Origin of the sequence: Paraburkholderia sp. (assembly GCF_050742655.1) — a bacterium.
Classification (GTDB): Bacteria; Pseudomonadota; Gammaproteobacteria; order Burkholderiales; family Burkholderiaceae; genus Paraburkholderia.
Window position 1 is genome coordinate 1 of the sequence record NZ_JBOIGG010000019.1, and the last position, 113,047, is coordinate 113,047.

The following is a 113,047-nucleotide window of genomic DNA, read 5'->3' on the forward strand; positions in this document are numbered from 1 at the left end:
TTCCGGCCGTCGAAGATCTGGGAGATCGTGCGCGAGATGCTCACGAGCTGGGAGATGATGAAGCGGCGCCTGCGCGAAGGCGTCGAGTTCTTCCGCTTCCTGCGCGCGCACGAGGCATGATCGCGCGATGAAATACGCGGCGTGGCTTGCGTGCCTGGCCGGTCTTCTGTTCGCAAGCGGACTGATCGCTTTCGAAGGGTTGCTGAATGGTGTCCATCTGCTGGTCGAGGGGCTCGCCTTCGTTTGCGGAGTAGGGACTGTGCTCGGTATCGTGTACACGGTGCTGGCCAGTGTCTTCGTCCGGCGTTTTTTTGCGCGCAGCCCTGCAGAGCCCTCGAGTTTTCCCGCCGTCACCGTCGTCAAGCCGCTGCATGGCGACGAGTGGACCTTGCTCGGCAACCTGTCGAGTTTTTGCCAGCAGGACTATCCTGGGCCCGTGCAATTCCTGTTCGGCGTGCACAGTTCGGAAGATCCGGCGCTGCATACCGTCGAGGAACTGAAGCGTCTTTATCCCGAAGCTCACATTACGGTGGTGGCCGATGCGCGTTTATACGGCCCCAACCGCAAGATGAGCAATATCCTCAATATGCTGCCCGAAGCGCAGCACGATGTGCTGGTGTTCGCCGACAGCGACGTCAGCGTGGGTTCGACCTATCTGCGTAATGTGATCGGCGAGCTGCAGAAACCCGGCGTGGGTCTCGTCACGTGCGTGTATCGCGGCACGCCCGATCCGGGTTTCTGGCCGCGCCTGTCGGCGAAGGCGATCAACTACCAGTTTTTGCCCGGCGTGCTGACGGGACTCGCGTTCGGCATGGCACGTCCGTGTTTCGGCCAGACCATCGCGATGCGACGCGAAACGCTCGAGAAGATCGGCGGGTTCGGACAGTTCGTGCACCACCTCGCCGAAGATCATGCGATCGGCGAAGCGGTACGCATGATCGGCGAGAAGGTCGTCGTTCCTCCCTTTGCGGTATCGCACGCGTGCGTGGAGACGAGCGCGGCCAGGCTGATCGCGCATGAATTGCGCTGGAGCCGCACCATTCGCACAGTCGATCCGGTGGGCCACCTGGGCTCCGCACTCATCCATCCGTTTCCCTTCGCCGTGCTCACGCTGCTGTTTTCAGGCGGCGCGACGTGGGCCTGGCTGTTCGCGCTGGTGGCGCTGATCGCGCGGCTCGCCTTGAAACTGCAGTCCGATCGCGTATTGCAACAACCGTATCGTGATCTGTGGCTGTTGCCGTTGTGGGATATCGTGTCGTTTTCGATCTTCGTGGCGAGCTATTTTTCGACGCGGGTGATCTGGCGGGGCTATAGCTTCACGGTGGACAGCGACGGCTTGCTGACGCCAGTTCAAGGCGAGTAACGGGTCATGCAGATTTTTCCGGAAGACTACGCATGCCGGCGGCGAATGGGGCCGACATGACGAAACATCTGGGTCGCATTGCTGCGCTCGCGGGTCTGGTTGCATCGCTGTGGCTGGTTCTGCACGACAACCCGGGCGCCGTACTCGGGCTGATGCGTTCAGCCGGAGCAGGGCTGGTACTGGCCGGTCTGGTTCACGTGCTGCCGATGCTGGCAAACGCGCGCGACTGGCAGACCTTGATCCGCGGGGCGAGGCGGCCGGATCTCATCGGTATGTTGCGTCTGGTCTGGATTCGCGAATCGGTGAACAGCATGCTGCCAGTAGCGCGTATCGGCGGCGAGGTGGTGTCGTTTCGACTGATGCGGCGGCATGGACTGCGCGGTTCCACCGCGGCCGCGAGCCTCGTCGTCGACATGCAGCTCACGCTGATCAGCCAGTTGATGTTCACGATGGGCGGCATCGGCTTCCTGTTCGCGCACGCGGCCTCCGGCACGCTGCGGCTCGCCGCCGATCTGGCGTGGGGTATCGTGGCGCTCACGCCGTTGCTGGTGCTGTTTGCGCTGGTACAGCACGCGAGTCCGTTCGAACGTCTCACGCGGATGCTCAACCACGCGACCAGCGGCAAGCTGGCCACGCTCGTCGGTCAATCCGCGCAGATCGACCAGGCCATCAAACTGATCTGGCGCCGCCGCGGAGTGGTGTTGCGCTATCTGTTCTTCTGGCAGCCGGTGCAGTGCCTCGCGACCGCGCTGGAAATCTGGGTGGCGCTGTTTTTCCTCGGCGTGCACGTGAGCTTTGTCGAAGCCGTCGTGATCGAGTCGCTGATCCAGGCGGTGAGTAGCGCGGCCTTTTTCGTCCCGGGCGGCCTCGGTGTGCAGGAAGGCGGTTTTATCCTGATCGGCGGCGCGCTGGGACTCGATCCGGCCACCTGTCTCGCGCTCGCAGGCGCTCGCCGCATCCGCGATCTGCTGATCTTCGTACCAGGCCTGTTCGCATGGCAGTTTGCCGAATCTTCCGACCGGATGCACACCGGGCTCGCGAGGGTCTTGTCGGCGATAACGCTGACGAACCGTCGCGGGGACGCGGAAAAGTCCTGAGCAGGACGAGTTCCGGTGCCGCGGCCACCACGGCTCGCTGCACCCGTAGTCCAGCGAGCCGCGGTGGCCGCCTCGCGCGATGCCCCGCACCAAAGAAATTTTCCCGATGCGGGTGTCAATGGGCGCGCGCCCGTCCGCTAGATCCCCCGCCGGAATGCCGTGAACATCAGCCGCAGACCGAGCGCCGCAATTGCCGTCGCGGCCGCGCGGTCCACCCACGCTTTCGACGCGAGGTACAGCTCGCGCGGCCGGCGGCTCGAAAAGCACAGCGCGACGATCGTGTACCAGCCGGCCTCGATCGTGAACACCGCGGGCGGCAGCACGACGTAGCACCACATCGGCGGATGCTGCGGCAACAGCGCAGCGAAGATGCTGCCGTAGACGATCGCCGTCTTCGGGTTACTCAACTGCGTGCTCAGGCCGAGCCACAGCGACCGGCGCAGATTGCCGCTGCCGACCGACCCGATGCCGTTCACCGCGAGCGGCACGGTCGCGCCGCGCCAGATCCGCACCGCGAGGTAGACGAGGTACAGACCGCCGGCGATCTTCAGCCCCGCATACAGCCAGCTGACCGCTTCCAGCAGCGTGTACAGACCAACCAGCGCGACGCACGCGAAGCAGACCCCGCCGATCCCCATACCGACCGCGCTCGCGAGTCCATCGCGTCGCGAGACGCCGATCGCGTTGCGCGCGACGACGATGAAGCTGGGGCCGGGGCTCATCGCGCCGAGCATCAGCGCGGCGAGGATGGCGACGATAGCGGTAGCGGCATTCACAGGCGTTCTCCGGGGGTTCAACGAAGGTCGGGAAGGGTGCCTGCGAACTTATCATGCTTGCGCAGTCGGCGGCGCATGGGCCGTCGACTGCGTGAGATCCGTATGAAGCTCGTATCAGGCCCGGACGATCCGCTCGCTACGACCCGTCGCGACCGGAGCGGCGGGGCGCGGCGCTTTTTCGCTGCACTGTGAGCGCCGTCATGACGTAGACGAAACCGCCGCGGCCGCCGATGCCGCTCCACCGGCGAGCAGGCACAGCCCGACGAGATCGCGAAACGTCGCGGCGCCACGCGCATCGCTGCCTACCGCTTCGCCCGACGGATTCTCGGTCGGTCCGCCGATACCGAGGATCAGCGTCGCGGATGGCGCGCGTTCGTGTACGCGCCGCAGCAGATTGCGAAGGTAGAGCGGCGCTTCGGCGGCATCGAGCGTGAGCACGCAGACCACCGCGGCATCGCTGGGTGCTTTCGCGTCGCCCTGGCTCTTGCGAAACTGCTCGTAGCTCGCGGCGACCGGCGCCATCCCGAAGCGCGCGAGCAACTGGACGGCAATCGCGACCGCCACTTCGTCAAATGCGCCGCGTCCCGAGACGCACAGCACGGCCTTGCCGCGCGCGGGCGCGATCAGTGTCGCGAGATCGGCCATGCGTTCGGGCGCGCGTTCGGACGATGAACCGGCCGGCACGGCGCTCAGCGCTGCCGCGCCCGTATGCAATGCACCGGCCATTTCGGTGCGCAGGCGCTCGTCCGGTGCGCCGTCGATGTCCTCCATGTTCTCGACGATGTCGAGCAGGTGCTCGTTCATCCGCGCAAGCTGCTCCGGCGAAAACACACCGCGCAACGTGTCGTTGCGCGCGAGCCGCAAGCCTTCGCGCGCGACGTCGTCGTAGTAGTCGATCAGCGGCAGATCGCGCAGCAACCGCTCGGCCTGATCGATTGCCTCGTGCGGGTCGTCTGCGAGCAGGCGCTGGTAAAAAGTTTGTGCGGGCGTGAGCGCCGGCTGGTCGCCAAGCAGCACGGCGATGAACTTCAGCCGGTCCGCGTAGCGGCCGAGCGTGACGAGACACAGCGTGAGCGGCGTCGACAGCACGAGGCCGATCGGCCCCCACAGCCAGCTCCAGAAGATCGCCGCAACCACCACCGCGAGCGGCGACAGCCCTGAGCGATGACCGTACAGCAACGGCTCGACGATCTGCCCCGCGACCACGTCGACCACGACGAACAGGATCAGCGTGCAGACCCCCATCGTCCATTGCGGCTGGATCGCGGCGGCGAGAATCGTCGCGAGGATCGCGGCGATCCACGTGCCGATGTACGGCACGAAACGCAGCAGCGCGGTCAGCACGCCGAACAGCAGTGCGCCCGGCACGCCGATGATCGCAAGACCGATCGAAATCACCGCGCCCGTGCCGAGATTCACGCCGAGCTGCGCGACGAAGTAGCGGCTCAGCCGGGTCGCGGCATCGTTGATCGCGGTCGTCGTGCGATGCAGGTCGCGCGAGCCGAACAGCCGGATCAGCCGGTCGCGCAGATCCTCGCGTTGCAGCAGGATGAAGATCGTCACGACGAGCACGATGAACATCGTTTCGAGCGGCCCGACGACCGGCGAGAACACACGCTGCGTCAACTGCAGCGGCGACGGCATCGGCTCGTGCACCTCCACCGGCAACGGTGCTGCAGCGCTTGGCCGCTGCGATCGACCGGATTCGTGCGGTGGCCGTGTGGGGGCGACGCGCTGCAGGGCGGAAGCGGCGCGAGTCAGCAACGCATCGGCGCGCCCGACGGTTTTTTCCTGCACCGTCTGCACCTTTTCTTCGATCGCCTCCTGGTACTGCGGCAGCGCGCCCGCGAGCTGCGCGATCTGCGCACCGATCAGCGTGCTGACGGCGAGCAGTGCGACGAGCGCGGTCAACACCGCGACGAAGATCGATGGCAACGGGCCGAAGCGCAGCCGCCGCAATACACCGACGAGCGGCGCGAGCAGAAAACTGAGCAATACCGCGAGGGTGATCGGCATCAGCACCGCGCGGCCAAAATACAACCCGCACACGACGACGACGGTGGTGATCACCGTCGTCAGGCCGTGGACGCCTGGTGTGCCTGCGGGAAAAACACGGGTCGGCGGGGACGGTCTTTGTGGAGCCATGGAAACGACCTGATGAAAAGCGACAACCTGTTGGGCCTGGTCGGGTGCTGCACGATGCGTGCTGCCGGATTCGCTCGGCTGAATCCGCAGGAAACGCGCCCGACGGGGGCTTTTGCATGGCGGCAGCGATGTGGCCGCGGTCATGCAGATTTCGTGACGTTATCAAAAAACGCGGACTGTACGCGAATCGGCGCTGCTGCGTGAGTGACACACAGGCCTGATCGATGTGCTACGCGCGCACGGGCACGCGATGTTCGCGCGAGTGATAGCAGCGATCGCGGACCAGGTTGTGCACGCAGCGCTCGCAGCATCGCATCACGGCCGGAGCCGACGTAAAATCCCCGCTGCATCGCGCGCCGCTTTCCTTATCCTCCCTTCCACGAACGCGCGACCGGAGAGGTGCATGGTACACACCGCATTGCGGATCTCGAACGATCCGCGCGAACTCGACCTCGATCTCGTCTACACATTTCTGCGCGAAGAAACGCCGTGGGCGAAGGGCCTACCGCGCGCGACCTTCGAGCGCTCGATCGAAAACTCGCTGTGCTTTGGCGCGTATGTCGGCGATGCGCAGGCCGGTTTCGCGCGCGTCGTCACCGACCGCGCGACCTTCGCCTATCTGTGCGACGTGTTCGTGCTGCCCGCCTACCGGTCGCGCGGTTATGCGAATGCGCTCGTGAAGCACATCGTCGAGTGCGACGCGTTACAGGGACTGCGGCGCTTCATGCTCGTCACCAGCGATGCACATCACGTGTATCGCCCGTTCGGTTTCGAAGCGCCCACGCACCCCGAGAGGATCATGGAGCGGCACGCTCCCGCGATCTACAGCGCATCGTAAGTGCACATCGCGGATACCGCCGATGGGCTCAATGAACAGTTTCGACTCGTCACGGAAGGGCGGCGTACGGTGTCGTTTGCGGCGACGCCTGGGTGAATGGTCTGCGGGGTTGGATTCATGCGGAAGGAAAACACGCAGGCCCGGAAAGACGGTCGTGCGTTCATGACGGAGTTTCAACGAGGCAGCCACCGGAAATGGCAGCATGGGCGTTCGGTTCTTCTACGATCCGCAGCGGTTCTCTTGGGCCATCAGATCCCGCGCCGACGTATCGCCAGGATCGCGAGCAACGCGAGCACGATTGCCGACACGATCGCAAAAACGAGACTGGATGTGCGACCTAAAGAATCTCCGCCCAGCAGAACGCTCAGTGGCCCGTTGCCCGACGAATAGTTTTGCAATCCGGTCGCCAGTAAAAATAATCCGAGTGCCGTCGTATAAAGCCGCGACCAGCGACCTCCGCGCATTAGCGAATATGCGCTCACCCATGTGATAACCAGCACCGAGACAAGAAATACTGTGCGAATGGAATTCATCGGCGTCGAGAAGGAGATCATGAGTGCCGGGCTCAGATGGTCATTGCTCATCACAACGCAGATCGTAAGGATAAAAGCGAAGATCCATTCGCATACGGCGATACACACGATCGACACTACTTCCCAGGTCTCTGTCTTTCCGGGAGACAGTTTCATGAACGCTCCTTGAGGCATTTGTATTTTCGTTGCACCAACCGGGCCAACGCATAGCCCTTTAAGTTGAGATCCTCCCACCTGCACGAAGAATACAAGATGCTCGCTCAATGCGACCATCGCTTACCCACTCACCCGTGAAAAACAACCCTGCACTCCAGCGTGACATAGGGTCGATTTCCCATGCGCGGTTGCGTCGATAACGTAGGGCTATTCGCTGGCGCGTCCCACTGAAGTGCCGCAGCGAATAAACAGGGCGGCCTGCCGTCCATTGCTCACGGAGAACATCATGCTCGAGAATCTGCTGACCGCCGCGAGAAAACTGGACCCGCAACATAGCCTGGACCCGACGCCTGCATTGGCAACCGCAGCCACCCAACTGTACGAAACGGCACAGCGAGCGGGTGCAGCGGAAACTTCGGATCTCAATGCGGTGAAAACGGAAATTCTCCAGATCGTCGATTCGGTCGAGGGAGGACTCAAGGGCTCGGCGCAGGAAGTGCGTACCGTCTCGACCCTTACCTCAAACTCGCGGTGGACGCGGGATACAACCTCGTCAATGCCGACGTGCGACTGAAGTTCGCTTACTTCGTGATCGCCATCGTCAGGGAAGGATTCGCCGGGAAGAGCACAGGCGGCGCTCCCTCCGGTCGGTAACCCTTGTGAGGCCCGAATCACGCCTTCACCACATCCACCACCGTAAGCCGCATCTGCCGCCGCTCGACAAACCCCATCTTCCGATAGATCGCAATCGCGCCCTCGTTCGACGCAAGCACATGCAGGAACGGCGTCTCGCCGCGTGCGCAGATCGCTGCGATCAACAGTCTCATCAGCCCGACCGCGTGACCTTGTCCGCGAAACGCGGGGTCCACGCAGACCGCGCTGATCTCGGTATAGCCGTCGAGTCTTATACGCTCGCCGGCCATCGCTGCGAGCTTGCCCTGCTTGCGCACACCGATATAGTTGCCGAGTTCGATCGTGCGCGGCCCAAACGGACCAGGCTGCGTTGCAGCGGTCAGCGCGAGCATGTCGGGCACGTCGCGCTCGACGAGCCTCACGTGCTCCCATGCGGTCTGCTCGGGCTCGCGTTGCCAGATCATTTGCAGCAACGCCGCGTGTCGAACGACGGAGAATTCGGAAGGAAGCGTGACTTCGTCCGGCGTCGTCAACGCAGCCGGACCTTGTTCGCTAATCAGCAGACGCAACGCGTCGAAGGATTCAGAACTGGAATCGGCGAGCGCGGCAAACGGGCCCGCTGAAGCCAGAAGCCGCACCGCTCGATCGTTCCCGACCGCAAAGCGGGCCTGCTTACCAGTCAGCGCATTCCATACGGCCTTGTCCAGCGGATGCCCGCCGTCGATCACTTTTTTTGCTACTACTTCAGACATTGCCCGCTCCTGCGAATTGAAGGTTCGGCCCATGCACCCGCACGACCGCATTGCTTCGCAGTCTAGACGTTGCATCGCCCCCGGACTATAGTCGCAAATGACATTATTGGAGTCATTTGCGACATGCGGCTGGCTATCCTCGCGCTCGACGGCGCATTCGACACAGGCGTCACGGTGCTGCTCGACACCTTCTCGACGGCCAACGAACTGGCCGCCGCGCAGGGGTTCGCTTCACCGCCGTTCGACGTGACGCTCATCGGCGTGCGCAGACGCATCCGTACCGCACTCGGATTCTCCACGCCGGTCGAACCGGCGAGCAGCGTCCATCAGCCCGACTGGGTGGTGGTCCCGGCGCTCAATGCCAAACAGCCGGAGCGTCTGATCGAGGCGCTGGAACGGCGCGACGTCCGCGACGCGATGGCGCACCTCCGCACATGGCATGCCGATGGTGTCGGCATCGCGGCGGCGTGTATCGGTACCTTCGTGCTCGCCGAAGCCGGGCTCCTCGATCAAGGCGAGGCAACCACGACGTGGTCGCTGGCGCCGTTTTTTCGGCAACGCTACCCGGCGGTCAAACTCGACGATTCACGCATGCTCGTCGCGTCGGGTCGCGTCGTGACAGCGGGCGCGATGATGGGCCATCTCGACCTCGCGCTCTGGCTGCTGCGGCAAAGCAGTCCCGAACTCGCCGCGCTCGTCGCGCGCTTCATGCTCATCGACAAGCGTTCGTCGCAGGCCGCGTACATCATCCCGGATCATCTCGCGCACGCCGACCCGTTGATCGCCCAATTCGAGCGATGGGCACGCGCCAATCTCTCTCGCGGGTTTTCGCTTCAGGACGCGGCGAGCGCACTCGCCGTCGGGACGCGCACATTGCAGCGTCGTACCGAGGCCGTGCTCGGCAAGTCGCCGCTCGCGTTCTTTCAGGACCTGCGGATCGAACGGGCACAGCACCTCGTGTCGATCGGCTATGACCTCGAGAAAATCGCGAGCGAGGTCGGCTATGCAGACCCGGCGACCTTGCGGACCTTGTTGCGCCGAAGGCTCGGTCGCGGCGTGCGCGAACTCCGGGCCGAAATGCGCTAGCACCATGACGACGGGTTCGCATTGCTTCACGAATGGGAATAGAAGGACCTCGCTCGCGAAGGCCCAATTAGTGGACGGCAGCGGATACGCTTTGACTGACGATCGGCGGCAAACGCGTGCCGACCTCCGCCAGACCCACCTCACCGGGCAGTCCGACGGACCGCATTCCGCCCGCCCGGCTCCCTATCCAGACAAACCCTGATTGATGCGTCGAATTCGCCGCTGCTATCGTTGACCGTCTTTGTGGAAGCGCTTCCACTTCGAAGCTACTTCAACGCCCGACCGCGTCATCCGTTGCCGTATGCGATGACGTTTCCACGACTTCGCCCAGGAGCACCCGTGGCACACGACGCAACCGCTTTCCCCGCAGAATCTCCCGTCGGCACGCAGGCCGCTTCACATGCCGACCCACACGCCGATCCCTTCACACCGTCCGCCGACTCCGTGCTGTGGCGCAAGGACTTTCTGCTCGGTGCGGCGACCGCTGCCTATCAGATCGAAGGCGCGATCCACGAGGACGGCCGCTTGCCGTCGATCTGGGACACGTTCTCCGCGACGCCCGGCAAGACACTCGCCGGCGACACCGGCGCGGTCGCATGCGATCACTATCATCGCTGGCAAGGCGACTTCGATCTGCTGACGCAGCTGAACTTCGAGGCGTACCGTCTTTCGACCGCATGGCCGCGTGTGATGGACGAAGCCGGGCGGCCGAATACGAAAGGGCTCGACTTCTACAAGCGGCTGCTCGACCGTCTGAAGGAGAAGGGGCTGAAGACATACGTCACGCTGTATCACTGGGACTTGCCGCAGCATCTGGAAGATCGCGGCGGCTGGTTGAATCGCGACACCGCGTACCGCTTCGCCGATTACGCGGACCTGATGAGCCGCGAACTCTCGGGTCGGGTCGACGCGTGGATGACGCTGAACGAGCCGTGGTGCTCCGCGTATCTCGGCTATGCCGAGGGCCGTCACGCACCGGGTCTCACGAACGGCCGCTACGCAACACAGGCCATGCACCACCTGCTGCTCGGGCACGGTCTCGCGATGCCGGTGCTGCGCGCGAACGATCCGCAGTCGCAGAAGGGCATCGTCGCGAACGTCGGCCGTGGCACGACGAATTTGTCGAGCGCGGCGGATCGGCGCGCCGCGCATCTGTTCGAGGTGCAGCACAACGCATGGATTCTCGATCCGCTGCTGAAGGGCGAATATCCGGAGGACCTGTTCGAGTTGTGGCCCGGCACCGAACCGCTCGTGCTACCCGGCGATCTGCGCGCGATCTCCGCGCCGCTCGATTTCCTCGGCATCAACTACTACTTCCGCACGAACGTCGTGAGCGACGGCGCGCACGGCTTCACCGAAGTACCGCTCGAAGGCGTCGAGCGCACGCAGATGGGTTGGGAAGTCAACCCGGACGGTCTGCGCGATCTGCTGATCGGCTTTCACCAGACCTATGACAACCTGCCGCCGATCTACATCACCGAAAACGGCATGGCGTCTGATGATGCAGTCGTCAACTGCGGCGTCGACGATGCGCAGCGCATCGCGTTCCTGAAGCGCCATCTCGCGGCCGTCGATGCGGCCGTGAAGGCGGGCGTCGACATCCGCGGCTATTTCGTGTGGTCGCTGCTGGACAACTTCGAATGGTCGTATGGCTACGAACGCCGCTTCGGTGTCGTCCATGTCGACTACGATACGCAGAAGCGCACCATCAAACGCAGCGCCGAACTGATCGCGAAGTTCCTCGCAGAGCGCCGCGCTCGCCCCTGAGCCGGTTCAACAGTTGGGATGTCGATCTGATAATCCGGCGCACAAGCCTGGAGGAGACGGAATGAACGGTAGAAGAACATTCGTCCGCGCGATCGTCGCGGCACTCGCGCTGCATGGCATCGTGGCGCATGCAGACCCGTTGAAGGCGACCGTGATCCACTGGTGGACCTCGGGCGGCGAATCGGCGGCGATCCGCCAGTTCGCCGATGCGTACAACAAGGCAGGTGGCCTGTGGGTCGACAACGCGATCGCCGGCGCCGACCAGGCGCGCGCGACGGCGATCAACCGCATCGTCGGCGGAGATCCACCCACCGCCGCGCAGTTCAACACGTCGAAGCAGTTTCACGACCTGATCGATCAGGGTCTGTTGAACAACATCGATCCGGTCGCGACGAAGGAAAACTGGAACGCGATCTTCCCGCAGTCGATTCTCGACAGCATCAAGTCGAACGGCCATTTCTACGCGGCACCGGTCGACATCCACATGCAGAGCTGGTTCTTCTATTCGAAGCCGGCGTTTCAGAAGGCCGGCATTGCGCGTGAGCCGCAAACCTTCGACGAACTGTTCACCGACCTCGACAAGCTGAAGGCCGCAGGCCTGATTCCGCTCGCGCTCGGCGGCCAGGCGTGGCAGGAAAAGATCACGTTCGACGCGGTGTTCGCGGATGTCGGCGGCACGGATCTGTACCTGAAGGTGTATCGCGATCGCGATGCGAACGCAGTGAAGTCGGCGGCGTTCAAGAACGTGCTGACCACCTTCAAGCGTCTGCACAACTACGTCGATCCGGGTTCGCCGGGGCGTAACTGGAACGACGCGACCGCGCTCGTCATCTCGGGCAAGGCCGGCGTGCAGATCATGGGCGACTGGGCGAAGGGCGAGTTCTCGGCGGCGCATCAGGTGGCGGGCAAGGACTTCGGCTGCTTCCCGGGCTTCGGTCCGCATTCGCCGTACATGGTCGCGGGCGACGTGTTCGTGTTCCCGAAGACCGACAACGCGAACGCGGTGAAGGCGCAGCAACTGCTCGCGACCGTGATGACGTCGCCGGCCGCGCAGGTCGCGTTCAGCGCGCGCAAGGGTTCGATTCCGATCCGGCCCGACGTCGATGCGAGCAGCCTCGACATCTGCGCGAAGGAAGGCATGGAAATCATGAAAGACAAGTCGCGTCAGTTGCCTAACCCCGAAATGCTGATTCCGCCCGACCTGCAGGGTGCGCTGATCGACGTGATCACGAACTTCTGGAACAAGAACCAGTCGGTCGACGACGCGCAAAAGGCCTTCGCCAGCGCGTTGAAGAGCTGAGCCGCGCGATGTCGACAGCCTCGATCCCGCTGCGCCGTCCACCGAGGCTGCGCAAACCGCCACCTGGCCGGCGCGTGTCGTGGGCCGCGTGGGGCGCGCTGTTGCCGATGGTGGTGACGGTGCTGTTCGCGTACCTCGGCACGATGCTATGGACGGCGCGCGTGTCGATGAGCTTTTCGCGCACGTTCCCGTCCGGCGGCTTTGCGGGTGTCACGCAGTACGTGCGGCTGTTTCAGAACGACCGCTGGCTCGTGTCGCTGCAGAACATCGTCGTGTACGGCGCGTGCTTCATCGTCGCGTGCATCATGATCGGGCTATTGCTCGCGATCTTCATCGACCAGCGCGTCGCCGCCGAAGGCGCGCTGCGCACAGTGTTCCTGTATCCGTACGCGATGTCGTTCGTCGCGACCGGCCTCGTGTGGCAGTGGATTCTCAATCCGGAACTGGGCGTGCAGCAGGTGCTGCACCGGCTCGGCTTCGAGCACGCGCGCTTCGACTGGATCGTCAGTCAGGACTTCGTGATCTACACGCTCGTGATCGCGACCGTGTGGCAGGCGTCCGGGCTCGTGATGGCGCTGCTGCTCGCGGGCCTGCGCGGTATCGACGACGAACTGTGGAAAGCCGCGCGCATCGATGGCATTCCGCGCTGGCGTGTGTACATGAGCATCGTCATCCCGATGCTCGGGCCGTCGATGTCCACCGCGTTCGTGCTGCTGTTCGTGATGGTCGTGAAGCTGTACGACGCGGTCGTCGCGATGACGCAGGGCGGTCCAGGCACCGCGAGCGAAGTGCCGGCGAAGTTCATCATGGACTACCTGTTCGGCCGCGCGAACATCGGCCTCGCGTCGGCGGCCTCGATCGTGCTGCTCGCCACCGTGCTCGCGATCCTCGCGCCGATTTTCTACGCGCGTAGCCGCGCAGCCTTGCGGAAGGATGTTTGATGAGCGCTTCACCGCCTTCTTTTTCGTCGTCCGAATCGACCGTGCCGTCTGCCGCGCAGGAGCACGTGCAAGGTCGTCGCCGTTCGCGTCGCCGCTCACGCTTCACGCCCGCGCGCGCCGGCGTGTACGGCTTCCTGTTGATCGCCGCGCTGTTCTTCCTGCTGCCGCTCTACGTGATGCTCGTCACGTCGGTCAAACCGATGACCGAAATCCGCCTCGGCAACCTGCTCGCGCTACCCGTGCATTTCACGCTCGACCCGTGGCGCGACGCGTGGCAGTCCGCGTGCACGGGGCTCGACTGCAACGGCATTCGCGTCGGCTTCTGGAACTCGGTGCGCATCGTCGTGCCGAGCACGATCGTGTCGATCCTGATCGGCGCGGTCAACGGCTATGCGCTGTCGTTCTGGCGTCCGCGCGGCGCGGGCGTGCTGTTCGCCGTGCTGCTGATGGGCGCGTTCATTCCGGTGCAGGTGATGGTGTACCCACTCGTGCGTTTGCTGGCCAGCGTGCATCTGTTCAGCTCGCTGCCAGGCATCGTGCTCATTCACACGATCTTCGGAATGCCGGTGATGACGCTGCTGTTCCGCAATTACTACGCGTCGATTCCGCTCGAACTGTTCAAGGCTGCGCGCATTGACGGCGGCGGCTTCTGGCGCATCTTCGTGCAACTGATGCTGCCGATGTCGACGCCGATTATCGTCGTCGCGCTGATCATGCAGGTGACCGGCATCTGGAACGACTTCATTCTCGGCCTCGTCTTTGCCGGCACGAAGAACCTGCCGATGACGGTGCAGTTGAACAACATCATCAACACGACCACTGGCGAGCGTCTGTACAACGTCAACATGGCGGCCACCATTCTTACGTCGATGGTGCCGCTCGCGATCTACTTCATTTCGGGGCGCTGGTTCGTACGCGGCATCGCTTCGGGCGCAGTCAAGGGATAGGGATAGGCATGGGCAACGTAGCGAACGTCTCGATCCGCAACCTGAAGATCCAGCTCGGGGCGAACACGGTCATCGACACACTCGATCTCGACGTGCAGGCAGGCGAATTCGTCGTGCTGCTCGGACCGTCGGGCTGCGGCAAGTCGACGCTGCTGCACAGCATCGCCGGGCTGATCGACGTAACGGACGGCAGCATCGAGATCGGAGGCGAGGACATGACATGGGCCGATCCGAAGGACCGCGGGATCGCGCTGGTGTTCCAGTCGTATGCGCTGTACCCGACGATGAGCGTCGAGCGCAATCTGTCGTTCGCGTTGCGCATCAACGGCACGCCGAAAGCGGAGATCGAGCGGCGCGTGAACCGCGCATCGGAGATGCTGCAACTCGGGCCGCTGCTCCGGCGCAAGCCGGCGCAGCTGTCGGGCGGCCAGCGGCAGCGTGTCGCGATTGGCCGTGCGATCGTGCGCGAGGCGGACGTGTTCCTGTTCGACGAGCCGCTGTCGAATCTCGACGCGAAGCTGCGCACCGAACTGCGCCGCGAACTCAAGCAACTGCATCAGCGGCTCGGCGCAACGATGATCTACGTGACGCACGACCAGGTCGAGGCGATGACGCTCGCGACGCGGATGGCCGTGATGCGCGGCGGCGTGATCCAGCAGTTCGGCACGCCCGCCGACGTCTACGCGCGACCCGACAACCTGTTTGTCGCGACGTTTCTCGGTTCGCCGGCGATGAATCTGCTGCAGGGACGGCTGCAACGCGATGGTGAGCGCGTGCGCTTTAGTACGCCGCAACTCGATCTCGACGTGTCCGCTTATCGCTTCGTGCGCGAGCCCACGGCGGCGGACGTGCCTTGTGTGCTCGGCGTGCGGGCGGAAGACGTGCACATCGGTTCGCGCGACGCGATGAATGGGAACGCGAACGGCCACGCGAACGGCCACACGCAGGGCACAGTGACCCTCGTTGAACCGATGGGTAATCATCGGGTCGTGTGGCTCGATTATCATGGCGTGCAGATTGCGTCGATCGATCAGGACAAGACGCCGGTCGCGGAAGGCGACACGGTGGCGTTCTCACTCGGCGACGCGCATATTTCGCTGTTCGACGAAGGGAGCGGCGCGCGCCTGTAGCGCGTCGCACGGCGGCGGGCAGCCTTCTCGGGGGAGACGGTGTGGCAACGCTGAAAGACGTGGCGCAACGCGCGGGGGTCGGGCTTTCCACGGCATCGCGTGCGATCTCAGGCAAGGGCCCAGTGTCGGCCGATGCGGCCGCGCGCGTGCACGCCGCGATCGCCGAGCTGAACTTCCGGCCGTCGTCGATCGGCCGCGCGATGGCGACGCGCTCGCTCGGCATCATCGGCATCTTCGTGCCGACCTTCTTCGGCTCGTACTACGGCACTATCCTCAAGCAGACGGACACGGAAACGCGCGACGTGAATCGTCACGTCGTCGTCGCGACCGGCTGTGGCGAGTCGTCGCCGCGTGAGCAGGCGATCGAAGCGGTACGCTTCCTGATCGATCGCGACTGCGATGGCGTTGTCGTGATGAGCCATGATCTGCACGACGAAGACCTGATCATGCTGCACGCGCTGCACCCGAAAATGGTGTTCCTGAACCGCGCGTTCGACCAGCTTCCCGAAGCGTCGTTCTGCGCGGACCATTGGCTCGGAGGCGAACTGGCCGCGCGCACGCTGCTCGATGCGGGCCATCGCGAGATCGCGGTGATCGCGGGCCCATCGAGTTCATCGGACAACCTGATCCGGCTCGGCGGTTTCTTTGCGGAACTCGAGCGCGCGGACATCTCGCGCGACGAGGTCACGATGATCGAGTCGGACTTCTCGCAGGAAGGCGGCTATCGCGCGATGCAGCAGTTGCTCGCGATGAACCAGCCATTTACCGGCCTGTTTTGCGCCAACGATTCGATGGCGGTGAGTGCGCTCTCGTGCCTGCAACGAGCGGGGCTGTCGGTGCCTGGCGACGTGTCGGTGATTGGCTACGACGACGACTATTCGACGCCGTACACGGCGCCCGCGCTGACGTCGGTGCACATCCCGACGCTCGAACTCACGCGCAACGCGGTGCGCTGGCTGCTGAACCAGTGCTATGGCACGGCGAGCGAAATCGAGCGCGAGTTTCCGGTCACGGTGACGATGCGCGATTCGGTCGGCGCGCCGCATCCGGATGCTTCTCGCAACTTCGCGGTGCGGACTGTGGAACGTCGTGACGTGTGAGGACATAGACGATGCTCTCGCCAGGGCCGGGGAACGGCTGAACGGCCGTAAAGAGACGGTCCAGCAACGTATAGATCATCGACAATCCGAACGTCCATTCGCTTCCAGGTGAACTCACTCGCCATGAATACTCCAACGGATAGCTTTTACGACAGCCTGGCGTCTTCCTATCACTTGATTTTCGACGATTGGGAAAGAGCTATATCGCGTCAGAGTGTTGTTCTCGCGCAGCTTCTGCCGTCTCCCGAAAAGACAGGGACAGTCCTCGACTGCGCCTGCGGGATCGGGACACAAGCGTTGGGGCTTGCTCGGGTGGGATACGATGTTGAGGGCACAGACTTGTCCAGGCTCGAAGTCCAGCGTGCATCCAGGGAGGCCGCTGTTCGAGGGCTCAGCATTCCGTTTCGCGTTGACGACATGCGGATTCTTGCCACCTGTGAATCAGGACAATACGGCGCCACAATCGCGTTGGATAACGCCGTCCCGCATCTCGATAGCGACGATGAAGTGGCTCAAGCTTTCAACGCCATGCGCAGATGTCTGCGTCCTGGCGGGAGAGTTCTTGTCAGCTTGCGCGACTACGGCAAGCTGATGGTCGAAAGGCCTGGTGGAACGCCCCCGATGATGTTCATGGATAACGGTCTGCGGCGCATCGTTCATCAAGTATGGGATTGGCATGACGAGCGACGGTACACCGTTCATCTTTTTATTACTCGTGCCATGAGCGACGGCAACTGGCAGTCATATCACTTTGTTGGTCGCTACCGGGCTATCACTCCGAAGGAGGTAGCGAATCACATGCGGAACGTTGGACTCGAGAACGTCCAGATTCTTTTACCGGACGTTACCGGTTACTACCAACCTGTCGTGGCTGCCACTGCTACGTAGTCGCGACGCCACCGCTGTCTCGCAGAATTGGGAATTCCCTCGATGGGCTGGGCTCGCGCCGGTCACATGCGTCAGTAGCCGGCCATGAGTGGTCGTTGGAACAGTGCTCATAAATCGGCGACAATCGGACATTCTGGAAAGCCATTCTTTCAACTGCGCCGATGTCCTGTCCACTGCGTGCTTAAAGTGCAGCCAGATTCGCGCCGCTCTTGTCCACGGTAACTATCTCGGGCTCGCCGTTCTGTTCACCTTCTCGAAGTAACAGCGAGCTATTTGACCGCGCTAACGCGACAAAGCCTTCCAGGCCTTCAAGGACGTAGCGCACATCGAACCAGTTCGCCACATCATGACCACAACGAGAAGCCTGGTGCTCATTCTGGCATGCGTGTTTGCCTTTTCTCAGCACGGCCACGCGCAATGTGTCGACCTGGTCGCCAGTCTTGACGACGGTCAGTTGCTGCAGTCGCGGATTGCGCTGGTCGACCGTGCCACGCCTACCGGGCAGATCCGCATCCTCGCCTACATCTTCGAAATCGATCAGACCGGCGGCCTGCTGTTGCGTCATCTGGTCAAGGCCGCGCGCCGAGGCGTGCCGGTCAAGCTGCTGATCGACGGCATCGGCCCCGAGCCGCACTTCCCGTTCGAGGACGAGTTCATCGTCGCCCTGCACGAGGTGGCTCCCGGCATCGAACTGCGAATCTTCCATCCGCGATCAGATCTCGTCGAGATTTCGCATCGCATGCACGACAAGCTGTTCCTGGTTGGCGACACGGCCGTGATCGGCAGTACCTCGATCTGGGATGAGAGCTTCCGCAACTGGCTCAGCGAGCGCGATCTGATGGTGTCGGGCAACGCCGGCCAGGATGCTTCCTCCCTGCACGCCATGTACCAGCATTTCGCCTTGTTCTGGAATAGCCCGGAAGTGGTTCGCCCCGAGCCGGAAAAATTCCTCAAGGTCGCAAGTCCTTATCGTGTCTCGCAGGGTGATGCGACGCTGGACCCGGCGCGCATCCATTATTGGCGCGAATGGCTGCTGGCTCCGCTCGACGCTGCAGCCCGGGCGCCGGACCTGGCCGCTACCGATACACCCACTGCCTCCGATACGCCCAATGATCCCGCCGCTCCGCCCGCTTCCGGGGCGGATTTTGATCCTGCCTGGATGCCGATCGCCTGCGAGCGCCTGCGCTATGTCCACGACTGGCCCGACAAGCGCTCGCCAGGCACGTTGCAGGACATGCTGCAAGCGTTCGATACGGCGCAGCACGAGATCCTGATCATCAACCCCTACCTGATCCTGGTGCCGGAACTGCGCGAGGCGCTTGAGCGCAAGCGGCGCGAAGGTGTCCACGTGATCCTGGTGAGCGCCTCGCTGGCGAGCATCACGCAGGAATTCCCCGCAGTCGGGCGCGCCTATGCCGACGATCTGCCCGGCCTGGTGAATGCCGGGATCGAGGTGCGCGAATATTCCGACCTGGAGAACCGCATGATGCACGCCAAGCTGGTCCTCATCGACGGCCATCGATATTATCTCGGCAGTTTCAATTTCGATTCGCTGTCGGCCCGCTTGAATACCGAAAACGGCCTGTGGATAGATATCCCTGAGGACGGGCTCGATCCCTTGCAAGACAGCGTGGCGTACTTCCTGCGCAACTCAAGTTCGGTGAGCGACGCCAATGGCCGCCTTCTGGCGGATCCCGATGCGCGCTGCCGGGCCGCCGGCTGCGGCGGTGCCTGGCGGTGGGTGACGATACTGATCAGGAACTTCCTCTGAGCGCGGCGTGCCCTGTCGCTAGACTACGTGGCCAGTTCGGGTCGCCGTCCGCACTGTGTCGCGCAGTAGTCGGCGAGGAGCGGTCGTTAGACGAACTGCCTTGAATCGTCGGCAATCAGTCCTGCGGGCATTCGACCGAGGGTCATATAATGGATTAGTAACTGCGCGCTAGGTCCGCCATGCTTCCGCGCACTGGAATCGTTAGAACAAAGCAAACGCGCCTACGCACATCTGCGCGTGCGGCGTGTCACACAGAGCCACTAGAACTACGAGAAATACAGGCGCGAAGGGGTCCGCGTATGAACGCATCAGTGGTGTGGCACAGGGGGATTCTTGGGTTTAGTGCGATTGGTATGGTGCTGATTGCAACCAGATTGTTCGCCGCATCCGAATCGGTCGTGCCCTCGCCCGAGCCGTTCGCCGCGATCGTCGACGCCACGCGCGGCGATCCGAGTCAGGCGGACGACATTACGCGGCTCGACGCCGATGACGTTCGCGTACACGCGATTCGAGCGGCGGCCGAGCAAGGTCACCCGGAGGCCGAAGACGATCTTGGCTGGCTGTATCAGGGCGGCCTCAGCATCCCACGAGACAATGTCACCGCCGCACAGTGGTATCGGAAGGCTGCCGATCAAGGCTATGCACGCGCGCAAAATCATCTCGGCTACGCGTACCTGAAAGGGCTTGGCGTGCCCCAGGACACCGCATTGGCGGTGCAATGGATGACGAAGTCCGCGCAGGGCGGGTACGCGCCGGCGCAGTACAACCTCGGCGTGTTCTATGACACTGGAACGAACGGGCTGCCACACGATGTCGATCGTGCACTCGAGTGGTTTCGGAGCGCGGCAGCGCAGGCCTACGCACCGGCCCAGTTCCAGATCGGCGACCATTATCAACGCGGGATCGGCGTGTCGCAGGATTCGGCGACCGCCGCACAATGGTTGATGCTGTCCGCGCAGGGTGGGTATGCGAAAGCGCAAACGGGTCTCGGATACCTCTACCTGAAAGGTTTGGGCGTCGCACACGACGATGCACGGGCCGCCACTCTGTTCACCCAGGCGGCGCTCAGTGGCGAGATAGCCGCGCAAAGGAATCTCGCCATCATGTATGACCAGGGTATCGGCGTGCCGCACGACGACGCGCTCGCGACGGGCTGGTTGAAGTCGGCCGCAATCCAGGGCGATGTAGTCGCGCAGCGGCAATTAGGCACTCGCTACAAAAACGGAATCGGCGTCGAGCGCGACCCGGTCGCGGCGGTGGTCTGGTACCGCAAGGCCGCGGACCAGAGCGATGCCGAGGGGATGATGTTGCTTGGCTACTGCTACGTGAAGGGACAGGGCGTTGCTCAAGACGACGCCGAAGCGTTCCGCTGGTTCGCGAAGAGCGCTGAGCAGGGCAACGCGCTCGCTGAAGACTATCTCGCAGCGCTTTATAAGGCTGGTCGTGGCACCGCAAAGGATGACGTACGGGCTGCCACGTGGTTTCGCAAGGCAGCCGAACAGGGCAACGCAGACGCACAGAATAATCTTGGCCTCGCATATCAGACGGGTACCGGCGTCGAACACGATCCTGGCGCCGCAGCGATGTGGATGAGGAAATCGGCCGAACAAGGCGATGTGATCGGGATGCTAGTGTTAGGCAGCGACTACCTGTTCGGACTCGGCGTCGCACAGGACGACGCCAAAGGGTTTGCGTGGCTATCGAAGGCCGCTGCGCTGGGCGACGTGCGCGCCGAAGTCTACGTCGCAAAGTGCTACGCGCTTGGCCGCGGTGTCGCGATCGATTACGGTCAGGCGACCGCGTGGTTTCGCAAGGCCGCCGAACAGGGCAACCCTGAGGCAATGTTCAACATGGGCCAGGCATATCAGGGCGGGTTGGGCGTCGAGCGTGACCCCGTCCAGGCACTCGAATGGCGTCGCAAGGCGGCCGCGGCGGGATACGGGCCGACGCCCGAGCAGGGTGGCACGAACGGTCCCGGTGAAATGAGTACGCAGATACCTGGACAAGCGGTTCACTAACGTCCCCTATGGAGAAAATCGAATGGCTCCTGTGGGTCGCCAAGAGCCTGCCGTGTCCGGCAGCAAGCGGCTGCCAGTTTGAGACGCTCACGGCGACTGCCTGTATCGTTGACAATTTCCAGATCGCTATTGACAGCTCCGCTATAGAACGCCAATCATGTTCTCATGAACTACGACGCGCAAAATTTCATGATGTGCACCATGACCACCACTGGCGAGTCGTGGGAATCGTGACGTTCATACATCGCACATAGATTTCTTCAACGGCCCCGCCAGTCATGACGGGGCCGTGTGTTTTTCAGTCGCTCCGAATTGTATTGACGCAATAGGAGTGATTGCATGCATGACACAGTACGCGTTTCCGATCTTCTGAGTCTTACCGACGTCTCGACTTGGCCGATCGCGCCGAGGAGCGCGGCATGCTGACGATACGAAAAGCGAGTTACAGCGACGCGCCTGACGCATGGGATATCCGCAAAACCTCGGTGCTTGCTGCGTGCGCCGGATACTACCCCGAAGATTCCCTGTTGGTATGGGTCGGTGGCTCGCCGACTGACAAATGGGCCAGCGTCGTCGACCGCGACCTTTACGTTGCGGTCGACGACGGACTGGTCGTCGGTACAGGGATGCTTACCGTCGCGAACGGGCAGGTGGACGCCATCTTCACCCGGCCGTCTCACATGGGGCGCGGTATTGGACGCAAGATGCTGCAATTACTTGAAGCGTTGGCTCGCGATCACGGACTTGCCTCGATGCAACTCGATGCCACGCTGAACGCGGCACCGTTCTATCGTCATTGTGGTTGGTCGGGCGATTCGGTTTCGACCTACCGTACTGCGCGCGGACTGGAATTATCTTGCGTGCCGATGACTAAGTACGTTGCCATCGGGTAGGCCGCATCCCATGCGGACTGCTGGCGGCTGGAATCCACAAAAATCCCACGTTGAACGACCGGAACCGGGAACACCGTCAGTCCCTTGCGGGTTGTCAAGAGCCACTCATTGTCGCGTAACGGTGCTCCCCCGGTGCGCATTGCCACGTGCCGACCGCCGAGGCATTCGTTTGAATCAGAGCTTTCCCGGCGGTCCAGTCAATTCCGTGCCCTTCAATCCTGCTAATACCGTTCTCTTGCAGAACAGCAATACCGACGCTCCCACGAACACCGCCAAAAATGCAAAGCATAAATATTAGAGCGGCATAAACATATCGGAATTGGATAATTCTCAACGGCCGGACGGGTCGCTACTCTGTGCGATGACATTGCACGCGAGGACCTATGGCCGTCTCCGATTCAGACTTTCTACCTGCACGCCGCCGCGCGCTACGTCTCTTCGGCGCCGCGCCGGTCGCGGCCGCATTCGGCGCGTTGAGCATCGATGCGGCACACGCCGCTAGCGCCACAACAAACACGCAAGACCTCGCATCGGTCACGCTCGTGCTCGGCGATCAGGCGGGTGGCACGCGCGCGCTCGTCGAAGCGGCGAAAGTGCTCGACGGTACCCCGTATGCCTTCCGCTGGGCCAACTTCCAGGGCGCCGCGCCGCTGTTCGAAGCGCAGCGCTCGGGCGCAGTCGATCTCGCGCCGGCCGGCGATCTGCCGGTGCTCGCGGCGGCGGTCGGCGATCCGACGCTGAAGATCGTCGCGACGCGCGTCGGCTCCGGCAAGCAACTGGGCATCCTCGTGCCGGAGCATTCAACCCTACGCCGCGTCGCCGACCTGAAGGGCCGCACGGTGTTCATCTCGTCGGCGCGCGGCAGCATTTCGCAGTTCCAGCTCTACGGCGCGCTCACCGAAGCGGGGCTGACGCGCAACGACGTGAACGTGCGCTTCGTGCTGCCGGTCGATGCGTTCGCCGCGTTCGCATCCGGTGCGATCGAAGTCTGGGCGACGTTCGATCCGTACTACGGGATCGCGGTGCAGCGCGGCGCACGCGTGCTGCGCGACGGCACCGGCATCAATAGCGGGCTCGGCTTCATCACTGCGTCGGGCGCCGCTGCGGCGGACCCGCACAAGCGCGCCGCGATCGTCGACGTGCTGCGGCGTTTGCAGCGCGCGGGCGACTGGGCGCTCGCGAACCCCGATGCGTATGCGCAGATCTACGCATCGCTGACGCGTGCGCCGCTCGAGGCGGCGAAGCAGATTACCGCGCGCGCATCGCTGAGGCAGCACTTCGTCGGCAACGCCGACATCGCAACGCTGCAGAAGGTCGCCGACAGCGCGTATCGCGACGCGATCCTGCCGCGCCGCATCGACGTGCAGGCCATTTCCGACACTCAACTCGTCGCGGGCTAACCGCGCGTCGACCGCCATGTCTACTCAATCCGAATCTTTCGATTCCGCCGTCGTCGCGCTGCGACCGTTCGCGTTGCCGCGCGTCGCGGCGCGCCGCGTGCTGGTCGCCGTGCTGGCCGTAGTTGCGTGGCTCGGCAGTGCCGCGCTCACGCAATGGTGGCCGAATCTCGACGACTGGCCGTACACGCAGGAGCTGCTCGTGTTGAAGCTCGTGTTCGCCGCGCTCGCTGCGGCGATCGGGCTGGCGGGCTGGTTCACGTCGGCGAGATCGGCTTCTGACGACGCGGAACATTTCGCGCAGCGCCGCTACGCACGCATCGATGCATGGCTCGCCTCCGCACCATGGCTGCTCGCGCTGGCGCTGGCCATCGCCGCGTGGGAAGTGGCGACCGCCAAGCTCGAATGGTTGCCGCGTCCGTTCTTCGCACCACCGCAGGCATTGATCGCGGTGTTCTTCGACGATTTTCCGCGGCTGTCGTCGAGCGTCGTGCATTCGCTGGGGTTGCTCGCGTACGGCTATGCGATCGGCGCGGTGACGGGCTTCGTCGCCGGCGTGAGCATCGGCTGGTCGCGCGCGGTTGGGTACTGGCTGCATCCGGTGCTGCGGCTGATCGGACCGTTGCCCGCGACCGCATGGCTGCCGCTCGCGTTTTTCTTCTTTCCGTCGAGCTTCAGCGCGAGCGTATTCCTGATCGCGCTCGCGACTGCGTTCCCGGTCGCGGTGCTGACATGGTCGGGCGTTGCAGGTGTGAACGCCGCGTACTACGACGTCGCGCGCACGCTCGGTGCGCGTCCCGGTTTCCTGATCCTGCGCGTCGCGATTCCGGCGGCGTTACCTTCGGTGTTCGTCGGCCTGTTCATGGGACTCGGCGCGTCGTTCTCGGTGCTGATCGTCGCGGAGATGATGGGCGTGAAGGCGGGGCTCGGCTGGTATCTGCAGTGGGCCCAGGGCTGGGCCGCGTACTCGAACATGTATGCCGCGTTGCTCGTGATGGCGCTGATGTGCTCGGGGCTGATCACGCTGCTGTTCCGTCTGCGCGACCGGCTGCTCGCGTGGCAAAAGGGAGTGCTGAAATGGTGACGCCGTCGGTTGTACATCAGGTCGCTGCAGCGACACGCACAGGTGCACGCATCGACGTGCGGCACGTCAGTCATCGCTTCGCGTTGCGCGGCGCCGCGCTCGACGTGCTCGACGACGTCGATCTCGCAGTCGAGCCCGGTGAGTTTGTCGCGCTGCTTGGACCGAGCGGCTGCGGCAAGTCGACGTTGCTGCGACTCGTCGCGGGCCTCGACAAGCCGACGCGAGGCACGCTGCTCGCGGATGGCATGCCGATCGACGGACCCGATCCGTCGCGTGTCGTCGTGTTTCAGGACCCGACGCTGTACCCGTGGCGCACCGTGCGCCGCAACGTCGGGCTCGGTCCCGAAGCGCAGCGGCGCGCGCGCCGTGCGAGGCCCGACAGTGCCGCACACGATCCGCGCAGCATCGACGAACGGATCGACGCCGCGCTCGCGCTCGTCGGCCTGACTGAATTCGCGGATGCGTACCCGCATCAACTGTCGGGCGGCATGACGCAGCGCGCGGCGCTTGCGCGTGCGCTCGTCAACGATCCGGCGCTGCTCGTGCTCGACGAACCGTTCGGCAAGCTCGACTCGCTGACGCGTCTGCGGATGCAGGGCGAACTGGTGCGTCTGTGGCAGGCCGCGCGCTTCTCGGTGCTGTTCGTCACGCACGACGTCGAGGAAGCGCTCGTCGTTGCGGACCGCGTGATCGTGTTCAGCGAACGCCCGGCGCGGATCGTTGCCGAAGTGCGCAACGACGCGCCGTATCCGCGTCATCGCGACGACCCGAAACTGGTTGCGCTGCGCCGTCAGGTGCTCGCGCAGCTCGGGCTCGACGTTTGAACACAGTTTCGATTGCCATCTCCACGAACTCAACAACATTGACCACCACGCCAACCGGAGCCCCCACACGATGAACCCTTTCGACACGACCGATCGCTGCGACTTCGCGGCGCCCACCAGTCCAGCACGCCGCGCGTGGCTGCGCAGGACCGCATGGAGCGCGGGCGCAGCCGCGCTGGGTGGCGCATCGCTCACGCTGTCGGGACCGCTCGCGTACGCCGACGATGCGTTGAAGCCGCTGAAGCTGTCGTGGAACGCGGGCGCGATCTGTACCGCGCCGGTGCCGGTCGCAGTGAAGCAGGGGTTCTTCAAGCGCCACGGCCTGGACGTCGAACTCGTCAATTTCGCGGGCTCCACCGACCAGTTGCTCGAAGCGATCGCGACCGGAAAATCGGATGCGGGCATCGGCATGGCGCTGCGCTGGATCAAGCCGCTCGAACAGGGTTTCGACGTGAAGCTCACCGCGGGCATTCATGGCGGCTGCATGCGGTTGCTCGCGACACGCACGTCCGGCATCGTCGATCTCGCCGGACTGAAGGGCCGCACGGTCGGCGTCAGCGATATGGCGAGCCCGACGAAGAATTTCTTCGCGATTACGCTGAAGAAAATCGGCGTCGATCCGGACAACGACGTGCACTGGCGCCAGTACCCGGCCAACCTGCTCGGCGAGGCGCTGAAGAAAGGCGAGGTGCACGCGATCGCCGACGGCGATCCGACCATCTGGACGCTGCGCGAATCCGACCATCTTTACGAAGTATCGAACAACCTGTGCGGCGGATACGAGAACCGCGTGTGCTGCGTGCTCGGCGTGCGCGGGACACTGGTGCGCAAGGATCGCGCGACCGCGCAGGCCCTGACGCAGGCGCTGCTCGACGCGACCGAATGGACCGCGAACAATCCGGCCCAGGCCGCGGCGATTTTCTCCGAGCATGCGCCGTCCGCCGACATCGGCCAGCTCACCGCGATGCTGAAGAGTCACACCGACCATCATCATCCGGTGGGCGATGCGTTCAGGAAGGAGATCGCGCTGTATGCGGATGATCTGAAAACGGTCGGCGTGCTGAACAGTGGCACGGATTCGAACCGCTTCTCGATGCGTGTGTTTTCGGACGTACTGGCGTGATGCGCTAACCGCTTTTGCTGCTGTATCGATGTTGAACGCGGCCTGGAGTGACCCGGCCGCGTTTTGTCTGGATGCGGAATTGACTCAGGCCGCAGCCACTTCGCGCGGTTCATACTGCGCCTCTTCCGCAGCGACGGCCGCGCGCACGAGCGGCAGCAGATCGCGGCCATACGCGAGCGCGTCTTCCAGCGGATCGAACCCGCGAATCAGGAACGTCGACACACCGATCTTGCGATATTCGAGCAGCGCATCGGCAACCTGACGCGGCGTGCCGACGAGCGCCGTCGAATTGCCGGCCGCGCGCGTCAGCGCCGCGATGCCGGTCCACAGCCGCGTGTCGACCACCGTGCCTTTCGCGGCTTCAGCGAGCAGGCGCTGCGAACCGACGTTCTGCGGATCTTTCGGGCGTCGCGTGAAATTCGGCGAACGGGCGACGACGTCCTGTGCGCGTTCGAGGATCGATTCGGCGCGCGCCCACGCGGCGTCCTCGGTCGGCGCGACGATGGGCCGCAACGACAGGCTGAAGCGAATCTGTTCCGCGCGGCCATACGGCGCAGCCGCGGCACGCACGCGAGCGATCGTCTCTGCGACCTGCGCGAGCGATTCGCCCCACAGTGCATACACGTCCGCGTGCTTGCCGGCGACCGCGATCGCCGCATCCGACGAGCCGCCGAAATACACCGGCAGATGCGGCTGCTGCACCGGCCGCACCTGCGAGCGATGACCCTTCACGCGGTAATACGTGCCCTCGTGATCGAACGGGACGTCGCTGGTCCACGCGCGCTTGACGACGTCGAGATATTCGTCGGTACGCCGGTAGCGTTCGTCGTGCGTGAGGAAGTCGCCGTCACGCTGCTGCTCGACGTCGTCGCCGCCGGAGATGATGTGCACCGCCGCGCGGCCCGCGCTGAATTGATCGAGCGTCGCGAGCTGGCGCGCGGCAAGCGTCGGCGCGACGAAGCCCGGACGATGCGCGAGCAGGATGCCGAGACGCTTCGTCTGCTGCGCGACGAACGACGCAATCTGGAAGCCGTCGGGTGATCCGCTCGAATGCGCGATCAGCACGCGATCGAAACCGCCATATTCGTGCGCCTGCGCGACGGCCGCGATGTACGGTGGATTCACCACCGGCCCTTGCGGCAGATGGATCTCGCTCGACTCCTGGTGGCTCACGTAGCCAATGAATTCGACGCTCATCGGGAAGCTCCTGTTGTGTTAATTGACGCCGCAGTCAATGCGCCGCGGCGAAGCCCGCACGCCCAAGCGCGCCGAGCACGGTATCGTTCTGCGGTGTATGGATACGCGCGCACAGCACGTCGCGATAGTGGCGCTCGAGCGGATTGTTGCGGCTCAGCCCTGGATTGCTGCTCGCTTCGAGCGCGAGTTCGACCGCTTCGATCGCGTGCCGGCTGACGAGGTACTTGACCGTCGGCGCATCGGCGAGCGCGACGTCGCCGCGTGCGCCTGCATCGAGCAGCACGCGGTTGTTGAAGAGCAGCGTATCGATGCGGCCGAGCGTCTGCTGGAAACCGTCGAGACTCGACAGCGGCGCACCGAGTCCCGACGGCACACGGCCGGCCGCCCATTGCGCGAACCAGTCGCGTGCGGCGCGCGCGACGCCGTCGTAGATCGACGGCAGCAGCACGCTCATCCAGAGCGCGGTGAGCGGATCGAGACCGCTCGTCGCGCCGGGCGGCTGCAGATCGACGGCCCGTTCGAGCGGCACGCGCACGTTCTCGAAGATCACTTCGTGACTGCCGGTCGCGCGCATGCCGAGATGATTCCACGGCTCGCCGAAGCGGATGCCCGGCGAATCGCGATGCACGAGCCAGGTACCGACGCGCGGCGAGGCTTCATCGGTGCGCCCCCACACCGCGAACCACGTGAGCCCCGGACTGCCGGTCGAATAGATCTTGCGGCCGTTCAGTACCCAGTGGTCGCCGTTCTCGCGACCGACGGTTGCTGGTAGACCGCCTCGCGATGGCGATCCGAGTTCGGGTTCGACGCGCAGCGAGTTGATCAGCGCACCGTGCTCGACCGCGTCGCGCGCGATGCGGGTCTTCAGTTCACGCGGCCAGCTCGGATTGGCCTGCAGGCGCAGGTGATACAGGCACTGCATCACGAGAATCAGCGCCGTGGACGGCTCGCCGCGTGCGACCGTGCGAATCACCTTTAGCGTCTGCGCGAGCGTCGCCTCGTGACCGCCGAGCGCGCGCGGCACGGTCAGCGCAAGCAACCCCGCCGCGTGCAGCCGCGCGAGATTGTCGTGCGGAAAGAGTCCACCGCGATCGAGTTCCGCGGCGCCCGCGGCGAAGGTCTCGCTGAGCTCGGCGAGCCATGCGTCCGCTGCGGCGCTGTCGAGATCCGCTAGCGCAGTGCGTGCGGCATCGTCCGGCTGCACGTCGAAGCGCGCGGTATCGGGATGGCGGATGGTCATCGGGGCTCCGGGACGTAGGCGGGCATCGTGGCTAACTCGTGGCGAAGGTCAGTGCTCGCTGAAACCGAACTGCCGGTCGAAGCTCGGCGTTACGTCCAGCTTCGACTTGATCACGTCGGCGCGCAGGTACAGGTCGGCGGTTTTCTGCTGCTCGGCGACCACGCCGTCGTCGATTGCAACCGGATGCAGTTGCGCGCGCTGATAGACGGTTTTCAGCACGTCGGTCGGCAGGCCGGTCACGCGCGACTGCATCGCGGCGACTTCGTCCGGATGCGCGAGCGCCCAGCGCTGACCGGCCGCGACGCGGCGCAGGAAGTCGTCGATCTGCGTGCGATGAGTCTTGATCGAGTCGTCAGTGGCGGCCTGGAAGCTCAGCCCCGACGACACGCCGACGCCGTTCGCGATGCTGCGGTTGTGATCGCGCAGTTCGGCGAGTGCGACGTACGGATCCCACGTCGACCATGCATCGACGTTGCCCGTTGCGAGCGCGGCCTTTGCATCGGCCGGCTGCATGAAGCGCAGCGATACGTCGGAGAGCTTGATGCCCGCACGTTCGAGCGTCGCGATCGCGAGGTAGTGGCCAATCGAGCCGCGCGTCGTCGCGATGCGTTTGCCTTTGAGATCGGCTGCGCTATGGATCGGCGAGTTTTCCGGCACGACGATCGCGAGATCGACGGGATGCGAACGCGTTGCCGCGACCGCGCGCACACGCGCACCGGCCGCATACGCGAAGATCAGCGGCGCATCGCCGAGCCCGCCGATGTCGATCGCGCCGGCATTGAGCGCCTCGCCGAGCGGCTGTGCGGCGGGAAAGTTGTACCACTCGATCTTGTACGGCACGTCCTTCAACTGGCCGGACGCTTCGAGGATGCCGCGCGTTTGCAACTGCTGGTCGCCCACTTTCAGCGTGATGTCCGCGGCAGATGAGGCAGCCGGTACCAACGCGAACAGCGCGCCCGCGAGCAGCGACGAAAAGAACGCGGTAGACAGCGAAAACGAAGCGAACGGAAAGCGCATGGTGGCAGACACGGATGAACGAAGGAATGGCCTGGGTAGTCCACGGGGAACGCGTCGAAGACGCATTAAGAACCCCCGGGAAAATCACGATACGCACGCGCCGGTTATAAGGCAAACGCATTGTTCTTCTATGCAAATATGCGAGAGAGAAATGCATCTTCAGGCCGTGCATCGCTGGACGGATTCGCTACCGGTGCGATACGCTCGGTCGAATCGTGCGTGATGGGCGACGTTGTTAACCTTGAAAACCCACGCACCCAGCCAGACCTTTTCAGAGAATCCGCTTTATGAAGCTCGATGACATCGAGGCGTTCGTCGCCGTCGTCCGTTGCCAGTCGCTGAACCAGGCGGCCGAGTCGCTTGATCTGACGCAGCCCGCCGTCACGCGGCGCCTGCAGAATTTCGAGGAGGCGCTCGGCGTCCTGCTGCTCGACCGCAACACGAAGCCGTTGAAGCCGACGCCGATGGGTCTCGTCGTCTACGAGCAATGCCGCGCGATCGTGCGCGAACTCGATGTACTGCGTGAACTCGTCGCTGGCGATGCGCCGCTCGCGGGCGTGCTGCGTATCGGCGTCGCGCAGACGGTGGCCGACGTCGCGCTGCTCGATGCGCTGCGCGAACTGAAGCTCGCGCATCCTGATTTGCAGGCACGCGTGTCCATCGGTTGGGGCGCGCAGCTATTGCAGAAACTCGAAGGCGGCGCGCTCGATGCAGCCGTTACGCTGCTGCCCGCGAACCGCAATTTTCCCGAGGGATTGCAGGCCGAATCGCTCGGCTCGCTGAAGCTCGCGGTGATCGCGAGCAAAGGCAGCATGAAGCGGCGCCCGCATACGCTCGCCGAGTGCGAGGCGTACGGCTGGGTGCTGAACCCGGACGGCTGCGGTTTTCGCGCTGGGCTGCAACACGCGCTCGCGAGCCAGGGCCTCACGTTGAAACTGAATCTGGAAACCTTTGGTACAGAGCTTCAGCTAGGGCTTGTCGCCGAGGGCGTGGGGCTCGGTCTCGTGCCGCTACCGCTTCTGCAAGCGAGCCCGCATGCGGCGCAACTCGACGTGATTGCGCTCAGCGACTTCAAACCCGAGATCGCGGTGTGGATGGTGCGTTCGCGCACGCTCGGCAAACTGGAATCGGCGCTCGCGGTGTTGTCGGCGAGTATCGAGCAGCGTTTCAAGGCGGCGCGCATCGCGCGCGCGGCTTGACGTGCGGTCTTCGCGCGGCGGCGTTGACCACAGCCGTCGCTAGACGGCTACACGACGAAGAACCCATGCGTACCATCGCGCTCGAGTTGCGCGACGAGACCGTACTCCCATTCGAGGTACGCGTTCATCGCTTCGCGTGCGCTGTCGGTGCCTTCGTACGGCCGGCGATAACGATCGATGCGCGGCGACGCGAGCCGCGCGTCGCCGGTCTCGACGGGTAGCCCCGCCTGAATCCACGCCGACGTGCCGCCTTCCAGCAGATACACCGGCTTGCCGGTCAGCGCCGCGACTTCCGGCGCGGCGAACGGCGCGAGCGCGCTGGTCGCGCACGTGACCACGTAGCGCTTTGCATCGGGCAGCGCACGCAGATCGTCGGCGTCGCCCGAGAGCCGCGAGCGCAGCGTCCACCATGCGCCCGGAATATGCGCCTTCACGTGATTTGCGCTCGCGGTGAAATCGAGCACGACGGTCGTCGTCGATCCATCCTCGAGCCACGCGGCCAGCGTCTGCGGCGACACGGTATCGCTCGCAGCGGGCTGCGGTTTCGGACCGCGCCATGGACCCTGCGCGGTGAGCGCGGCCGGGTCCGCATCGTCGATCACGTAAGCGTCGACGTTCATCTGTGCGAGCCACGACGCGGTCATGTTCGCGCGCACACCGTCGTCGTCGAATAGCACGACACGTGCACCGCGCACCGGCGCGAACATCTCGGTTTCCTGCACCAGCTGTCCGCCCGGCGCACCCTGAAAACCGGGTGCATGCGCGTGCTCGTATTCGGCCGGCGTGCGCACGTCGAAGCGATACGTGGTGCGCGAAGCGTCGTCGGCCCATGCGGCTGCTTCGGCGAGCGACGCGCGATGCACACCCGCGCGATCCGCGAGCGCACGAGCTGCACGTCGCGACGCCGCGAGGTCCTGCGTCGCAAGACCCGCCTGCGGGTCGAAGCGGCGCGCGCTGCCTTGTTCGAGCGTCTGCCCGGCGAGCGTCCAGCCGATCGTCCCGTTACGCAGCGCGGCGACCGGATTCGGTAGCCCCGCGTTGACGAGCGACTGCGTGCCGATGATGCTGCGCGTGCGGCCCGCACAGTTGACGATCACGCGCGTCGCCGGGTTCGGCGCGAGCGCGCGGGCACGCAGCACGAGTTCCGCACCTGGCACGCTGATGCTGCCGGGGATGTTCATCGTCTGGTATTCGTCGTAGCGGCGCGCGTCGAGCACGACGACATCGTCGCCGCTCTTCAGCAGTGCCTCGACGGTCTCCGCTGATAGCGACGGCGTATGCCGCTGCGCTTCGACGAATTCGCCGAACGCCTTGCTCGGCACGTTGACGTCGCGAAACGTCTCGCCGCCCGCGTGAATCCAGCCATCGAGTCCGCCCGCGAGCAGCGCGATCTGCGTGTAGCCGAGCGCCTTCAGCTTGTACGCGGCGCGCAGCGCAGCGCCTTCGCCTGCGTCGAGCAGCACGATCGGCACACTGCGGCGCGGCAGCTTCGTCCATGCGTCGAGTTCGAGTTTCGCGAGCGGCAGGTTCGCCGCGAACAGCGGATGACTCTGCGCGTGCGGGTCTTCTTCGCGCACGTCGAGCAGGGCGATCTCGCGTTTCGCGAGCAGGGTTTCGCGCACGTCTTCAAACGTGCGTAGCGGAAAGTCGCTCATGATTCGACGGAGTCCTTGCCGAGATTCCACAGGTTGGGAAGCGTGTCGTTCGAATAGCCGGACACGAACGGCTTCGGCGGCGCGTCGAGCGGATACACCGACCGATGCACCGCGCCGATGTTCGCGCCGTACACGTGAATGCTGATCGACACGCGGTCGTCGTAGGCGTTGCTCACGCGATGAATGTCGCCGATCGTCGGCGACACCGCATCGACCGTACCGCGCTCGAGGGTGATTTCGTCGCCGTGCTCGTGCAGTGTGCCGTCGGCGTCGCGCCGGTACGACACCGCACGTTCGGCGCCGCGCAGCACGCCGATCAAACCCCACACGGTGTGATCGTGAATCGGTGTGCGCTGGCCCGGCCCCCACACGAAGCTCACGACCGAAAAGCGCTCGCGCGCGTCGGCATATAGCAGGAACTGCTGATAACGCTCAGGCGCTGGTTGCGCGTACGCATCCGGCAGCCAGTCGTCGACGGCGACGAGACGGCGCAGCGCATCGGAGCCTCGTGCGATCAGATCCGCTTCGTTGGGCGCGGTGTCGACCAGCTCCGCGATTTCGCCGACGAAGCGGCGCAAACGATAGAGCGCCATCAGTCGAGCAGCTCCGGTTCGTCTTCGACGAGCCCTTCGTACAGGCTCTCGAACGAGTACAGCGCACCGCCCGGCCGGCCGACTCGCTCGTGCGTGAGCGCGGCCATGTCGTGCGGAATGCGCTGCGGCGTGCCGGCCGCTTCGGCGAGCAGTTGCGTGTGGCACGCGTTCTCGAGCGCGATGTACCACCACGCGGCGGCCTCGACGGTCGGACCCGCCGTGAGGATCCCGTGATTCTTCAGGATCACGGCCTTGTATTTGCCGAGCGCAGTCGCGATGCGCGCGCCTTCCGCCGTGTCGAGCACGACGCCGCGGAAGTCGTCGAACAGCGCATGATCCTCATAGAACGAGCACGCGTCCTGTGTGAGCGGATCGAGCGTGCGGCCGAGCGTCGACCATGCCTTGCCGTACAGCGAATGCGTGTGCGCAGCGGCGACAACGTCGGGACGTGCCTCGTGAATCGCCGCGTGAATCGCGAACGCGGCCTGGTTCACCGGCCCCTCGCCGACGACGATCTCGCCGCGGCTGTTCACGAGCAGCAGGTCCGACACGCGGATCCGCCCGAAATGCCGGCCGAGCGGATTCACCCAGAAGTGATCGGTCCATTCGGGATCGCGCGCGGTGATGTGACCGGCGAGTCCCTGCGCGAAGCCGAAGCGCGCGAACAGCCGGAACGCGCCGGCGAGCCGCTCCTGCCGATGGCGGCGTTCGGCGGCCAGCGTCGGCGCGGGCGGCACGTCGTCGAACCAGAATTTGCGCACGGGCGTGTCGTGCCGCGCGACGGTCGGACCGGCGACGGACGCCGGCGTGGCGGGGAGTACGGTGCTCATCGTGGAGTGTCCTGATTCGGTGGCTTCAGTGATGGGTTCACGCGGCGTGGCGCACGCGCGACGTCAGCTCGCGCACGGCGGGAATCAGTTCGCGTCCGTAGTCGAGTGCATCGTCGAGCGGGTCGAAGCCGCGGATCAGGAACGTCGTCACACCGAGTTCATGATACTCGGCCAGCGTCTGAGCGACCTGCGCGGGCGTACCGACGAGCGCCGTCGAATTCGACCGGCCGCCGATCTCCTTCGCGACCGCGGTCCACAGCCGATCGTCGGCGCGCACACCGTCGCCGGCCGCGGCGAGCAGCCGGCGCGCGCCTTCGCTCTGCAGTGGGCCGCCGGTACCGAGCCCCTGTCCGGCGCGCAGCCGCCGGGTTTCCGCGAGGACCGTTTCGGCACGCTCCCACGCGGCGGCCTCGGTCGCGGCGAGAATCGGCCGGAACGACACTGAGAAGCGCACGTTGCGGCCGTGCTTCGCCGCCTCGGCGCGCACGCGCGTGACCTGCTCGTGCACCTGCTGTTTCGATTCGCCCCACAGCGCGTAGACATCCGCGTGCTTGCCGGCGACTTCGAGCGCGGGCGCCGATGCGCCGCCGAAATAGATCGGCACGTGCGGCTTCTGCGCCGGCTTGACCTCGGAGAACGCCTGCTCGAAGCGGTAGTAGCGGCCCTCGTGATCGAACGGTGCGGTCTCGGTCCACACGCGGCGCAGGATCTGCAGGTATTCGTCGGTGCGCGCGTAGCGTTCGTCGTGGGCGAGGAAGTCGCCGTCGCGGCGCTGCTCGGTATCGCTGCCGCCGGAGATGAAGTGCACCGCGAGACGGCCGCCGGACAACTGGTCGAGCGTCGCGAGCTGGCGTGCGGCGAGCGTCGGCGCGACAAAGCCCGGCCGGTGCGCGAGCATGAAATGGATGTGACTCGTGACGCTCGCCGCGTAGGCGACCGTCAGCATCGCGTCGGGGCTCGTCGAGTGATACGGCACGAGGATGCGGTCGAAGCCCGCCTGTTCGTGCGCCTGCGCAAACGCGCGCAGGTAGTCGATGTCGATCGCGGGGCCTTGCGGCAGATGCGTTTCCGAGACCTTCTGCGGCTGGATCATGCCGATGATTTCGACGCTCACGCTGACTCCTCGAGGGCGGCGACACCCGGTGGGCATCGCGCGGATGGGCAAGGGCAGCGTGCCGCGGATCCCGCGTGGAGCCTGTCGCACACGACGACGCGCACAACAGCAAGAGAACGCGCCCGGGCACCTGCCGACTGCCTCGCAGGTTAACGCCGGGCCATGCAAACCTTAAATATTAAATTCCGATAAACATATCGGGCTTGCATGTTTGCGGCGAGGGCGTTGACGTAGGCGCGTCAGTGTCCAGCGGCTGGGTTGGCGGTCTCGGTGGCCGTATCGACGCGCTTGCCGCGCGCGATCTCGTCGCCCGCGTCGTGGGCGAGGCGGCGCGTGATCGGCACCGACGCGAACGAACACAGTCCGACCACGATGAACGCTGGCCAGAAATCCGACCAGGTGAGGGTGGGGTGCCCGTGCAACGAGCGTGTGATCTCCAGCACGATGCCGGCGATGGTCACGCCGAGGCCGAGCGAGATCTGCTGCACGACGCTGCCGAGGCTCGTCGCGCGGCCGATGTCGCGGCTTTCGATCTGCGCGTAGGTCATCGAGTTCAGGCTCGTGAACTGCAGCGCGGGGAAGAAGCCGCCGAGCAGCACGACGAACCAGATGACCCACACCGGCGTGCCGGGGAAGAACGCGCCGCACGCGGCGATCGCGATGCCGGAGAACATCGCGTTGTAGATCAGTACCTTGCGAAAGCCGAAGCGGCGCAGCGCGGTGACGGACATCGTGCGCATGAAGATGCCACCGAACGCCGACGCACACGTGATCAGCCCGGACTTGAACGCAGTCATCCCGTGGCCTTCCTGCAGCACGAGCGGCAGCAGGAATGGCACCGCGCCGAGGCCGATGCGGAACAGCGAGCCGCCGAGCACGCTCGCCTGGAAGGTCGGCACGCGGAAGAAGCGCAGATCGAGCAGCGGACGCGGCGCGCGCCATGCGTACAGCACATAGATGCCGAGCATCGCGAGGCCGACGACGGTCATCGTGACCGCCGTGCCGACCGACACCAGATCGCCGTCGACGAGCGACAGTCCGAGCAGGAACAGCGACGCGCCGCCCGCGGACAGCACGAAGCCGAGCCAGTCGAGCGGACCGGGATGCGGCTCGCGCGTGTTCTTGATGTGCTTGTTGGTCAGGTAGATGCCGAGGATGCCGATCGGGATGTTGATGAAGAAGATCAGCCGCCAGTGCAGATAGGTCGTGATGAAGCCGCCGAGCAGCGGCCCGGCTGCGGGGCCGAGCATCGCGGGCACGCTCAGGTAGTTCATCGCGCGGATGAAGTCCGAGCGATCGACCACACGGAAGATGATGATCCGCCCGACCGGCACCATCATCGCGCCGCCGACGCCCTGCACGAAGCGCGCGAACGTGAACGTGAGCAGCGAAGTGGACGCGGCGCACAGCAGCGAGCCGGCAATGAAGATGCCGATCGCGGTGCGGAACACGGTGCGCGCGCCGAAGCGGTCGGCGAGCCAGCCGCACACCGGAATGAAGACGCCCAGGCCCAGCACGTAGCTCGTCACCGCGATTTTCAGGGTGACCGGATCGTGACCGAAGGCGCGCGCCATCGCGGGCAGCGCGGTGACGATCACGTTGGCGTCCACGCTCTCCATGAACATCGCGCACGCGACGATCATGGGGGCGATGAAAGCCTTCGGAGCAAGCAGCATGGACAGCGCGGTGACGGATCGGACGAAGGAGAGCCGTGATTATTACATCGATGCCACCGTTTGAGCAGATTGTTGCGGACGTTTAATCGGGAAAATGCACGGCGCCCGCACACACAAACGCGTGCGGCGCCATGCGGTGCCTTACGTGCCCGAGACCTTCAGCAGCACCGGCTGATCGCGATACACGTTCGGGAACATCTTCTTCAGCGAGCCGACCTTCGGCATATCGTTGATCGCGATGTACGGATAGTCCGGATGCAGCGCGAGGAAGTTCTGGTGATAGTTCTCGGCCGGATAGAAGCCCTTGTACGCTTCGATGCTCGTGACGAGCGGCTGCGAGTAGGCGTGCGACGCGTTGAGCTGCGCGATGTACGCTTCCGCGACGTGGCGTTGATCCGCGTCCATCGGGAAGATCGCCGAGCGGTACTGCGTGCCGTGATCCGGGCCCTGGTAGTCGAGTTCGGTCGGGTTGTGCGCGACCGAGAAGAAAATCTGCAGCAGATGGCCGTACGTGATCTGCGTCGGGTCGAAGACGATCCGCACCGACTCCGCGTGGCCCGTGTCGCCTTCGCTGACGGTTTCGTATTGGGCGGTACCGGCCGCGCCGCCCGTATAGCCCGACGCGACCTGGGTGACGCCGCGCACGTGCTGGAACACGCCCTGCACGCCCCAGAAGCAGCCGCCCGCGAACACCGCGGTTTCGCTATGGTTCGCGGCGACCTTTTCGTCGACGGTGGGCGCGGGGATCTTCGTCACGTCCTCGCCGGACTGCGCGACGCCGTGCCACATCAGCGCGCCGAACGCGACCGCGACGGCGGCCGCGATGCGTGCCGCGGGAGAGCGCAGCCCGCGTTGGGCTGCCGAGACAAAAGGTTGGGTCATGATCGCCGCTCCTTGATGTGCGGGGTGGGTCGTAAAAGTATGTCGTGCGGGTATCGTTTAGCCGAACGTGAACGCGTACGCCTCTACACCAGGGTCGAGAAACCTGATCTCGAACGTATGGTCGGCGACGTCGCCGGTTTGTCGTACCAGTTGATACAGCCGCTGCTCGTGAATCGTGCCGCTGCCGTCGGCGGCGACGTCGGTGCCGTGCGCCGTGCCCGGTGCCGCGCCATCGATGCTCACGCGGAACCGCACCGGCTTGCCGTCGGCATTCGGCCCAAGCACCAGATGCAGGTCGCGCGCATGAAAGCGGTAGACGATGCAGCCGTCCGCGTGTTCGAGCGTCGCGTGCTCGGAGCCGACTTTCCATGTGCCGACGAGTCCCCAGTCGTTGACGGCCGGTTGCGTGGGCGTTGTGTACGCATGCGAGCGGTTCTCCGCGGCACCGCCCGGCGACGCGAAGTTCTCCGCGCGCTCGTAGCCGATGTAGGTTTCCGGCGACTGCATGTCGGCGCTGTCGGCGGCAGCCTGCACGCCTTGTGCAGCCGTGGTGCCAAGGCCCGTCGAGACGGCTTCCGCGCCCGTGTGGCCCGCTTCGGCCAGCAGTTGCTGGATCACCTGCTCCGAATGAGCGTAGTCGCCTTCGCCGAAGTGGTGGTAGCGGATGCGTCCCTGCGCGTCGATGAAATAGTGCGCGGGCCAGTACTCGTTGCCGAACGCACGCCAGATCGCGTAGCCGTTGTCGATTGCGACGGGGTAGTCGATGCCGAGGTCGTGGGTCGCCTTCTTCACATTGTCGATGTTGCGCTCGAACGCGAACTCCGGCGCATGCACGCCGATCACGACGAGCCCTTGATCACGGTACTTGCTCGCCCACGCCTTCACATACGGCAGCGCGCGCAGGCAGTTGATGCACGAGTAGGTCCAGAAGTCGACCAGCACGACCTTGCCGCGCAGACTCTGTGCCGTCAGCGGCGGCGAGTTGAGCCACTGCACTGCGCCGGTCAGCGAGGGCAGTGCGCCTTCGACCGGCAGCGGCGCGGGTGCGGAGCCCTGCGCGGGCAGGGCGGTGCGCATCATGGCGCCCGCGGGGACTGCGTTGTTTCCCGCTGTACTTTGTGCTGCGCCTTCTGTCGGCGCAGCACCGGCCGCGGCCGGCATTGCCGGGCCGTCCGTGGTCGTGGCCGCTGCGGTGTCGTGGGCCGGGCCTGCATTCGGCGAGAGTTTATCGACCAGACGCTGTTCGATGCCACCGGTCGCGACCGTCGACAGGCGCGTCAGCACGCCGGTGTCGAGCCCCAGCGAGATCGCGACGACCCCGAGCAGCATCGCCGCGCCGATACCGCGGCGTATCCATTCGCCCGCGCCGAGCGAGCGCTTCATCGCGGTGAACACGCGTCCGCCGATCAGCAGTGCGACCGCCAGCGACGTCGCCGCACCGGCCGCATACGCGGCAAGCAGCAGCGTCGTGCCGACGCTTGCGCCGCGCAGTGCCGCACCCGTCAGCACGAGGCCGAGGATCGGACCTGCGCACGGCGCCCACAGCAGACCGGTCGCGATGCCGAGCAGGAACGACGAACGGGCGCTCACCTGACCGTCGGCCTGCGCGAATTCGGTCAGGCGGCCACCGACGCGAACGAGCGGACCCATCAGACGATCGGCGAAGCGCGGCAGCAGCAGCGTGAGACCGAACACGGCGAGCAGCACGATCGCGAGCCAGCGACCGTACTGGTTCGCCTGGGTGACCCAGCCGCCGCCGACCGCGGCGAGCGTCGCGACCAGCGCGAAGGTCAGCGCCATGCCCGCGAGCAGCGGCAGGCTGCTGCGCATGAACGGCTGGTCCGCGCGCGAGAAGACGAACGGCAGGACCGGCAGGATGCACGGGCTGAGGATCGTGAGAACGCCGCCGAGGTAGGCGAGGACGATGAGTAACATGATCGTTCGGGGTTAAAGAGGTAAGCGATGCGGTAAGCGACGCGGTCAGGTGGCGGCCGGTGTGAAGGTCATCGCGTAGCCGTTCATGCAGTAGCGCAGGCCGGTCGGGCGCGGACCGTCGTCGAACACGTGACCGAGATGGCCGCCGCAGCGGCTGCAGTGCACTTCGGTCCGGACGACGCCGAACGAGCGGTCTTCGCGGGTCGCGATCGCGTGGTCGAGTGGCGCCCAGAAGCTCGGCCAGCCCGTGTGGCTGTCGAATTTCGTGCGCGACGAGAACGCGTCGAGACGGCACCCCGCGCACGCGAACGTGCCCGCGTGATGTTCATCGTTCAGCGGGCTGGTGTACGGCCGCTCGGTGCCTTCGCGGCGCAGGATTTCGTATTGCACGGGCGTCAGCAGGTGACGCCATTCGTCGTCGGTGTGGACGACGTCGAAATGTTCGACGGCTTTCATCGCGCCTGCGGCGCCGGTCGAGGCAGCAGGCTCGGCGGCGTTCGCCGTGCCGGTCCAGGGCAGGCCAGGCAAGCGCCCGCGAACCAGGGTCAACAGTGCGGCGGCGGTTGCGCCGCCCGCCAGCAGAAACAGTCTCCGGCCTTGCATGATGGGCTCCTGAGAAAACCCGTTGGGTGGATGACGGCATCGTAAGCCCGGGCCGATGTCCAAGTCCTCACAGAAAGTTAAATTAAATGTGATACTCCGGCGCGCCGGAATTCTGCACAATGACAGCCTGTTCCGCCCTTGCTGCGCGGCCCGCGCCGCGCCCGAACCCCCGCTCATGGACCACCCGAAGCGTGTACTGATCGTCGAAGACGACGTCGATATCGCCGACGTACTGAGCCTGCATCTGCGCGACGAACGCTACGAAGTCGTCCATTGCGCGGACGGCAACGAAGGCCTGCGGCTGCTCGAACAGGGCGGCTGGGACGCGCTGATCCTCGACCTGATGCTGCCTGGCGTCGACGGCCTCGAAATCTGCCGGCGTGCCCGCGCGATGGCGCGCTATACGCCGATCATCATCACCAGCGCGCGGTCGAGCGAAGTGCACCGCATCCTCGGCCTCGAAGTCGGCGCCGACGATTACCTCGCCAAGCCGTTCTCCGTGCTCGAACTGGTCGCGCGCGTGAAGGCGTTGCTGCGGCGCGTCGACGCGCTCGCGAAGGATGTGCGCATCGACGCCGGCACGCTGCAGGTCGGCAACCTCTCGATCGATCCGCTAACCCGCGAAGCGACCGTCGACGGACGGCGTATCGAACTCACGCCGCGCGAATTCGATCTGCTGTACTACTTCGCGCGCCATCCGGGCAAAGTGTTTTCGCGAATGGACCTGCTCGACGCCGTATGGGGCTATAGCCACGAAGGCTACGAACACACGGTCAATACGCACATCAACCGGCTGCGCGCGAAGATCGAAGTGGATCCTGCGCAGCCTGCCTGCATCCTGACCGTGTGGGGTCACGGCTACAAGCTCGCTGCGCCGTCGAAGGACGCGCCGTGAAGCTCACGCTGACCCAGCGGCTGTCGCTCGTGTTCGCCGCGCTGCTGCTCGCGTGCTGCGGCGCGTCGGCGTGGCTGCAGATCCGCGCGAGCGACCTGCACGAGAAAGAGGTCGTGCAGGAACTGTCGCGCGGACTCGCGCAGCACATCGCGCAGTCGTCGCCGCTGATGGGCGACGACGGCCTGCGGCCGGACGCGGTGCGGCACCTCTTCAGTCAGTTGATGGTGGTGAATCCGAGCGTCGAGGTGTATCTGCTCGACAGCGAAGGCCGCGTAAAGGGCGACGATGCGCCGCCTGGACATCTGAAGCGCGACCGGGTCGATCTCGAGCCGCTGCGCCGGTTCATCGCCGGCGAGCCGCTGCCGATTCTCGGCGACGACCCGCGCAGTGTCGACGCCCTGAAGGTGTTCAGCGCTGCGCCGCTGCGGATGGACGGCGACACGCCGGCGGGCTACATCTACGTGGTGTTGCTCGGCGAGGCGCACGATGCGCTCGCAGCGCACGTCGCGGCGAGTTCGGTGCTGCGCACGACGCTGAGGTCGATGGCGCTCGTCGCGTTGCTCGGGCTCGTTGCGGGGCTGGCCGCATTCCGCTTGATCACGCGGCCGCTGCGCCGGCTCACCGACGCGATGCGCGGCTTCGATGCGCATGGCGAGCCGCGGATACCGGACGTGGGAATTGCTGCCGCGGGTACATCGATCGGTAGCAGCGACCGCGACGAGATCGCAGTACTCGAGGCCGCGTTCGCGCAGATGGCGGAGCGGATCGGCGAGCAGTGGCGCGAGCTCACGCGTCAGGACCAGCAGCGGCGCGAACTGGTCGCGAACATTTCGCACGACCTGCGCACGCCGCTGACATCGCTGCACGGCTATCTGGAGACGCTATCGCTGAAATCGGATTCGCTCGGCGAGGCCGAACGCAAGCGCTATCTCGCGATCGCGCTCGCGCAGAGCGTGAAGGTTGGCGCGCTCGCGCAGGCGCTGTTCGAACTCGCGCGGCTAGAGCATGGGTTCGTGCAGCCGGCACTCGAAGACTTCTCGCTCGTCGATGTCGTGCAGGACGTGCTGCAGAAGTTCGAGCTGACCGCCGAAGCGCGTCGCGTGCATCTGCGCGCCGACGTGCCGCATCGCGTGCCGAACGTTAACGCCGATCTCGGCATGATCGAGCGCGTGCTGACCAATCTCCTCGATAACGCGATCCGTCACACGCCGGCGGACGGCGTCGTCGAAGTCGCGCTCGCGGGGCGTGACGGCAGGGTGTCGGTGACAGTCAGCGACACCGGTCCGGGCATTCCGGAAGCGCTGCGCGAAGGGTTGTTCCAGCGTCCGTTCAATGCCGGCGGCGCGCATCGCGGCGGCGGCCTCGGGCTGCTGGTCGTGCAGCGGATGCTGCAATTGCATCGCAGCGAGATCCGGCTCGTCGAACAGCCGGGCAAGGGGACGACGTTCCGTTTCGATCTCGCGGCGTCGACGCCGCTCGCTCCGCCCGCGCTCCCTCAGGGCTCGTCGAATGGCGGCTGAACACGGCGTTGTTCGTTATTGAGTGTTTGCTATTGCGGGTCCCCCGCTATCGATAGCAATTTTTATTGTTTCCCTGCCTCCGTCGCGATCGATACGGTATACGCAACCCGTATCGACTCAACCGACCGTTCGCCTCTGCGCGAACCTGCAAGGAACACGTCATGACGACCGGACAAGAACGCACTGAGTCACTGCAATTCGCCTACTGGGTGCCGAACGTGAGCGGCGGTCTTGTCGTCAGCAAGATCGAACAGCGCACCAGCTGGGACATCGACTACAACCGCCGGCTCGCGCAGACCGCGGAGCGCAACGGCTTCGCGTATGCGCTGTCGCAGATTCGCTTCACCGCCGGGTACGGCGCTGAGTACCAGCATGAGTCGGTCGCGTTCAGCCACGCGCTGCTTGCCGCGACCGAGCGCCTCAAGGTGATCGCCGCGATCCTGCCGGGACCGTGGCATCCGGCGGTGGTCGCGAAGCAGCTCGCGACGATCGATCAGCTGACCGGCGGCCGCGTCGCGATCAATGTCGTCAGCGGCTGGTTCAAGGGCGAGTTCACCGCGCTCGGCGAGCCGTGGCTCGAACACGATGAGCGCTATCGTCGCTCGGAAGAATTCATCCGGGCGGTGAAGGGCATCTGGACCGAAGACGACTTCACGTTCAAGGGCGACTTCTACCGCTTCAACCATTACACGCTAAAGCCAAAACCGCTGCAGCAACCGCATCCGGAAATCTTCCAGGGCGGCAATTCGGCAGCCGCGCGACGGATGGCCGCCGCGGTGTCCGACTGGTACTTCATGAACGGCAATTCGCTCGAGAACCATCGCGCACAGATCGAAGAAGTCCGCGCGGCCGCGGCGGCGCAGGGACGCACCGTGCGCTTCGGCGTCAACGCGTTCGTCATCGCGCGCGATACCGAGGAGGAAGCGCAGCAGGTGCTGCGCGACATCGTCCGGCATGCGGATACCGATGCAGTGAATGCATTCGGCGACGCGGTGAAGCAGGCGGGCCGCGCATCGCCGGAAGCGAAGGGCATGTGGTCCGAATCGAAGTTCGAGGACCTCGTGCAGTACAACGATGGTTTCAAGACCGGCCTGATCGGTACGCCCGAACAGATCGCGCGCAAGATCGTCGCGCTGAAGGCAATCGGCGTCGATCTCGTGCTCGGCGGGTTCCTGCATTTCATCGAAGAGGTCGAGTACTTTGGGCAGCGCGTGCTGCCGTTGGTGCGCGAACTTGAAGAAGCGGGGGCGGCTGCGACGGTGTGAGCCGTCGCGGTGCGTCTTCATTCACCAAGGTCGAATCGGGACCGGCGAAGCTCGATTGCTCTCCGGGATGCATCCACTGCCTCTTTCTGTTGCGGGAAAAACTGTTCAATCGTCTTGAGCTGTTCATCCAGGACGCCGAGTACGTGTCCATACTGTTCCGGCGTCATCCCATGCGTTGCGCTGACAATTTCATTGAAACGAGGTTGCCAGCCTTCGTCCGTGAAGCCGTGGAACGGCAATGGGCCGGCTAGCGCTTCGAGAATCGGCTTCTTCTCCGCGCCGCTCATACCATCCATTGCATTCAGTACTTTGGTGAAATTGCCACTCGCGTACTTAAGGGAGTCGGGGCTGTATGGTATCGGCGATTTGAGCACGTTCACGGCAAGACTCTTTAGCGCGGGTGCCCGGCTGACCGGAGCGTAGGGTGCTATGTGTTTGAAGATTTCTTCGAACCCTGTCTGCTGATTCTCCGGAGCAAGCCGCGGAAGCGCGCTGCCGAGCGTGCTCATACCGTTATCACGATGAATATCCGGATGCGCGTGGCTAAGAACAATAGCGGAGATTCTGAAATTATCCAGGGACAATGTGCCCACCGTTTTATTCATAAAGCTGGTGATCTCGGCCTGGCTTTTTTCATCCAGCTTCAGGGGCGGCACCTTGCCTAGATTCGCTATGGTCGGCGGGCGGTCGCCGAGCAGTTCCAGAAAATCGGTCAACCCCGGTTCACGATTTTTTCGAACCCGCATCGTCTGAAGCGCGTCCGCCAGAGTCTGCGGGTCGCCGTCGACTCTGGACGAAAGTGCCGGACTCTTTGGCGATGGAAGACTGCTTTCGCGCATCTTTGCACTGGCCGGCCGGGAAGGACTCCGCAGCCGGTTGGAAGACAATTCTTCAAACTGGCTGTTCGGCGACGACGGGGACTGACTGGTCGCAGGCGATGTCGCACGACTCTCCGGCAAGGAAATGTCTGCTGGGTTCGTGTACGAAGGAATGGAAATCGACAGCTTGCCGCTAAAAGAAGTCATTGATTACACCCTGATAGATAAAACTATCATAGGGGGCGCGTGCGAAAAACGTCACGGACAACGCGAAGCACGCGTTCATCATGCGAAGTCGCCATCCCACTCCAGTCACATTTCGATCAGTTTGCTGATGCCATCGAGGAGGGGGCTGCTTCTGTCCGTTCGGGCGGTCATTGATTTTCTGGTCGAACACGTTCCGATTGCCGTGCAGTGTTGAGCGCTGCTGCATGTCACTCGAACAACTCGAGCGTATAACTCTCCGAATCGACGAACATCCTCGCATGCGGCTTGTGCGCGACGATCTCGCCGCGCACGATGCCAGTCGGATCGTAGGTCCCGACGCCGCGTGTGACGAGCCATATCCGGCGATGACTGTCGCTGGCCGCGCGGATTGTCGGGCGGTCTGCATCGGTCGGGCTCGGCACACCGAGATTCCCTGCGCGATACGGCCGCGCGAGACCCGGCGCCGGAAAATCGGCGGGTACCACTCGCATCGGCGGGAACGACGGCTGGTTGCGCGCGTAGAACTCCAGCGGCGGCTGCGCCTCACCGGCATCGACGATCACGAGATCGCCGGGCTGCGCATGCGTCGCGATCGTTGCGGTCAATGCGCGCCAGTCCTCGCTCGGATGGCGATAGAACTTCACGACCTGCATTGCGCTCAATGCGGCGATCAAACCTGTGACGACGAGCGTTGCCGCACCTGGGCGGCGCAGCGTGCCCAGCCCGGCGACGATCCCCAACGCGGCGAGCGCGACGAACTCCGGCGCCATCCACGCAAACAGACGATCCATGAAAATCGGCCGCACGAGGCAACTGATCAACACGACGATCGTGAATGGCAGCACAAGCACGCACGCGAGGTGCACGGCGAGCGAACGCTGTGCGCGCCAGACCGCGCGCAGACCTAACGCCGCGAACGCGGCCATCGGCACGAACGCCCATTTGCCGCCGGCGGCGAGCGTCCAGGCGGCGGGGAACTCGAGCCAGTTCAGCTGGATCCAGAAGTTCGACGCGACGTTGCGGCTCTGAAACAGCAGGAACGGCAGATACGGCGACCACAACGCGACCGCCACCGCACCGGTGACGCCGAACAGCAGCATCCGCGGCGCGATGCGTGTGCGGTCGATCAGCAGCGTCGTCGCGAGCCCGACCCACACCGCGAACACGATGAACATCGCGGTGTTGTGCAGCCACAGCGTGAGCGCGGCGCTTAACGTCAGGCCGATTGCGGCGGGTACGATGGACGGTGCTTTTGGGACGTCGAGCGGATGGATTCGTACATGAAGCCGCGCATGCAGCAGCGTCAGCAGGCGCACCGAACACAACGTCATCAGCGCGGCGGCGAGCGTTTCGAGCGCATATGGCCTGGCCTGCTGCGCGAACTCGATGCTGCCTTTGTTGATCGCGAACAGGAACGCGGCGAGCAGCGCGACGCGGTCGCCGGTTGGCCCCGCGCGCAGCAGCTTGCCGCTCGCGGCGAGCAGCACGACCGTCAGCACGCTCGCGATCACCGACGGCATCCGCAGGGCGACCTCGGTACTGCCCGCGAGCATCATCCATCCATGCAGCAGCGTGTAGTAGAACGGTGGATGCGTCTCGTAGTACGGCACGTCGTGCCACAGCGTGTGCAGCGTCTGCGATGCGAACCAGAAGCTGTAGCCTTCGTCGGTCCACAGCGAACGGCTCGACAGCGTGACGAGCCGCAACGCGACCGCGAGCACGGCCACCGCCGCAACGGCGAGCCAGAACGCGACGCGTCCGGATGTCGCGTGCTCGCGTGGCGGCGTGCGGAGTCGGTCGAAGAGCGCCGTGGCGATGCGGCGTGGCTCCGGCTGCGTAGTGTCGGTCAGGTCCATGCGTTTCCCCGGTCAGCGGTAAGCGGTCAGCGCAACGTCGTGTCGGCCGATGCGTGTGATGGTTCGTGTGCATCGGGCCGCTGCCGGAACGTCCACGCCGAATTGACCGTGTACGTCATCGCAAGCGACAGCGCGGTCGCGATCAGTTGCGCAATGAGGATGGGCACATGCAGCTGTTGCGTCATCGCGTGCATGACACACCAGGTGAGTGCGACGCCGGCCAGTGCGGTTGCGAAGAACTTCGGTATCGACGCGACGTGATCGCGTGCGCCGTTGCGTGCGTCACTCCGACTCTCGCGAAACGTCACGAGATGATTGAGCCAGTAGTTGACCGCCGCACCGAGCGCGGCGCCGACAGCCGACGCGGTCGCGGGCGTCGCCCAGCCGGCCGCGGTGCCGGCGAACAGCGCCGCGTACTGCACGGCGGTGCCCGCCGCGCCGACCGCGATGTACGCGGCGAACCGTTTCAGACTGGCCGCATCACGCATCGGAGCGTTTCTGGTAGCGCGAGCGGATCAGATAGACGGGTCGCTTCTTCGACTCCGCGTAGATCCGGCCGATGTATTCGCCGAGCACGCCGATGCCGACCAGCTGCACGCCGCCAAGCATCAGCACGGCGGTGAAGACCGACGCGTAGCCGGGCACATCGATGCCGCGGATCCATGTGCGCAGCACCAGATAGAGCGCATAGCAGAATGCCACCGACGCGACGCCGCTGCCGACGTAAGTCCATACGCGCAGCGGCAGCGTGCTGAAACTCGTGAAGCCTTCGAGCGCGAAATTCCACAGCTTCCAGCCGGAGAACTTGCTCGTGCCGGCGATGCGCGGTTCGCGAACGTAGTCGATGGTCGCGGTGCGGTAGCCGACCCACGCGAACAACCCCTTCATGAAGCGGCGCGTTTCGGGTAACTGCTTCAACGCATCGGCGACTTCGCGCGTGAAAAGGCGAAAGTCGCCGACGTCTTCGGGGATCGAGATGTCGGACACCGCGTTGTGCGCGCGGTAAAACCACTTCGCGGTCTGCCGCTTCAGGTACGAATCGGTCGAGCGGTTCGAGCGCCGTGCGAGCACGACGTCGTGACCTTCGCGCCATTTCTCCACGAGTTGCGGAATCACCGCGGGCGGGTCCTGCAAGTCTGCATCGAACGGCACGATGATCGAGCCGCGCGCTTCGTCGAGCCCTGCGGTCAGTGCGGCTTCCTTGCCGAAGTTGCGCGTAAGGTCGATCACGCGGATGCGCGCGTCGCGGCTCGCTTCGAGCGTCAGCAGCGCGAGCGTGCGGTCGCGGCTGCCGTCGTTCACGCAGACGATCTCGAACTCGGTCGACGGAATGCTTTCGAGTACCGGCGTGACCGTGGAAAAGAACTGCCGGATCACGTCTTCTTCGTTGTAGAAGGGGACGACGAGGGACAGCAGGCACGCGCTTTCGACTTCGCGGCGTTCGTTGGATGAATCGGTCGACGACGAGGGTTCGACGGTGCGTGAACGACTGGTCTCGATCGGCGTGCTTGCCCGTCCCTCGGTACTTGTGTTCGAGAAAAAAGATTCCATGCTGGCTCCACTCGCCGTTATGCCCGCCATCGCTTGAAACCCCTCCGACTTCTCGCTGCCATGTTTCACGCGAAGCACTATTTAGCTCTTCATTGCAGGACATCTCGTGCCACGGAACGCGCGTTAGCAATCAGGTCGGGCTGCACAAGGGGTTCTTGCCGCCATGCGTCAAAACTATCACCGGATGAACGACGAAGTAGGTTCGGTATCGCACGAAGCAGCCTGACGCTGCATTTTGCGAAGTAAGTAGACGTCTATGCATCGGTCGGCTATCTGCCGATTCGGAGCGACTGACGAGTTTGAGTTGTCAGAGTCGAAGGTCGAATCGAACGCAACGGAATATCGGAGAAGAGTGATTGGCGGTGCGAGCTCGCCTCAAGTGATTAACAAGTGCGGCGGCGCACGAACAGAATTTCAGATGACCTGCACAATATCGAAATTGCGTAATCGTATGGGGTTTGGCGATACCGGTCGGAATTGCTTTTTAACTCTTGGTCGACCTTTGATGGGGTAGGCCGCACCCCTCAGGTTAAACAGGATGAGCGATCCCATAAATCATCGAACGCCGGATATCGAACTGAACGCCAGCGCTAGCGGCGACGTCGTGGGTATTGTTCAAGCGCTTGTAGAAAATATGCTTCGATCCGATGGCCGCGTGTACATTTCGGTGCTGCTGATGCTCACCTACATCGGCGCGGTGCTGACCGGTCCGATCATGAACGGCCACGATACCTATATCTCTTTCTCACACGTGGAGATATGGGCAAGCGCGCTGCGTGCCGGCGATCTCTTTTCGGTCTGGACGCCAGTCGATGCCAATGGTTTCGGGTCGCCAGTTCCGTTTTTCTATCACAAGCTGTTCAATCTGGTGGCCGCATTCTTGACGCTGTCGACCGGCGACATTGTGACCGGCGTGCGAGCGGGCATTCTGCTATTTTCTTTCGTGATGTTCGCGGGAATGGACCGGTGTGCCGCATACCTCGGCGCGGATCGTCGCTCGCGGCTAGTGATTGGTACGATCTGCACGTTGTCGCCATACACCCTCGTATGCATCTTCGAACGCGGGGCACTCGCAGAATATTCGGCGATGGCCCTGGTCCCGTTCGGAATTGCGCAGGTCATCGCATTGTTTACTGCACGAAATAGACCGAGGCCGGTTCTGATGCTTTCCATCGTGCTGATGCTGCTTGCGCTTGCTCATGTCACGATCTTTGTTGCTGCCGTTGGATTACTGGCGTTGTTTGGCTTGTTTGCAATAAAGCGAGCGCCTGTAGCGGGTATTGTCCTGCTTGGATTGAGCGGAGTCGCGACGTCACTGTTTGTTGGTCTCGTCTATATGCCGTTTGCTTTCTGGAGCAGTTATTTCTCGCCATCCCAGGCACGGTTGCACGGCTTGCCCGCTGACAACACCGTCGCGCTGATACGGATATTTTCACCGAACCCGGGTTCGTGGTTCGGATGGCCGGTGCTGGCGCTGACGATCGCACTCGCGTGGCAGTTCCGTCGTCGAACGGGCAGGTTGGCGTCGATGGTATGGATCCCCGGTTCAATCGCCGTCATCCTGCTGCTTTGCATGACACGTCTGGCAGCGCCGTTGTGGCGCACGTCTGATCTGCTCGATTTCGTACAGTTTCCGTGGCGATTTCTGTCTTTGACGACACCACTGATTTTCATTGTGCTGGCAGCATCGATCGAACAGCTTGCACCGACGCAGAGGCGCTACGTGCAGCTCGGGCTTCTTGTGATGACGTTGTTGAATACCGGCGGAATGCTTGCGTCGTGGCACCGTGTGTTTTCAATGATACCGGTAGCCGAGTTAAGACATCAGGTGTCGTCGACGGGGCCCGGTCCCGATGCTGGGGGAGAGTATTTTCCCGCGCGATACAGTGCGCAGCTTGCAGCCACACCGGATCTGCTCGCGCGTGGCGCGGCATCGATTCTACCTTCGCGTCGTCCGTTGATCGAAGCCGGCGGCGGCTGTACGTCAGCAGATATTTTGCAAATGGCCTATATCGCGAGCCTTCATTTCGAAGCACACTGCGCATCCGTCGGCTCGATCCGGGTGAACCAGTTCGACACGCCTTTTCTTGATGTGACTGCGAAGCGCAACGATGGGTTGACGATTCATCCTTTTGCGGATGGTGTGTTTTTCGATCTACCATTGTCTACCGGAAACTGGACAATTCACGTCAGGCAGAGGACATACCTCGAACTGGTGAGGATGGTGTGGGGCGCGAGGTTCTCGCACTTTCGGCCGTGATCCGCAGGCAGTAGGATCAACGACGGAAGCGCCCACGAATAACACGTCTTATACCTTGCTGATCGCTCCACCAGGAGGCCAGAACAGCCCCCCCGAGGTTAGATCGCTTGCAGAGGTTGGGCCAGAATTCCATGTCGGACCTTCGTTGGGATTGTATGGCCCCGGCATTCCCGAGCCGAGCATTATGCCGGCCAAATAGTAATCGGCGCTGACAGTGGGTGCGAAATTGATGCTGACGTAGCCAGCGTTGGTCGGATCGGTATCGTAGACGCTAATATCGATCGCCTTTACTTTCGTCCACGTAAATGCGCTGGGGTAGGCCGTGGTTTGCGCCGGCGGCGGAGCAGTTCCTGACGCAACGAGGTTGTATGCCATACCTCCGTTGGTTAGACAGATAATCCAGAACTTGAAGAAGATACGTTGCCTGTTTGCAACTGGATTTCCTCTGACGGGCAAGCCAAAAAGGCCGGCCCCGGAGCTCACCTTGATGACGAGCGGGTTCGGACCAAGTTCCTCGAGCATTTGAGCAGTCATTGGAGAGCTGGCAAGCGGCTGGCCAGTCGCGGCGAGTGTCGAAAAACTGAAAGGCGTCAGTACTGTCGGGCCGGAGTGTATAAGCCAGTTGCCGCCCGAAACCAAGCTGTTTGCAATCCCGAGACCACTGTTACGCTCCGGGTTCAGCAACAGATTGCCACGTATCGATAGTGAAGGAAGAATCTCTGCGTCCTGCTCATAGGCGATTCGTGCATCGTAGAACGTCTGCCGGATTCCTCCAGCTGGACTCTCAACCAGATCGTAGCTTCCGTTAAAGATATCCATTGTCGCACCGCGGACATTCCACCAATACGTGTCGACGATGTTGATGAGTGCTGCTTTCGGTGCTGGATATCCCGGGGCCCCCGTCGGCGGTGTGAATTTGTCGCCGTCCAGCGAGCGAATGTACAAAACAGAACCCCAACGGGCCGAATACTTGCGGCGATACTCATTACTGTCGTAGCCTGGCCATGCGCCGTCAGCTCCACTTTCACTCCCGCTACCGAGAGCAACGGTGTACCACCCGTCAAGATTGGTGCTTTCGAAGACGATGCCTGTACCTTGTGTCGACGGACGCAAGTAGGCAAAACACTCGCCAATATTTTCGATGGCACAACTCTCGAAGATTCCGGCGATCCCGTTGGGAAATCCGACGGGAGGCGACGCGTTAGCATATTGACTCGCATTCAGGAATATGACGGGCGAGAACCCAAGATTGCAGTCGTGAAATTGGCACTGGAGACCACCGTTATGCCCCACATAGGTCTGATCACCGAACGCGTACGCCGCAATGACGCCCTGAAGCGAGCAGCCCTCGAAGTGATAGTCTCCGCCGCTAACGGAATTCCAGATTCCAAAAATGCCGGTAAACGAGCAGTTCGTGGAATAGACATGGCCGCCCAAACCCGCATCCTCTCGACCCACGACGGCGTTATACAGACCGATTGACTCGAAATAGCATAGCTGTGTCGTCTTAAGCAGCGTACAGCCGCCCGTTACGATGTTCGCCCACACTGGATCGACGAGAGCTGGAACCGCTGTGCCAGAAGCATTGGTGTACGCATCGTGAGGCAGTGCTGCGGTGTCCACGTTACCTGAGCTAATTGCACCGCTCAGGCTACCCACGTTTCCAGCTAGTTTGCCGTTTCTCAGTTGCTGCCCATACGTCGTTAGCACGATTCCATACCAGGTACCACCGCCAGCATCATTGCGGGAACCAGGAAAGCATTGAATGTGTGTGCGCCCGTTTACATCGAGATAGCCAAAGTCCCAGTTTGCGGTCAGTGTGAGTTGCGCTGCGACGATCGATCCCGTCGGTGTTGCTGGTAGCGTCGCCCACGCTGCGAGCGCTTTTGCTGCAGCATCACATGCGCTGAGTGCCGCTGTATCGTCTGTCGATCCATCGCATTTTGCGCCGTACCATCCGGCATTCACGTGCCCGGTAAAAAGCCGTTTGTAGGCCGCATTGCTGCCGTCAATAATGAAGATTGCTCCGTCATCACTGAGACCCGTGGGGCTCGAGAGTCGAGCGAACAAACCACTTGATAGGGCATCAGTCGCCAGAAATACCAGTGTTGGGTTGCCGGTGCTGGCGCGAAACGCTGCGACCGTGGCATAGCTCGTTTGCTGGGATGTCGTCATTTTTGGGATCGTTTATCTGGCGGTGAGAAGGATTAAATCGGATATCCAGCGACCCGGTACGGACTATTGAGCTGACATCTAGTCGCTGCACTGCGTGCAGCGGTGCGGGATAGAGGGAATATGCCAGCGGAAATTACCATCCAGTATCTGCGGGATAGGTTCGGTATCGAACACAGCAGAACAGGAGGGATGACATGTGACTACCGCTCCCAACGCATTCATGCGAATGCTAAAGTTATGTTGAGCACTCGCGCGGCTGATCCCGCCGCGCTCGTCAAACCCCAAAGGAGGACACCCCGCATGTCCATCACAGCCAACCCGACACTCGACGTCCTGCGCGATCTGCTCAAGGATGCCGAGACTTTGCGCGACCGTCTGCGCGACGCGGCCGCGAGCGACGCACCGCTCGACCGCGCCGCGACTACGCACCAACTCGCGGTCCTCGCGCGTCGCGCGCACGCACTGTGGATCACGGGCGCGCAGGACATCGCGGGCGCCGCATTCGACGACATGGTGACGGTCAAGGCCGCGATCCAGAACGCGACGGTCGAATGCCGGCGCTCGCTCGGCATCTAGCGATTAACGAATCGACCTCGAAGGAACACATGAAACACCTGAAGAACGCGATGCTGGCGCTCGCGATGGCGATCAGCGCCATTGCAGCGCACGCACAGACCACCGACTTCACGCTCGACATCACCGGCAACATCTCGCACGCGACCGACGCATCCACGCACACGTATCGCTTCACGCGGCAGGACCTGCTGGCACTGCCTGTGAAGACCATCCGCACGTCGTCGAACTGGACGCCGGTCAGCGTATGGCGCGGGCCGACGCTAAAGAGCGTGCTGGAGAAAGCCGGCGCGCAGGGAAAATCGATGCGCGTCTATGCGCTCGATCATTATTCGCACGAGATTCCGGTATCGGACGCGGAGCAGTATGGCGTGATCGTCGCGTATGAACGGGACGGCAAGCCGCTCGAGGAGAAGGGATTCGGTCCGCTGATGCTGATCTATCCGCGCGACGCACTGCCCGACGACGCGAATCGCAAGATCATCGATTCGCGCTTCGTCTGGCAGACGTACAAGATCGTGATCGAGTAACGCATTACTCCTGCAGCAGCGCAGAAGGCAACTGCTTGACGAACTCGTGATAGCCGAGCGACTGATCGTCGCGCGTCTCGAACAGCTCGCTGATCTTCAGCCGCAGACGGAACAGCGCCCGCGTGTCCGCGAGTCCCGTTTCCGACATGCCGCCCGTCAACCCTGCGATGATATTGCGGTACTCCGCGTTGATGTCACGCCTGACGGTGCACGTGCTGCCCGAGCGCAGCATGCATTGATACGCGGCACCATGAATGACGGGAATCGTGCCGCCCGCGCGATCGATCGCCTCGCACGTGTGCAGCACGTCTTGTGCAAACGTGGTCTGCCATTGCGGATGCAGTTCGCGTCGCCCGATCGCGTGCATCGAGCCGAACAGTCGCGCGAACGCCGGGATGGTCAGCGAATGGATGCCTTCGCCGAGGGTTCTCGCCACGGCCCCCGCTTCGTCGACGTAACGCGTCGGCGCAGTGACGACCGGGTGCGTGGCGAGCGCCTTGCGCGCGAGGCCGATAAACGATGGGTCGAAGATGTCGTCGTCGTCGAGCGTCGCGACGTATGCGCCGCGCGCGATCGCGAGGCCGCGGTTGCGCGCGCTGCCGGCGCCCGTTTGCGACGCTGTCGTGCGGACCACGCGAATCCGCGGGTCGCGCTGTTCTAGATGCGTGTAGTCCGCGCCGTCGTCCGGCGAGACGATCATTTCCCACGCGGGGCTGTCCTGCTGCAGCAGCGAGTTCACTGCGCGATCGAGCAGTGGTCCCGAGTTGAATGTCGCGGTGATGACCGAGATGATGCCAGCGGCTTCCATTGTCGTTCCATTGATCCAGTGCGGGAGCGTTGCGCTCCGTTTGAGTTCGACAATATAGCCTGGGGTGCAGCGATCTGCTGGCAGTAGCTCCTATGGGGCCGGGGCTGCGTCGTCGAACCGCACCGCAAAGCCTGTCCCCACCGTCAACCGGCTGACGGCGATCCGCCAGCCATGTGCGACTGCGATTTCGCGGCAGATCGCGAGGCCGAGGCCCGCGCCGTGATGGCGTGCACCCGGCGCACGCCAGAAGCGCTTGAAGATGAACGGCAGGTACGCTTCGTCGATACCCGGTCCTTCATCGCGTACCTGGATCGAATGCGCATCGACGATCACCCGCACGCTGCCGTCCGGCGGCGATACGTTGATCGCGTTCTCGACGACGTTCTTCAGCAGGATGAACAGTGCGCTGCGATCCGCCCAGATCGACGGCGATGTCTGCGTGCTTTCCAGATGCAGCCCGACGTGCATCGTTTCGGCCTTGCGCGCCAGATACGCGAGCACGTCCTGTGCGACGTCGGCGGTCGCGACGTCGGCGAAGCTGAAGTTCTGCGCCTCGCTGACCTCCGCGAGATGCAGCAGCTGCCGCACCTGGCGCGCCATCAGGTCGATCTCGCGCAGCAGCGTGTCCTTGTCGTGGATGTCGGGCTGCAGTTCGATCTGCCCGCGAATCAGCGTGAGCGGCGTTTGCAGCTCGTGTGCGGCCGACGCGAGAAACTGCTGCTGCACGATAAAGCCGTTTTCGAGCCGGTCGAGCGCTTCATTGAAGCCGTCGATCAGCGGACGGATTTCGTGCGGCAGACCGCTCGGCGACAACCGCGTCGTGAGGTTGCGCGGCGTGATCAGCGCGGCGGCTTCCGACACCTGTCGCAGCGGCTTGAGCACGCGACGCAGCATCAGCGTGAGCGACAGTCCGAAGATGATCGTCGCGATGAAGAACACGACGTTGACGATCCGCGTCAATGCCCTGATTCGTTCCTGCGCGAGGATCGTCGTGAAACGGGCGCTCGCGGCGGTCTGCACGCGAAACGCACGACCCGTATGCACGAAGCGCAGCGTCGCGATGTAGAAGGGTCGGCCGTTCAGCGTCGTTTCTTCGATCGTTGGCTCGCCGTTCACGCCCGGCCGGTCGATCCACGGGCCGTCGTACTTGCCTGGCGACACGAGCAGCACGGTGCCGTGCTCGTCGGTCACGCGGTATTTCAGCTCGGTCGGAATCGCCTCGAACATCCACGCGGTGGGGTCGCTCAACTGGACCGCGACCGGCTGGCCGGCCGCGTCGTAGACGAGCGCGTCCACGATGCGCTGGACGACCTCGATCTGAGAATGACGGCCCACCGTCTGCTGCGGAAACGTGCTTAGCGTCTGGATGCCGACGGTGGCGAGCAGGCCCAGGCACAAGGCGAGCGCGGCGACGCTCGTTAGCCACAGGCGCGTGGAGAGCCCCTGAAACCAGCGCGGCGCGGTGCCGTGCGCGGGGGAGGTGCTGCGGCACCGGGTTCGCACTGCAGGCCGCGACGGATCAGGCGTCGGCAACGGCATGCAGTGCGAACCCGGCGCCGCGAACATTGACGAGCCGTGCCGACGCACTGAGCGTCGACAGCTTCTTGCGCAGTCGATGCAACGTGACTTCGAGCGCATTCGGCGTGACCGCGTCGCCGAGTCCCCATGCCGCGTGTTCGAGCGTCGCGTGGCGCACGGTGCGTCCCGCCGCATGGATCAGGCACAGCATGATCTGCAGTTCGGCCGGCGCGAGCAGGACCGAGGCCGTGCCGCAATAGAGCGCGCGCTGCGCGGGATCGACGGCCAGGCCGGCGAACGATGCGACCAGTTCGGTCAGCGCGGGCGGCCGGCGCATCAGCGTGCGCACGCGCGCGACCAGCTCGCTCATCGCGAACGGCTTCGTCACGTAGTCGTCGGCGCCGCTCTCGAGTCCGTCGACGCGATCGTGCAACGCATCGCGGGCCGTCAGCATCAGGCACGGCGTCATGTCGCCGGCCGCGCGCAGCGCGCGCAGGAACGCGAGGCCGTCGCCGTCGGGCAGACCGCGATCGACGATCAGTACCGCGTACGCCGCGAGATTGACGCCGTAGCGTGCTTCGGACACGCTGCGAAAGTGATCGGCTTCGATGCCCGCGCCGGACAGCGCGTCGCGCACCATCGCGGCGAGGCGTTCGTGGTCTTCGATCAGGGCGACTCGCGACATGACGGGTCCGGCCGAACCGGCTTAGTTGAATCGATAGAGGTAGCCGACCCGCACCTCGGGAACGAACTTGCGGCCGACGATCGGGCTGTCGGTGATACCGCTGCCGAGATGCTTCACGCCGACGTCGAGCGTGGCCGACTGATGCGCGGTGAAGCGGTAGTCGACCCGGGCGCCGAGTTCGACGTTGACCGCCGACGTGCCGGTGTAGGCAGGCCGGATGGCGGTCGCTTCGGATGGCCGCACGCCGTAATAGTAATCCACGTACTTGTGGCTCAACCATTCGGCGCCGACGTGCGGTTCGACCGACAGCCTGCCGAACCCGAACGACTTGCCGAACGACAGGTGCGCCTGCTGCCCCTTGTTGCCGCCGGTCAGCACGTCGCCGGACAGCGTGCCGAACCCGGTTTCCCACGCGAACGCCGGGCCGAACCAGAACGCGCCGTGGCGGTTCTGCATGCCGTTCAGGATCCGCGCGTCGGAGCCGTTGTAGCCGTCGCCGAGCGCGTATTTGCCGCGCAGACTCACCGCGACACCATCCCATTTGCCGATTTTCAGGTCGAGCGTCGTGCCGAGCGCGTGCACCCACTTGTTGTCGAAATAGAACAGCGGGATCGGTGTGTACTTCGCACCGTCGCCTGCATACGGCGACTGCTCGACGCCTGCGCCGACGCCCAGTCCCCAATGCGTGACGTTGGTCGCGTTACTCAGGATCGTGAAGCCGGAGTCGTCCGGGGACGGCGCGGCGGGCGGCGTGGCATCGTCGGCGCGGGCTTGCGCCGCGTGCAGGCAGAAGGCGGTCGCGGCGAGCAGCAGCGGCTGCGTGCGGAGAAGCGTGTTTTTCACGGGAGGTCCCGAAGTCGTCGATGCCGGCGACTGTAGGACCGCCCGACTTACCGGTCACTTACTGGTGATCAGGCGCTTGAAACGGATCGGCTTACCGGGTTTTACTTTTACGGCTAGCGATGCGCCGCGCTCGCGCGCAGCCGGTCCGGACTCAACCACGCCGGGTCCAGTCCGAGATCGCGCAGCGCGGCCGGCAACGGACGGCCCAGCACGAGGGTGGCCGCTGTCTCGCCGAGTCCGGGCGAACTCAGTACGCCGCTGCCGCCTTGTCCGCCGAGCCAGAAGAAGCCTTGCGCGCTGGCGTCGAAGCCCGCGACCGGATCGTCGTCGCTGGCGAAGGTCCGCAGTCCGGCCCAGGCGCTCAGCGGCCGGTCGATGGCGAGACGTGTGTCCGCCATCAGATTTTCAAGCCCTTGCGCGACGTCGATATCTTCGGGGAGCACATCGTGCGGTGGGACTTCATGTGCGTCGGCGAGACTGCCGAGCAGGCGTCCCGCATCCGGCTTGAAGTACCAGTTGCCCACGCTGCTCCAGATGAGCGGCCAGCGCGAGCTGTCGACGTCCGTCGGCGCGGCGAAGCTGAATGCGGTGCGCCGGTACGCGCGCAGTCCGAGCGGCGCGATGCCCGCGAGCCCGGCGATCGTGTCCGTCCACGCGCCGGCAGCGTTGACGATGACCGGCGCGATGAATGCTTCGTTCGCGGTTCGCACGTGCCAGCCGTCGGCCTGTCGACTGATTGCTTCGACGCCTGCCGAGTAGCGGTCCACCAGACCATGCGCGCGGGCCGTGCGCAGATAGCCTTGCAGCAGCAGATCGACGTCGATGTCTTTCGCGTCTTCTTCGAGGACTGCGCCCAGAAGACCGTCGGCCTTCAGGTACGGACACACCGCCAGCGTATCTGCGGCGTCGAGGCGACGATGCCGTGCATCCGTTGCACTGAGGGTCTCGATGTCCCGTCGTAGCGCTTCGTCGGAGGTGCCCCACGCGACCGTCATCGCGCCGCGCGGTTGAACGAGCGGATGCGGTGCGAAGCCGGTCGGCGGTGAGTCGAAGAATGCGCGGCTGGCCTGCGCGAGACGTCGCATCGCGGGTGTCGTGATCGCGACGCTGAAGATGGCCGCTGACCGCCCGGTGCTGTGATGACCGGGCGCGACCTCCCGCTCCAGCAAGGTCACCGCGCAATGCGGTGCGAGGAATGCACTAACGGAAGCGCCTGCGATACCCGCGCCGATGACGATGACGTCGCTGCGAATGCTCATGCGGTTGCTCCTCTCACGGTTGGTTGTGCCAATAAGCCAGTCAGCTTGTGCTGCCTGGCTTGTGCCGATCAGTCAGATCTCCTCGGCGAATTCGTCGAGCAGGCGTCGCAGCCGTTCCTGTCTCTGCACGGCGATCCGTGCGCCGGCCGCGGTCTGGAATCCCGATGCGAGCTTGAACAGCTTTGTGTGGAAATGATCGATCGCGTAGCGCGCGTCGTCGTACGGACGGTCGTGTGCGTGCGGATCGGCGAAATCGTAGAGCGCGCTGCCCATGCGGCCAGCGACATAGAAGCAGCGCGCCGCGCCGACGATGCCGATCGCATCGAGTCGGTCCGCGTCCTGCAGGATTTTTGCCTCGAGCGTGAGCGGCGCGATGCCAGCCGAATAACTGTGTGCTTCGATTGCATGCGCAGCGGCGCGGACCTGGTCGTCCGCCCAGCCGAGATCATCGAGGATGCGTGATGCGGTTTGCGCGGAGAGCCGCGACGCCTGCGCGCGCAGCGGCGAATTTTTCTCGACGTTCACGCAGTCGTGCAGTACTGTCGCTGCCAGCAGTACTTGCGCATCGCCGCCTTCTTCAGCATGAATCGCCGCCGCGTTTTTCCACACGCGCTGCAGGTGCGCAACGTCGTGCGAGCCGTCGTCAGCGTTGTGACTCACGTGATGCAGTAGCGCGTCGGCGAGCGATTCAAACGGTGCGAAGGCGGTGGAGGCTTTGGGTGCATGGGATGCGGAAGAGGCTGCGGTCATATCGGTCGGGCAGGGATGGAAGCAGGGACGGTGAAGTACGGCGACGCCAAGGATACGCCGAAGGCGTGACGATTGTCTGCGTGTACTGCGGTGCGCTACGCAAACGTCGACAGCGATCGCCTGTCGGTCACCATTGAACGGCTCACTTCGAAAACAGGAACCACCATGCAGACTTTCAGTTTCAGAATGCTCATTGCATCGATTTCGTTCGTTGCGCTTACCGCTTGCCAGGTAGGCGGTCCTCCGGCGCAGCCCGGCGCGGCGGCGAGCGGTGCGGGCGGCGACGCCGAAACGACGGGCGCCGCGGCGGCGACCGGCGCATCGGATGCGGCGCCCACCGCGCAAGCGCTGTGCGCGAAGATCAGCGGCACGAAGGAGATCACGGCCGAGCTGCTGTTCGGTCGCGACGTGAAGGGAAGGCGTCCGGTTTCGGACAAGGAGATCAGGCAGTTTCTCGCAGACATCGTGACGCCGCGTTTCCCCGACGGCTTCACGACGTGGCGCACGCAGGGGCAATGGCTCGACAGCGACACGCAGCACGTCGTGCGCGAAGACAGCTTCGTCGTGCACATCGTCGCGAGCGGCACGTCCGATACACTCGATCATCTCGGCGAGATTCGCAGCGAGTACATCAAGAAATTTCGTCAGCAGTCGGTCGGCCTCGTGCTGACCAGTGCGTGCGCGTCGTTCTGATGTGAGCGCGGCGCGGCGTCACGAGGATGTGTGCCGCGCCGGGTTGTCCTGGCGCGCCGCGACGGCACGCGCTACGACAACCTGCCTCAAACTATTTCACCCGCGCCAGCGTGATCGCATGTTCCGGGCACGCGGTCACGCACAGCCCGCATGAGCGGCACGCATCGGCGTTCGGCGTGTACGCCACGCGCATGCCGTGCACGCGGATCTTGAAGCGGTTGAATGCGCCGAGCTGTTGATAGTCCGCGTCGTCGATGCGGCGAATCTCGAACACGTTCTCGGGGCACACCTCGGCGCAGTCGCCCTTGCCCTCGCAGTGCTTCAGGTTGACGACCGGGGCGATCACGCCCGCGGGCTGTTTGCAGATGGCGGTCGCGGCGCGGCTCATCAGAAGTCCTCCGTGCGGTTGTCAGGCGATGGCGCGGCACCCGGTGGCGTGGCCGACGGTGGCGCGTACTTCTGGAAGCGCGCGCGTTCTTCTGGCGTCATGCGCTCCCACTTGCGTTCCCAATGGCGACAGTTGCGGCCTTCGCGCCAGCGACCACGTCCTCGTCCGCGGAAGCCGCCGAACAGGATGCGGCTCAACACCAGCAGCCCGAACGCATGCGGGAAATCGATCGTGCGTGCGCCGACGAACAGCGCGGGCAGCACCCAGTTCCACAGCGTCATCACCATCCATCCCAGCACCACGATAATCAGCAGTACCAGCACGACCTTGGCGACACATTTCAGCCAGAATTTCATTGACCTGCTCCTTCTAGAGATCCAGTTCGTCGTACACGTCGCGCAGACGTGCACGCAGATGCAGCACCGCATACCGCTTGCGGCCGAGCAGCGTATTCACGCTCACGCCGCTCGCAGCCGCGAGTTCCTTGAAACTGCGCCCTTCGAGTTCATGCGCGACGAACACCTCGCGCTGCTCCGGCGGCAGATCGTCGAGCGCTTCCTGCAGTGCCAGCAGCAGCACCGAGCGCGCGTACGCGGCCTCGGGCCCGGCGTCGGAGGCGGGCAGTTCGAGATCGAGCCGGTAGGATTCGTCGCCGTCGTCGTTTTCCGCCGCCGGCGCGAGTTCGGCGACCGGCTGCTCGCGCCGCTTGCGAAAGCGGTCGACGATCCGGTTGCGCGCGACGCGAAAGAGCCACGCGCTGACCTGTTCGATCGGTGCGGGTAGCCGGTACGCTTCGACGAATTCGTACAGGACGTCTTGCAGGATGTCCTCGGCGTCGCCCGGGTCGCGCACACGGCGTCCAATGAAGCGTCCCAGCCGGCCGCGTTCGCGCAGCACGGCTGCGGCGATCTCGCTGTCCCTTTCGGGTTCCCGTCCTGGGCCCTGTTCAGGCGATGACGCGTGCGGGTCGTGGGTCGGCGGCTGTTCCATGCATCTGAAGACGTTCGGCGAACGGGAATATTGTGGCCGGTGGAAAAGATTTTTCCGGCCGGTTCCGGTTCGGAGTCTACGCGTGGAAGACGGAAGGGGAGGCGACGGGCGGGAATGCGCCCGGGGACTACAACGTCAAGGTAAAGCCGCGGCAAGCGCGCCGAACCCCGGCGTCCATGCGCGGCGCCATTGCGCGCGCTGCGCATCGTCGAGCGACGCACTGTCGATCTGGTTCTCTTATATATCGATCGATTGGATTTATTTTAGAGGTAGGTGCCGGGTACATGCACTGAGCGGCTACCGTAGTGATGGCGGGCCGTGGATACCTAAAAAGCACTTATAAGAAGCTTATAACCGCTTCACGCGCTTAATATGCTGCATGTATGAGGCGCAAAGAGTTGCGCGCAGCGCCCAGGCTTTTTCGAGGTCGTAGCCGGAATCCGCAAGTGGTGACCGATACGCAGGTTCGGCGACTGAAGCCCTTCAACCGCCAGAGAGTCATCATGCCCCGTCGGAACCGACCGACCCGCGAAGAACAGAATGCCCTGCGCCGTGCTTTCTACGAAAGAATCGGCCGGGGCGATATGACTATTCCAGAGACCATGAAAGCGATGCGCGAGATGACGGGCCTGACCCAGGCGGAATTTGCCGCACACCGGGGCGTGAGCCGTCGCGTCATCCAGGACATTGAACGCGGGACCGGCAATCCGACCGTCGACTCGCTCAACAGCGTGGCGAAGCTCTTTGGGCTGCAAGTTGGATTCGTTTCGATCAGGCGAAATGAAGCAGGGTCGCCGGCATCAAGCTGACAGCTATCATCACGCGGCGTCGGCCTGGCATCTGATTTTGCTGAAGCGCGATTGCATTTATTGTGTTGCCCTACGTTAGAGGGTGTTTGCCCTGAAGTTTTGCCGGGTCGTGCCGTTAATACGGCAACCGCTCTCAGGAAGACGCTTCGTCCTGTCGCGGCCCATAACGATCTACATCAAGGGGCAAATATGAAGTCAACCATCCTCAGTGCAGCGACCCTCGCAGCGGTCGCGCTGCTCGCGGGCTGTGCCGCTACGCAGCCGACGATCGACTCGGCCCACGCGGGCAATGCGCAATTGCAGACCGCGCTCGCGGGCGGCATCGCCGAGCCCACGGTCGATACGAACGGCCATGAAGTCAGTGCCGCGGTGCGCGCAGGTCTGATCGACGCGTTCGACCAGCAGGCGCAGAAGGCGGGCGTGAAAGTCGTGCCGACCGGCACGCCGGTCAAGATCACGATGCAGGAGTACAGCACGCGTTCGAACGTCGCGCGCTTCATGCTCGGTGTGCTCTCCGGTCGAGATCACATCAAGGCGACGGTTGCCGTCGGCGAAGCGACCTTCGACGTGGAAGATTCGGCGCATTCGGCGATCAACGGCATCGACGTGGTGGCGGAGGACGTCGGCATCGAAGCGGCGAACGGCGTTGCGAAGCTGGCCGGACTGCCGGACGTCCACTGAGCGGAATGCGCGTCCGCGAGTCGTGCTTGCGCTGATTCTGTCAAGGGTGCGTGGCGGCGAAGCGAACCTTTGACTGCCACGGAAAAGATACGCCTGGCAGTGGGCCCGTGTCGTCCGGTACGCCGCGCGCCGGGGTCGTGCCGTTCGTGCTCGAACTGATCGCGAAGGACCTCGGCGATCTGGCCGCGACGCTATCGTCCACGGGCGGCTCGCATAGCGCGTGACTGCATCGCTACTGCGAAACAGATAGCTCAGAATGTTGGCAGAAATTGCACGCTCGTTGTCGTTTCCGCCACCTATGCGGATGCTCCAATGAACGCTCCATCAACGCCCCTATCAGGCAAGAAAAGGAGAACCGCAATGTCGAACATCGCGACCCGCACCGCCGGCTTTCTGCTGTACCCGAACGTTACGCAGCTCGACCTGACCGGGCCCTTCGAAGTGCTGAGCCGACTGCCCGGCTGGAAGACGGAAATCGTCGCCGCGTCGCGCGCGCCGGTGCACTCCGACCGCGGCCTCGTGATCCAGCCCGACACGTCGTTCGCTGAAGCGGGCGACTACGATCTGTTCGTCGTGCCCGGCGGTCCCGGCACCGACGACGCGATGCTCGACGCCGCGACGGTCGCGTTCATCCGCGAGCGCGGGCAACGCGCGCGCTACGTGTTCGGCATCTGCACGGGCTCGCTGCTACTGGGCGCGGCCGGCCTGTTGCGCGGACGGCGCGCGGGCACGCACTGGCAGTCGCGCGACCTGCTCGCGAAGTTCGGCGCGACGCCGAGCGCCGATCGTCTGACGGTGGACGGCAATCTGTTTACGTCGGGTGGCGTGACAGCGGGCATCGATATGGCGCTGCGCGTCGCAGCAGAAGTGGCGGGCGACGACGTCGCGCAGCAGATCCAGTTGCAGATCGAGTACGATCCGGAGCCGCCGTTCAACGCGGGCTCGCCCGACGTCGCGCCGCGTGCAATCGTCGAGCAGGTAGTGGCGGCATCGGTGCAGCGCATTGCGACTCGCACAGCCGCAGTCGAGCGCGCGGCTGCGGCGCTCGGCTAGCCCTGGTCTCACGTCGCGGCGTCGCGTGACGTGGCGCGACGTGACCCGAAGTTAACACACCGGCCTGAAACCTCCTGCATCCGTTAGCTTCATAACATCTCCGCGTCACGTATTCGCATCGCCGCTGTGCGATACGTGCCGTCGCGCAGCCATCACCTTCCCCTCTCAAACGATGCATCCCGCATCGATCTCCGCCTGCCGTCCTGGCCGGCGTCCTCATCACGCTCGGTGAAAACCCGCATTGTGACTGTCCCGAATCGTAATGAGAATTTCGACACATTTTTTGTTATGTAACTATCAAGTGCCGTCGTAATGGCTTCCCTCGCGCCGGGCGTTTTTGTCCGGTTGCGCAACCCCTACGTCTGAGAGCCCCACGTGAATATCGTCCGCAGCCTGGGTGGCATGTGTCTGCTGTTGCTGATCGCGTATGCGCTGTCGACCAACCGGCGGGCGATCCGCCCGCGCACGCTGATCCCGGCGTTCATCGCGCAGCTCGCGATCGGCGCGTTCGTGCTGTTCGTGCCGCTCGGCAGCCGCGCGCTCGTGGCCGCCGCCTACGGCGTCAACCAGGTGCTGCAGATGGGCGACCGCGGCGTCGAGTTCATGTTCGGCGGCCTGGTCGGCGACAAGATGTTCCAGCTGTTCGGCGGTAGCGGCTTCGTGTTCGGGCTGCGTGTGCTGCCGATGATCATCTACGTGACCGCGTTGATCGCCGTGCTGTATCACATCGGCGTGATGAAGTGGATCATCAACGGGCTCGGCGGGCTGTTCGAGAAACTGCTTGGCGTGAGCCGCATCGAAGCGTGCTCTGCGGTCGCGACGATCTTTCTCGGGCAGAGCGAAATGGCCGCGTTCGTGAAGCCGTTCATCAAGCAGATGACGGGCGCCGAACTGTTCGCCGTGATGTCGAGCGGCATGGCGGCGGTCGCGGGCTCGGTGCTCGCGGGCTACGTCGGGCTCGGCGTGAAACTCGAATATCTGCTGGCCGCGTCGTTCATGGCGATACCCGGCGGCCTGCTGTTTGCGAAGATGATCTTCCCGACCACCGAGGCGCCGCAGCCGATCCCCGAGAAGCTGAATTTCGACGAGCGCCGTTCGGCGAACATCATCGAAGCGGCGGCGTCGGGCACCGCGGTGGGCCTGCGCATTGCGATGAACGTCGGCGGGATGCTGATCGCGTTCATTGGACTGATCGCGCTGCTGAATGCGATCGTCGGCGGCGTGGCGGGCTTGTTCGGCTATCCGTCGCTGACGCTGCAGATGATTCTCGGCTACGTATTTTCGCCGCTCGCGTGGGTCATCGGCGTGCCGTGGCACGATGCGCAGATCGCGGGCAACTTCATCGGCGAGAAGCTGATCCTCAACGAGTTCGTCGCGTACGTCGACCTGTCGCCGTATCTGAAGAGCGCGCAGGAAGTCGCCGCGGCGGGCCTGCGGGCGCTCGATCCGAAGACCATCGCGATCGTGTCGTTCGCGCTGTGCGGCTTCTCGAACTTCTCGTCGATCGCGATTCTCGCCGGCGGCTTCAGTGCGGTCGCGCCCGAGCGGCGCTCCGAGGTCGCGCGCTACGGGCTGCGTGTCGTCGCCGCGAGCACGCTGTCGAATCTGATGAGCGCGGCGATCGCCGGCACGTTTCTGTCGCTACACTGACGCCAGTCCTCTTCAATTTGAGCAGGCCCATCATGTTCCTCACGCAGGAAATCATCCGCAAGAAGCGCGACCGTCAACCGCTCACCGAAGCCGAAATCGCGGCGTTCGTGCAGGGCGTGACCGACGGCAGCGTCACCGAAGGGCAGGTCGCCGCGTTCGCGATGGCCGTGTTCTTCAACGACATGAGCCTCGACGAGCGCGTCGCGATGACGCGCGCGCAGCGCGACTCCGGCCAGGTGCTGCAGTGGCGCGATCTCGATCTGCCGGGGCCGGTCGTCGACAAGCATTCGACCGGCGGCGTCGGCGATCTGACGTCGCTGCTGCTCGGCCCGATGGTCGCCGCATGCGGCGGCTTCGTGCCGATGATCTCGGGACGCGGTCTCGGCCATACCGGCGGCACGCTCGACAAGCTCGCGTCGATTCCCGGCTACAACGTGACGCCCGACATCGACGCGTTCCGTCGCACGGTGCGCGTCGTCGGCGTCGCGATCATCGGCCAGACTGCGCAGCTCGCGCCCGCCGACAAGCGCATCTACGCAATCCGCGACACGACCGCGACGGTCGAATCGGTCGCGATGATCACGGCGTCGATCCTGTCGAAGAAACTCGCGGCGGGTCTCGACGGTCTCGCGATGGACGTGAAGGTCGGCTCCGGCGCGTTCATGCCGAACTACGACAAATCGGTCGAACTCGCGCGCAGCATCGTCGCGGTCGGCAATGGCGCGGGCATGAAGACGACCGCCGTGCTCACCGACATGAATCAGCCGCTCGCGCCCTGCGCGGGCAACGCGCTCGAAGTGCGTTTCTCGATCGATTACCTGACGGGCCGCACGCGTCCCGCGCGCGTGCACGAGGTGACGCTCGCGCTCGCCGCGCAGATGCTCGTGCTCGGCGGCCTCGCGCGCGACGTCGCGCACGCTCGCGACCAGCTCGTCGCCGCGCTCGATTCCGGCGCGGCCGCGGAGCGTTTCGCGCGGATGGTGCGCACGCTCGGCGGTCCCGCCGATCTGCTCGATGCGCCGGATCGTCATCTCGGCCGCGCGAGCGTCGTGCGGCCGGTCGCCGCACCGCGCGCGGGCGTCGTCGCGACGATGGATTGCCGTGCGATCGGTCTCGCGGTGGTGGGACTCGGCGGCGGCCGGCGTCGTCCCGAAGACACGATCGACTACCAGGTGGGTCTCACCGACGTCATCGAATTGGGCGCATGCGTTGAAGCGGGGCAGCCGCTCGCGATCGTCCATGCGCGCGACGAAGCGTCCGCGCAACGTGCCGCCGCGGAGATCGTCGCGGCCTGCGTGATCAGCGACGGTGCGGCGGACGTCCCGCCGAGTCTGTACGACGTGATCGAGTAGGGCGCCGTCATGCGCGCGATCGTTCTCGTTCTGGATTCTCTCGGCATCGGCGCGACGCCCGATGCCGTCCGCTTTAACGACGTTGGCGCCGATACGCTCGGTCACATCGCCGGGCATTGCGCGCGCGGCGCGGCAGAAGTGGGGAGAAGCGGACCACTGCACGTGCCGCACCTCGAGCAACTGGGTCTCGGCCTCGCGAATTGTCTCGCGACCGGCACGCTGCCCGCCGGCTTCGCGGCCGAGCCCGCGTTGATCGGCGCGTACGGCGCGGCGCGCGAACTGTCGTCGGGCAAGGACACGCCGTCCGGTCACTGGGAGATGGCGGGCGTGCCGGTGCGTTTCGACTGGGGTTATTTCCGCGAGCCGACCGATTCGTTCCCGCCCGCGTTGCTCGACGCGCTCGTGCGACGCGCGGGGCTGCCGGGCTATCTCGGCAACTGCCACGCGTCGGGGACGACGATACTCGATGCACTCGGCGACACGCATCGCGAGACCGGCAAGCCGATCTTCTACACGTCGGCCGATTCGGTGTTCCAGATCGCGTGCCACGAAGAGACCTTCGGGTTGCAGCGCCTGTACGACCTGTGCGAGATCGCACGCGAAGAAGTGAACCGCTACGAGATCTGCCGGGTGATCGCGCGGCCCTTCACCGGCGATGCGCAACACGGCTTCGTGCGCACCGCGAATCGTCGCGATCTTGCAGTGCCGCCGCCGGCCGCGACGGTCCTCGAAAAACTCGCGAAGGCGGGCGGCGAGGTCGTGTCGATCGGCAAGATCGCGGACATCTATGCGCACACCGGCGTCACGCGAAAATTGAAGGCGAGCGGGCTCGACGGCCTGTGGCAGGCGACGCTCGATGCCGTGCGCGAAGCGCCGGACTTCAGCCTCGTGATGACGAACTTCGTCGACTTCGACCAGAATTACGGGCATCGCCGCAACACGACCGGTTACGCGGCGGCGCTCGAATATTTCGACGGCCGGCTACCCGAGCTCTACCCGCTGCTCGCCGACGACGACGTGCTGATCCTCACCGCCGACCACGGCTGCGACCCGACGTGGCCCGGCTCCGACCACACGCGCGAACACGTGCCGGTGCTCGTGTACGGCCACCACGTGAAACCGGGCAGCCTCGGCGTGCGCGAGAGTTTCGCGGACATCGGGCAGAGCCTCGCCGGCTGGTTCGGACTCGAACCGTTCCCGGACGGCACGTCGTTTCTCGTGTCGAACTGAACCTCGTAAAAGGAAAACGCGATGACCCCGACGCCCCATCAAGCCCTGCTCGACGAAGCGCGCGCCGCACGCGACCTTGCGTACGCGCCGTATTCGAAGTTCCACGTCGGCGCGGCGCTGCGCGCGAAGGACGGCACGGTCTTTCGCGGCTGCAACGTCGAGAACGCCTCGTACGGGCTGTGCAACTGCGCGGAACGCACGGCGCTGTTCGCCGCGATCGCGGCGGGCTACCGGCCCGGCGATTTCGACACGCTCGCGGTAATCGGCGACACCGACGGCCCGATTGCACCGTGCGGCGCGTGCCGTCAGGTGATCATCGAAATCGGCAAGCCGACGCTGACGGTGGTGCTCGGCAACCTCGCCGGCGCGGTGGAAGTGACGAACGCGGACGCGCTGCTGCCGGGGGCGTTTTTCCTGGGGTAACGCGTTCGGGTAGCGCGTGGGCGGCGCATTGGATGGCGCGCTGCGGTATCCTCGGCGCTTCGCCATTTTTTCTCCTGCCCTGCGATGTCCGATTTCCCCTTCGATGCTGTGATCTTCGACTGCGACGGCGTGCTCGTCGATTCGGAGCCGATCACCAACCGTGTGCTTTCGACGATGCTCGGCGAACTCGGCTGGGACATCGGCGTCGACGAGACGATGCGCATCTTCGTCGGCAAGACGGTGCGCGACGAAGCCGCGCGGATCGAAGCGCACACCGGCGTCGCGATCACGCCCGAATGGCTCGCGTCGTTTCGCACGCGGCGCAACGCGGCGCTCGACAGCGAACTCGTCGCGATTCCCGGTGCCGTCGATGCGGTGCGTGCGCTGCATCGCACGCTCGATGGGCGCATCGCGGTCGCGTCGGGCGCGGACCGGCACAAGGTCGACATGCAGCTTGCGAAGGTCGGACTGCTCGACTGCTTCGAAGATCGCGTGTTCAGCGGTCACGACATGACGCGCAGCAAGCCGTTTCCGGACGTGTACCTCGCGGCGGCCGCGGCGCTCGGTGTGGATCCCACGCGCTGCGCGGTCGTCGAGGACACGGCGACCGGCGCAACCGCAGGCGTCGCGGCCGGCGCGACGGTATTCGGCTACAGCGCCGGCGGCGCGGGACCTCACAGTGCCGATACGCTGCGCGCGGCGGGCGTGGCTGCTGTGTTCGACGACATGGCGCAGTTGCCTGCGTTGCTGGCGGCGTGGGCTCGCGTCGCGCGAAGCGCGTGAGCGTCTTGAACGCTGGGTAGCCGGCGCAGTGACGCGTGGCGGCGACTACGCCGCCTGACCGAAGGTGACGATGGCAAACCGGTCGCACTACGCTCCGAATGCGTCGATGACTACGCCAGATTGAGTGCCAAAGCTTGCGCGACTTCGATGCCGTCGATGGCCGCCGAATAGATACCCCCCGCATACCCCGCGCCTTCTCCGGCCGGATACAGACCTTCGACGTTCATGCTCTGGAAATCGTCTTTGCGTCGAATCCGGATCGGTGACGAAGTACGCGTCTCTACGCCGGTGAGCACTGCATCGTGCATCGCGAAGCCTGCGATTTTCCTGTCGATCTGGGGCAGCGCTTCACGGATGGCTTCGATCACGTAGTCAGGGAGCGCGGTACTGAGATCGGTCGGATGCACGCCCGGCTTGTACGACGGCACCACGGAGCCAAGCGAAGTCGACGGCCGGCCGGCGATAAAATCACCGACCAGTTGACCCGGCGCGTGGTAATTGCTGCCGCCGAGTTCGAATGCGCGTTCTTCCCATATGCGCTGGAACGCGATACCCGCCAGCGGACCGCCGGGATAGTCGTCCGGTGTAATGCCGACGACGATGCCCGCATTCGCATTACGCTCGGCCCGGGAATACTGGCTCATGCCATTGGTGACCACGCGACCCGGCTCGGAGGTCGCCGCAACCACGGTGCCTCCAGGACACATGCAAAAGCTGTAGACGGCGCGCCCATTACTGCAGTGATGCACCACCTTGTAGTCGGCCGCGCCGAGTTGCTTGTGGCCCGCAAACTTGCCGAAGCGCTGGCGGTCGATCAGCCCCTGCGGATGTTCGATGCGGAAACCCAGCGAAAACGGCTTGGCTTCGATATAAACACCGCGATCGTGCAGTATCTGGAAGGTGTCGCGCGCGCTGTGGCCGACGGCCAGCACCACATGGTCGCACCGCAGCGTTTCGCCGTTCGAGAGCTTGAGGGAGCGCACCTTGCCCTGATCGATTTCGATGTCGTCGACCCTGGTCTCGAAGCGCACTTCGCCGCCCAGTTCGTGGATGGTGGCGCGCATTTTTTCGACCATGCTGACGAGGCGGAAAGTGCCGATGTGTGGCCGGCTCAGATACAGGATATCTTCCGGTGCGCCAGCCTTGACGAATTCGTCGAGCACCTTGCGGCCATAGTGGTTCGGATCCTTGATCTGGCTGTATAGCTTGCCGTCGGAAAACGTTCCGGCTCCGCCTTCACCGAACTGCACATTGGATTCGGGGTTGAGTACGCCTTTGCGCCACAGGCCAAAAGTGTCCCTGGTGCGCTCGCGCACGGCTTTGCCACGTTCGAGAACGATGGGACGGAATCCCATCTGCGCGAGAACAAGTCCTGCGAACAGGCCGCACGGCCCCATGCCAATAACCACCGGGCGCAGGGTAGTCGTGTGCTCGGGGGCCTTCGCGACAAAGCGGTATGTCATGTCCGGCGTTACCCCGCAATGCGGCGTGCCGGCGAGCCGTTTGAGCGCGAGCGCTTCGTCCTTGACTTCAACATCGACGATATAGGTCAGCCTGATATCGGAGCGCTTGCGTGCATCGTGCGCACGGCGGAACACGGTGTAACGGAGGAGCCCGTCTGCCGCCACACCGAGATCCGCGAGGCGCGCGCGAATCGCGGCTTCGAGATCGCTTTCGGCATGGTCGAGTGGGAGTTTGACTTCGCTTAGACGTAGCATGAGTACCGGGATGCGGTCGCGAGAGGGATTGTGAAGCCGTATTTTATAGGTTCTGCGGTTTTTCGATATGCCACTCGCCGGCCTCAGATGAGATTTCAAGCCAACGCTCGAACGCCGTGCACATCGCCGATAGCGAACTATCGTTGCTTGCGATCCGCTTTTCTCCATGGACGACCGAAATCGACGCGTGCAGATTGTTCGGCTCTGATGAGACCGCTGCTTGCTCGCTTCGACTGAGCGCGTCCAGCGACAGTTTCCATACCCTTCCTTCCGCACGCCCATCCCTCGGGCTTCTCCAGTTCGTTTAGGTATTACTACGAATATCGAACTGGATATCGAACCCGTCTGAATTTTCATTAGAAGGTCATCGGACTCGTCCGTAGACTCTACGTCTAGCCTGTCGACGAAACAGACGATGGGGCGATGCCGGCACCGTCGGTATCCGCATGCCTTTCCGCACGCTCGCGAAGCCAGGAACGCCTGCCCGATCCCCGCGCTGCACAAAACCATGCCGCCCAGGCGCACGGCACCACCAAGAACGACGAAGAAATCAACTACATCGGAGACAGAACATGAGGCTCATCAGGAAATTCGCGATCGGCACGCTGCTCGGCGCCACGTTGACGCTGGCCGCGAGTATCGACGCGTCCGCGCAGGACAAGCACATCACACTCGGGTTTTCGCAGGTCGGGGCGGAGAGCGCGTGGCGCACGGCGAATACCGTGTCGGTGAAGAGCGCGGCGAAGGACGCGGGCATCGAACTCAAGTTCTCCGATGCGCAGCAGAAGCAGGAAAACCAGATCCGCGCGATTCGCTCGTACATCGCGCAGAAGGTCGACGTGATCGCGTTTTCGCCGGTCGTGGAGTCGGGCTGGGAGCCGGTGCTGACCGAAGCGAAAGCCGCGCACATTCCGGTGATCCTGACGGACCGCGGGGTCGACGTAAAGGACACGTCGCTCTATGTGACGATGATCGGTTCGGACTTCCTCGAAGAAGGGCGGCGCGCCGGCCGCTGGCTCGAAGAGCGTTACAAGAATGATGCGGGTCCGATCAACATCGCCGAGCTTCAGGGCACCGTCGGTTCCGCGCCGGCTAACGATCGTCACGCCGGTCTGATGGAAATCATCAAGAACGATCCGAAGTTCAAGATCATCGCGTCGCAGAGCGGCGACTTCACGCTGGCCGGCGGCAAGCAGGTGATGGAAGCGTTCGCGAAGACCTACGGCAAGCAGATCAACGTGGTCTACGCGCACAACGACGACATGGCGCTTGGCGCGATCCAGGCGATGGAGGAAGCGGGCATCAAGCCGGGCAAGGACGTGAGCGTCGTGTCGTTCGATGCGACGAAGGGCGGCTTTCAGGCGATGGTCGCGGGCAAGATCAACGTCGATGTGGAGTGCAGTCCGCTGCTCGGGCCGCAGTTGATGAGCGCGGTCAAGGACGTCGTCGCGGGCAAGCAGTTGCCGAAGCGGATCGTGACGAACGAGACCGTGTTCCCGATGTCGGTCGCGGCGCAGATCATGCCGACGCGGAAGTATTGATGCGTCGGCGCGCGGCGCGGTCCTCAAGCTCCCTCTTGCCCGTCATTCGCCTATGACCGTTGCCCAAGCACCGCTTCTCGAGATGACCGGCATCGACAAGACGTTTCCCGGCGTCAAGGCGTTGCAGCGGGTGGATTTTCGCCTCTTTCCCGGCGAGATCCATACGCTGATGGGGCAGAACGGCGCGGGCAAGTCGACGTTGATCAACGTGCTGACCGGCGTCTTCGAACACGACGCCGGCGAGATCCGTCTCGGCGGCGAACCGGTGCGCTTTGCGACACCGCTTGAAGCCGAAGCCGCCGGCATCCGCACGCTGTACCAGGAAGTGAACCTGTGCCCGAACCTGTCGGTCGCGGAAAATATCTTCGCGGGACGGCAGCCGGTGAAGCGCGGCGCGATCGACTGGAAGACGATCCATACGCGGGCGCGCGAAGCGCTCGCGAACCTGAACATTTCGCTCGACGTTACCCGTTCGCTCGACGCCTATCCGATCGCCGTGCAGCAGATGGTCGCGATCGCGCGCGCGGTGTCCGTCGATGCGCGCGTGCTGATTCTCGATGAACCGACGTCGAGCCTCGACGACGGCGAGGTCGCGCGGCTGTTCGCGGTGCTGCGGCAGTTGAAGGCATCGGGTATCGCGATCCTGTTCGTCACGCATTTTCTCGAACAGACCTACGCGGTGTCGGACCGCATCACGGTGATGCGCAACGGCGAGCGCGAAGGCGAGTATCTCGCCCGCGATCTGCCGGTCGACCAGCTCGTCGCGAAGATGACGGGACACGAGCGGATGACGGAACGGCTCAAGGGCGGTGTGTCCGACGTGTCGAACCTGTCGCGCAAGGACAATGGCTTTGCGCCGTTCGTGTCGCTGCAGGGCGTGGGGCGGCGCGGACTGATGAACCCGTTCGATCTCGACGTGCGTCCTGGGCAGATCCTCGGGCTTGCCGGGCTGCTCGGTTCGGGGCGCACCGAAACCGCGCGGCTCGTGTTCGGCGCGGACCGCGCCGATACCGGCACGATTCAGGTCGACCGTAAAAACGTGAAGATCCGTTCGCCGCGCGATGCGGTGCGGCACGGCATCGCGTACTGCCCGGAGGATCGCAAGAAAGAGGGCATCGTCGCCGAGCTGTCGATTCGCGAGAACATCGTCCTCGCGCTGCAGGCGCGGCGCGGCTGGTGGCGCATGCTCAGTCGCGCGCGCCAGCGCGAGATCGCCGACGACTACATCGAACGCCTCGGCATCAAGGCGCGCGATGCCGAGCAACCGCTCGGCCTGCTGTCGGGCGGCAACCAGCAGAAGGTGCTGCTCGCGCGCTGGCTCGCGACCGAACCGCGAATGCTGATCCTCGACGAACCGACCCGCGGCATCGATGTCGCCGCGAAGTTCGAGATCATGGACCGTGTGCTCGCGCTGTGCGCGAAAGGACTGGCGATCCTCTTCATTTCATCCGAGGTCAGCGAGGTCGTGCGCGTGAGCCATCGGATCGCCGTGCTGCGCGATCGTCGCAAGGTCGCCGAGATTTCCAGCGATACATCCAGCGGCGATGCGCCGTTGTCGGAGGCGCAGGTGTATCGGTTGATTGCGGGAGGTGAGTCATGAACAGGGTTCGTGCGTTGTTTCGCCATCCGTTGATCTGGCCGTCATTGACGCTCGTCCTGCTCTTCGTCATCGACGTCGTGCATCGCGCGAATTTTCTGTCGATCACGATGCTCGACGGTCACCTGTTCGGCGCGCCGGTCGACATCCTGAACCGCGCTGCGCCGCTCGTGATCGTGTCGCTCGGCATGACGCTCGTGATTGCGACGCGCGGCGTCGACATCTCGGTCGGCGCGATTGTCGCGATCGCCGGCGCGGCGGCGGCAACCGTGCTGGCAGGGGACCCGTCGCAGGTCGGTACGGCATTGCTCGCCGCGCTCGGCGCCGGCTTGCTGGCCGGCATGTGGAACGGCCTGCTGGTCGCCTTCGTCGGCATGCAGCCGATCATCGCGACGCTGATCCTGATGGTCGCGGGCCGTGGCGCCGCGCAACTGCTGACCGGCGGCCAGATCATCCCGATTGGTGCGCCGGGCTATCTCGTGCTCGGCGACGGCTATGTCGCGAGCGTGCCCTGCTCGGTTTGGATCGCGATTGCTGTGTCGGTAGCGATCGCGCTGCTCGTGAACCGCACGGCGCTTGGCCTCTTCATCCGCGCGATCGGCATCAATCCGGCAGCCGCGCGACTGGCCGGCCTGCGTGCCGGCGCAATCGTGTTCAGCGTCTATGCGATCTCCGGGTTGATGGCCGCGATTGCCGGGATCATCGCGAGTTCGAACGTGCGTAGTGCCGACGGCAATAACGCGGGGCTGCTGCTCGAACTCGACGCGATTCTCGCGGTGACGCTCGGCGGCACGTCGCTCGTCGGCGGGCGTTTCAGTCTCGCGGGCACCGTGCTCGGCGCACTGATCATCCAGACGCTCACGTACACGACGTATTCGATCGGCGTACCGCCGGAAGCGACGCTCGTCGTGAAGGCGATCGTGGTGGTCGTGGTCAGCGTGATCCAGTCCGACACGGCGCGCGGATTGCTCGTGCGGCAGATCCTGCGACTCTTTCCCACCGCGCAGACGCGGGCCACCACAGGAACGACCGCACCATGAAAAAGCTGGCCGGCCGGCTGGCCGATCCCCGCACGCTGCCGATCGTCGTCACGATTGCGCTGTTCGCCGCGTTGTTCGGCTTCGGCTCGGTGATGTACACGGGATTCTTCTCGCTGCAGGTGCTGCTCGGTTTGTTCGTCGACAACGCGTTCCTGCTGATCGTCGCGATCGGCATGACGTTCGTGATCGTGTCGGGGGGTATCGATCTGTCGGTGGGCGCTGTGGTCGCGCTGACGACGATCCTGTGCGCGGTCGGTGCGCAGTGGCTGCATTGGCCCGTCTGGGTCATCGTGCCGATCGTGCTCGCGTTCGGCGCGTTGTACGGCGCGGCGATGGGCGCGCTGATCCACTTCTTCCGGTTGCAGCCGTTCATCGTCACGCTGGCCGGGATGTTTCTCGCGCGCGGCGCGTGCTTTCTGATCACCACGCAGTCGATCACGATCGACGAGCCGACGTTCCATGCGATCGCCGCGTTCAGCGTGTCGATCGGCGGCGGCTCGCTGAACGCGGGCGCATTGATCGGGCTCGCGACGCTCGCCGCCGCGATCTATGTCGCGCACTTCACGCGCTTCGGCCGCAACGTCTATGCGGTCGGCGGCAACGAACGCTCGGCGATGCTGATGGGCCTGCCGGTCGCGCGCACGAAGGTCGGCGTGTATGCGCTGAGCGGTCTGTGCTCGGCACTGGGCGGCGTGGTGTTCACGTTTTACGTGCTGTCGGGTTATGGCCTGCAGGCGCAGGGGATGGAACTCGATGCGATCGCGGCGACCGTGATCGGCGGCACGCTGTTGACGGGCGGTGTCGGCTACATGATCGGCTCGATGTTCGGCGTCGGCATACTCGGCACGATCCAGACGCTGATCACGTTCGACGGCACGCTTAGTTCGTGGTGGACGCGGATCGTGATCGGCGCGTTGCTGTGTGTGTTTTGTTTGCTGCAGCGGGTTATCGAGCGGCAGGCGACGCGGCGGAGGTCGGGGGGGACCGGGCTGGGTGCTGATACGGGTAGTGAGACCCGGCCGGCGGCTGGGGCTAAGCCTTCATCGGGTATCGGTAGCGAGGCTGATCTTGCGTCGACGATATGAGGCGCGTGAGCACGGGCTAATGAGGGTGACGACATGCAACTAGACGCGGTGTGTGAGATTGCTTTGGAACAGTCTGATGTGTGCGTTCCTGCGCAGCGGCCCGAAGCGCAGTTCGCGCTCGACCTGAGCCGCCTTAGCGACAGGCAGATCGTTGCAGATGCGCTTCAGAGCTTGCTGCGCGAGCGGTCGGATGCGCTGCATCTGGCGATGCGGATCGCCGCGGATCATCGACGTCCGCTACCGGACGCGAGTGATTATGGGTTGAGCGATATTTTGCGGCTGCGGCGGTTGATGGGGTTGGGGGCGGCGGGTGAGTGCGTGGCGTTCGCGATGTCTTTTACTTGATCGCTGAAGCGCGCCCAGAGGGCCACGATGAGTTTTGCAAAACGATTCTGTAGCCATCGGGATCTTCGAATGTTCGACCTGACACGTCCCAATATGGATTGAGCGACGTCACGCAAACAAATCCACTTCCGGCGAGGCGATCACAAGTCGACTGCCATTCGTCTCGATCCGGGACGTAGAAGACCAGCAAATCCTCACGTGTCGGCGTTGGCGCTACCGGATGTTCGCGGCACTGCGTGAACTCAAAATGATAGTCCATGCCGGAACGCCCGAGCATCACCCCATCGAAGCCCTGATGATCCTGAAATTTTGATAGCACAACGAGGTTGAGCGCTGTGCAATACATGTACTCTGCTCGAGAAAGGTCGCTGACAGGTCTGGCGATTCGGAGATGGGCGTGCATCTAGTCTTGTTTCTTGTTGTCGGGATCGTTGGTCAAGAGTGTCGGGGCGTGTGATCCATAAGCATACGTCAAACGAAAATTTTCGCGGGTTCTCGTTGCCTTGCCGAGCGAGTGCTTCTGGTCGCATTGAGACGGATGGCGACGCGCCTGTCAGTAATTTCGTGTTTAAGGCATAACATGCTCCCAAGGAGAATGTATGCCTCGCAAACCGAAAGCCCAACCGGCAGAGCTGCTGGCAATCCCCGCCGAGCTGCTTGAGCAGTTCGGCAATGGCCCGATGACGGCCGAAGCCATTAGTGCCGCGACGATGGCGTTCAAGAAGGCCTTGATCGAACGAGCTCTGGGTGGTGAGATGAACCACCATCTCGGCTACCCGTCTGGCGCTGCCAGGCCGGCCGACGTTACCAATCAGCGCAACGGCCGGGGTGCCAAGACGGTTCTGACCGAGCATGGTCCGGTCCGTATTGAGGTGCCGCGCGATCGCGACGGTAGCTTCGAGCCCATCCTGATTCCCAAACACGAGCGACGCTTCACCGGCTTCGACGACAAGATCGTGGCCATGTATGCCCGCGGTATGACGGTCCGGGAGATCCAGGGCTTCCTGCTGGACCAATATGGCACCGAGGTCTCGCCCGACTTCATCAGCTCGGTGACCGATGAGGTCATGGCCGAGGTAACGGCATGGCAAGCTCGACCGCTCGAACCGATGTATCCGGTCGTGTTCTTTGACGCCCTGCGCGTCAAGATCCGCGAGGATGCCGTGGTGCGCAACAAGGCGGTCTATCTGGCGCTGGGCGTGCTGCCGGACGGTACGCGTGACATTCTCGGGCTCTGGATCGAGGGCACCGAAGGTGCCAGGTTCTGGATGAAGGTCTTCAACGATCTGAAGACGCGAGGCGTCAACGACATCCTGATCGCCGTGACCGACGGCCTCAAGGGCATGCCCGAAGCGCTGGCGGCTGTGTTCCCGGCCACGACGCTTCAGACCTGCATCGTCCATCTGATTCGCAACAGCCTGGATTATGCGAGCTGGAAAGACCGCCGAGCATTGGCTGCCGCGATTCGCCCGATCTATACCGCGCCGAGTGCGGAGGCCGCCCAGGCCGAGCTGGACGCCTTTGCCGAAGGGCCATGGGGCCAGAAATTCCCGATGGTCAGTGCTTCGTGGCGTAGCGCTTGGGATCGGGTGATTCCATTCTTTGCATTCCCGCCGGGCGTACGCAAGGTGATCTATACGACGAACGCCATCGAGAATATCAACTCGCAGCTACGCAAGATCATCAAGACCCGCGGCCACTTCCCGAGCGACGAAGCCGCAACGAAACTCATCTGGCTTGCCTTGCGCAATATTACGGCCAACTGGGGTCACGCCACCCACGATTGGAAGACAGCCATGAACCAATTCGCTATCCTTTATGCGGATCGATTCGTTCGACCATCCGTGTGATTCTTAACCCGCCTTGAACACGGAAATTCTGACAACCCCATGGCGACCGTCTCAATGCTGCCCAAAGCGGTCGATCGCCTTCCTCTGGAGCGGACATTTGCCTCTCTTCGGCGACCAGAACATGCTGCGTGGCTTTTACGCAAGCTGAAGGCATGACAACACGTCCTGGTCCGTCGGAAAACTGTCGATCCGCTCAGGAGCGCTGCACTGGCGAGCATTCAACGCAGAGGCGACCACACCTCCGGCAAGCAAATCGACGACGTTGCGTTTGCTATCTGTTCCGGACCGCCTTTGGGCGGCCAAAGGCCTTCAGCGTAATGCCGCCTTCTTAAAGTCATGCGCTCCTCAAGACTCGAGAATCCCCAGATATGGGTAATGCGCGGTGGTCCATCGAGTGCGTACATGTTGCTAATGAGATGCGATGTGTAGGCTTCGGCCGGACCCAGCGCGCGTTCCCAAGCGGTAATGGTTGGCGCAATTCCTCCGGCCTTCAGCCAATAGCGGCGAATCTCGTAGAAGTTGCCAAAGGTCGCCGGCTCGATATCCGGTAAGAAGGGAAAAAGAGCATAGCTTTCCATGGTGAATTGAACGGACGCGCTTTCAATTCCGAAGGGTTGTTCGGCGGTCAATGCGCGATTGCGTTCATGCTGCAGCTCATCCATCGTCCCAAAGCCGCGCATCACGACAATGCGCGACAGTTCGCCGATTTCCGTGCGCCATGCTCCGAGCAGCCTGCCTGCCGCGTCGGCACTCGATACCCAGTGATGGGCGCAATTGGACACCACGTCCTGTTCCAGAAGCGGACACGACAACGTCGCCAGTTCATATAGCATTTCGCCTCTCCTTTCGTTCGCAGATCAGCAATGTATTCCTGGATTGCAGATTGATAAACGCACCACGTCTTGAAGCAGAATCCACTAACATTGAGCAATGGACCTTCTCAAGGCGATGACCGTCTTCGTACGTGTCGTGGAAACTGGCAGCCTGACGGCGGCGGCGGAGGCATGCGACCTGTCGCCGACCATGGTCGGCAACTACCTTCAGGCTTTGGAGGGGCGGTGTGGCGCTCAGCTCATTCACCGCACGACCCGAAAACAAAAAATCAGCACGTTCGGACAAGCCTATTACGAGCGATGCGTCGAGATCCTCGGCCTGATCGACGATACAGATCAGCTGGCGCTCGATCACCTCGCGAAGCCACGAGGACGCTTGCGCGTCACTGCGCCCGTGGTCTTCACGAACGAATGCCTGATTCCCGTGCTTGCGGACTATTACGAGCGCTACCCCGAGATCAAGCTGGATATCGTCGCCACCGACGCGCTCGCGGATCTGTTCGACGAGGGTTTTGAGGCTGCAATTCGCATCGGCGCTCTGGCCAACCCGGAAGCGGTGGCGCGTCCTCTTGCTCCGTATCGGCTGGTGCTATGTGCGTCGCCCGGCTATGTCGACGTACACGGCGCGCCGACCACGCCGCAAGCGCTTGGCGACCATCAATGCCTCACCTATGCATACCCGCCGCGATCGGAATGGCACGCCGCGCAACCCGGATGGACGCTGCAAGGACCGGATGGGCCGGTCAGCGTCCCCGTGGATGGCAGACTGAAAATCGACAATGCCGAAGCTTTGCGCCGGGCAGCATTGAGAGGACTAGGCATCGCGCTGCTCCCATCCGTGTTGATACACGAGGACATGTGCGAGAAGCGTCTGATCGAGATCTTGCCGGACTTTGCCGCGCCCAAACGGTCGATGAGTCTTCTCTATCTGCAAGAACGACAGAGATCGCCGAAGCTTCGTGGTTTTATTGAGTTTGTAGTTGAGCGGTTTGGTGCCGACACGGCCCGGCCGATGTAATTGCGGCGCCCGCGCATGAGGCGTCGTCAGATCTGTCGAACAACGGGCATCTACGTCTCCCGTCACAGATCCGGTTGGCATCTCTATCGCTGATTGTCGGCGATATACGCGGCGAGGTCGAACGTCCGCAAGTGGCCGAACTGCGACTAATGCGAGTGGCACAAACCGACGGCGGATTCAACCGGTCGATGCAACACCTCCGCTGTTCACACAGCTTCTAGTGTGTTGCATCGACCGGTTGAATCCGCACCCGGTAATACGAGGAGTGTGCGCAGCGCAGGCCGGTATGGCTAAACAGGGCCGAACGATACTCAAGAGCGCGTAACGGATTGCACGCCACGAAGTCCATCGCCGCCAAGGCGTGACTGGCGAGCGAAGGCGGCGTGCAACGACGCAAGCGGTGGCATATCGGAGGACGGAGGGAAGAGCCAGCAACGAAGACCGGCGACAAACAAACCAGATGAACTTGCGAGGGCGACTGGATGACGCTGCGCGCAATGACGCATGCGCCTAAGGCGGGAATGACAGGGATGCAGTGATGGTGTTGCGGTGCTCAGAACATCGTTACGTTTAACGGTGACATAGCATCCTCCTAAGGTTAAGGGGGAAAACGATTTTCCAGCTCGTGGCCTGGAAACATTTTTATAACTGATTCATGTCCTTCCCGCAACACCTCTTCATATCCAGGCGCCATCTTTGGTTGCCGATTTTCGCCGAAGCGATCCCTTGAAATCGCTACAATGATCCAGATGAATCACCCTCTCAACTGGATCGAGCGCAAGCCATGCTGACCTCCTGGTTCTGGAGCGGCGACACCATGCGCAGTCGATGCGTGAGCGACATCGTGCTATCAGGCATGGTCGACGTGCCTGTCCCGCCTGCACGTCTGCTTGCGGATTGGGAACGGGAGATATCGTCACGCATGGTGCTGGAGCCCGGTGACGTCGAGCCAATGCCTCTGGCGCGAGCGCGGACACGCTGGCCAGACTACACGCGCTGCGTGCAGGCCGTGTCCGAGTGGACGTGTGCGCTTGGACTGCCCGGCGTGCTTGCGTCCAGTGACGTAGCCCTCATGGCCTGCCGCGGTGCGAGGTACCACCATGACGGTGCGCAGTATGGCGGCGCGGCCTTTTGCAATCTTTTCCTGAGCGAGGACAGGGGGCTGGACGTGCATTTTCCCTCTTCGGGTCATCGCATTCCCCTGAGCCGGGGAACGGTTCTGATATTCGATACGGGCCAGCCTCATGGCGTGATTCGACGCGGCAGCAGTGGCTTCGATCTCGCCGACTTCGCGCCGGACCAGGATTGCGTCCAGATATTCCTGACCTGGGAGCTTCCCATTGAAGATGCCCATGTCGGGCATGCACTGAAGGTTGCCTTCGACGTAGCCCCTTCGACCTCGGCGCAACTGAACGACGAGGAGGTCCGGCTGAACGGCGAACGGGTCGTTGTGTGCCCGGATTCGGGTCGTTGGTGCCGGGTCGATTAATCGTCAGGATCACGCCACGGTGGTGTGCTGGCGGGGTAGGCGGGTTCACCTTGATGTCTGCCCAACATCGATCTTGGGGTATTGACTGAAATTGTGCGACTGTCCTGTTTCGGCGACCCCGGTTGTCCTTCCATGTGAAATTTACGCAGCCCGATCTGCCAGTTACGATGCCAGGGAAGTTTGACAGCGTCCCATGCGATCCTTCAGCTAGATGTCTGCGTTGCGGCATCTACCCATTGCTGGCAGAGTCCGGGACATGAAGCAATTGATCTATCCGGGAACCAATAGTCAGGCATCCAGGCGGAGACACAAGATGACACGAGTTCGCGTTAACGGCTTCACCATCTCGCTCGACGGATACGGAGCAGGCCCAGATCAAGACATCAACAATCCGCTCGGCATTGGCGGGACAGATCTGCACCAGTGGTTAATTCCAACACGCACGTTTCAGCGGGCCTTGTTCGGGAAGGACGGCGGCACGACTGGGGTCGACGATGACTTCGCGGCTCGTGGCTTTGAGAATGTTGGGGCGTGGATTCTCGGGAGGAACATGTTCAGCCCTCTTCGTGGGCCCTGGCCGGACATGAACTGGAAAGGCTGGTGGGGAGACAATCCACCGTATCACGTTCAGGTCTTCATCATGACGCATCATGCACGTCCACCCATCGAGATGGAAGGTGGCACGACGTTCCATTTCGTCACGGGCGGCATTCGCGACGCGCTTGAAAGAGCACGCGAGGCGGCCGGCGGAATGGACGTGCGCATCGGCGGTGGGGCGCAAACCATCCAGCAGTATCTTCGCGAGAGCCTCATTGATGAACTGCACATTGCTATCTCACCCGTCCTGCTCGGCGGAGGAGAACGGCTGTTCGAAGGGGTTGACTTGCGGGCTCTGGGATACGAATGCGTTGAATTCGTCGCATCGGAGAAAGCCACGCACGTCGTCCTGCGGCACCAGGGGCGCGCGGACGCCTGACAACCGGTTGCAGCGGCCGGTCGTGCGCTGGTTGTCGCACACGGCCGCTATTGCGATTTCCAGACCACTGCGTCGCGTGGCTGCTGCAGGCCGAACCCGGTCCCATAGCGAACTCCCGTAGTCGCCCCTCAACGGTCAGCCGTGCTTCCCCGTAACGGACATTCACGCAAGCGCAGAAGACCGTCCACGGCTAGCGCTTTACCTTTCAATCAACACGAACGGCCTTACAGCGACTTCGGCCATCTATAGCAGAGAACCGGGGCGACTGGATAGGCTAACTCGCGAACCTCATCCAATTGGTTTCGGCCAAAGAGATAAATATTTTCAGCATCGTGGCGAAGATAGAAGCCGACACCATACAAGGCTCCTAGAGGTGCGGCACAGTCGATGCGAAGGCGTCGATCTTCATCGCGCGCTCGGTCAGCGCCGCCAGGCGAGGAAAGTTCTTCGCGGTGACGTGATCGGGAAGGACAAACGTAGACGCCGCCTGATAGCAGATGGCGGTCATGATATCGGCCTGGCCGAACTTGTCGTTCACGAGCCAGCCGTCTCCGGTCTCCTTTTCGAGCAGCGTCAACCCGATGATCGCCTGTTCGGCTAGACCCTCAAACACGGATTGCAGCTGATGCTCTTTCGGGCGAAGGGCTTCGTCGAATAGGGAGCTGAGCTTCGGGTAGATGTTCATGCCGATTCCCAGGAGCTGCAACGCCCTGAAACGCGCCGGGCCTGACGGTGGGATGAGCGCCTTCTCGGGCCCGACCATTTCATGCAAGGCGTCGATGATGCCGCTGCTATCGATCATGGTTTCGCCGTTATCGAAAATAAGCGCCGGCACCTTACCCATCGGGCTGTAACGACGAACCTCGTCTTTCTCGGTGTAGGCGTTGAGGTTGAGATGCTCGAAAGGAATGCCGAGCAGTTTCATCGTGATAGCAGTCCGGCGCGTAAATCCAGAAATCCAGGGGCCTACAAGCTTCATCACTTTCTCCATGTGACGGTTAGTGTCAAAGCATCAGAACGGTTCTTTGAACGGGCGGACGTCCAGTTCCTGCGTCCACGCGGAGGGATGTTGGAGATGGAGTTGCCAATAAGCCTCGGCGATCGCCCTGGTATTGAGCATGCCGTTCTCGCCGAGCTGCTCGAAGGCGCCAGGGAACAGCGATCGCACCCGGTCGCCGTCGATCGCGCCGTCGACGACGACGTGCGCGACATGAATACCCTGTGGCCCGAACTCGCGCGCCATGCTCTGCGAGATCATGCGCAGACCCGCCTTGCTCGCAGCGAAATGGGCAAAACCAGGCATGCCGCGAAGCGACCCCGTGGCCCCGGTGAAGAAGACGGAACCGCGACCGAGCGGCACAAAACGCCGCGCCGCCTCACGGCCCACCAGAAAGCCGCCAAGCGTGTTCATCCGCCAGAAGTCCTCGAACGTCGAGGCATCCATCTGCCGAAAATCGATCTTCAGGTTCTTGCCGGCGTTATAGGTGACCAGGTCGGCGGGAGCGCCATCCCCGTCGTTGGTCATTGCCGCATCGAACAGCCCAATGACATCCTCTTCCTGCGTCGTGTCGACGGCATAGGCGGTCGCGCGGCCACCGTTTCGCCGGATCGTGGCAGCAACCTTCTCCACTTTCTCGAGCGTGCGGCCGGCGACCAGGACATGACGATTGTTGGCCGCGTAGCAACGGCTTATTGCCGCCCCAAGACCATCCTCGGCACCGACACCCACAACGACAGCTTTGGCAAGTGACATAAAGCCCTTCTTTTCCTCGATTGGCGGCTGGGCCACCCGGCCCGACCTGAAAGACAATGCCGATCACAAGAGCAGCGGCAGAGCCGCTTGCAGCCCGAGTGACCTGCCCGGGTCAGATCGAAGCGCCGTTTAAGTTCGTCAGCGATTGCGATGGGTGAACAATACCGAGCGCGTGCAAAGGAATAAACCGCTGCTACGAGTCCACATTGTTTCTTCTGTGAAACAATGCAGACCGGTTGGGAACGCGAGGAGTCGGATCGTGGACAAGTTTCAGGCCATGCAGGCGTTCATTCGAGTGGTCGAGAGCGGGACCTTCACTAAAGCTGCGCAGATGCTCGATTTACCCAAGACGGCCGTCACTCGTCTGATCGCGTCGCTCGAAGCCGAGTTGGGTACGAAACTGCTCAACCGGACGACACGCAAGGTGTCGACGACAGCGGATGGCGCCGCGTACTATGAGCGCGCGCTGCAGTTGATGAGCGATCTCGCGGAACTCGAGGGCTCGATGTCGCGTGCGAAGAGCAGCCCTCGAGGACGCATGCGTGTCGATCTGCCTGTCCCGTTAGGTCTGTCCGTAATCCTTCCCGCGTTACCGGCGTTCGTCGAGCGTTATCCGGATATCGAGTTCGAGTTTGGACTCAGCGACCGCCCGGTCGACCTCATTGCAGAGAACGTCGACTGCGTCGTGCGCGCGGGGGAGATCTTCGATCAATCACTCGCGGCGCGACAGATCGGCGCCGTCAAGCAGATTCTGTGTGCAACGCCGGCGTACTGGGACAAGCACGGGCGGCCTTCGCATCCGTCGGACCTCGAGCATGGCCATGTCGTCATCCGAACCATCGCTTCGCGAACCAACCTGCCCTTTCCGATTGTGGTAACGAAAGATCGTGAACGCGTGGAAGTGCAGAATCGGCGCGGACTCACCTCGAACGACATCATGGCGTGTCTGACCATGAGCCTGGCCGGTCTCGGTGTCGTACACACGTTGACGTTTTCCGCCACTTCACATCTTCGAAGCGGCGCGCTCGAAGCCGTCCTGAACGACTGGGTATCGGATTCCGTTCCCGTTTTCGTCGCGTATCGGCCAAACCGGCACTTGAGCACGAAGGTTCGCGTGTTCATCGACTGGCTTGCCGCACTGTTTGCGAGCAATGAATCAACCGCGAAGAGCCAGCGCAGTGCGAAGATGTAGCGGATGCCAACCTGGGCGCAACCGACGCCTGAATGTCCGAACCGCGACTATTGCGAGTGGCAAAAACCAACCCAATTCAATCGGTCAAATTTCTACAAACCAGCCATTCGTTTGTCGTAGCTTGCAACAGGCTACTTACTGTTCCAGCGAGAACGAACCGAAGCGGCGAATGGCAATTCCTATGTCAAACGCAGATCCCACAACGCATCGAGTACGTGTTGTGTGGAACGCTCGACGTGCCCCGCACGATGTGCAATGCCGAGCCGACGCCACAACGCCGGGCGCAGCGGACGCATGACAATGCGCCTGTCGGATAGCGGTGTAGTGGCCTCAAGGGGCAACAGCGCTGCGCCGTAACCTGCTGCGACCAGACTCTTGATCGCGTCGTTGTAGTTGAGCTGAATGCGCGGCGCAGGATGGTGACCACCGGTCGCGAACCACTCGGCAGTCAGACGCGACAGACGCGTGGTGACGTCATTAAGAATGAGAGGCTGAGCAGCAAGCCATTCAGGCGTGATGCGAGCCGGACACCGCCAATGCGCCGGCACGAAGGCCATGACGGGATCGCGGCGCCAGGGTTTTATCACGAGTCCAGCCATCGGTGGCTGAGGCAGCGCGACTAGCCCAATATCCAGCGTTCCGCCCGCCAGCCGGTTTAGCGTTTCGTGCGAAGTGAGTACCGCAACGTGAATGTCGATAGCGGGATGGTGTTGGCGCAGGACCTCGAGCGCTTGCGGCAACAGGTGCGCGATCGCACCGGTCGACGCACCGAGCCGCACGCGTCCGGCGAGCCCCTGCACCTGGCGCTGTACATCTTCCAACGCCTGTTCCGCATCGGCCAGCAGTCGACGCGCGCGCTCCACCAACACCTCGCCTATCGCCGAAGGCCGAACATGTCCGCGTTTGCGTGACAGGAGCGGAGCCCCAATGCGTTCTTCCAGTTCAGCGATGTGAAGGCTGACCGTTGGAGGCGCCAGGTGCAACGTGCGCGCCGCATCGGCAAATGAGCCACGGTCGGTAATGGCGACCAGTGTGCGCAAGCGGTCCAGGCTGATCTCTCGCATCTCGGCTTCCAGATTCAGAAAAACTGAATGTTTTCGTTGTGAAATTCAACTTTCGCTATTCTAGCGCTGCGCGGAAGATAGGGGCTCGCTCCACTTGTCAGACTCAGTTACCGGAGTATTTCCCGCATGGACCTTCCCCTTGTTTTCATCGACGGCGACCAGGGCACCACTGGGTTGCAAATCCACGAACGGCTGCATGACCGGACCGACGTCCGACTGTTCACGCTTCCCGCCGCGGAACGCAAGGATCCGCAGCGCCGTGCCGAAGCCATCAACGCCTGCGACATCGCCATCCTCTGTTTGCCCGACGCCGCCGCGCGCGAAGCGGTGGACGCCATCACCAATCCTGACGTCAGAGTAATCGACGCAAGTTCCGCCCACCGCACGCACCCGGACTGGACATACGGCTTTCCGGAAATGGATCCGGGGCAGGCGGACCGCATCGCGAACGCACGTCGGGTTACCAATCCCGGCTGCTATCCAACGGTGCAATTGGCTTGCTGCGCCCCTTGCGACAGGCCGGGCTCATACCAGACAGCTATCCGGTCAGCATTCACGCGGTGTCCGGCTACTCGGGGCGCGGGCGTGCCGGCGTGGAAGAGCATGAAGGTCACGGCGCCGTCAACGCGTCTTCCTACCAGGTCTATGGTTTGGAACTCGCACACAAGCACACTCCGGAGATCCAGCAACACGCCAGGCTCGCGCAGCGACCCATCTTCGTCCCTGCGTATGGTGCGTTCCGCCAGGGCATCGTGCTGACGGTGCCCCTGGAGTTGCGGCTGCTGGCACCCGGCGTGGACGGCGCCACGTTACACGCATGCCTCGCGCGCCACTATGCCGAGGCGGCTCACGTACATGTCTTGCCGCTACACGAATCGTGCGTCTTAAAGCACCTGGATCCGCAAGTGCTGAACGGGACGAACGACATGCACTTGAGCGTATTTCCTAACATGGAACACGGGCATGTCCTGCTATCCGCGGTTTTCGATAATCTCGGCAAAGGCGCATCCGGCGCCGCGGTTCAGAACCTGAACCTGATGCTCACGCAGCAATAGTGGCCGATGGCTTGAGCTAACGTTCGGCCACACCCAGATGCCAGCGATTGTTGCCTATCTGGTCGTGGCCGTCGAATGTCTCAAACTGGCCGCGTGCTGCCGGATGCGTTTTGGCTCATGTCGACCCACAACTGACGCTGGGACTTCTGAAACAGCTTCGCCCGCTTCCGACCCACAAGAGACAGTCGCTCTTGCCGAAAGCAGTCATTCATAAAGGAGAAAAGGTCGCCGCGCTGGGCCGACACTTGTTCACGCTAATCGTGGAAGGACCGATCATCTCCACTACGAATTCTTCCATCGGCGCCAGGTTTTGTTGAAACCAGTTTTTCAACGAGGTATAGCCAAATACGCGCGGCGTGCCGTTGGTATTGGTCGACCGATCGAAGCGCCCGTCGACAACCAATTTCTCTGGACCACAGACGATTTTTATACTGGCACCGGCCTCCGGAAACAGATCTGACGCCTTGACGGTAACGTTGAAGAATCCCGTATTGAAATAGGTCGGCTGCAGCGTCACGTAGAACTTCGAACCGTCGTCCAAGGACACGCCGGCAGAACTAGCGGCGCGACTTACCGCCGTGGCCACGTCGGTGTTCGCCCTGATCGGTGCGCTGCGCGTGCTGGTGTCTATTGGCGGTGTGGTACCTGTATCTGATGTACTCGTATTGGAAGCCGATTTACTCGGAATCGGCCACAGAATCATCGCCTGGTTGAACAGCTCATCGGCCCGGTTCGAAATCGATCTCTCGTTCCACGTCCCGTTGTGCTTAAGCAGGTAACGATTCAGCTCAAGCTTGCTGTGTTCTTCCAATCCCCCGCGCTTCGACTTGCCACCGTTCTCCGATACCCACGGAGCATTCGATAGCGTCGGATTCAACTTTTTGCTCACCAAAGTCAAGTTCCCAATTCCATGCACGACAGTATCGCGACCGTCCGCAGTCTGCCCATCGGCCAGCGGCCAATGCTCCCGCCATTTTTGCGGCATGATGTGTTCAATCTCGAGCTGAGAAAAATCGAATGTCAACAGCGGTTCGGCCTTGCTGGAGGTCGACTTCTGGTAGGCCTCCTCGATTGCCTGCAAAACCATATTGACGCGTTCGCGCTTCAACCCGCCATAGAAACGCCGGGTTCTCCAGTCCAGCTGGAACACGGTGTCGTTAGGCCATTGGTCAGCCCCTGTCGCCGTCAGAAGATATTTCTCCAAAGACTCGGCGACGCCCATCCCTTCTGGGATCTGAGCAACAACCTTCACCATTGCCAGTGCCATTGATCCAGCCCCACGTGTTTGCATGCCGCAGACCATGCGGCGCACGAAGTAGCTCTCCAGCACGACCGCCACGTTGTCGAGATCGGCGTTCGTGATGTTCGGACGGCCCATGATAGAGAGCAGCAGCGGCTGGAATACAATCACATCCAGCACCGCCAAGCGCCGCAGAAATGCATCGAAACGTGTAGCGCCAGTGGCGTCAGCGATTCGCTGGTATCGAAGCGCATCCGCTTTGACAGCCGACATCAGCTGCTCGACATTAATCACTTCACCTAGCGATTGTTTCTTCAACACCGCCGTGTATCGCAGGAAGCGATCGTAGAGATGCTTCGGCGAAACCTGCTCGAGTGTTTCTTTCGACAGCCAGTTCTGTAGGAAGGTGTCAATACGCGCGCGAGCTGCGTGGCCAACGCCGACGCGCGCGCGCCAATAACCGTGGTCGCGATCGAATTGCTTCCAATGCGCGTCGTAGAGCGGCGCGATGTTGATTTGCTGGCGATTAGCTTCCCACAGCAGCCAGTTCTTGATCAGGTCCGCCGGCAGCAGTGGCGTCCCGTGCGCGTTCAGCGTCTCGAAGATGGCTTGTGGCTCGTCTTCCGTATCAAGATCAAGGACGATGAGGCGCAGATGGTCCTTGAGAGCGGCTGCGAAGCGTTGTGCACGCTGGCCAACGTCCGCGCCCGACAGGTACGTCTGGAACATCTCGCGAAAATAGGCGTAAGCCCCGGCCATCCGATTGTTGGGCTTTGCCCAGGTGTCGGTCGCCTTGGAGTCCATGACCGACGCAAACGGCGCACGATCTTCATTGGTCGGCCATACCTTGTACTGTTCATCTTCGGTGGACCAACCTGGATTCATCGTCAGCGGCGTAATCTGTCGATGAGCGACATCAATCGGCCGGCGCTGTGATTCATCGGCGGAGTCGAGCGCATGTGACAACGCATGCTCGGCTGCTTTCAACACGAGCTGCAGCGTGGTCAAGCGTTGTTGCCCGTCGATTACTTCTCGACGCGGCAAACTACCGGTAGCGTTCGGTGTTTGCTCGAGGACTACCGTGCCGAGAAAATGGCCGGCGACGGTCTGCCCATCGACACGGCGCTCAATGCGGTCCAGCAGACCGGCAATGTCTTCCCATAGTGGCTCCCACTGATCCTCCTTGATCCAGACGTACGGCCGCTGAAACAGCGGCACGGTGTGGCGAACTTGGTCCCCAAACAGTTTTCCAACAGAAATGTAGGTCGGTTGCATTCTCTTTCTCTATCCGAAACGCTTAATCGAATGGGACAACGAGTGGGTCGCGTGGCCTTGCCGAGTGGATATCCTAACCCGTCTGCTGTCTGGTGCTAATCGAACCGTGTTATCTCCGACGAGGACCGCTAGGCGATGGGTAATTGCCCTGAATGGGTTACCAATGATTTGCACACCTATGTCGAACGGCCGAAACTGGCCGACTACTGTCCGACGCAGCCGGCCGGGCTCGACCCACAAGGGACCTCTAACTCGCCCGGCAGCGGTCATTCAAATGCTGCATCATCGGCCTTTCCCGGCAATCAACCGTAGACGCTCGGTGTCTTGGCTTCTCGTCGACGACGGAATTGCGTTGGACTCCGGTCCGGCTAGCCCGGACTGACATTCCGAGTCTACCGATATCGGGCGTTGCGCGGCCACTACCAGGGTCGCGGCGGACGCCGTCTCCGAAATATTTTCGACGCTAGCCCTTAATTTTGGCGCGGTACTGCCGATCAGATGGAGGACGCTCCGCGCGGACAATCCTGGCGGGCGGCGTCGTGCCATCCCGTGCATCTGGTCTGGGACTGGACGAGCATGCCACCGCAATCGACGCCCGCGACGGACGCGTTAAGAAAATACATCTACACGAAAGGCCGAGGCGCGTCTCAAATTTGCCAACGCGAGGCAGGGCAGTTGCGCTACCCCTGGAGCACCTTTAACCGGAGAAGTCATTGAGAACGAGCTTTGCTTTACGTCTTTCGGCCGTGGTTGGTCTGATCGGCGCACTCGCAGGTTGTGCCAACGCACCCTCGGACCCGAGGACCCTTAGCGATCTGGATGGCACCTATGACGTCGTCGACCAGTTTTCATACAAGTCCACGCATGCGACTCGCATCGCAGTGCACTTCCTGCCGCCCGACGCGCAGGGCAAGACCCCGGCGGATCTCGCGATCTATGATGGCGAGAGCGTGCGCGCGTACCATTTGGACGATTGCGGATATCCGGGCGACCGCATAGCGCACGGCGTCGCAAACAGCGACGCCCCCCACGCATCTGAGGTGGTCCGCTGCATCAGTGGTCTGAATGGACAGGACCGAAGCCGTCCAGTGCTGTTCCTGATTCGCAGCCTTGATGGTCACCGGCTCGTTTTCCACCCGGACGGTGGCTTAATTTCGGCGCTCGTCCATAAGCCCCTTTATTCCGACACCGGGCTGATGGCCGAGGTCAACTGGGCGCCGACGACGAAGTCGGGATTTGTGCTGAAGCGCGCAGATCACTAGAGAAGTGAAAGAACGGCTGGATCTGAATCCTTGAGGGCCGTACGTTGGTTCGTGCCTGTCAACGCCCTCTACGGTTCCAGTGCGCCGGGATGTAGCCGCCAATCGCGAAAAGCAGACGGTGAGCCAAGGGTTCGTTGATGGAGTTCTGGCCAAACTTATTGACGTTCCCCGAATCTTTGCATGCGGTTGTCGGCAATCTTGATAGGCCCGTCCACTGTCTCTTTGTGGCTGCCGATTCAGGCCCGATGGCGATCCTGGCGGACTCCGAGCAGACAACCATCGCGTCGAAAAGCGACACTCGAATCTGCCACTAGCTCGCGTCGGGCGAGGTTTCAAGCCAACGCTCGAACGCCGCGCACATCGCCGATAGCGAATCATCGTTGCTTGCAACCCGCTTTTCACCATGGACGATCGAAATCGACGCGTGCAGATCATTCGGCTCCGATGAGACTGCTGCCTGCTCGCTTCGACTGAGCGCGTCCAGCGACAGTTTCCACACTTCGTCGGCTGACCGTTTGCATTCCGCGGCAAGATAAGACGGGTTCAGCGATTCACCCGTCAACGCGACCAACGTTTCATCCAGTGTCGCGCCGTTCCCCGGAGCCCAGTAGTGTTTGGCGAGCAGATGCCCAACCTGCGGATTGTCGACGATGTACCCGAGCGTACCCATCAAGTACGCGCGAGTCTGGGCCGCAGCCATCTTCGCAAGCAGATAGCCCTGGTAGTAGACGGCTATGTCGTGATAGATCGGGTGAGGTGTCGCGAGTATGTAGTCGGTGTGCCCGGGAATGCCGAGAACGCGCTCAGTCACGGACTTCGCGAGATCGAGCACCGAATCGGCCGTGCGTTCGGCATCGTCCATGCTGTACAGCGCCCATTCGAAATACGTGGGAATCAGATCGCGGCGTTCGGCATGCGCGAGCCAGGCCTGCTGAACCTCCACCTGCGCGCGGATCAGATCGTCCGGCATCGGATTGCCGGCAGCGTCTTTTGCATATCGCTTCATCCAGCACGGATCGTACGGGAGCGCGTCGAAGAATTTGGCCTGAGCTTCGAGTAAGGCCGGCGAACTCGGCGGAAACGCCTGCGAGAAGCACGGCGAGTTCATCGTCACGTTCGAAAAATGCGCGGCGTGTCCCGCCTCGTGAAACAGCACATTGAGCCCTCGCAAGCCCGCGCCCGGCTGGAGCGGTCTCGCGGTCGACGTGAAGCGGACATCTGCCGATATCGGACCGCAGGTGTCGTCGACATAACCGGGTGTCGGCGCAATGCAGAATCCAGTCGGAAACTTGTCTTGCCGATCCAGCAGATCGATCTCGAGTCGCGCTCCGCGAAACGATACGCCCATACGACGGAACGATTCAGCCCAACGCTCCAGTGCCTTGCCAAAAGGAAAGTACGCATCTGCCTGCTGCATCGCGTTGCCACGCATTCTGTAGGCCAGGTTTTGCGGCAGCAGTGCGCTTTCGCCGTGCTGCGCCACGATGCGCTTCAACGATTCTCGATGTACGTCTCGCGTACTTAGCTCGAACTCGTCGAACACGGATAGCAACTGCTCTGGAGTAATACCGCTGTTCGTTTTGAGCCGATATTCGAAGAAGTTGCGATACCCGAGTTCACGCGCCAACGCGTTACGTTTCCCGACGATACTGACGAAGCCACTCTCTACAATCCAGCGCTCCAGCCCGCAGAGTGCTGCATGCGAACTCTTACGCGCCGATTCGTCCGGGTTCGATGCCAGGTTGTTCCTCAGCGCAGCAGGTGACGCATCTTCGAGTTCACCACGCGCGTTGATGTGACTCATCCGGTACGCCTGTCGTCTCGCGAAGAGATCGGCGTCCATAGCGGTCAACTCGGACAGCATGGCTGCAGCGCGATCGGTCCCGATCGCGCTGGCTTCGAAGACCTTTATCCAGCCCCGAAGGCCACGGATGAGTGCATCACGCTCAGCGGATGGAGTGGCGGCCAGCACACGGGATAGATGCTCGCGAGCCTGTGCCAGACGCGAAGCATCGCCCGCGAACATCTTGCGATCGAGCGACGCTGAAGCCGAGACGTCGTGCGCGTCGCTCTGACCTGTGTGGGTGGACCAGAAGAGTTCGCCTTCCGTTCGAAGGAGTTGCAGATACTGGCGATTGAGTTCGTCGAAGAAGGAGCGAGCGCGCTTCATTAGCGGTGTCGTGGAAGAAGTCGAAGGGTGGCAGGCGTACATTTTTCAAATGCGCGCCGCTGATCGTAGCGCGATTCGCCTACATTCCACTTGCGCCTTTCGGTTGTCGACCCAAGCCAGTAGCGTCGCACTAGCCAGAAACAGAAAACCCCGCACTTGCGGGGTTTCCTCAGCCAAACGTTGGTGCTTCAAGGCATCACGAGGACTTCGCGTCTACCGCATCGCGCGCGGCACAAAGGCGCCAAGCAGCCTTTGGCGTAGCAACGTCCTCGACCACGTTGCGCCACCAGCGTTCGCCGCCATGCGGTGCGCCGAGATCGAGCCGCTCGCCCATGCGCGGCGTCGACAGCGCCACGCCACGCGCGAGGCCCAGTCCCATCACCCTTTCGAAGGGCTCCTGCCAGCGATGCATTGCAAGGTCGAAGGTGCCGTTATGAATCGGCACGAGCCAGCGGCCGCGCAGATCGATGTGCGCCTGCACCGTTTCTTCGGGCTGCATGTGAACGTACGGCCATTGCGCGTCGTATGCACCCGTCTCGACCAGCGTGACGTCGAAGGGCCCAAAGCGCTCGCCAATCATCCTGAAGCCGTCGAAGTAGCCGCCGTCGCCGCTGAAGAACACGCGCAGATCGTCGTCGACGATCACCCACGACGCCCACAACGTACTATTGCCGTCGAACAGGCTGCGTCCGGAAAAATGCTGCGCGGGCGTAGCGGTGAACTGCACGCCGTCGACCTCGGTGCCGTGCCACCAGTCGAACTGCCGCACCTTCGATGCATCGATGCCCCATTCGATCAGCCGGTCGCCGACGCCAAGCGGTGTCAGAAACACGCCGGTGGTCTGCGCAAGCGCGAGGACGGTTTCGCGGTCCAGGTGGTCGTAGTGATCGTGCGACAGGATGACACCGCGCAGCGGCGGCAAATCGGCGAGTGCGATCGGCGGCGCATGGAAGCGCTTCGGGCCGAAACGTTTGAACGGAGAGGCACGCTCGGCGAACACCGGATCGGTCAGCCAGAACTGGCCGCGCAGCTTCAGCAGCATCGTCGAATGACCGAGCCGGTAGAGACTGCGGTCGGGCGCCGCGTCGAGCTGCGCACGCGTCAGTGCATCGACGGGCAGCCTGCCTGCCGGCACGGTGTCGCGCGGCTTGTTGAGCAGGATGTTCCAGACAATGCCGAGCGTCTTGCGCAGACCTTCGACCGGACGCGGCTTGACGTTGCGAAAGCGTTCGCCGTCGTGCTGCGGCGAGGAACTCGACAGCGCGCGGCCGCGTTGCGCGGCGGTAAAGCCCAGTGCACGGCTGATTAAAGTGGGAAGCGACGTCATGTGAAAGATGATCCGGATGGAAATGTATACTCGGCAGTGTAGTTTGTTTTCGAAAAAAAAGTAAACTGCCCGGTGTAACATTCAGTTATGGATCAAAGTACTCCCCCAAACCGCCTGACTGACCGAAAGCGCGTTGCCATCGTTGGCGCCGCGATCGAAGAATTCCTTGCGGCCGGCTACGACGCGACCAGCATGGACCGTATCGCCGCCCGGGCGAGCGTCTCGAAACGTACGGTGTACAACCACTTCGCGAGCAAGGAAGCGCTGTTCGCGGCGATTCTGCATCAGCTGTGGGATGCCAGCCGGACGGACCATGCGCTCGTCTATCGCGCCGACCAGCCGTTGCGCGCGCAGTTGCTCGAGCTTCTGGGCTACAAGCTGCGGTTTCTGACCAACGATGTCTTTCTGTCGCTTGCACGCGTGGCGATCGCGGCCGGCCTTCATTCGCCGGAACGGGCACGCGACATGGTCGCCCGCATGGACGAACGCGAGGAAGACCTGAGCGTATGGGTCCGGGCAGCCGCGGCCGACGGTCGTCTCAAGACCGACGATCCGCTCTTCGCCGCGCTGCAGTTGCTGACACAGATCAAGGGCTTCGCGTTCTGGCCGCAGGTGGCAATGGGCCAGGCGCCGCTTGGCAAACGGGAGCAAAAGCGGATCGCAGAATCCGCTACGGATATGTTTCTCGCGCGCTATGCATGAGCGGAGTGGCGGCACGGCGAGGTTTGGCATTACGACGGTTGGTCTGACCGTATAGCGCCGTTGTTCTCGATGAAATCGATCATCCGCTGCACCGCGCTTATCCAATCCTGTTCCTTGAGGAAAGTCTCCTTGATCCGACCTACCGCGCGAAGCGAAAGCGCAGCGACGGTGAGCGCGGGATTGACGGCCGCAGAATGTGCGATTGTCTTGCAGTTGACGATCTTGTATTTGCGGCTTGTTCCGAGGGCCATGGCAATGTCTTTGAAAACACTATTCGGTAACAAGGAAATGCAGTCCACCACAAAGAAATCCAAACCATCTTCTCCCGGGATGACGCGCGGTAGTTTTCTGGTAACAGCCGCCCGTTCTGTTAACAATGAATACTCCTCGCAACCGATCTGGATGACCGGCGTGCTGACCGGCCCCGGAGTGAACCCATGCGCGGTTCTTTACGACGGTCGCGCGCATTCAAAAAAATGGCCAGAGGTTGGCCAGACCCTACCCGTGACTATGGAGCACTCGGTACCGAAAATCATCGAGGTTCTTTGGGCGGAAGTTCCGGACCCTAAGGTCTTAGGGCTTGAGCGGGCAAAGAGAATTGCCGACTCGATGAATCTGGAAGCGTCTCAAGGGAACACTTCCCCTCCGGATGTTTGATGTTTAACGCTCGGGCAGAGGCTAGTCGTCACAATTTTATGTTGTCACTAATCTGCCTCATCATTTAACGAGTTGAAAAAAGCACGCCATAGACTAGACTGATCGATAACTTCTCTCCGACAAAGATGCGTGAGCGGGATATCCGCCGGATTTTATTAACTACTAAAAACCCGACTTCCTGGCCCGAACAAACGCTTGCCAACCCCCGGTTTCACTGACGCCGAATAGTCCTTCAGCTAAATGGAGCCGTTAGCGTGATTGCACGCTCACTCCTGATTTCTCGCCGTCGCTTGCCTAAGGTCACAGGTGGAGTCGTTAGCGCTGCCTTCCTTTCATTGGCTGCATCTTTATCAAAACGCACCCGGCGCGCTTACGGTCAGCTTGCCGATCGCGATCCAGGCTTATGTCCCAAGAAAGGGGATCACCATGCAATCCACACGCAAAGTAATTGGCAGTGTGCACGATGTTCGCCGCGCCCTGATTGCTTTCACCCTGCTCGCGGTCGCTGCATTCCAGCCTGCTGCAGGCGAAAGTTTTGTCATCAAGGATCTCGGCGCGCTTCCCGTCGGCAACTACAGCAACGCTCTCGGAATCAACGAGCGCGGCCAGGTGGTCGGCTACTCGATCACCGCGAGCGGGGAGACGCACGCTGCTCTATTTGAAAACGGGGGGGTGACCGACCTGGGCACGCTCCCTGGTGGCAACCTCAGCTCCGCTGCAGGGGTTAACAATCGCGGGCAGGTGGTCGGCGTGTCATCTACCGCACGCGGGAACTCGCACGCCTTTCTGTTTGAACACGGGGCGATGACCGACCTGGGTACGCTCCCCGGCGGCAGCCTCAGCGCAGCTACCGCGATCAATGAGCAAGGCCAGGTGGCCGGTTTCTCGTCCGACCTGCACGGGTATGTGCACGCTGCGCTCTTTGAAAACGGGGTGGTGACCGACCTGGGCATGCTCCCAGGTGGCAACGAGAGCGAAGCTTTGGGGATCAACAATCGCGGCCAGGTGGTCGGTTACTCGACCACCACAAGCGGGTACGCACACGCTTTTCTGTTCGATCATGGGGTGATGACCGATCTGGGCGCGCTTCCAGGGACCAACTTCAGCCATGCTCAGGGGATCAACGATCTCGGGCAGGTGATCGGCGTGTCGTCCACCGCAAGCGGGTACGTGCACGGGTTTCTATATGAAAACGGAGCGATGACTGACCTGGGCACGCTCCCCGGTCGCAACTACAGTAACGCTTTTGGGATCAACAATCGTGGCCAGGTGGTCGGCGAGTCGGATACCGGAACCAACCCGTACTCCCCGCACGCCTTTCTGTTTGAACGCGGGGTGATGACCGACCTGGGCACGCTCCCAGGGGACAACTTCAGCGAAGCTGTCGGGATCACCGAGGGCGACCAGATCGCGGGTAATTCCTCATTGCACGCTATCCTTTGGACGCACGAAAAATGACTGCCGATCGCTCGCGTTGTTCATCCGGCGAGAGCACAACGGTTTAGCGCACAAAATCGCGTTCATACCGGCTACTCGATCCTGAAAGGCGATTGAATTCCGCATAGCCACCGTATAGCCAGGCTTTTTGTTAACAGCCTGACCGTCGCTACCCTGTGTACGATGCGAGATGGGAAATGACGGCGCAACGCGTGCTGGCCCGAGTCGGCGAGCACGCGGTCGCCGTGCCCATATTCGTGAAGTACTTCCACGGAGGATCGCGATGACATCTGTAGTGTTCCGCAACGGCGCGCTGCTCGACCCGACGCTGCCCGATCTGCTGCCCGGCCACGACGTGCTGATCGAGGACGGCCTCGTGCGCGAAGTGTCCGACCGGCCGATCCAGAGTCGCAGCGCCCGCGTCGTCGATCTGAAGGGCAAGACGATCATGCCCGGGCTCATCGATCTGCACGTGCACGTCGTCGCGATCGAATTCAATCTCCCTCGCGTTGCGCTGCAACCCAACGTTCTCGTCACGCTGCGCGCGGTACCGCTGATGCGCGCGATGTTGCGCCGCGGCTTCACGACGGTGCGCGATGCGGGCGGCGCCGGTTATCCGTTCAAGCAGGCAGTCGAAAGCGGGCTCGCGCAGGGGCCGCGTCTCTTCGTCTCCGGTCGCGCGCTGAGTCAGACCGGTGGTCACGGCGACGGCCGCCCGCGCAACGATTTCATCGCGCCCGAGATGCCGTGCGGCTGTTGCGTGCGCGTTGGCGCGCTGTCGCGCGTGGCCGACGGCGTCGACGGTGTGCGTCAGGCGGTGCGCGAAGAACTGCAGATGGGCGCGGACCAGATCAAGATCATGGCGTCCGGCGGTGTCGCATCACCCACCGATCCGGTCGGTGCATGGGGCTATTCCGAAGACGAAATCCGCGCGATCGTCGCGGAGGCGCGGGCGCGCCACACGTACGTGCTCGCGCACGCGTACACGCCCGACGCGATTGCGCGCGCGGTGCGCTGCGGCGTGCGCACGATCGAGCACGGCAATCTGATCGACGATGCCACCGCGCGCATCGTCGCCGAACACGACGCGTTCGTCGTCCCGACGCTCGTCACCTACGACGCGCTCGCGAGCGAAGGCGCGAAGTACGGGCTGCCGGAAGCGAGTCTCGCGAAGGTCGCTGACGTCCACGAAGCAGGACTTCGGTCGCTCGACGTGCTGAAGCGCGCGGGCGTGCGGATGGGCTTCGGCACTGACCTGCTCGGTGAGGCGCAGCGTCTGCAGAGCGACGAGTTCCGGCTGCGCACGCAGGTGCTCACGCCGGCGGAAGCGATCGCAAGTGCGACGATCGTCGGCGCGGAAGTGCTGGGCATGACGGGCAAGCTCGGTCGTCTCGTGCCGGGTGCGTTCGCCGACGTGCTGGTGGTCGACGGCAATCCGCTCAAGTCGATCGACTGCCTGCTCGGGCAGGGCGATCACATTCCGCTCGTGATGAAGGGCGGCGAGATCCAGTTCGACGAACTCGACCGCGCGTGACCGTACGCGAACGCGTGCGAGCACACGCTTGACCTTAGCCACCGCCTGCCTGGAGCTGCCGCGATGACTTCGATTTCCGCCCGTATCGAGCGCATGCCGTTCGCGCGCTTCCACCGCCGCCTGCTGCTGATGGGCGGCCTCGGCTACACGTTCGACGCGATGGACGCGGCCGTGCTCGCGTTCCTGTTGCCGGTGCTGCGGCGCGACTGGGCGCTGTCGAGCGTGCAGACCGGCGTCCTCGGCAGCGGCACGTTTATCGGCTATTTCGTCGGTGCGATGCTCGCGGGCATGCTCGGCGATCTGATCGGTCGGCGCCGCGTGATGATGGTTGCGCTCGTCGTCTACTGCTTCGCGTCGCTCGCGAGTGCGACCGCGCACGACTGGCCGTTCTTTCTCGCGACGCGCATCGTCGCCGGGCTCGGCACCGGCGCGGAAAGCGCGATCGTCGCGCCGTTCCTGTCGGAGTTCGTCGCACGGCGTTATCGCGGCGCGTTCACGGGCAGTCTCGCCGGCTTCTTCTCGTTCGGTTTCGTCGCGGCGGCGCTGCTTGGCTATTTCGTGATTCCGCTTGCACCGCAGGCGTGGCGCGTCGTGATGGTGATCACCGCATTGCCGATCGTGATGTTGCTGTGGTGGCGCCGCGCGCTGCCGGAATCGCCGCGTTGGCTCGAGGCGCGCGGCCGGCGCGCGGAAGCCGAGGCGATCATCGATGCCGCGGAAGCCGAACTGCGCGCCGACGGCGTGCATCTCGAACCGCTGCCGCCCGATTCGGATGCGGAGGTGCCGGTGGCGGTCGGGCACGCATCGGTCGTCGCGAACGTGAAGGCGCTGTGGTCGCACAGCCTCGCACGGATCACCGCGATGACGTGGCTGATGTGGCTATCGATCACGTTCAGCTATTACGCGTTCTTCACGTGGATTCCAGGGCTGCTGGTGCAGAGCGGCATGACGATCACGCGCAGCTTCTCCTACTCGCTCGTGATGTACCTCGCGCAGATTCCCGGCTATTTCTCGGGCGCGTGGCTGAACGAGAAGATCGGCCGGCAGGCGACGATTGCGAGCTACATGGTGCTCGGCGGCGTGTCGGCGCTCGGGCTCGCGCTGACGCGCAGCGACGCGGGCATCATGGCGTCGGGCGTCCTGCTGTCGTTCTTCATGAACGGCACCTATGCAGGCGTCTACGCGTACACGCCCGAAGTATTCCCGACCGACGTGCGCGCGACCGGCACGGGGCTCGCGTCGTCGATCGGACGGCTTGGCGCGATTGCCGCACCGATTCTCGTCGGCTACCTGTACCCGGTGTTCGGCTTCGCGGGCGTGTTCGGCGCGACGACGACGGTGCTGCTGGTCGGCGCGCTCGCGGTCGTGCTGATGGGTGTGCCGACGCGCGGCCGCTCGCTGGAGGACATCGCGGCGGAGCAGTTGCACCGTTAATACGCCGTGACCGGTAGTACCGATACCGGGATCGCGTATGAACTGGCTGGGTGAATCGAACGGCTATAGCATCGGGGCAGCCGGGCTGCCATCGCAGGCCCGCATCACGCAAGGGCCCCTCATGACGCGCGACACTCCCATCGCACCCGCTCCATCCGCACCTGCTGGTGCGGACGGCGGCGCACCGCACTGGCAACGCAATCTCGCCGTGTGCGTGTTCGGTTCGTTCACGACGATCGTCGCGATGACGCTGCTGCTGCCGTTCCTGCCGTTGTACGTCGAGCATCTCGGCGTGTCGGACCATGCGGCGATCGTGCAGTGGTCTGGCATAGCGTTCGGCGCGACGTTCTTCAGCGCTGCACTGGTCGCGCCGCTGTGGGGCCGACTTGCCGATCTGTACGGCCGCAAGCTGATGCTGATCCGTTCGAGTCTCGGGATGGCGGTCGCGATGTCGCTGATCGGCATGGCGCACAACGTATGGCAGCTCGTCGCGCTGCGGCTGCTCGCGGGTCTGCTCGGTGGCTACGCGTCCGGCTCGACGGTGCTGGTCGCGACGCAGACGCCGAAGGCGCGCACGGGTTGGGCGCTCGGCATTCTGGCGTCGGGGATCATGGCGGGCAACCTGGTCGGTCCGCTGGTCGGCGGGGTGCTGCCGCCGTTGATCGGCATCCGCCAGACCTTCTTCGCCGCGGGCGGGACGATCTTCATCGCATTTCTCGCGACGCTGTTCCTGATCCGCGAGGCGCCGCGCCCGTCGCGCGACGCGACGAAGCAGAAGCAACCCGGCGCGTGGTCGCTCGTCGACGATCCGCGGCCGGCCATCGCGATGCTGGTCACCGGTCTGCTGCTGATGGTCGCGAACATGTCGATCGAACCGATCATCACCGTGTACGTCGCGCAGCTCGTCGACGCGCGACACGTGACGATGGTCTCGGGCCTCGTGATGTCCGGCGCCGCGCTCGGCAGCATCCTGTCGGCGTCGCGGCTCGGCCGGCTCGCGGATCGCGTGGGTCACTGGAACGTGATCGTCGGTTGCCTGTCGGTGGCCGCCGTGCTGCTGATCCCGCAGGCGTACGTCACCGCCGCGTGGCAGTTGATCGTGCTGCGCTTCCTGATGGGGCTCGCGCTCGGCGGCCTGCTGCCATGCATCGCGAGCGTGATCCGCCACAACGTGCCCGAGCGAGTCGCCGGCACGCTGCTCGGCTACTCGACGTCGTCGCAGTACGCCGGGCAGGTGGCCGGGCCGGTCGTCGGCGGATTCGTTGGCGGGCACGTCGGGATGCGCGCGGTGTTTCTCGGTACCTGTGTGCTGATGGCGGGCGGCGCGGTGTTCAATCGCGTTGTTCAGCGGACGCGCGGCGAGGCGCGGGTGCTCGACGGGCAGTGAGTCTGGTTCGGGCCGAGTTCAACGCCAGTCAGTCGCAACATCGTCGGGATCGATCAGCGTGAGCCCCGACGCAGGCAGCGGCAGCGCCGTCTTGTAGCGCACCTGCTTGAGCGCGAAGCTCGAGCGGATGTTCGACACGCCGGGGATCTTCGTCAACTGCTCGAGGATGAAGCGCTCCAGCGACGACATGTCGGGCACGACGACGCGCAGCAGGTAATCGGCGTCGCCGGTCATCAGATAGCACTCCATCACCTCCGGGCGTTCGCTGATCGCCTGTTCGAAGCGTTTCAGCGCGTCCTCTACCTGCTTTTCCAGGCTCACCTGGATGAACACGTTGATCTTCAGTCCGAGCGGTTCGGGGTTCAGCAGCGTGACCTGCTGCTTGAACAGCCCGAGCTTTTCGAGCGCGCGCACGCGGTTGAAGCACGGCGTCGGCGACAGGTTCACCGCGCGCGCGAGGTCCGCGTTGGTGATGCGCGCGTTCTGCTGCAACTGGCTGAGGATGGCGATGTCGATGCGGTCGAGCCGGCGCGGCGTGGTCATGATAAATATTCTGTCGATTGGGAAATAACAGGAATAAATACACTATCGGAATCGGATCTGGCAAGCAGATAAGACGCCTATTCTGCGATCGGACGGGTAGCATGTTTTGAACGATTGATGGTTCGAACGCGCCTTTTCGCGGAGCAGACGATGACCGATTTATCCAGCGGCAGTGGCCCGGTGCAACGCGTCGGCGCGGCTCACGAAGACACCGATCCCACCGAAACCGGCGAGTGGCTCGACGCGCTCGAAGGCGTGATCGCGCACGTCGGGGTCGAGCGCGCGCAGTATCTGTTCGACCGTCTCGCCGCCCATGCGCACAGGCTCGGCGTGCAGTCGTCGCGCAGCGGATCGACGCCGTACGCAAACACGATTGCGCCTGAATGGCAGCCACCGTATCCGGGCGACCTCGCGCTCGAAGAGAAGTTGTCGGCCGCATTGCGCTGGAACGCGCTCGCGATGGTCGTGCGCGCGAACCGTGCATACGGCGAACTGGGCGGACACATCGCGAGCTATGCGTCGGCGGCCGATCTGTTCGAGACCGGCTTCAACCATTTTTTCCGCGCGGCCGTGCCGGGTGGCGACGGTCGCGACGGCGGCGATCTCGTGTACTTCCAGCCGCATTCGTCGCCGGGTGTCTATGCGCGTGCGTACCTCGAAGGCTTTCTCGACGAAGAGCAACTGCGCCACTACCGTCGCGAGATCGCGGGGCCCGGGCTGTGTTCGTATCCGCATCCTTGGCTGATGCCGGATTTCTGGCAATTCCCGACCGGCTCGATGGGCATCGGCCCGATCAACTCGATCTACCAGGCGCGCTTCATGCGCTACCTGCAGAACCGCGGACTCGCGCGCACCGAAGACCGTACCGTGTGGGGGTTTTTCGGCGACGGCGAGATGGACGAGCCGGAGTCGCTGGCCGCGCTGTCGCTCGCGGCGCGCGAGCGGCTCGACAACCTGGTGTTCGTGATCAACTGCAATCTGCAGCGGCTCGATGGGCCGGTGCGCAGCAACGGCCGCATCGTCGACGAACTCGAAGCGCAGTTCGCGGGCGCCGGCTGGAACGTGATCAAGGTGGTGTGGGGATCGGACTGGGACGCGCTGTTCGAGCGCGATCGCAGCGGTGCACTGCTGCGCGCGTTCGCCCACACGGTGGACGGCCAGTTCCAGACTTTCTCCGCGAACGACGGCGCGTACAACCGCGCGCGCTTCTTCGGCCAGAACCCGGAACTCGCGGCGCTCGCCGCACAGCTCGGCGACGACGACATCGACCGGTTGCGGCGCGGCGGGCACGACGTGCGCAAGCTGCACGCCGCGTACGCGCAGGCGCTCGCGCATCGCGGCCAGCCGACGGTCGTGCTCGCGAAGACGATGAAGGGCTTCGGCATGGGCACGGCGGGGCAGGGCCGCATGACGACGCATCAGCAGAAGAAGCTCGATTTCGACGATCTGAAGGCGTTCCGCGACCGCTTCCGGTTGCCGCTGTCGGACGATGACGTCGAGCAGGTGAAGTTTTACAAGCCAGCGGAAGACAGCCCGGAGATGCAATACCTGCACACACGCCGGGCTGCCCTGGGAGGCTATCTGCCCAGAAGGCGGGGAGCGGCGTCGAAGGGGCTGACCGTGCCTTCGATGTCATCCTGGGGGCAATTCGCGCTGGACGCGGGCGGCCGTTCGATGTCGACGACGATGGCGCTCGTGCGGATGCTCACGGCGTTGCTGAAAGACGCGGAGATCGGTTCGCGGGTCGTGCCCATCGTCGCCGACGAGGCGCGCACGTTCGGCATGGCGAACATGTTCAGGCAGGTCGGCATCTATTCGCCGCTGGGGCAACTGTACGAGCCCGAGGATCTCGGCTCGATGCTGTATTACCGCGAGGACACCAGCGGGCAGATTCTCGAGGAAGGCATTTCCGAAGCGGGCGCGGTGTCGTCGTGGGTCGCGGCGGCGACTGCGTACAGCGTGCACGATCTGCCGATGCTGCCGTTCTACGTGTACTACTCGATGTTCGGTTTTCAGCGCATCGGCGATCTGATCTGGGCGGCCGCGGATCAACGGGCGCGCGGCTTTCTGATCGGCGCGACGTCGGGGAAGACGACGTTGGGCGGCGAAGGGCTGCAGCATCAGGACGGCACGAGCCACCTCGCCGCATCGACGATTCCGAACTGCCGCGCGTACGATCCGGCGTTCGCGTACGAACTCGCGGCGATCGTCGACGAGGGGATGCACGAGATGGTCGACCGGCAGCGCGACGTGTTCTATTACGTGACGGTCGGCAACGAAAACTACGCGCAGCCTTCGGTACCAGGCGGCGATCTGTCTGCGTTGCGCGAGGGAATTCTGAAGGGCATTTATCCGTTGACGTTGGCACCTGCAGGTTCAACGAGCGCCGCGCAGGTGCAGTTGCTCGGTGCCGGCGCGATTCTCGGCGAGGTGCTCGCGGCGCAGAAGATGCTGAAGGACGACTGGTCGATCGACGCGGCCGTGTGGAGCGTGACGAGCTTCACCGAACTGCATCGCGACGGCAGCGCGGCCGAACGGCGCGCGCGTCTTGGTGCGGAGAACGATACGTCGGCCTACGTGACGTCAGCGCTCGCAGGCTCCGCGGGGCCGGTGATTGCCGCGACCGACTACGTGCGCGCATTGCCCGAACTGATCCGCGCGTACGTGCCGCGCCGCTACGTGACGCTCGGCACCGATGGCTTCGGCCGAAGCGATACACGCAGCGCGCTGCGCGCGTTCTTCGAGGTCGATCGCATCTCGATCGTGATCGCCGCACTGCGCGCGCTCGCCGACGAAGGCACGCTCGATCCGCGAATCGCGCGCGACGCGCTGCATCGCTATCGCGGCGACGTGGCGCCGGGTCCTGCATCGTGGGAGTGTTGAACGGCCCGATCATTCTCTTCCCCCTGCTTCGTCGTGTAAGCTTGATGCCGCGTCCATCGCGACGCGCTTCTCGCCACTCAACACAACACGTCAAGGCACTCGCTATGGACCGCTTCGAAGCAATGGAGATCTTTACTCGCGTCGTCGAGGCGAATAGTTTTTCCAAGGTTTCGGAATTGCTGGACCTGCCGCGTGCAAAAGTGAGCAGAACCATCCAGGCGCTGGAGGAGCACGTCGGTGTCCGGCTGCTGAACCGGTCGACGCGCCAGGTCAGCGTGACCGAGGACGGCGCGCTGTTCTACGAGCGCTGCGTGCGAATTCTCGCCGAGGTCGCCGACGCGGAGTCGTCGCTGTCGAGCAAGCGCGACAATCCGACGGGCACGGTCCGCGTCGATACGTCGGGGACGCTGGCGCGCGCGCTGCTGCTGCCCGCGCTCGACGATTTCTACCAGAAGTATCCGGGCATCGACGTGCGGCTCGGTCTCGCGGACCGCAACATCGATCTGATCCAGGACGGCGTCGACTGCGTGATCCGGATGGGCGCGCTCGACGAATCGAGCCTCATCGCGCGGCGTATCGGCGATGCGCGGATCGTCACGTGTGCGTCGCCGGCTTACCTGGAGCGCAACGGCGTGCCGGACACGCTCGCCGATCTCGAGCGGCATCATGCGGTGAACTACGTGTCGGCGCGCAGCGGCCGGACGTTTCCGTTCGAGTTCGAGACCGAAGGGGACACGGAGAAGGTGCACATGAGCAGCGTGCTCGCGGTGAACGACGGCAACGCGTACATCGAGGCGGGCGTGCACGGCTACGGGATCATCCAGCCGTCGCGCTTCATGGTCGCCGAGCTGATCGCGCAGGGCGCGCTGCGCGAAATTCTCACGGACTATCGGTGCCCGTCGGCGCCGCTGTCGATCCTCTATCCGCACCGGCGCAATCTGAGCTCACGGCTGCGCGCATTCGTCGACTGGATCGGCGAGCTGGCACAACGCAATCCGGATCTGAAGCTGCTGCACGGTTGAACGTGCGCGCGCGGACGGGCACGTCGCAATCACACCGCTAGCGGCGGCGGAAATGTCCGCTGATGGGATCGATGAAGAGAGCGAACGCGACGAGTGCCGCGATGCCGATCGGCGATGCGATCAGAACTGTGGTCAACATTTTTCTACCCCGTACTTTTTACCTGTCGTTACCCCCGACTTGTATGACAGATGATGCGCGCCGCGCGGGGCAGGTGACCATAGGGACCGCTCATTAAGTAGATTCCCTGCGGGTCTTCGGGGTGTCGTGAGCTAGCGGGGCATGGCGGTTATTCTTGCCGTTGCTGCGGGATTGGGCGATGCGCTCAGCAACACGAACAGCCCGCGCGATGGCGCATTCCGTACGATCCCTCGCTGTCGCCATCGCCGCCGGCGGTAGCAAGCATCGGCGTACCGGTATGAATACGTTCGACCGCGGCGCCGCAGCGTGGACAGTCGACCGGCGCATCGCGCTCCGCGATCTTGCGCATCGTTTCGAAAGTGCCGCAGTTCGCACACTCGTAGTCGTACATCGGCATGACGTCCTCGCTGACCCGGAAGGTTTTCTCCGCCCGACATTCTAGCGGCGCGCGCACTCACGCCGCCACCTCCGCCGGTTCATCGGCCCCACGCGACGCGCGCCTGATCACCTGCGGCGGCTGACCGAACGCGCGCAGAAACGCGCGCCGCATCCGCTCGCGATCGCCGAACCCGGTGTCGCGCGCAATCACGTCGATCGGATGACGGCCCGATTCGAGCATCAGCCGCGCGGCTTCGATGCGCAGATGCTCGATCGCCTTGGCCGGCGACTGTCCCGTCTCCGCACGAAAGGCGCGGCTGAACTGCCGCGCGCTCAGATGCGCGGCCTCGGCGAGCTGTTCGACTGATAGCTCCGTATGCAGATTCTGCTTCGCGTAGTCGAGCGCGGTCTGGATGCGATCGGAGCGCGGCTCCAGTTCGAGCAGCGCGGAAAACTGCGACTGGCCACCCGAGCGGCGATGATAGACCACGAGTTTTTTCGCGACCTGCCGCGCGAGTTCGGCGCCCCCGTCCTTCTCGACGAGCGCGAGCGCGAGATCGATGCACGCGGTCATGCCGGCCGACGTCCACACCGGTCCATCGATGATGAAGATGCGATCTTCTTCGAGCTTCACGTCGGGATACGTGCTGCGGAACTGCGGGGCGAACAGCCAGTGCGTGGTCGCGCGGCGCCCGTCGAGCAAACCCGCCTGCGCGAGGTTGAACGCGCCAGTGCAGGTCGAGCCGATGCGGCGCGCCGTTTGCGCCGAGCGCTGCAGAAAGCCGGGGAGTTCGGGTGGCGGCTCGCACAGACTGTTGTCGCCGACGACGAGCACCGTGTCGAAGCGGCTATTGTCGAATGCCTGGGTATCGACCGCAATGCCCGACGAACTACAGACCGGCCCGCCGTGCGCCGACAGCAGCACCACGTCGTACATCGGCTTGCCGTCGATGATGCCGGCCACCTCGAACACCGTCGTGATCGACAGGTTCAGTACCTGGAAGCCGGGATAAAGCACGATTCCGATGCGCAGCATGGCGGGTTCTCCGTGATGTCCTGAAAAGTGGCATCTATGACATTTGCGTCGCTCGATTATGCCTCTATTCTCCGATCCATGCAGACCGACACCGGCATGCACCCACTGGAGAAACGAACATGAGCAGCAATACCCACAATGCCCATCAAGGCACGGCGCTGATTACGGGCGCATCGTCAGGCATCGGCGCGGTCTACGCGGACCGCCTTGCACGTCGCGGTTACGACCTGATTCTGGTTGCGCGCAACCGCGATCGGCTCGATCGGCTCGCGAGCCGTCTGACCGACGAAACCGGCCGTTCGGTCGAGGTCGTCTCCGCTGATCTCGGCAAGCGCGACGACGTGCGCCGCATCGAGGAAATTCTGCGGACCGATTCGAGCATCACGATGCTGGTGAACAACGCGGGCTTCGGCGGCGCTGGAACGTTGCTGCAGGCCGATCCGGACAAGATGGAAGCGATGATCGACCTGAACGTCACCGCGCTCACGCGGTTGACCTATGCGGTGGCGCCGAAATTCGTCGAGCGCAAGGCCGGCGCGATCATCAACATTGCATCGATCGTCGCGGTCGCACCGCAATTGCTGAACGGCGTCTACGGGGGCACCAAGGCGTTCGTGCTCGCGTTCAGCCAGTCGCTGCATCACGATCTGGGCGCACAGGGTGTGCGCGTGCAAGCGGTGCTGCCGGGCGCGACGCGCACGGAGTTCTGGGACGTCCTGGGCCATCCGGTCGACAGCGTGCTGCCGGAGAACATGGTGATGCGCGTCGAAGATCTGGTCGACGCGGCGCTGGCGGGCTTCGATCAGGGCGAACTCGCGACCGTGCCGTCGCTGCCTGGAGCCGACTGGACCGCATTCGAGTCCGCGCGTGCGGCGTTGCTGCCGAACCTGTCGCGTAGTCAGCCGGATGCGCGTTATGGCGTGGGCGCGGCGGTTTGATGTGAAGGGCGGGTCGGGTGGCGGGCGACGAAGGTTGTCTTGTCGCTGTGTCGCCTGGCCTGCTGTTTCCGCCGCTTATCGAGCTAGGTTCGAGCTAATTTCGCGGCGGTTGCCGCACGGCTTTTCTGCGCGCTTTGGGTCCGTCATGCGCGGCGGCACGCAGGATCCGCTGAAACGTAGGGCATTCCATATGGCTCGGCGCGGGGCACGCAGCAGTGTGCCGCAGGCCATCGCGCATCGCGGTCAGCGAGCGGATCGTGCGGTCCAGTTCGTCCGCGCGAGCCACGAGTTTTTGCCGGTCGATATGCGGTTGCCCGTCCGGGCCGAACATCGGCGCAATCGCGTCGAGCGAAAAACCGGCGGCACGACCGAGCGCGATCAGCGCGAGTCGCTGCAGCACGCCGGCATCGAACTGGCGGCGCAGTCCTCGGCGGCCGCTCGACGCGATCAATCCCTTCTCTTCGTAAAACCGCAGCGTCGATGCAGGTACGCCGGATTGCTGTACCACTTCGGCGATGTCCAGGTGTCTCACGCGCTTGACCTCAAGTCGGCTTGAATCCGTACAGTGTAGTTTCGTTTATCGATTCAAGGAGAACGCCATGACGGATACGCAGCGGACCGACAACGGGCAGGCCGCACTCTGGAACGGCCCTTCCGGGCGCGCGTGGATCGACTGGCAGACCGTACTCGACGCGATGTTCAAGCCGTTCGAAAATCTGCTTGTCGATGCTCTGCGAGCGGGGCACGGTCGTCGTGTGCTCGACGTCGGCTGCGGCACGGGCGCGACGACGCTTGCGTTCGCTCGAGCGGTCGGCGCGCAGGGGCAGGCCGTCGGTGTCGATATATCGGCGCCGATGATCGCGGTCGCGCGGGAGCGTGCCGAGCGCGAACGCGTGCCGGCACATTTCGTATGTGCCGATGTGCAAACCCATCCGTTCGAGCCCGCCGGCTTCGACACGATCGTGTCGCGCTTCGGCGTGATGTTCTTCGACGACCCGGTGCGTGCGTTCGCGAATCTACGCGGCGCGGCCACCGACGGCGCGACGCTTCGCTTCATCGCGTGGCGAGCCCCCGCCGAGAATCCGTTCATGACGACCGCCGAACGTGCCGCGGCACCCTTGCTGCCGGATCTGCCCGCCCGCCGCCCGGACGGGCCGGGGCAGTTCGCATTTGCGGACCACGGACGCGTCGTGTCGATCCTCGAGGCGAGCGGCTGGACCGACATCGACATCGTGCCGATCGACATCGAGTGCACGTTGCCCGAGACGGAACTGATCGGTTGCTTCACGCGGCTCGGCCCCCTCGGGCTGATTCTTCAGAACGTGGACGAGCGGACGCGTGCCCAGGTCGTCGCGACGGTTCGCGCGGCCTACGATCCCTATGTGCACGGCACAGAGGTACGCTACACCGCCGCGTGCTGGATGGTCGTCGCGCGCGCGTCGGCGGCGTAGAACGCGTTGTCTTTGCGCTGATCTTCGTTCATCGCTGTTTCCTTCCTTGATCGTTCACGGTGCGCGGTTCTCGCGCAGCTCTCGCCGCGCGATTCTCGTCGCGCATTTCTCGTCGTATACCCGCTTATTTCCCCTTCACCCCCCATCCACGCGAACCTCGCGCGCTGAACGCGGTCCATACCCGTAAGCCGTATCCGCGCATCGAGGCTATCGGGGAAAGCGAGCGCGCCGAAGCGGTTGCGGAGGAACTGAAAACAGACTTCAATGCCGTATCTTTTACTCAAGGAAAACAGACCATGCGCCGACGTCAATTCATTGCGGGCAGCAGTGCCGTCATCGCGGCAGGGGGGCTTGTACTGACGGGCTGTACGACCACGCCGCTCGGCGCAGGTAACGGGGCCGCCGAAAACACGCAGAAGCGCGCAACGATCAACACCGGGATCGACGCGACGATGGAGCGTCTGTACAACTCGGTGCAAGGCTCGCGCGAACTGATCGGCAAGGCGCGCGGCGTGCTGGTATTCCCGCAGGTGATCGCGGCGGGCTTCTGGATCGGCGGGCAGTACGGTGAAGGCGGCCTGCGTATAAACGGCCAGACCACCGCGTACTACAGCACGGTCGGCGGTTCGTTCGGGCTGCAGATCGGCGCGCAGTCGAAGGCGATCATCTTCGCGTTCATGAACCAGGAAGCGCTCGACAAATTCCTGCAGAGCCAGGGTTGGGCCGCCGGTGCGGACGCGACGGTCGCGCTCGTGAAGGTCGGCGCGAACGGCAACGTCGACACGTCGACGGCGACGAGTCCAGTCGAAGCGTTCGTGCTGACGAACGCAGGGCTGATGGCCGGGATTTCGCTGGAAGGCACGAAGATTTCCCGGCTCGTCATTTGAGAATCTGAAAATCTGAGGCTTAAGAAAAAGACGCGCGGCGGGTCCTCGCCTGCGCACAACGGCCTGCTGCTTCGCTTCGGTGTTCAGGCCATTGCGTCAAGACTTGCGCAGGCAACCCGCCGCACGCGAGGAAACTATGGCTGTTGCGCGCGGGCCGCAAGCAGGTCTGCCGCCTTCAGCTTCAGGATCGCGTCCTTCGCCGACGGATCGAGATTCTGCGTCACGACGTCCGCCTTCAGCAACGCCAGTTGCGCCTGCTTACCCTGATCGACGTCCGCCTGCAGCTCGCTGATGCGGCGGTTGTACCAGTTCGCGACGCACGTCTTGTCCTTGCAGTTGTGCTGACGCCATTGCCACTGATGAATGCGGTCCGCTTCAAGCGCATCGCGATCCGGTGTGACGTCCTTCGCGTGCAGATAGACCGCGGCCAGCTTGTCGTCGAGCGACGACAGCGCCGGGTCGCCGCACACGAGCTTTTCCGAACTCGATGCGTTCTTCGGGCAATGGAAGCTCGCGGCTTGCGCGAGCGCGGAATAACCGCCTGCGCAGAGCACCGTCAGCAGCATCGCGGCGCCGATGCCGGCGCGCGCGCGACGCGCTTGCGCGAGAGTGTCGATGAGGGTTTTCGTCGTCATGCTGATCGCTCCGTTGAGTGTCTGAAAGACGGTAAGAACAGGTAAGGGGTTGCTTCGCCAGGCGCGCCTGGCTAGTGACAGGTGAC

Annotated in this window: 102 protein-coding genes and 3 pseudogenes (1 of these 105 cut by a window edge); 58 read left to right on the top strand and 47 right to left on the bottom strand. The window is 63.4% G+C overall.

Going from position 1 to position 113,047, the window contains the following annotated elements; translation table 11 throughout:
* Positions 1–127 precede the first annotated feature (127 nt).
* Together hpnI and ACREXZ_RS24000 are read left to right on the top strand one after the other, a co-directional pair.
* On the top strand, positions 128–1,363 hold the full coding sequence (gene hpnI / locus ACREXZ_RS23995) for a bacteriohopanetetrol glucosamine biosynthesis glycosyltransferase HpnI (RefSeq protein ID WP_431766612.1): 1,236 nt from the start codon (positions 128–130) through the stop codon (positions 1,361–1,363).
* Between the two features lie 56 nt (positions 1,364–1,419).
* Positions 1,420–2,460: a lysylphosphatidylglycerol synthase domain-containing protein gene (locus tag ACREXZ_RS24000; protein ID WP_431766613.1), complete on the top strand. Its 1,041-nt coding sequence runs from the start codon at positions 1,420–1,422 to the stop codon at positions 2,458–2,460.
* A gap of 137 nt (positions 2,461–2,597) precedes the next feature.
* Here ACREXZ_RS24000 and ACREXZ_RS24005 read toward each other — a convergent pair whose 3' ends face one another.
* Together ACREXZ_RS24005 and ACREXZ_RS24010 are read right to left on the bottom strand one after the other, a co-directional pair.
* Positions 2,598–3,236: a LysE family translocator gene (locus ACREXZ_RS24005; protein WP_431766614.1), complete on the bottom strand. Its 639-nt coding sequence runs from the start codon at positions 3,234–3,236 to the stop codon at positions 2,598–2,600.
* Positions 3,237–3,434: 198 nt separating this feature from the next.
* Positions 3,435–5,381 carry an AI-2E family transporter gene (locus ACREXZ_RS24010; protein ID WP_431766615.1) on the bottom strand — a complete coding sequence of 649 codons (1,947 nt, stop codon included), beginning with the start codon at positions 5,379–5,381 and terminating at the stop codon, positions 3,435–3,437.
* Between the two features lie 403 nt (positions 5,382–5,784).
* On the opposite strand from ACREXZ_RS24010, the gene ACREXZ_RS24015 reads away from it, so the two are divergent.
* A complete protein-coding gene (locus ACREXZ_RS24015; protein WP_431766616.1) occupies positions 5,785–6,219 on the top strand; it encodes a GNAT family N-acetyltransferase in 435 nt (144 codons plus the stop codon).
* A 248-nt stretch (positions 6,220–6,467) separates the two neighbouring features.
* Here the strand turns inward: ACREXZ_RS24015 and ACREXZ_RS24020 are convergent, their stop codons facing one another.
* Entirely contained in the window at positions 6,468–6,908 is a 441-nt protein-coding gene (locus ACREXZ_RS24020; protein ID WP_431766617.1) for a hypothetical protein, read from the bottom strand.
* Between the two features lie 286 nt (positions 6,909–7,194).
* Between ACREXZ_RS24020 and ACREXZ_RS24025 the strand changes: the two genes are divergently transcribed.
* Positions 7,195–7,482: a hypothetical protein gene (locus ACREXZ_RS24025; RefSeq protein WP_431766618.1), complete on the top strand. Its 288-nt coding sequence runs from the start codon at positions 7,195–7,197 to the stop codon at positions 7,480–7,482.
* Positions 7,483–7,579: 97 nt separating this feature from the next.
* On the opposite strand, the gene ACREXZ_RS24030 is transcribed toward ACREXZ_RS24025, so the two are convergent.
* Positions 7,580–8,293 carry a GNAT family N-acetyltransferase gene (locus ACREXZ_RS24030; protein ID WP_431766619.1) on the bottom strand — a complete coding sequence of 238 codons (714 nt, stop codon included), beginning with the start codon at positions 8,291–8,293 and terminating at the stop codon, positions 7,580–7,582.
* A gap of 123 nt (positions 8,294–8,416) precedes the next feature.
* Between ACREXZ_RS24030 and ACREXZ_RS24035 the strand changes: the two genes are divergently transcribed.
* The 8 genes from ACREXZ_RS24035 (at position 8,417) to ACREXZ_RS24070 (ending at position 17,452) form a co-directional block, all read left to right on the top strand.
* Positions 8,417–9,379: a GlxA family transcriptional regulator gene (locus ACREXZ_RS24035; RefSeq protein WP_431766620.1), complete on the top strand. Its 963-nt coding sequence runs from the start codon at positions 8,417–8,419 to the stop codon at positions 9,377–9,379.
* A 339-nt stretch (positions 9,380–9,718) separates the two neighbouring features.
* Complete coding sequence (locus tag ACREXZ_RS24040; RefSeq protein ID WP_431766621.1) at positions 9,719–11,146, top strand: GH1 family beta-glucosidase; 1,428 nt, start codon at positions 9,719–9,721, stop codon at positions 11,144–11,146.
* A 61-nt stretch (positions 11,147–11,207) separates the two neighbouring features.
* Entirely contained in the window at positions 11,208–12,446 is a 1,239-nt protein-coding gene (locus ACREXZ_RS24045; RefSeq protein ID WP_431766622.1) for an ABC transporter substrate-binding protein, read from the top strand.
* A gap of 8 nt (positions 12,447–12,454) precedes the next feature.
* Positions 12,455–13,387 (top strand): carbohydrate ABC transporter permease, encoded by a 933-nt coding sequence (locus ACREXZ_RS24050; RefSeq protein ID WP_431766623.1) that lies wholly within the window; start codon positions 12,455–12,457, stop codon positions 13,385–13,387.
* Positions 13,384–14,334: a carbohydrate ABC transporter permease gene (locus ACREXZ_RS24055; RefSeq protein WP_431766624.1), complete on the top strand. Its 951-nt coding sequence runs from the start codon at positions 13,384–13,386 to the stop codon at positions 14,332–14,334. The genes ACREXZ_RS24050 and ACREXZ_RS24055 overlap by 4 nt, the downstream gene beginning before the upstream one ends.
* A gap of 8 nt (positions 14,335–14,342) precedes the next feature.
* Entirely contained in the window at positions 14,343–15,464 is a 1,122-nt protein-coding gene (locus ACREXZ_RS24060; protein ID WP_431766625.1) for an ABC transporter ATP-binding protein, read from the top strand.
* 41 nt (positions 15,465–15,505) lie between these two features.
* Positions 15,506–16,564, top strand: a complete 1,059-nt coding sequence (locus ACREXZ_RS24065; protein WP_431766626.1) for a LacI family DNA-binding transcriptional regulator — start codon at positions 15,506–15,508, stop codon at positions 16,562–16,564.
* Between the two features lie 123 nt (positions 16,565–16,687).
* Positions 16,688–17,452, top strand: a complete 765-nt coding sequence (locus ACREXZ_RS24070; protein ID WP_431766627.1) for a class I SAM-dependent methyltransferase — start codon at positions 16,688–16,690, stop codon at positions 17,450–17,452.
* 184 nt (positions 17,453–17,636) lie between these two features.
* Here the strand turns inward: ACREXZ_RS24070 and ACREXZ_RS24075 are convergent.
* Positions 17,637–17,722, bottom strand: a pseudogene (locus ACREXZ_RS24075) (IS6 family transposase); the annotation flags it as partial.
* A gap of 76 nt (positions 17,723–17,798) precedes the next feature.
* On the opposite strand from ACREXZ_RS24075, the gene ACREXZ_RS24080 reads away from it, so the two are divergent.
* The 7 genes from ACREXZ_RS24080 to ACREXZ_RS24110 all read left to right on the top strand — a co-directional run bounded on the left by ACREXZ_RS24080 (position 17,799) and on the right by ACREXZ_RS24110 (position 26,562).
* Positions 17,799–19,223: a phospholipase D-like domain-containing protein gene (locus ACREXZ_RS24080; protein WP_431766628.1), complete on the top strand. Its 1,425-nt coding sequence runs from the start codon at positions 17,799–17,801 to the stop codon at positions 19,221–19,223.
* Positions 19,224–19,522: 299 nt separating this feature from the next.
* On the top strand, positions 19,523–21,241 hold the full coding sequence (locus ACREXZ_RS24085) for a tetratricopeptide repeat protein (protein WP_431766629.1): 1,719 nt from the start codon (positions 19,523–19,525) through the stop codon (positions 21,239–21,241).
* Between the two features lie 419 nt (positions 21,242–21,660).
* The gene (locus ACREXZ_RS24090; RefSeq protein WP_431766724.1) at positions 21,661–22,134 is read left to right on the top strand and encodes a GNAT family N-acetyltransferase; all 474 of its coding nucleotides are present in this window, start codon (positions 21,661–21,663) and stop codon (positions 22,132–22,134) included.
* A gap of 383 nt (positions 22,135–22,517) precedes the next feature.
* The gene (locus ACREXZ_RS24095; RefSeq protein WP_431766630.1) at positions 22,518–23,534 is read left to right on the top strand and encodes an ABC transporter substrate-binding protein; all 1,017 of its coding nucleotides are present in this window, start codon (positions 22,518–22,520) and stop codon (positions 23,532–23,534) included.
* 16 nt (positions 23,535–23,550) lie between these two features.
* A complete protein-coding gene (locus tag ACREXZ_RS24100; protein WP_431766631.1) occupies positions 23,551–24,615 on the top strand; it encodes an ABC transporter permease in 1,065 nt (354 codons plus the stop codon).
* Positions 24,609–25,439, top strand: coding sequence for an ABC transporter ATP-binding protein (locus ACREXZ_RS24105; RefSeq protein WP_431766632.1), 831 nt, complete (start codon positions 24,609–24,611; stop codon positions 25,437–25,439). The genes ACREXZ_RS24100 and ACREXZ_RS24105 overlap by 7 nt, the downstream gene beginning before the upstream one ends.
* 70 nt (positions 25,440–25,509) lie before the next feature.
* Positions 25,510–26,562: an ABC transporter substrate-binding protein gene (locus ACREXZ_RS24110; RefSeq protein WP_431766633.1), complete on the top strand. Its 1,053-nt coding sequence runs from the start codon at positions 25,510–25,512 to the stop codon at positions 26,560–26,562.
* Between the two features lie 84 nt (positions 26,563–26,646).
* Here the strand turns inward: ACREXZ_RS24110 and ACREXZ_RS24115 are convergent, their stop codons facing one another.
* From ACREXZ_RS24115 to ACREXZ_RS24125, 3 genes are read right to left on the bottom strand one after another with little or no spacing between them, the layout of a single operon-like run.
* Entirely contained in the window at positions 26,647–27,759 is a 1,113-nt protein-coding gene (locus ACREXZ_RS24115; protein ID WP_431766634.1) for an LLM class flavin-dependent oxidoreductase, read from the bottom strand.
* 34 nt (positions 27,760–27,793) lie between these two features.
* Positions 27,794–28,999: an acyl-CoA dehydrogenase family protein gene (locus tag ACREXZ_RS24120; protein WP_431766635.1), complete on the bottom strand. Its 1,206-nt coding sequence runs from the start codon at positions 28,997–28,999 to the stop codon at positions 27,794–27,796.
* 48 nt (positions 29,000–29,047) lie between these two features.
* Complete coding sequence (locus ACREXZ_RS24125; RefSeq protein ID WP_431766725.1) at positions 29,048–30,016, bottom strand: ABC transporter substrate-binding protein; 969 nt, start codon at positions 30,014–30,016, stop codon at positions 29,048–29,050.
* Positions 30,017–30,303: 287 nt separating this feature from the next.
* On the opposite strand from ACREXZ_RS24125, the gene ACREXZ_RS24130 reads away from it, so the two are divergent.
* Entirely contained in the window at positions 30,304–31,215 is a 912-nt protein-coding gene (locus ACREXZ_RS24130; RefSeq protein ID WP_431766636.1) for a LysR family transcriptional regulator, read from the top strand.
* Between the two features lie 47 nt (positions 31,216–31,262).
* On the opposite strand, the gene ACREXZ_RS24135 is transcribed toward ACREXZ_RS24130, so the two are convergent.
* The 8 genes from ACREXZ_RS24135 to msrB form a co-directional block, all read right to left on the bottom strand.
* Positions 31,263–32,870 carry a rhodanese homology domain-containing protein gene (locus ACREXZ_RS24135; protein WP_431766637.1) on the bottom strand — a complete coding sequence of 536 codons (1,608 nt, stop codon included), beginning with the start codon at positions 32,868–32,870 and terminating at the stop codon, positions 31,263–31,265.
* Complete coding sequence (locus ACREXZ_RS24140; RefSeq protein ID WP_431766638.1) at positions 32,867–33,463, bottom strand: cysteine dioxygenase; 597 nt, start codon at positions 33,461–33,463, stop codon at positions 32,867–32,869. The genes ACREXZ_RS24135 and ACREXZ_RS24140 overlap by 4 nt, the downstream gene beginning before the upstream one ends.
* Complete coding sequence (locus ACREXZ_RS24145; protein ID WP_431766639.1) at positions 33,463–34,293, bottom strand: class II aldolase/adducin family protein; 831 nt, start codon at positions 34,291–34,293, stop codon at positions 33,463–33,465. The genes ACREXZ_RS24140 and ACREXZ_RS24145 overlap by 1 nt, the downstream gene beginning before the upstream one ends.
* A gap of 37 nt (positions 34,294–34,330) precedes the next feature.
* A complete protein-coding gene (locus tag ACREXZ_RS24150; RefSeq protein ID WP_431766640.1) occupies positions 34,331–35,407 on the bottom strand; it encodes an LLM class flavin-dependent oxidoreductase in 1,077 nt (358 codons plus the stop codon).
* Between the two features lie 239 nt (positions 35,408–35,646).
* On the bottom strand, positions 35,647–37,083 hold the full coding sequence (locus ACREXZ_RS24155) for an MFS transporter (protein WP_431766641.1): 1,437 nt from the start codon (positions 37,081–37,083) through the stop codon (positions 35,647–35,649).
* A 141-nt stretch (positions 37,084–37,224) separates the two neighbouring features.
* Complete coding sequence (gene msrA / locus ACREXZ_RS24160) at positions 37,225–37,965, bottom strand: peptide-methionine (S)-S-oxide reductase MsrA (protein ID WP_431766642.1); 741 nt, start codon at positions 37,963–37,965, stop codon at positions 37,225–37,227.
* Between the two features lie 57 nt (positions 37,966–38,022).
* Positions 38,023–39,900, bottom strand: coding sequence for a cytochrome c biogenesis protein DipZ (locus ACREXZ_RS24165; RefSeq protein ID WP_431766643.1), 1,878 nt, complete (start codon positions 39,898–39,900; stop codon positions 38,023–38,025).
* Between the two features lie 45 nt (positions 39,901–39,945).
* Positions 39,946–40,503, bottom strand: coding sequence for a peptide-methionine (R)-S-oxide reductase MsrB (msrB, locus tag ACREXZ_RS24170; RefSeq protein WP_431766644.1), 558 nt, complete (start codon positions 40,501–40,503; stop codon positions 39,946–39,948).
* Positions 40,504–40,678: 175 nt separating this feature from the next.
* Here msrB and ACREXZ_RS24175 point away from each other — a divergent pair, with 175 nt between their 5' ends.
* The 3 genes from ACREXZ_RS24175 (at position 40,679) to sfnG (ending at position 44,183) form a co-directional block, all read left to right on the top strand.
* Positions 40,679–41,398 (top strand): response regulator transcription factor, encoded by a 720-nt coding sequence (locus tag ACREXZ_RS24175; RefSeq protein WP_431766645.1) that lies wholly within the window; start codon positions 40,679–40,681, stop codon positions 41,396–41,398.
* Positions 41,395–42,918 carry a HAMP domain-containing sensor histidine kinase gene (locus ACREXZ_RS24180; RefSeq protein ID WP_431766646.1) on the top strand — a complete coding sequence of 508 codons (1,524 nt, stop codon included), beginning with the start codon at positions 41,395–41,397 and terminating at the stop codon, positions 42,916–42,918. The genes ACREXZ_RS24175 and ACREXZ_RS24180 overlap by 4 nt, the downstream gene beginning before the upstream one ends.
* Positions 42,919–43,079: 161 nt before the next feature.
* Positions 43,080–44,183: a dimethylsulfone monooxygenase SfnG gene (sfnG, locus tag ACREXZ_RS24185; protein WP_431766647.1), complete on the top strand. Its 1,104-nt coding sequence runs from the start codon at positions 43,080–43,082 to the stop codon at positions 44,181–44,183.
* Between the two features lie 17 nt (positions 44,184–44,200).
* Here the strand turns inward: sfnG and ACREXZ_RS24190 are convergent, their stop codons facing one another.
* From ACREXZ_RS24190 to ACREXZ_RS24205, 4 genes are all read right to left on the bottom strand, one after another.
* Positions 44,201–45,208, bottom strand: coding sequence for a hypothetical protein (locus ACREXZ_RS24190; protein WP_431766648.1), 1,008 nt, complete (start codon positions 45,206–45,208; stop codon positions 44,201–44,203).
* Positions 45,209–45,435: 227 nt separating this feature from the next.
* On the bottom strand, positions 45,436–47,064 hold the full coding sequence (locus ACREXZ_RS24195; protein WP_431766649.1) for a glycosyltransferase family 39 protein: 1,629 nt from the start codon (positions 47,062–47,064) through the stop codon (positions 45,436–45,438).
* A gap of 26 nt (positions 47,065–47,090) precedes the next feature.
* On the bottom strand, positions 47,091–47,552 hold the full coding sequence (locus ACREXZ_RS24200; protein WP_431766650.1) for a GtrA family protein: 462 nt from the start codon (positions 47,550–47,552) through the stop codon (positions 47,091–47,093).
* Positions 47,545–48,615, bottom strand: a complete 1,071-nt coding sequence (locus ACREXZ_RS24205) for a glycosyltransferase family 2 protein (RefSeq protein WP_431766651.1) — start codon at positions 48,613–48,615, stop codon at positions 47,545–47,547. The genes ACREXZ_RS24200 and ACREXZ_RS24205 overlap by 8 nt, the downstream gene beginning before the upstream one ends.
* Before the next feature lie 538 nt (positions 48,616–49,153).
* Between ACREXZ_RS24205 and ACREXZ_RS24210 the strand changes: the two genes are divergently transcribed.
* A complete protein-coding gene (locus ACREXZ_RS24210; protein ID WP_431766652.1) occupies positions 49,154–50,875 on the top strand; it encodes a hypothetical protein in 1,722 nt (573 codons plus the stop codon).
* 48 nt (positions 50,876–50,923) lie between these two features.
* Here ACREXZ_RS24210 and ACREXZ_RS24215 read toward each other — a convergent pair whose 3' ends face one another.
* Complete coding sequence (locus tag ACREXZ_RS24215) at positions 50,924–53,050, bottom strand: hypothetical protein (protein ID WP_431766653.1); 2,127 nt, start codon at positions 53,048–53,050, stop codon at positions 50,924–50,926.
* Positions 53,051–53,350: 300 nt separating this feature from the next.
* On the opposite strand from ACREXZ_RS24215, the gene ACREXZ_RS24220 reads away from it, so the two are divergent.
* Positions 53,351–53,626: a hypothetical protein gene (locus tag ACREXZ_RS24220; RefSeq protein ID WP_431766654.1), complete on the top strand. Its 276-nt coding sequence runs from the start codon at positions 53,351–53,353 to the stop codon at positions 53,624–53,626.
* 29 nt (positions 53,627–53,655) lie between these two features.
* Positions 53,656–54,153: a molybdopterin-dependent oxidoreductase gene (locus ACREXZ_RS24225; RefSeq protein ID WP_431766655.1), complete on the top strand. Its 498-nt coding sequence runs from the start codon at positions 53,656–53,658 to the stop codon at positions 54,151–54,153.
* A 4-nt stretch (positions 54,154–54,157) separates the two neighbouring features.
* Here the strand turns inward: ACREXZ_RS24225 and ACREXZ_RS24230 are convergent, their stop codons facing one another.
* The 6 genes from ACREXZ_RS24230 to ACREXZ_RS24255 all read right to left on the bottom strand — a co-directional run bounded on the left by ACREXZ_RS24230 (position 54,158) and on the right by ACREXZ_RS24255 (position 60,016).
* Positions 54,158–54,961 carry a glycosyltransferase family 2 protein gene (locus tag ACREXZ_RS24230; RefSeq protein WP_431766656.1) on the bottom strand — a complete coding sequence of 268 codons (804 nt, stop codon included), beginning with the start codon at positions 54,959–54,961 and terminating at the stop codon, positions 54,158–54,160.
* A gap of 90 nt (positions 54,962–55,051) precedes the next feature.
* A complete protein-coding gene (locus ACREXZ_RS24235; RefSeq protein WP_431766657.1) occupies positions 55,052–56,464 on the bottom strand; it encodes a sensor histidine kinase in 1,413 nt (470 codons plus the stop codon).
* A gap of 16 nt (positions 56,465–56,480) precedes the next feature.
* Positions 56,481–57,164: a response regulator transcription factor gene (locus ACREXZ_RS24240; protein WP_431766658.1), complete on the bottom strand. Its 684-nt coding sequence runs from the start codon at positions 57,162–57,164 to the stop codon at positions 56,481–56,483.
* Positions 57,165–57,185: 21 nt separating this feature from the next.
* Complete coding sequence (locus ACREXZ_RS24245; RefSeq protein WP_431766659.1) at positions 57,186–58,007, bottom strand: MipA/OmpV family protein; 822 nt, start codon at positions 58,005–58,007, stop codon at positions 57,186–57,188.
* A gap of 113 nt (positions 58,008–58,120) precedes the next feature.
* Entirely contained in the window at positions 58,121–59,266 is a 1,146-nt protein-coding gene (locus ACREXZ_RS24250; RefSeq protein WP_431766660.1) for an NAD(P)/FAD-dependent oxidoreductase, read from the bottom strand.
* A gap of 72 nt (positions 59,267–59,338) precedes the next feature.
* Complete coding sequence (locus ACREXZ_RS24255; protein ID WP_431766661.1) at positions 59,339–60,016, bottom strand: HD domain-containing protein; 678 nt, start codon at positions 60,014–60,016, stop codon at positions 59,339–59,341.
* Between the two features lie 165 nt (positions 60,017–60,181).
* Between ACREXZ_RS24255 and ACREXZ_RS24260 the strand changes: the two genes are divergently transcribed.
* Positions 60,182–60,709, top strand: a complete 528-nt coding sequence (locus tag ACREXZ_RS24260; protein ID WP_431766662.1) for a DUF3574 domain-containing protein — start codon at positions 60,182–60,184, stop codon at positions 60,707–60,709.
* 91 nt (positions 60,710–60,800) lie between these two features.
* On the opposite strand, the gene ACREXZ_RS24265 is transcribed toward ACREXZ_RS24260, so the two are convergent.
* Genes ACREXZ_RS24265 through ACREXZ_RS24275 form a run of 3 tightly spaced genes read right to left on the bottom strand, consistent with a single transcriptional unit; the run spans position 60,801 to position 62,087 of the window.
* Positions 60,801–61,097, bottom strand: a complete 297-nt coding sequence (locus tag ACREXZ_RS24265; RefSeq protein ID WP_431766663.1) for a 4Fe-4S dicluster domain-containing protein — start codon at positions 61,095–61,097, stop codon at positions 60,801–60,803.
* Positions 61,097–61,453, bottom strand: a complete 357-nt coding sequence (locus tag ACREXZ_RS24270) for a hypothetical protein (protein WP_431766664.1) — start codon at positions 61,451–61,453, stop codon at positions 61,097–61,099. The genes ACREXZ_RS24265 and ACREXZ_RS24270 overlap by 1 nt, the downstream gene beginning before the upstream one ends.
* Before the next feature lie 13 nt (positions 61,454–61,466).
* Positions 61,467–62,087, bottom strand: coding sequence for an RNA polymerase sigma factor (locus ACREXZ_RS24275; RefSeq protein WP_431766665.1), 621 nt, complete (start codon positions 62,085–62,087; stop codon positions 61,467–61,469).
* Positions 62,088–62,533: 446 nt separating this feature from the next.
* Between ACREXZ_RS24275 and ACREXZ_RS24280 the strand changes: the two genes are divergently transcribed.
* From ACREXZ_RS24280 to ACREXZ_RS24315, 8 genes are all read left to right on the top strand, one after another.
* A complete protein-coding gene (locus ACREXZ_RS24280) occupies positions 62,534–62,896 on the top strand; it encodes a helix-turn-helix domain-containing protein (RefSeq protein WP_431766666.1) in 363 nt (120 codons plus the stop codon).
* 189 nt (positions 62,897–63,085) lie between these two features.
* On the top strand, positions 63,086–63,577 hold the full coding sequence (locus ACREXZ_RS24285; RefSeq protein ID WP_431766667.1) for a hypothetical protein: 492 nt from the start codon (positions 63,086–63,088) through the stop codon (positions 63,575–63,577).
* Between the two features lie 360 nt (positions 63,578–63,937).
* Positions 63,938–64,630, top strand: a complete 693-nt coding sequence (locus ACREXZ_RS24290) for a DJ-1/PfpI family protein (protein ID WP_431766668.1) — start codon at positions 63,938–63,940, stop codon at positions 64,628–64,630.
* Between the two features lie 375 nt (positions 64,631–65,005).
* On the top strand, positions 65,006–66,280 hold the full coding sequence (locus ACREXZ_RS24295; protein ID WP_431766669.1) for a NupC/NupG family nucleoside CNT transporter: 1,275 nt from the start codon (positions 65,006–65,008) through the stop codon (positions 66,278–66,280).
* A gap of 32 nt (positions 66,281–66,312) precedes the next feature.
* Positions 66,313–67,632: a thymidine phosphorylase gene (deoA, locus tag ACREXZ_RS24300; RefSeq protein WP_431766670.1), complete on the top strand. Its 1,320-nt coding sequence runs from the start codon at positions 66,313–66,315 to the stop codon at positions 67,630–67,632.
* Positions 67,633–67,641: 9 nt separating this feature from the next.
* The gene (locus tag ACREXZ_RS24305) at positions 67,642–68,862 is read left to right on the top strand and encodes a phosphopentomutase (protein ID WP_431766671.1); all 1,221 of its coding nucleotides are present in this window, start codon (positions 67,642–67,644) and stop codon (positions 68,860–68,862) included.
* A gap of 21 nt (positions 68,863–68,883) precedes the next feature.
* Positions 68,884–69,285: a cytidine deaminase gene (locus ACREXZ_RS24310; RefSeq protein ID WP_431766672.1), complete on the top strand. Its 402-nt coding sequence runs from the start codon at positions 68,884–68,886 to the stop codon at positions 69,283–69,285.
* Between the two features lie 84 nt (positions 69,286–69,369).
* The gene (locus tag ACREXZ_RS24315) at positions 69,370–70,068 is read left to right on the top strand and encodes an HAD family hydrolase (RefSeq protein WP_431766673.1); all 699 of its coding nucleotides are present in this window, start codon (positions 69,370–69,372) and stop codon (positions 70,066–70,068) included.
* A 110-nt stretch (positions 70,069–70,178) separates the two neighbouring features.
* Here ACREXZ_RS24315 and ACREXZ_RS24320 read toward each other — a convergent pair whose 3' ends face one another.
* On the bottom strand, positions 70,179–71,786 hold the full coding sequence (locus tag ACREXZ_RS24320; RefSeq protein ID WP_431766726.1) for an NAD(P)/FAD-dependent oxidoreductase: 1,608 nt from the start codon (positions 71,784–71,786) through the stop codon (positions 70,179–70,181).
* A 572-nt stretch (positions 71,787–72,358) separates the two neighbouring features.
* On the opposite strand from ACREXZ_RS24320, the gene ACREXZ_RS24325 reads away from it, so the two are divergent.
* The 5 genes from ACREXZ_RS24325 to ACREXZ_RS24345 are packed head-to-tail and all read left to right on the top strand — an operon-like array spanning position 72,359 to position 77,394.
* A complete protein-coding gene (locus ACREXZ_RS24325; RefSeq protein ID WP_431766674.1) occupies positions 72,359–73,327 on the top strand; it encodes an ABC transporter substrate-binding protein in 969 nt (322 codons plus the stop codon).
* Between the two features lie 52 nt (positions 73,328–73,379).
* A complete protein-coding gene (locus ACREXZ_RS24330; protein ID WP_431766675.1) occupies positions 73,380–74,927 on the top strand; it encodes a sugar ABC transporter ATP-binding protein in 1,548 nt (515 codons plus the stop codon).
* Complete coding sequence (locus tag ACREXZ_RS24335) at positions 74,924–75,964, top strand: ABC transporter permease (RefSeq protein ID WP_431766676.1); 1,041 nt, start codon at positions 74,924–74,926, stop codon at positions 75,962–75,964. The genes ACREXZ_RS24330 and ACREXZ_RS24335 overlap by 4 nt, the downstream gene beginning before the upstream one ends.
* Positions 75,961–77,049 (top strand): galactofuranose ABC transporter, permease protein YjfF, encoded by a 1,089-nt coding sequence (gene yjfF, locus ACREXZ_RS24340; RefSeq protein ID WP_431766677.1) that lies wholly within the window; start codon positions 75,961–75,963, stop codon positions 77,047–77,049. The genes ACREXZ_RS24335 and yjfF overlap by 4 nt, the downstream gene beginning before the upstream one ends.
* A 33-nt stretch (positions 77,050–77,082) precedes the next feature.
* Positions 77,083–77,394, top strand: a complete 312-nt coding sequence (locus tag ACREXZ_RS24345) for a hypothetical protein (protein ID WP_431766678.1) — start codon at positions 77,083–77,085, stop codon at positions 77,392–77,394.
* Here the strand turns inward: ACREXZ_RS24345 and ACREXZ_RS24350 are convergent.
* On the bottom strand, positions 77,387–77,797 hold the full coding sequence (locus ACREXZ_RS24350) for a VOC family protein (protein ID WP_431766679.1): 411 nt from the start codon (positions 77,795–77,797) through the stop codon (positions 77,387–77,389). The two genes, ACREXZ_RS24345 and ACREXZ_RS24350, sit on opposite strands and share 8 nt — an antisense overlap.
* Before the next feature lie 196 nt (positions 77,798–77,993).
* Here ACREXZ_RS24350 and ACREXZ_RS24355 point away from each other — a divergent pair, with 196 nt between their 5' ends.
* Positions 77,994–79,244, top strand: coding sequence for an IS256 family transposase (locus tag ACREXZ_RS24355; RefSeq protein ID WP_431766680.1), 1,251 nt, complete (start codon positions 77,994–77,996; stop codon positions 79,242–79,244).
* Between the two features lie 218 nt (positions 79,245–79,462).
* On the opposite strand, the gene ACREXZ_RS24360 is transcribed toward ACREXZ_RS24355, so the two are convergent.
* Positions 79,463–80,077, bottom strand: a complete 615-nt coding sequence (locus ACREXZ_RS24360; RefSeq protein WP_431766681.1) for an NIPSNAP family protein — start codon at positions 80,075–80,077, stop codon at positions 79,463–79,465.
* Between the two features lie 97 nt (positions 80,078–80,174).
* Between ACREXZ_RS24360 and ACREXZ_RS24365 the strand changes: the two genes are divergently transcribed.
* From ACREXZ_RS24365 to ACREXZ_RS24375, 3 genes are all read left to right on the top strand, one after another.
* Positions 80,175–81,095, top strand: a complete 921-nt coding sequence (locus ACREXZ_RS24365; protein ID WP_431766682.1) for a LysR family transcriptional regulator — start codon at positions 80,175–80,177, stop codon at positions 81,093–81,095.
* Positions 81,096–81,879: 784 nt separating this feature from the next.
* Positions 81,880–82,584 (top strand): hypothetical protein, encoded by a 705-nt coding sequence (locus ACREXZ_RS24370; RefSeq protein WP_431766683.1) that lies wholly within the window; start codon positions 81,880–81,882, stop codon positions 82,582–82,584.
* Between the two features lie 313 nt (positions 82,585–82,897).
* Complete coding sequence (locus tag ACREXZ_RS24375; protein ID WP_431766727.1) at positions 82,898–83,560, top strand: dihydrofolate reductase family protein; 663 nt, start codon at positions 82,898–82,900, stop codon at positions 83,558–83,560.
* A 224-nt stretch (positions 83,561–83,784) separates the two neighbouring features.
* On the opposite strand, the pseudogene ACREXZ_RS24380 reads toward ACREXZ_RS24375, so the two are convergent.
* From ACREXZ_RS24380 to ACREXZ_RS24390, 3 genes and pseudogenes are all read right to left on the bottom strand, one after another.
* A pseudogene (locus ACREXZ_RS24380) lies at positions 83,785–83,913 on the bottom strand (TIGR02594 family protein); the annotation flags it as partial.
* A gap of 14 nt (positions 83,914–83,927) precedes the next feature.
* A complete protein-coding gene (locus ACREXZ_RS24385) occupies positions 83,928–84,551 on the bottom strand; it encodes a glutathione S-transferase family protein (protein WP_431766684.1) in 624 nt (207 codons plus the stop codon).
* A 21-nt stretch (positions 84,552–84,572) separates the two neighbouring features.
* Positions 84,573–85,313 (bottom strand): SDR family NAD(P)-dependent oxidoreductase, encoded by a 741-nt coding sequence (locus ACREXZ_RS24390; RefSeq protein ID WP_431766685.1) that lies wholly within the window; start codon positions 85,311–85,313, stop codon positions 84,573–84,575.
* A gap of 259 nt (positions 85,314–85,572) precedes the next feature.
* On the opposite strand from ACREXZ_RS24390, the gene ACREXZ_RS24395 reads away from it, so the two are divergent.
* The gene (locus ACREXZ_RS24395) at positions 85,573–86,505 is read left to right on the top strand and encodes a LysR substrate-binding domain-containing protein (RefSeq protein WP_431766728.1); all 933 of its coding nucleotides are present in this window, start codon (positions 85,573–85,575) and stop codon (positions 86,503–86,505) included.
* Positions 86,506–86,684: 179 nt separating this feature from the next.
* Here the strand turns inward: ACREXZ_RS24395 and ACREXZ_RS24400 are convergent, their stop codons facing one another.
* A complete protein-coding gene (locus tag ACREXZ_RS24400) occupies positions 86,685–87,569 on the bottom strand; it encodes a LysR family transcriptional regulator (RefSeq protein WP_431766686.1) in 885 nt (294 codons plus the stop codon).
* Between the two features lie 126 nt (positions 87,570–87,695).
* Between ACREXZ_RS24400 and argC the strand changes: the two are divergent.
* Positions 87,696–88,624 (top strand): annotated as a pseudogene (argC, locus tag ACREXZ_RS24405) (N-acetyl-gamma-glutamyl-phosphate reductase).
* A gap of 208 nt (positions 88,625–88,832) precedes the next feature.
* Here argC and ACREXZ_RS24410 read toward each other — a convergent pair.
* Complete coding sequence (locus ACREXZ_RS24410; RefSeq protein WP_431766687.1) at positions 88,833–91,139, bottom strand: DUF262 domain-containing protein; 2,307 nt, start codon at positions 91,137–91,139, stop codon at positions 88,833–88,835.
* Positions 91,140–91,852: 713 nt separating this feature from the next.
* On the opposite strand from ACREXZ_RS24410, the gene ACREXZ_RS24415 reads away from it, so the two are divergent.
* On the top strand, positions 91,853–92,401 hold the full coding sequence (locus ACREXZ_RS24415; protein ID WP_431766688.1) for a hypothetical protein: 549 nt from the start codon (positions 91,853–91,855) through the stop codon (positions 92,399–92,401).
* Between the two features lie 310 nt (positions 92,402–92,711).
* Here ACREXZ_RS24415 and ACREXZ_RS24420 read toward each other — a convergent pair whose 3' ends face one another.
* Entirely contained in the window at positions 92,712–94,571 is a 1,860-nt protein-coding gene (locus ACREXZ_RS24420) for a M3 family metallopeptidase (protein WP_431766689.1), read from the bottom strand.
* 196 nt (positions 94,572–94,767) lie between these two features.
* Positions 94,768–95,898 (bottom strand): MBL fold metallo-hydrolase, encoded by a 1,131-nt coding sequence (locus ACREXZ_RS24425; protein WP_431766690.1) that lies wholly within the window; start codon positions 95,896–95,898, stop codon positions 94,768–94,770.
* Positions 95,899–95,985: 87 nt separating this feature from the next.
* On the opposite strand from ACREXZ_RS24425, the gene ACREXZ_RS24430 reads away from it, so the two are divergent.
* On the top strand, positions 95,986–96,600 hold the full coding sequence (locus tag ACREXZ_RS24430) for a TetR/AcrR family transcriptional regulator (protein ID WP_431766691.1): 615 nt from the start codon (positions 95,986–95,988) through the stop codon (positions 96,598–96,600).
* Positions 96,601–96,629: 29 nt separating this feature from the next.
* On the opposite strand, the gene ACREXZ_RS24435 is transcribed toward ACREXZ_RS24430, so the two are convergent.
* On the bottom strand, positions 96,630–96,851 hold the full coding sequence (locus ACREXZ_RS24435; RefSeq protein WP_431766692.1) for a hypothetical protein: 222 nt from the start codon (positions 96,849–96,851) through the stop codon (positions 96,630–96,632).
* On the opposite strand from ACREXZ_RS24435, the gene ACREXZ_RS24440 reads away from it, so the two are divergent.
* The 5 genes from ACREXZ_RS24440 to ACREXZ_RS24460 all read left to right on the top strand — a co-directional run bounded on the left by ACREXZ_RS24440 (position 96,850) and on the right by ACREXZ_RS24460 (position 103,049).
* Positions 96,850–97,257: a hypothetical protein gene (locus ACREXZ_RS24440; RefSeq protein ID WP_431766693.1), complete on the top strand. Its 408-nt coding sequence runs from the start codon at positions 96,850–96,852 to the stop codon at positions 97,255–97,257. The two genes, ACREXZ_RS24435 and ACREXZ_RS24440, sit on opposite strands and share 2 nt — an antisense overlap.
* Positions 97,258–97,563: 306 nt before the next feature.
* Positions 97,564–98,715, top strand: a complete 1,152-nt coding sequence (locus ACREXZ_RS24445; protein ID WP_431766694.1) for a DUF3466 family protein — start codon at positions 97,564–97,566, stop codon at positions 98,713–98,715.
* A gap of 262 nt (positions 98,716–98,977) precedes the next feature.
* The gene (locus ACREXZ_RS24450; protein WP_431766695.1) at positions 98,978–100,228 is read left to right on the top strand and encodes an amidohydrolase family protein; all 1,251 of its coding nucleotides are present in this window, start codon (positions 98,978–98,980) and stop codon (positions 100,226–100,228) included.
* Positions 100,229–100,291: 63 nt separating this feature from the next.
* Positions 100,292–101,662, top strand: coding sequence for an MFS transporter (locus ACREXZ_RS24455; protein ID WP_431766696.1), 1,371 nt, complete (start codon positions 100,292–100,294; stop codon positions 101,660–101,662).
* Positions 101,663–101,783: 121 nt separating this feature from the next.
* On the top strand, positions 101,784–103,049 hold the full coding sequence (locus ACREXZ_RS24460) for an MFS transporter (RefSeq protein ID WP_431766697.1): 1,266 nt from the start codon (positions 101,784–101,786) through the stop codon (positions 103,047–103,049).
* 18 nt (positions 103,050–103,067) lie between these two features.
* On the opposite strand, the gene ACREXZ_RS24465 is transcribed toward ACREXZ_RS24460, so the two are convergent.
* Entirely contained in the window at positions 103,068–103,592 is a 525-nt protein-coding gene (locus ACREXZ_RS24465) for an Lrp/AsnC family transcriptional regulator (protein ID WP_431766698.1), read from the bottom strand.
* A 150-nt stretch (positions 103,593–103,742) separates the two neighbouring features.
* Here ACREXZ_RS24465 and mdeB point away from each other — a divergent pair, with 150 nt between their 5' ends.
* Together mdeB and ACREXZ_RS24475 are read left to right on the top strand one after the other, a co-directional pair.
* Entirely contained in the window at positions 103,743–106,475 is a 2,733-nt protein-coding gene (gene mdeB / locus ACREXZ_RS24470; RefSeq protein WP_431766699.1) for an alpha-ketoglutarate dehydrogenase, read from the top strand.
* Positions 106,476–106,579: 104 nt separating this feature from the next.
* Positions 106,580–107,497 (top strand): LysR family transcriptional regulator, encoded by a 918-nt coding sequence (locus tag ACREXZ_RS24475; protein WP_431766700.1) that lies wholly within the window; start codon positions 106,580–106,582, stop codon positions 107,495–107,497.
* A 323-nt stretch (positions 107,498–107,820) separates the two neighbouring features.
* Here ACREXZ_RS24475 and ACREXZ_RS24480 read toward each other — a convergent pair whose 3' ends face one another.
* Together ACREXZ_RS24480 and ACREXZ_RS24485 are read right to left on the bottom strand one after the other, a co-directional pair.
* On the bottom strand, positions 107,821–108,033 hold the full coding sequence (locus ACREXZ_RS24480) for a zinc ribbon domain-containing protein (protein ID WP_431766701.1): 213 nt from the start codon (positions 108,031–108,033) through the stop codon (positions 107,821–107,823).
* A 57-nt stretch (positions 108,034–108,090) separates the two neighbouring features.
* Positions 108,091–109,050, bottom strand: a complete 960-nt coding sequence (locus ACREXZ_RS24485) for a GlxA family transcriptional regulator (protein ID WP_431766702.1) — start codon at positions 109,048–109,050, stop codon at positions 108,091–108,093.
* A 119-nt stretch (positions 109,051–109,169) separates the two neighbouring features.
* On the opposite strand from ACREXZ_RS24485, the gene ACREXZ_RS24490 reads away from it, so the two are divergent.
* On the top strand, positions 109,170–109,988 hold the full coding sequence (locus ACREXZ_RS24490; protein WP_431766703.1) for an SDR family NAD(P)-dependent oxidoreductase: 819 nt from the start codon (positions 109,170–109,172) through the stop codon (positions 109,986–109,988).
* 94 nt (positions 109,989–110,082) lie between these two features.
* Here ACREXZ_RS24490 and ACREXZ_RS24495 read toward each other — a convergent pair whose 3' ends face one another.
* Entirely contained in the window at positions 110,083–110,520 is a 438-nt protein-coding gene (locus ACREXZ_RS24495) for a helix-turn-helix domain-containing protein (RefSeq protein ID WP_431766704.1), read from the bottom strand.
* Between the two features lie 67 nt (positions 110,521–110,587).
* Between ACREXZ_RS24495 and ACREXZ_RS24500 the strand changes: the two genes are divergently transcribed.
* Both ACREXZ_RS24500 and ACREXZ_RS24505 read left to right on the top strand, forming a co-directional pair.
* Entirely contained in the window at positions 110,588–111,439 is an 852-nt protein-coding gene (locus tag ACREXZ_RS24500; protein ID WP_431766705.1) for a class I SAM-dependent methyltransferase, read from the top strand.
* A 296-nt stretch (positions 111,440–111,735) separates the two neighbouring features.
* Positions 111,736–112,326: a BPSL1445 family SYLF domain-containing lipoprotein gene (locus ACREXZ_RS24505; RefSeq protein ID WP_431766706.1), complete on the top strand. Its 591-nt coding sequence runs from the start codon at positions 111,736–111,738 to the stop codon at positions 112,324–112,326.
* Positions 112,327–112,460: 134 nt separating this feature from the next.
* Here ACREXZ_RS24505 and ACREXZ_RS24510 read toward each other — a convergent pair whose 3' ends face one another.
* Both ACREXZ_RS24510 and ACREXZ_RS24515 read right to left on the bottom strand, forming a co-directional pair.
* Positions 112,461–112,961 carry a lysozyme inhibitor LprI family protein gene (locus ACREXZ_RS24510; protein WP_431766707.1) on the bottom strand — a complete coding sequence of 167 codons (501 nt, stop codon included), beginning with the start codon at positions 112,959–112,961 and terminating at the stop codon, positions 112,461–112,463.
* 71 nt (positions 112,962–113,032) lie between these two features.
* On the bottom strand, positions 113,033–113,047 hold the final stretch of the coding sequence (locus ACREXZ_RS24515) for a hypothetical protein (protein ID WP_431766708.1). Its footprint extends 132 nt past the window's final position; 15 of the gene's 147 nt are visible here — the last part of the coding sequence; its start codon lies off the right edge, out of view — the gene reads right to left on this strand; it ends in the stop codon at positions 113,033–113,035.

Excerpts from the sequence above, each read along its gene's own strand:
- hpnI (WP_431766612.1), top strand. The coding sequence starts at position 128 with ATGAAATACGCGGCGTGGCTTGCGTGCCTGGCCGGTCTTCTGTTCGCA.
- ACREXZ_RS24000 (WP_431766613.1), top strand. The coding sequence starts at position 1,420 with ATGACGAAACATCTGGGTCGCATTGCTGCGCTCGCGGGTCTGGTTGCA.
- ACREXZ_RS24010 (WP_431766615.1), bottom strand. The coding sequence starts at position 5,381 with ATGGCTCCACAAAGACCGTCCCCGCCGACCCGTGTTTTTCCCGCAGGC.
- ACREXZ_RS24015 (WP_431766616.1), top strand. The coding sequence starts at position 5,785 with ATGGTACACACCGCATTGCGGATCTCGAACGATCCGCGCGAACTCGAC.
- ACREXZ_RS24020 (WP_431766617.1), bottom strand. The coding sequence starts at position 6,908 with ATGAAACTGTCTCCCGGAAAGACAGAGACCTGGGAAGTAGTGTCGATC.
- ACREXZ_RS24025 (WP_431766618.1), top strand. The coding sequence starts at position 7,195 with ATGCTCGAGAATCTGCTGACCGCCGCGAGAAAACTGGACCCGCAACAT.
- ACREXZ_RS24030 (WP_431766619.1), bottom strand. The coding sequence starts at position 8,293 with ATGTCTGAAGTAGTAGCAAAAAAAGTGATCGACGGCGGGCATCCGCTG.
- ACREXZ_RS24035 (WP_431766620.1), top strand. The coding sequence starts at position 8,417 with ATGCGGCTGGCTATCCTCGCGCTCGACGGCGCATTCGACACAGGCGTC.
- ACREXZ_RS24045 (WP_431766622.1), top strand. The coding sequence starts at position 11,208 with ATGAACGGTAGAAGAACATTCGTCCGCGCGATCGTCGCGGCACTCGCG.
- ACREXZ_RS24050 (WP_431766623.1), top strand. The coding sequence starts at position 12,455 with ATGTCGACAGCCTCGATCCCGCTGCGCCGTCCACCGAGGCTGCGCAAA.
- ACREXZ_RS24060 (WP_431766625.1), top strand. The coding sequence starts at position 14,343 with ATGGGCAACGTAGCGAACGTCTCGATCCGCAACCTGAAGATCCAGCTC.
- ACREXZ_RS24070 (WP_431766627.1), top strand. The coding sequence starts at position 16,688 with ATGAATACTCCAACGGATAGCTTTTACGACAGCCTGGCGTCTTCCTAT.
- ACREXZ_RS24080 (WP_431766628.1), top strand. The coding sequence starts at position 17,799 with ATGACCACAACGAGAAGCCTGGTGCTCATTCTGGCATGCGTGTTTGCC.
- ACREXZ_RS24085 (WP_431766629.1), top strand. The coding sequence starts at position 19,523 with ATGAACGCATCAGTGGTGTGGCACAGGGGGATTCTTGGGTTTAGTGCG.
- ACREXZ_RS24090 (WP_431766724.1), top strand. The coding sequence starts at position 21,661 with ATGCTGACGATACGAAAAGCGAGTTACAGCGACGCGCCTGACGCATGG.
- ACREXZ_RS24095 (WP_431766630.1), top strand. The coding sequence starts at position 22,518 with ATGGCCGTCTCCGATTCAGACTTTCTACCTGCACGCCGCCGCGCGCTA.
- ACREXZ_RS24100 (WP_431766631.1), top strand. The coding sequence starts at position 23,551 with ATGTCTACTCAATCCGAATCTTTCGATTCCGCCGTCGTCGCGCTGCGA.
- ACREXZ_RS24105 (WP_431766632.1), top strand. The coding sequence starts at position 24,609 with ATGGTGACGCCGTCGGTTGTACATCAGGTCGCTGCAGCGACACGCACA.
- ACREXZ_RS24110 (WP_431766633.1), top strand. The coding sequence starts at position 25,510 with ATGAACCCTTTCGACACGACCGATCGCTGCGACTTCGCGGCGCCCACC.
- ACREXZ_RS24115 (WP_431766634.1), bottom strand. The coding sequence starts at position 27,759 with ATGAGCGTCGAATTCATTGGCTACGTGAGCCACCAGGAGTCGAGCGAG.
- ACREXZ_RS24120 (WP_431766635.1), bottom strand. The coding sequence starts at position 28,999 with ATGACCATCCGCCATCCCGATACCGCGCGCTTCGACGTGCAGCCGGAC.
- ACREXZ_RS24125 (WP_431766725.1), bottom strand. The coding sequence starts at position 30,016 with ATGCGCTTTCCGTTCGCTTCGTTTTCGCTGTCTACCGCGTTCTTTTCG.
- ACREXZ_RS24130 (WP_431766636.1), top strand. The coding sequence starts at position 30,304 with ATGAAGCTCGATGACATCGAGGCGTTCGTCGCCGTCGTCCGTTGCCAG.
- ACREXZ_RS24135 (WP_431766637.1), bottom strand. The coding sequence starts at position 32,870 with ATGAGCGACTTTCCGCTACGCACGTTTGAAGACGTGCGCGAAACCCTG.
- ACREXZ_RS24140 (WP_431766638.1), bottom strand. The coding sequence starts at position 33,463 with ATGGCGCTCTATCGTTTGCGCCGCTTCGTCGGCGAAATCGCGGAGCTG.
- ACREXZ_RS24145 (WP_431766639.1), bottom strand. The coding sequence starts at position 34,293 with ATGAGCACCGTACTCCCCGCCACGCCGGCGTCCGTCGCCGGTCCGACC.
- ACREXZ_RS24155 (WP_431766641.1), bottom strand. The coding sequence starts at position 37,083 with ATGCTGCTTGCTCCGAAGGCTTTCATCGCCCCCATGATCGTCGCGTGC.
- msrA (WP_431766642.1), bottom strand. The coding sequence starts at position 37,965 with ATGACCCAACCTTTTGTCTCGGCAGCCCAACGCGGGCTGCGCTCTCCC.
- ACREXZ_RS24165 (WP_431766643.1), bottom strand. The coding sequence starts at position 39,900 with ATGTTACTCATCGTCCTCGCCTACCTCGGCGGCGTTCTCACGATCCTC.
- msrB (WP_431766644.1), bottom strand. The coding sequence starts at position 40,503 with ATGCAAGGCCGGAGACTGTTTCTGCTGGCGGGCGGCGCAACCGCCGCC.
- ACREXZ_RS24175 (WP_431766645.1), top strand. The coding sequence starts at position 40,679 with ATGGACCACCCGAAGCGTGTACTGATCGTCGAAGACGACGTCGATATC.
- sfnG (WP_431766647.1), top strand. The coding sequence starts at position 43,080 with ATGACGACCGGACAAGAACGCACTGAGTCACTGCAATTCGCCTACTGG.
- ACREXZ_RS24190 (WP_431766648.1), bottom strand. The coding sequence starts at position 45,208 with ATGACTTCTTTTAGCGGCAAGCTGTCGATTTCCATTCCTTCGTACACG.
- ACREXZ_RS24195 (WP_431766649.1), bottom strand. The coding sequence starts at position 47,064 with ATGGACCTGACCGACACTACGCAGCCGGAGCCACGCCGCATCGCCACG.
- ACREXZ_RS24200 (WP_431766650.1), bottom strand. The coding sequence starts at position 47,552 with ATGCGTGATGCGGCCAGTCTGAAACGGTTCGCCGCGTACATCGCGGTC.
- ACREXZ_RS24205 (WP_431766651.1), bottom strand. The coding sequence starts at position 48,615 with ATGGAATCTTTTTTCTCGAACACAAGTACCGAGGGACGGGCAAGCACG.
- ACREXZ_RS24210 (WP_431766652.1), top strand. The coding sequence starts at position 49,154 with ATGAGCGATCCCATAAATCATCGAACGCCGGATATCGAACTGAACGCC.
- ACREXZ_RS24215 (WP_431766653.1), bottom strand. The coding sequence starts at position 53,050 with ATGACGACATCCCAGCAAACGAGCTATGCCACGGTCGCAGCGTTTCGC.
- ACREXZ_RS24220 (WP_431766654.1), top strand. The coding sequence starts at position 53,351 with ATGTCCATCACAGCCAACCCGACACTCGACGTCCTGCGCGATCTGCTC.
- ACREXZ_RS24225 (WP_431766655.1), top strand. The coding sequence starts at position 53,656 with ATGAAACACCTGAAGAACGCGATGCTGGCGCTCGCGATGGCGATCAGC.
- ACREXZ_RS24230 (WP_431766656.1), bottom strand. The coding sequence starts at position 54,961 with ATGGAAGCCGCTGGCATCATCTCGGTCATCACCGCGACATTCAACTCG.
- ACREXZ_RS24240 (WP_431766658.1), bottom strand. The coding sequence starts at position 57,164 with ATGTCGCGAGTCGCCCTGATCGAAGACCACGAACGCCTCGCCGCGATG.
- ACREXZ_RS24250 (WP_431766660.1), bottom strand. The coding sequence starts at position 59,266 with ATGAGCATTCGCAGCGACGTCATCGTCATCGGCGCGGGTATCGCAGGC.
- ACREXZ_RS24255 (WP_431766661.1), bottom strand. The coding sequence starts at position 60,016 with ATGACCGCAGCCTCTTCCGCATCCCATGCACCCAAAGCCTCCACCGCC.
- ACREXZ_RS24260 (WP_431766662.1), top strand. The coding sequence starts at position 60,182 with ATGCAGACTTTCAGTTTCAGAATGCTCATTGCATCGATTTCGTTCGTT.
- ACREXZ_RS24265 (WP_431766663.1), bottom strand. The coding sequence starts at position 61,097 with ATGAGCCGCGCCGCGACCGCCATCTGCAAACAGCCCGCGGGCGTGATC.
- ACREXZ_RS24270 (WP_431766664.1), bottom strand. The coding sequence starts at position 61,453 with ATGAAATTCTGGCTGAAATGTGTCGCCAAGGTCGTGCTGGTACTGCTG.
- ACREXZ_RS24275 (WP_431766665.1), bottom strand. The coding sequence starts at position 62,087 with ATGGAACAGCCGCCGACCCACGACCCGCACGCGTCATCGCCTGAACAG.
- ACREXZ_RS24285 (WP_431766667.1), top strand. The coding sequence starts at position 63,086 with ATGAAGTCAACCATCCTCAGTGCAGCGACCCTCGCAGCGGTCGCGCTG.
- ACREXZ_RS24290 (WP_431766668.1), top strand. The coding sequence starts at position 63,938 with ATGTCGAACATCGCGACCCGCACCGCCGGCTTTCTGCTGTACCCGAAC.
- deoA (WP_431766670.1), top strand. The coding sequence starts at position 66,313 with ATGTTCCTCACGCAGGAAATCATCCGCAAGAAGCGCGACCGTCAACCG.
- ACREXZ_RS24305 (WP_431766671.1), top strand. The coding sequence starts at position 67,642 with ATGCGCGCGATCGTTCTCGTTCTGGATTCTCTCGGCATCGGCGCGACG.
- ACREXZ_RS24310 (WP_431766672.1), top strand. The coding sequence starts at position 68,884 with ATGACCCCGACGCCCCATCAAGCCCTGCTCGACGAAGCGCGCGCCGCA.
- ACREXZ_RS24315 (WP_431766673.1), top strand. The coding sequence starts at position 69,370 with ATGTCCGATTTCCCCTTCGATGCTGTGATCTTCGACTGCGACGGCGTG.
- ACREXZ_RS24320 (WP_431766726.1), bottom strand. The coding sequence starts at position 71,786 with ATGCTACGTCTAAGCGAAGTCAAACTCCCACTCGACCATGCCGAAAGC.
- ACREXZ_RS24325 (WP_431766674.1), top strand. The coding sequence starts at position 72,359 with ATGAGGCTCATCAGGAAATTCGCGATCGGCACGCTGCTCGGCGCCACG.
- ACREXZ_RS24330 (WP_431766675.1), top strand. The coding sequence starts at position 73,380 with ATGACCGTTGCCCAAGCACCGCTTCTCGAGATGACCGGCATCGACAAG.
- ACREXZ_RS24335 (WP_431766676.1), top strand. The coding sequence starts at position 74,924 with ATGAACAGGGTTCGTGCGTTGTTTCGCCATCCGTTGATCTGGCCGTCA.
- yjfF (WP_431766677.1), top strand. The coding sequence starts at position 75,961 with ATGAAAAAGCTGGCCGGCCGGCTGGCCGATCCCCGCACGCTGCCGATC.
- ACREXZ_RS24345 (WP_431766678.1), top strand. The coding sequence starts at position 77,083 with ATGCAACTAGACGCGGTGTGTGAGATTGCTTTGGAACAGTCTGATGTG.
- ACREXZ_RS24350 (WP_431766679.1), bottom strand. The coding sequence starts at position 77,797 with ATGCACGCCCATCTCCGAATCGCCAGACCTGTCAGCGACCTTTCTCGA.
- ACREXZ_RS24355 (WP_431766680.1), top strand. The coding sequence starts at position 77,994 with ATGCCTCGCAAACCGAAAGCCCAACCGGCAGAGCTGCTGGCAATCCCC.
- ACREXZ_RS24360 (WP_431766681.1), bottom strand. The coding sequence starts at position 80,077 with ATGCTATATGAACTGGCGACGTTGTCGTGTCCGCTTCTGGAACAGGAC.
- ACREXZ_RS24365 (WP_431766682.1), top strand. The coding sequence starts at position 80,175 with ATGGACCTTCTCAAGGCGATGACCGTCTTCGTACGTGTCGTGGAAACT.
- ACREXZ_RS24370 (WP_431766683.1), top strand. The coding sequence starts at position 81,880 with ATGCTGACCTCCTGGTTCTGGAGCGGCGACACCATGCGCAGTCGATGC.
- ACREXZ_RS24375 (WP_431766727.1), top strand. The coding sequence starts at position 82,898 with ATGACACGAGTTCGCGTTAACGGCTTCACCATCTCGCTCGACGGATAC.
- ACREXZ_RS24385 (WP_431766684.1), bottom strand. The coding sequence starts at position 84,551 with ATGGAGAAAGTGATGAAGCTTGTAGGCCCCTGGATTTCTGGATTTACG.
- ACREXZ_RS24390 (WP_431766685.1), bottom strand. The coding sequence starts at position 85,313 with ATGTCACTTGCCAAAGCTGTCGTTGTGGGTGTCGGTGCCGAGGATGGT.
- ACREXZ_RS24400 (WP_431766686.1), bottom strand. The coding sequence starts at position 87,569 with ATGCGAGAGATCAGCCTGGACCGCTTGCGCACACTGGTCGCCATTACC.
- ACREXZ_RS24410 (WP_431766687.1), bottom strand. The coding sequence starts at position 91,139 with ATGCAACCGACCTACATTTCTGTTGGAAAACTGTTTGGGGACCAAGTT.
- ACREXZ_RS24420 (WP_431766689.1), bottom strand. The coding sequence starts at position 94,571 with ATGAAGCGCGCTCGCTCCTTCTTCGACGAACTCAATCGCCAGTATCTG.
- ACREXZ_RS24425 (WP_431766690.1), bottom strand. The coding sequence starts at position 95,898 with ATGACGTCGCTTCCCACTTTAATCAGCCGTGCACTGGGCTTTACCGCC.
- ACREXZ_RS24430 (WP_431766691.1), top strand. The coding sequence starts at position 95,986 with ATGGATCAAAGTACTCCCCCAAACCGCCTGACTGACCGAAAGCGCGTT.
- ACREXZ_RS24440 (WP_431766693.1), top strand. The coding sequence starts at position 96,850 with ATGGCAATGTCTTTGAAAACACTATTCGGTAACAAGGAAATGCAGTCC.
- ACREXZ_RS24435 (WP_431766692.1), bottom strand. The coding sequence starts at position 96,851 with ATGGCCCTCGGAACAAGCCGCAAATACAAGATCGTCAACTGCAAGACA.
- ACREXZ_RS24450 (WP_431766695.1), top strand. The coding sequence starts at position 98,978 with ATGACATCTGTAGTGTTCCGCAACGGCGCGCTGCTCGACCCGACGCTG.
- ACREXZ_RS24455 (WP_431766696.1), top strand. The coding sequence starts at position 100,292 with ATGACTTCGATTTCCGCCCGTATCGAGCGCATGCCGTTCGCGCGCTTC.
- ACREXZ_RS24460 (WP_431766697.1), top strand. The coding sequence starts at position 101,784 with ATGACGCGCGACACTCCCATCGCACCCGCTCCATCCGCACCTGCTGGT.
- ACREXZ_RS24465 (WP_431766698.1), bottom strand. The coding sequence starts at position 103,592 with ATGACCACGCCGCGCCGGCTCGACCGCATCGACATCGCCATCCTCAGC.
- mdeB (WP_431766699.1), top strand. The coding sequence starts at position 103,743 with ATGACCGATTTATCCAGCGGCAGTGGCCCGGTGCAACGCGTCGGCGCG.
- ACREXZ_RS24475 (WP_431766700.1), top strand. The coding sequence starts at position 106,580 with ATGGACCGCTTCGAAGCAATGGAGATCTTTACTCGCGTCGTCGAGGCG.
- ACREXZ_RS24480 (WP_431766701.1), bottom strand. The coding sequence starts at position 108,033 with ATGCCGATGTACGACTACGAGTGTGCGAACTGCGGCACTTTCGAAACG.
- ACREXZ_RS24485 (WP_431766702.1), bottom strand. The coding sequence starts at position 109,050 with ATGCTGCGCATCGGAATCGTGCTTTATCCCGGCTTCCAGGTACTGAAC.
- ACREXZ_RS24490 (WP_431766703.1), top strand. The coding sequence starts at position 109,170 with ATGAGCAGCAATACCCACAATGCCCATCAAGGCACGGCGCTGATTACG.
- ACREXZ_RS24500 (WP_431766705.1), top strand. The coding sequence starts at position 110,588 with ATGACGGATACGCAGCGGACCGACAACGGGCAGGCCGCACTCTGGAAC.
- ACREXZ_RS24505 (WP_431766706.1), top strand. The coding sequence starts at position 111,736 with ATGCGCCGACGTCAATTCATTGCGGGCAGCAGTGCCGTCATCGCGGCA.
- ACREXZ_RS24510 (WP_431766707.1), bottom strand. The coding sequence starts at position 112,961 with ATGACGACGAAAACCCTCATCGACACTCTCGCGCAAGCGCGTCGCGCG.